Below are 107121 nucleotides of genomic sequence, written 5' to 3'. Positions count from 1 at the left end.
GAGGTCGGCGAGCTTTCCTACAACGCGCTGCGGGTGTATCGCACCAACGGCGGCAACGATGAAACCATCCTCTGGATCGCCAACGGGGTTCCCACCCCGGTGCGCATCCTGCAACGCGAAGACGGTCAGGATCGGATCGACCTGCGCCTGATCGAATACCAAGGAGTTTGAGCATGAGCATTCCGACCCGCCCCCTGTCCTGGATCGCAGCCGGCGCGCTGGCCGTAGCGAGCCTGCCGGCCATGGCTCTGCAGCCATTTACCGCCGAGTACCAGGCCAACTACATGGGCATGCAGGCGCCCGGCAAGATGACCCTCAAGCAGGTCGACGGCAACAAGTGGCAGTACAGCCTGGATGTCAGCAACCAATTGGCGACCCTGAGCCAGAACACCACGTTCGAGGAATCTAATGGCGCCCTGCGCCCGCTCAGCAGCCGGGATCGTTCGATGGTGCTGGTCAAGAAGCGCAACGTGGAAGCCAACTATGACTGGTCGAAGAAGCAGGCTACCTGGACGGGCGACATCAAGCCGGACCGTGCCGGACCGGTCGCGCTGAAGGTGGGTGACATGGACGCGCTGCTGATCAACCTGGCCATCGCCCGTGATTTCGCCGCGGGCAAGCCGCTGACCTACCGCATGGTCGACGAAGGCCGGATCAAGCCGATGACCTACAAGGTGTCGGGCACCGAGAACGTCACCGTGGGCGGAAAGACCTACAACGCCACCAAGGTGACCCGCGTGGACGGCAACAAGGAACAGATTGCCTGGGTGACCAAGGACATGCCGGTGCCGGTACGGCTGCTGCAGCGCGAAGGCGGCAAGGACGCGCTGGACCTGACCATCAAATCGTTCAAGTGATTGCGCGGGTACCGACCAACGGTCGGTACCTACCACCGGCATTGATACATGCCGGTGGTATCGCCGGTAGGTATCGACCGTTGGTCGATACAAAAAAACGCCCGCGACTGCGGGCGTTTTTTCATTTCGCCGGTGTTTCGGCCTGGAACACCGTCTTGCAGTCCACGCGGATCTGCTCGCCGGTCTTGCGCCAGTAGAACGAACGGCAATGGCGGTTGCCTTCCACGGTGGTGGTCACCCCGACCGCGTAGAACGCCTGCAGCACCTCGGTGCGGCTGACCGTGCCATCGCCGTTCCAGTCCATGTCCTGCTGTTCCAGGCCCTGCGTGATGGCGATATCGGCATACCAGGCATAGCCCAGCCAGCCCAGCACCACCAGCACGAGGATCAGCAGCGCCTTGCGGCGGCGGGTGAACTGGCCGCGCAGGATCATGCGATGCGCCGGATGGTGGCGCCCAGCGACGACAGCTTCTCTTCGATGTTCTCGTAGCCGCGGTCCAGGTGGTAGATGCGGTCGATGGTGGTGTCACCGTCGGCCATCAGCCCGGCCAGGATCAGCGAGGCCGACGCGCGCAGGTCGGTGGCCATCACCGGCGCGCCGCTGAGCTGTTCGGCACCGCGCACGATCGCGGTATGGCCTTCGACCTGGATGTCCGCGCCCAGGCGCAGCAGCTCGTTGACGTGCATGAAACGGTTTTCGAAGATCGTTTCGTTGATCACGCCCACGCCATCGGCCACGCAGTTGAGCGCCATGAACTGCGCCTGCATGTCGGTGGGGAACGCCGGGTACGGCGCGGTGGTCAGGTTGACCGCGCGCGGGCGCTTGCCCTGCATGTCCAGGGTGATGCTGTCGTCGGTGGTGTCGATCTTCGCACCGGCTTCGACCAGCTTGGCCAGCACCGCGTCCATCGTGTTCGGGCGGGCACGGTTGACCGTGACCTTGCCGCCGGTCATCGCCGCGGCCACCAGGAAGGTGCCGGTTTCGATGCGGTCGGGCAGCACTTCATGGCGGCCGCCGGACAGGCGCTCGACGCCTTCGATCACCAGCCGGGCGGTGCCCAGGCCTTCGATCTTCGCGCCCAGCGCGATCAGGCAGTGCGCCAGGTCGGTGACTTCCGGCTCCATCGCCGCGTTGTCCAGCACCGTGGTGCCTTCGGCCAGCACGGCGGCCATCAGCACGTTCTCGGTGCCGGTCACGCTGACCATGTCGAAGGTGAAGTGCGCGCCTTTAAGGCGCTTGGCGTGGGCCTTGATGAAGCCGTTCTCGACCACGATCTCCGCACCCAGCGCCTGCAGGCCCTTGATGTGCTGGTCAACCGGGCGCGAGCCGATCGCGCAGCCGCCGGGCAGCGACACTTCGGCCGCGCCGAAGCGGGCCAGCAGCGGGCCCAGCACCAGGATCGAGGCGCGCATGGTGCGCACCAGTTCATAAGGGGCCACATGCTGGTTGACCGGGCGCGGGTCGACCACGATCGCGCTGCCGCGCGACAGCGTGCCCTGGTCGATGGTGACCTTGGCCCCCAGCTCGCTGAGCAGCTTCACTGTGGTCACCACGTCATGCAGGTGCGGCACGTTGGTGATTTCCACCGGCGCATCGGCCAGCAGGGTCGCGCACAGGATGGGGAGGACGGCGTTCTTGGCGCCGGAAATGTTCACTTCACCGTGCAGCGGCTTGCCGCCGGTCACTACGATCTTGGCCATGGAGTCTACTTGGGGTGTGGTAGCGCCGACCGTTGGTCGGCTGGATGGTCGAAGGCAACGGGTACTTCGGCGATCAACCGGCCACTTCGGCCGGGGTCACCGTCTTCAGCGCCAAGGCGTGGATCGCCCCGCCCATGAGATCGCCCAGGGTGGCATAGACCATCCGGTGGCGCGCCAGCGGCATTTTGCCGGCAAAGGCGTCGCACACCACGGTGGCCTCGAAATGCACGCCGTCATCGCCCTGCACGTCCGCGCGTGCGCCCGGCAGGCCGTCTTCGATCAATTTGCGGATGGTCTCGGCGTCCAACGGGCTTTCCTAATAAAATGTGCGCTCATTCTACTCTTCCGCGTGGCGCCCGCATGGCTGTATCGCCCCTGCCCCCCTCATCGGCCGACCCGGCCGCGCTGGTTGCCAGCGGCCGCCGCGTGTTCGAGATCGAGCGCGATGCCCTTGCCGCAGTAGCCGAACGCCTGGGCGAGGGGTTCAGCCAGGCCTGCCAGCTGGTGCTGGAAAGTCGCGGCCGGGTGGTCGCCACGGGCATGGGCAAGTCCGGCCATGTGGCCCGCAAGATCGCCGCCACGCTGGCCTCCACCGGCACCCCGGCGTTCTATGTGCACCCCGGTGAGGCCGGCCACGGCGACCTGGGCATGATCACCGAGGCCGATGTGGTGCTGGCCCTTTCCTATTCGGGCGAATCGGACGAAGTGCTGATGCTGCTGCCGGTGCTCAAGCGCCAGGGCAACCGGCTGATCGCCATGACCGGCCGCCCCGGCTCGTCGCTGGCGCTGGCCGCCGACGTGCACCTGGACGTGAGCGTGCCGGCCGAAGCCTGCCCGCTGGCCCTGGCCCCGACCTCCAGCACCACCGCCTCGCTGGCGATGGGCGATGCGCTGGCGGTGGCCCTGCTGGACGCGCGCGGCTTCACCGCCGACGATTTCGCCCGCTCGCACCCGGCCGGCAGCCTGGGCCGGCGCCTGCTGCTGCACATCACCGATGTGATGCACAGCGGCGACGAGCTGCCCCAGGTGGGCGAGAACGCCAGCCTGAGCGAGGCGCTGGTGGAAATGAGCCGCAAGCGGCTCGGCATGACCGCCGTGGTCGATGCCGGCCAGCGCCTGGTGGGCCTGTTCACCGACGGCGATCTGCGCCGCGCCCTGGACAGCGACCTGGATGTGCGCAGCGCGCGCATCGTCGATGTGATGACCCGCACCCCGCGTACCATCGGCGCCGACCAGCTGGCCGTGGAAGCGGCCCGGGTCATGGAAACCCAGCAGATCAACGGCCTGATCGTGGTCGATGGCGAGGGCCGCGCGGTTGGCGCCCTCAATATTCATGACCTGTTGCGGGCCCGGGTGGTTTAAACCACAGTGACACTCCTCCATTCAGCTGACCTGCGCTCCTGATGCCCTACTCCCCGCTGCCCGGTTTCCCGTCCCACCTGCATGCCGTTGCCGGCCGTATCCGGCTGGCCTGTTTCGATGTGGACGGCACACTCACCGACGGTCGGCTCTACTACGACCGTGATGGCAACGAGAGCAAGGCGTATTACGTGCAGGACGGACTTGGCCTGAAACTGCTGCAGCAGCACGGCATCCACCCCGTGTTGATCACCGCGCGCAACAGCCTGTCGGCGCAGAAGCGCGGCGCCGACCTGGGTATCGACACCCAGATCGCGGTCGGCGACAAGCTGGCCAGCGTGCGCGCCCTGTGCGACCAGCACGGCATCGGCCTGGACCAGGTGGCATTCATGGGCGATGACCTGCCCGACCTGGCCCCGCTGTGCGCGGTCGGGCTGGCGGTGGCGCCGGCCAATGCCCATCCCTGGATCGCCGAACGCGTGCACTGGCAGACCCGTCTGGACGGGGGCCGCGGTGCCGCACGCGAGCTGTGCGACGTGCTGCTGGCCGCGCAGGGCCACGTGGATGCGGTCCTGGCGAGGTTCGGCGCATGAACTGGCGTACCGCACTGGGTGGCCTGCTGCTGGTGGCTGCGTTGTTCAGCGGCTGGTCCCTGCTGCGCGATCGCGACAAGGCCGAGATCGTTGCGGGCGACGATGCCAGCAAGGATTACGTGCTGCACGATTTCCAGATCATCGCGCTCGACGAGCAGGGCCGTGAATCGACCACCCTGCGCGCACCGCTGCTGGAACGCACCCGCAGCGACGAGACCATGACCATCCAGACCCCGCTGTTCCTGCTGCCCGACCGCGACGGCAACCACTGGGAACTGCGCAGTGACACCGGCTGGGTCAGCGCCACCGGCGACAAGCTGCGGCTGACCGGCAACGTCAGCGGCGACAGCCCGCGCGTGCCCAGCATTGCACCGACCACGTTCCGCACCGAGCAGCTGGACGTGTTCCCGAAGGAAAACCGCGCCACCTCCGATGGACTGGTGACCTTGACCCGACCGGGCATGACCCAGTCCGGCGTCGGCTTCGCGCTGAACTCCAGTGACAAGACCTACCAGTTCCTGAGCCAGGTCAAGAGCCGTTACACGCCCCGTCAGTGATGCGCCACCACACTTCAACAACGGCCTTGGCCGTTTCCCCGAATCCGGCAGGAAAGCCCCACGTCATGAAAACCCTCCACGCTGTTGCCCTCGCCCTCAGCCTGATGGTGCCCGCCGTCGGCGTGCAGGCCAAGACCTCCGACCGCAACCAGGAAATGACCATCGACGCCGGGGCACAGTCCGGAACGCTGGTCGGCGATGGCGTCACCACCCTGTCGGGCGGCGTCACCATCACCCAGGGCACGCTCGACATCCGCTCCGCCCAGGCCGACATCCACATGAAGGACGGTGAAGCGGTGCGTGCGGTGTTCACCGGCAAGCAGGCCAAGATGAAACAGCAGCTCGATGACGGCACCTGGATGGAAGCCCAGGCCGACAAGATCGACTACGACATCAAGAAGGAAATCATCGTGCTCACCGGCAACTACACGGTCAAGAGCGCGCAGGGCACCAATTCGGGTGGCACGATGACCTACAACACCGCCACCGGCCAGATGAACAGCGGCGGCGACGGACAGCGCGTGCGCACCGTCATCCCGCCCAAGAACAAGGGGGCCGCCCCGGCCGCCAAGCCGGCCGCTGCCCCGGCCAAGGCCACCGTCCCCACCGCCGGGAGCAAGAAGTAATGCTCGTCGCCAAAGGTCTGCGCAAGCGCTACAAGCAGCGCGAAGTGGTGAAGGAATTCGGGCTGACCCTGGACGCCGGTGAAGTGGTCGGCCTGCTCGGCCCCAACGGTGCCGGCAAGACCACCTGCTTCTACATGATCGTGGGCCTGGTCGAGGCCGACGCCGGCAGCATCGTGCTGGACGGCAAGGACATCACCGCCGACCCCATGTACACCCGCGCCAAGCAGGGCGTGGGCTATCTGCCGCAGGAACCCTCGGTATTCCGCAAGCTCACCGTGGCCGACAACCTGCGCCTGGTGCTGGAACTGCGCGAGGACCTGGACAAGGCCGGCCGCGAGAAGGAGCTGAATTCGCTGCTGGACGAGCTGCAGATCAACCACGTGGCCGACCAGCTGGGCGCCAGCCTGTCCGGCGGTGAGCGCCGCCGCTGCGAAATCGCCCGTGCGCTGGCCGCCAAGCCGCGCCTGATCCTGCTCGACGAGCCGTTCGCCGGCGTCGACCCGATCTCGGTCGGCGAAATCCAGCGCATCGTCCTGCACCTCAAGCAGCGTGGCATCGGGGTACTGATCACCGACCACAATGTGCGCGAAACCTTGGGAATCTGCGACCGCGCGTATATCCTCAACGAAGGCAGCGTACTGGCGCAGGGGGCACCAGACGCGATCCTGGAAAACGCAGACGTCCGCCGCGTGTACCTTGGAGAGACCTTCAAGCTCTGACCGCCGGCCGCTGCAGCGCCTTCCCTCCGTTCGGCACAGGCATGAAAGCACGGCTGCAGACATCGCTGGGACAACAACTGGTCATGACGCCGCAGCTGCGTCAGGCCATCAAGCTGTTGCAGATGTCCAGCGCCGAACTGGAGCTGGAGATCGCCGAGGCGGTGGAAACCAACCCGCTGCTGGACTGGGCCGAGAACGCCGAACCCACACTGGATGCCGCGCCGGACAGCGATGAGCGACCGCCCGAAGTGGCCGAACGCGACAATGGCGGCGACGGCGATTCCGCCCCCTCCGGCGCCGATGACTGGGCACCCGGCGAAGGCGACTGGAGCAGCGGCAGCAGCGGCGGCTCGTTCGACGATGACGACAACGGCAGCGCCGCCGAGCGCGTGGCCGAGACCGAAAGCCTGGCCGACCACCTGCTGTGGCAGCTGCACCTGTCGCACCTGTCGCGCCGCGACCGCAGCATCGGCGCCGCGCTGATCGACGCGTTCGAGGACGACGGTTACCTGCGCGAACCCCTGTCGGCCATCGCCGAAACCCTGCTCCCGGCCATTCACGCCGATGAAGCCGAGATCCTCACCGTGCTGCACCAGATCCAGCGCTTCGACCCGATCGGGGTCGGCGCGCGCAGCCTGGGCGAATGCCTGCAGCTGCAGCTGGACGTACTGGACCCGCAGACCCCCGGCCTGGCCCTGGCCCGGCGCATTGCCGATGGGCCGCTGGAGCGCCTGCCGCGCAGCGGCGTGGCCGGCATTGCCCATGAACTGCGCGAACCGGTGGAGGCGGTGGACACCGCCGTGCAGCTGTTGCGCTCGCTGGACCCGCGCCCGGGCACCCAGATCGGCGAACTGGCCCACGACAGCTACGTGGTGCCCGACTGCGTGGTCTGGCGCCAGAACGGCAGCTGGCGGGCCGCCCTGGCTGGCCATGCCGGGCCCAAGGTGGTCATCCACCGGGGCTATGAACAGATGATCCGCCGCTGTGGCGAAAGCGACGCCGGCTACCTGCGCACCCACCTGCAGGAGGCACGCTGGCTGCTCAAGGGGCTGGAGGCCCGTGGCGAAACCCTGCTGCGGGTGATGCGCTGCCTGCTGCAGCAGCAGGCCGCCTTCCTCGAGTTCGGCGCCCAGGCCCTGCGCCCGCTGACCCTGCGCGAGGTGGCCGGGGAGCTGGGCCTGCACGAATCGACCATTTCCCGGGCGATTGCCCGCAAGTACGTGCGCACCCCGCGCGGCACCCTGGCACTGCGCGCCTTCTTCGCCTCGGGGATCGACACCGACAGCGGCGGCGAGGCCTCCAGCACCGCCATCCAGGCCATGATCCGACGCCTGATCGACGACGAGAACCCGCGCAAGCCGCTTTCTGACGCCAAGCTGGCTGACCTGCTCAAGACCTCGGGAATACCGGTGGCGCGCCGCACCGTGGCGAAGTATCGTGAAGCCATGAACATTTCCGCCTCGCACGAACGAGTACGCATCGCCTGACGCTCACACGCCTGGCGGCAAGGTTCATTGGCTCATCCGAACAAAGGAGAAACCCGATGCGCATCGAAACGTTTGGCAAAGATGTCGAAGTCACCCCGGCCCTGCATTCCTACGTAGAGGAGAAGCTGGCACGGATCGGCAAGCACTTCGATCAGCATTGCGACGCGCGGGTCACACTGAAGCTTCAGAAGCCCGACCACCACGTCGACGCCAGCGTGAACATCCCCGGCCAGACCCTCCACGCCGAAGCCAACGGCCAGACCATGTATGCGGCCATCGATGTGCTCGCCGACAAGCTGGACCGGCTGGTGATCAAGCACAAGGAGAAAAAGCACCAGCACGCCCCGGTTCCGGCTCCCTTGGGCGACAATGACGCCTGACGCCCCCGCTCCCCCCTTTCCATGCCTTTGACTGATCTACTGGCGGCCGTGCGCACCCAGGTGCTGCCGGCCGCCGATCGCGACACTGTCCTCAAGGCGGCCGCCCGGCTGCTGGCCTGCCGCGAAGCCAACGCTGAGCTGCTCTATACCAACCTGCGCGAGCGCGAGACCCTGGGCAGCACCGCGATCGGCCACGGCATTGCCATCCCCCACGGCCGCGCGCCGCTGCTGGAACGCCCCCGCGGGGCGCTGTTGCGGCTGGAGACCCCGGTGGACTTCGGCGGCGATGAACCGGTGGACCTGGTGTTCGCCATTGCCGTGCCCAGCCACTACACCCATCAACACCTGATGCTGCTGTCCGAGCTGGCCGAGCTGTTTTCCGAGCCGGCCATCCGCCAGGCGCTGCGCGAAGCGCGCGATGCGGCGGCACTGCGCCAGGTGATCGAATTTCCCCCGCCGGCGAGCGCCGCATGAATACCAGCATCACCGCGCGTGAACTGTTCGAACAGCAGCGTGACCGCCTGAGCCTGCGCTGGGTGGCCGGGCAGAAGGGCGAGCGGCGCGAGCTGGAGGCCGGCAACACCGTTTCGCGGCGGCCGTCGCTGGCAGGCTACCTCAACGCCATCTACCCCAACAAAGTGCAGATCCTGGGCACCGAAGAGCTGTCCTGGCTGGATTCGCTGGATTCGCGCCAGCGCTGGGAAACCATCGAGCGGATCATGCAGTCGCACCCGCTGGCGCTGGTGATCACCCGCAACCAGCCCTGCCCGGAAGACCTGCGCGCGGCGGCCGATGAATCGCAGACCCCGCTGTGGATCTCGCCCAAGCGCGGCCACGAGCTGCTCAACCACCTCTCCTACCACCTGGCCCGGACCCTGGCGCCGCGGGTGATCCTGCATGGCGTATTCATGGAGATCTACTCCATCGGCGTGCTGATCACCGGCGAAGCCGGTTCGGGCAAGAGCGAACTGGCGCTGGAACTGCTCAGCCGCGGCCACCGCCTGGTGGCCGACGATGCGCCAGAGTTCACCCAGATCGCCCCGGACGTGCTCGACGGCACCTGCCCCGAGCTGCTGCAGGACCTGCTGGAGGTGCGCGGGCTGGGCGTGCTCAACGTACGCGAGATGTTCGGTGACACGGCGGTAAAGAAGAACAAGTACCTTCGGCTCATCGTGCACCTGACCAAGCCCATGACCGAACCCACCCCCCATGGTTACGAGCGCCTGACCGGCGATTCCGGCACCCGCCACGTGCTGGACCTGGATGTGCCGCTGATCACCCTGCCGGTGATGCCCGGCCGCAACCTGTCGGTGCTGACCGAGGCGGCCACCCGACTGCACATCCTGCGCACCAAGGGCATCGACCCGGCCGCGATGTTCATCGCCCGCCACAGCAACCTGCTGGAACGCCGTACCCCATGAACGCCGCCGCCGAACCCACCGCCGCCACCCTGATCATCGTCAGCGGGCTGTCCGGCTCCGGCAAGACGGTGGCGCTGAAGACCTTCGAAGACCTCGACTACTACTGCTCGGACAACCTGCCGATCAACCTGCTGCCCGACTTCGTGCGCAGCCTGCTGGCCGGCCACGATGCCGACGCCCCGCGCCGCCTGGCCGTGGGCATCGACGTACGCGGCCAGAGCGACCTGAGCCAGCTGTCGCACTGGCGCGAAGACGCCCAGGCGGCCGGGCTGGACGCGCAGCTGCTGTTCTTCGATGCCACTGATGAAGCCCTGCTCAAGCGCTACGCCGACACCCGCCGCCGCCACCCGCTGAGCCAGCTGGGCCTGTCGCTGCCCGAAGCGATCGCGCGCGAGCGCGAACTGACCGCCCCGCTGCGCCGCGCCGCCGACGCGGTGATCGACACCACCACCCTCAACGTGCACCAGCTGCGCCGCAAGGTGGTGACCGAGTTCGCGCTCAGCCACGGCAACAAGCTCTCGCTGCTGTTCGAATCGTTCGCCTACAAGCGCGGCGTCCCGGCCGAGGCCGACTTCGTGTTCGACGCCCGGGTACTGCCCAACCCGCACTGGAACCCGGAGCTGCGGCCGATGTCCGGGCGCGAAGCACCGGTCCGCGAGTACCTGGACAGCCAGCCGGACGTGCAGAAGTACGTGGACCAGCTGATCGACTTCCTGGATACCTGGCTGCCCCGCCTGGGCAACGACACCCGCAGCTACGTCACCGTGGCCTTCGGCTGCACCGGCGGCAAGCACCGTTCGGTGTACCTGGCCGAACGCCTGGCCCGGCACGCGCGCGACCAGGGCTGGCCGGAAGTGGCTACGTTCCACCGCGAACTGGATTGATCAAAGCCAACGGACCAACGGTCCGTTGCTACCGTGGTGTATCCCCAATTCATGTTGGGATGTTAACGTTCGACAATGACCTGTGGCATTCTCCTTGTAACGCATCCCGGCGTCGGTACGTCCCTGCTGGACGTGGCGACCCGACTCCTGCGGCACCTGCCGCTGAAGACCGAAGCTTTCGAAGTACCGTTCGACGCAGACATGGATGCCCTGCTCCCGCTTGCCTCGGCCGCCCTGCGGCGCGTGGACAGCGGTGAGGGCGTTTTGATCCTGACCGATCTGTATGGCGCCAGCCCGAGCAATCTGGCAGCGCAGCTGGCCCGCCTGGGCACCCCGGCACGCCGGGTCTCGGCGCTGAGCCTGCCGATGTTGTTGCGAGTGATGAATTATCCGGAACAGGGACTGGATCAACTGCCCGCCACTGCGGCGGCGGGCACTCGCAATGGAGCGATTGTCGACGATGCTTGAACGTGAACTCACCGTATCCAACCGCCTGGGCCTGCACGCCCGCGCCACTGCAAAGCTGGTGCAGGTGCTGGCGCCCTTCCGCTGCAACGTGACCATGGCCGCCAAAGGCCGTGAGATCAACGCCAAGAGCATCATGGGCGTGATGCTGCTGGCCGCCGGCCAAGGCACCCCGGTCACCGTGCGCATCGACGGCGAAGACGAAGCGGCTGCCATGGACGAAGTGGTGGCCCTGTTCGAGCGACGCTTCGACGAGGACAGCTGAGCATGCCGGGGCCACCGTCGCGACCGGGTTCCAGCACACCGGCACGGACCGCGTCCGGTGCCCTGCTGCTGGCCGGGCACGGGGCCTCGCGTGGCAATGCCCTCGGCCGCGCCCGGGTGCGCCTGCCGCATGCCCTGGAAGTCGCCGAACAGCGCATCGCCCCGGCCCAAGTGGCGGCCGAACTGCAGCGCCTGCACCTGGCGGTGGACGCGGCCCGCGCCGAAATGCACGACCTGCGCCAGCGCCTGCAGGGTGCACTGAACCAGGAAGTGGGCGAATTCCTCGACCTGCATGCGCTGCTGCTGGACGACCCCGAACTGCTGTTCGGCCTGGATGAGCTGATCCGCAGCGGCCCGTACAGCGCCGGGTATGCGCTGCGCGTCCAGCGCGACCGCCTGGCCAAGGTCTTCGATGGCATGGACGATGCCTACCTGAAGAGCCGCATGGACGACCTGGACCATGTGATCGGCCGCATCCATGCCTTCCTGCAGAAACGCCCGCCGGACGTGAAGGGGCTGGCCGGGGAAATCCTGGTCTGCGACAACATCGCGCCTTCCGAGCTGGCCCAGCTGCAGGCGCACGGCGTGGTCGGCATCGTCACCGCCGCGGGCAGCGCGCTCTCGCACAGCGCGATCCTGGCCCGCAGCCTGCACCTGCCGCTGATCGTCAACGTTCCCAACCTGCTGCAGAAGATTTCCGACGGCGACGTGCTGGGCATCGACGGCAGCACCGGCCAGATCACCGTCAACCCGCTGCCGCCGGACCTGCGCGATTACCGCGCCCGCCTGCGCGACCAGGCCCGCGAGCAGCGCGAGCTGGGCCGCCTGCGCAGCAAGCCCAGCCGCACCCGCGACAAGGTGGAGATCGCGCTGCTGGCCAACGCCGAATCGCGCGAAGACGTCACCGAGGCGCATGCGCTGGGCGCGCACGGGCTCGGCCTGTACCGCACCGAATTCCTGTTCCTGCAGCGCGATGAGCTGCCCGACGAACAGGAGCAGTTCGAAACCTACCGCGATGCGGCGCTCGGCATGAGCGGGCGACCGGTGACCATCCGCACCCTGGACCTGGGCGCGGACAAGGCCGACCGCACCGGCCTGACCCTGAGCAACGAAGAAAACCCCGCACTGGGCCTGCGCGGCGTGCGCCTGTCGCTGGCCCGGCCGAAGGTGGCCGATACCCAGCTGCGCGCGATCCTGCGGGCGTCGGCCTACGGCAAGCTGCGCATCCTGCTGCCGATGGTCAGCACCCGCGAGGAGCTGCTGGCGGTGCGCCGGCGCTTGAACAAGCAGGCCGAGCTGCTGCGCGCCGAGGGCCACGAAGTGGCCGAGCACATCCCGTTCGGGGCGATGATCGAAGTACCGGCTGCGGCGATCGCGCTGGAAAGCTTCATCGATCTGGTCGACTTCCTGTCGATCGGCACCAACGACCTGGTGCAGTACCTGCTCGCCGCCGACCGCAACAATGAAGCGGTGGGCGAGCTGTATTCGCCACTGCACCCGGCGGTGCTGCGCCTGCTGGCGCACATCCTGCGCACCGGCCGCGAACACGAGGTGCCGGTAGCGGTGTGCGGCGAGATCGCCGGCGACCCGCGCATGACCCGCATGCTGCTCGCGCTCGGCCTGACCGAGTTCAGCCTGCACCCCGGCACGCTGCTGGAGGTGCGGCGCGCGGTGCGCGACAGCGATCTGGGCGAACTGCAGGCCGCAGCACCGAAGCTGCTGGCCGCACGCGACCGGCGCAGCATCGAGCGCTGGATCGACACAAACCAATGAACGGCCCGGCAGGTCACGACCGTTGGTCGTGACGCGCTGACCTACCGGTTTGTCATGCATCCAAGCGATAATGACGCGGTGACCACCCCCTCTGCCGCATCCTGTCCGGGATAGCGGCCTTTTTTCTTTTGCCGCGGGAGCTGTGCATGGCCGAAGCCGTACGCCACGACAAGACGGCGCGCCAGTTGCGACTGTTGTCCGATGCACTGGACAGCGGGCGGCTGGGTCCGGTGCGCCGGCTGGTCAATACGCTGGCGCCGGCCGAGATCGGCAACCTGCTGGAATCGCTGCCGCCGGGCAAGCGCGAAGTGGTGTGGGGGCTGGTCGACCCGGAAGACGATGGCGAGGTGCTGGTCCACGTCGGCGAGGAAGTGCGCGAAAGCCTGCTGGCCGACATGGACCCGGACGAAATCATCGCCGCGGTCGAAGACCTGGACATCGATGACCTGGCCGACCTGGTCGAAGACCTGCCCGACACGGTCATCGACGAAGTGCTCAAGTCGATGGATCGCGAGAACCGCGAGCGGCTCGAGCAGGTCCTGTCCTACCCCGAGGACAGCGCCGGCCGCCTGATGAACCCGGACGTGGTGACCGTGCGCGCCGACGTCAACGTGGACGTGGTGCTGCGCTACCTGCGCCTGCGCGGCGAACTGCCCGACCACACCGACCACCTGTTCGTGGTCAGCCGCCGCCACCAGTACCTGGGCCGGCTGTCGCTGGCCTCGCTGGTGACCCACGAGGACAGCACCCCGATCAACCGCCTGATCGACGACGAGCAGCCGGCGATCGACGTCGGCGAAAGCGCCGACGAAGTGGCCCGGCAGTTCTCCGACCATGACTGGGTGTCGGCGCCGGTGGTGGACGACAACAACATCCTGCTCGGCCGCATCACCATCGATGACGTGGTCGACATCATCCGTTCGCAGGCCGAGCACCAGGCCTTGGGCGCGGCCGGCCTGGACGAAGAGGAAGACCTGTTCTCCCCGATCAAGCGCGCCGTGCGCGGCCGTGTGGTGTGGCTGGGCATCAACCTGTGCACCGCGTTCCTGGCCGCGACGGTGATCGGCCAGTTCGAGCTGACCCTGCAGAAGGTGGTTGCGCTGGCGGTGCTGATGCCGATCGTGGCCGGCGTCGGCGGCAACGCGGCGGTGCAGGTGCTGACCCTGATGGTGCGCGGCATCGCGCTGGGCCAGGTGGGCCAGAGCAACGCGCGCATCCTGCTGTGGAAGGAATCGCGGGTGGCGCTGATCAACGGCACCCTGATCGGCACCGTGGTCGGCATCATTGCCTACCTGTGGTTCCACAGCTTCCTGCTGTCGCTGGTGATCACCCTGGCGCTGATCATCAACTTCTGTGCCGCGGCGCTGGCCGGGGTGCTGCTGCCGCTGCTGCTCAAGCGCATGAACGTGGACCCGGCCGTGGCCGGCACCGTGGTGGTCACCGCGGTCACCGACGTCATGGGCTTCTTCAGCTTCCTGGGCCTGGCCACCCTGATCCTGCTGCACTGACCGGTTCACCGACATGGCCCTGACCCTCGACAACTACTTCGCCGACGGCTGGCGCGACCAGACCCACACCTGCCCCGCCTGCGAATGGCAGGGGACCTCGCGCGAGATGAGCATGGAACTGCACGAGGACGAGGCCGAGTTCGATTGCCCGCAGTGCGAGAACCCCATCCTGCTGGTGGTCCACCCCAGCCTGGCCCAGGTGCAGGCCGCCGCCGCCGACGGCCACCCGGAGGCGATCGAACAGCTGGAAATCCTGGCCTCGGTACCGCGCCCGGACTGATGCACTGCAAGATGCCTGCGCCGACGTCCGCGCCTAGACTGAAAACGATTTCAGCCGAGGAAAGACAATGGCACGACAGCGCGCGGCGTGGTGGATGTGGGTGGTGGCGGTGCTCGCCCTGAGCGGCTGTGCCACGATCCGCAGTGCGGACAAGGGGCACTTCGTCGAGCGCAGCGTTACCGTGGACGGGCGGGTGTCGCGCTACCAGGTATTCGTGCCGCGCGATGCCGAGGCGCAGCGCGGCGCGTTGCCCGTGGTGCTGTTCCTGCATGGATCGGGCGAGCGTGGCAGTGACGGCCATCGCCAGACCACCGCCGGGCTGGGCCCGCACCTGCGCGACCACGCGCGCGACTTCCCGGCACTGGTGGTGCTGCCACAGGCGCCGGAAGACCAGGAATGGTCGGGCATCAACAACCGCATCGCGCTGGCCGCGCTGGATGCCACCATCGCCGAATTCGGTGCCGATCCTGCGCGGCAGTACCTCACCGGCATGTCGATGGGCGGCTACGGAAGCTGGAACATCGCGCTGGAACACCCCACCCGTTTCGCCGCGATCGTGCCGGTGTGCGGCGCGGTGCTGGCGCCGCGCGCGGTGCGGGCGTCATTGTTCGTGGAGTCCGTGGCGGACGAAGCCGATCCCTATGCCGCCATCGCCGAGCGCCTCAAGGCCACGCCGATCTGGATGTTCCATGGGGCATTGGACGATGTGGTGCTGCCCGCCGACGACAGGAAATTGAAGGCCGCGTTCGATGCCGCCGGTGCCGGCGACGTGCGCTATACCGAGTACCCGCAGGGCAACCACAACGCGTGGGATGCGACGTATGCGGATGCGGCGATGTGGGATTGGCTGTTCGCACAGCGGCGGTAACGGAAGAGCGCGACGACCAACGGTCGTCGCCTACCGGGCGTTCGGGTCGCTGCGACGACGACCAACGGTCGTCGCCTACCGGGCGTCGGGTGTGTTGGGGCGATGATCAACGGTTGTCGCCTGCCGGTAGGTATCGACCGTTGGTCGATACGGCGCTGTGCCCGCATGCCTCGACTAACCATCGACGCCCTTGGTAGGTATCGACCGTTGGTCGATACCTGACTACACCCGTTCCCTACGCTGAAATACGGCGGTCGCCGATATTGTCTTTGTACCGCAACGAGAAAAATCGTTGCATGAACAGCCCACGCCTCCGCATCGGCCGTGTCTCGATGATCCATCATGCGTACGAACTCACCATGGTCTGCGAACATCGACGACCATGGTTCAGTCATCCTGCAAACGCTCGCATCGTCGCGGAACTGTTCCCACAACTAGACGAACAACGTCTCACCGAATCCTTGGCGTGGGTAGTCATGCCCGATCACGTCCATTGGCTGTTCCAATTGGGGGAGCGGCCGCTTTCCCATGTGGCACAACGATTCAAATCACGTAGCGCCTTACTGCTGAACCGCCTGCATCATCGTCAGGGCAGGATCTGGCAGACCGGCTATCACGACCACTGCCTTCGCTCGGACGAATCGTTCCGGCGCCACGCTTTCTACGTCATGGAAAATCCGGTGCGGGCTGGGCTGGCGAGCCGCATCGGCGAGTATCCATTCGCGTGGTGCCGATGGCCGTTGGACGAAGATTCCCGGTAGGTATCGACCGTTGGTCGATACAGACGCACGGCCCGCGACGACCAACGGTCGTCGCCTACCGGCGTATGGCGGTCGTTTTCCCTGCGCGACGACCAACGGTCGTCGCCTACCGGCGACGTTCTTTGACTGTGGTAGGTATCGACCGTTGGTCGATACCCCCCATCACCCCAACAACGTTTCCAACACCGCCATGCGCACCGCCACGCCGTTGGCCACCTGGCGCAGCACCCACGACTGCGGGCCGTCGGCCACTTCGTCGGTGACTTCCACGCCACGGTTGATCGGGCCCGGGTGCAGCACGGCCGCGTCCTGGCCGGCGCGCTTCAGGCGCGCGGCGTTCAACCCGTATTCGGCGTGGTACTGCTCGATCGAAGGGACCAGGCCTTCTTCCATGCGCTCGCGCTGCAGGCGCAGCATCATCAGCGCATCCACGCCTTCCAGCATCTGGTCGAAATCCTGGCCGACGATGCAGCCCTTCAGCGTGTCATCGTCCGGCAGCAGCGACTGCGGGCCGCACACGCGGATCTCGCCCACGCCCAGCGTGCGCAGGGCATGCAGGTCGGTGCGGGCCACGCGCGAGTGCTTCACGTCGCCGACGATCACCACCTTCATCTTCGAGAAATCACCGCCCTTGGCCTGGCGCAGGGTCAGCATGTCCAGCAGGCCCTGGGTCGGGTGCGCGCTGCGGCCGTCGCCGGCATTGATCAGCGCGGTGCCCTCGCCCGCCGCGGCGGCCAGCTCGGCCACGGCACCGTCATCCGGGTGGCGCACGACGAAGCCGCGCACGCCCATTGCTTCCAGGTTCTTCAACGTGTCGCAGGCGGTTTCGCCCTTGCGCGTGGACGAGGTGGAGGCGTCGAAATTCAGCACGTCCGCGCCCAGCCGCTGCGCCGCCAGCTGGAACGAGCTGCGGGTGCGGGTGGAGGGTTCGAAGAACAGTGTGCACACCGCCGAACCGCCCAGCACGTGGCGCTTGTTGCCGACCCGGCCGACCGCCGCATCGCGGATCTGGCCGGCGCGGTCGAGCAGCTGCAGCAGGGTTTCGCGGGGCAGACCTTCCAGGGTCAGCAGGTGGCGCAGGCGTCCGTCGGAATCGAGTTGCGAGGCGGTCATGGGCAGGGTCTGGGGGTCAGGAAACGGGGGTGGCATCGTCCGGCGAGGACAGCCAGCGTTCGATGATCACCGCGGCGGCCACCGCATCCAGCGTGGCCGCATCGCGGCGCCGCTTGCGGCCTTCGGCACGCTCGACGGCGAACCGGCGGGCCGCTTCGACCGAGCTGGAGCGCTCGTCGATCAGCACCACCGGCAGCTTGAAACGTTCCCGCAGCTGGCGGGCAAAGCCCTGCGCGCGCTTGCGGTTGGGTTGGTCCTGGCCATCCAGGGTGAGCGGGTCGCCCACCACCAGGCCATCGGGCCGCCATTCCTTGATCAGGCGTTCGACCGCGGTCCAGTCCGGGCCGTTGCCGTGCACGTCCACCACGGCGATGGCGCGGGCATGGGTGCCGAAGGAACTGCCGATCGCCACCCCGATCCGGCGCGAGCCGACATCGAAGCCGAGCACGGTGCCGTCGCGGCGGATGGTGGACGGCTCAGACATTGCCGCTGTAGTCCGTCAACCGGAACAGGTCAACCCCGATCCGTGCGGCGGCGCCCTGCCAGCGCTGCTCCAGCGGCGTGGCGAACAGCAGTTCGGCATCGGCCGGCACGGTGAGCCAGCTGTTGTCGGCGATCTCGCCTTCCAGCTGGCCCTCGGTCCAGCCGGCACAGCCGAGCGTGACCAGCACATTGCGCGGGCCTTCACCGCGGGCCATGGCTTCGAGGATGTCGCGCGAGGTGGTCAGGTACACGCCCTCGCCCACCTGCAGGCTCGATTCCCACGCACGTGCATCGTCATGGATGACGAAGCCACGCTCGGGATGCACCGGGCCGCCGTTGAGCACCACCTGGTCGCGCAGGACGAGGTCGTCGGTCTGGATCTCCATCTGCGCCAGCACATCGCCCAGCGTGTACTCGGACGGCTGGTTGACCAGCACGCCCATGGCACCGTTCTCGTCGTGCTGGCAGATCAGGCTTACGGTGCGCGCGAAGGTCGGATCGGTCAGCGACGGCAGCGCAACCAGCAGGTGATCGGCAAGGGAGGTAGGCAACGTGGACATGGGCCCATTCTACCCGCTGCATCCTCACACGGGCGTGAGCCTCGGCTACGATGCGTGCAGTCATGGACGTGTGTATGCAACGGAGAGCACGATGAACCCGCAGCCCCCCCTTTCCCCTGCCTCGCGCGCCGCCATCGTGCTGATCGCGCTGTTGCAGGGCCTGATGCTGTACGCGGTGCAGGAAGCGGCCGACCACGGGCCCTTCCAGGCATTCGCCACGCGACTGTGCTGGTACACCTGGGTGCTGAGCGTCCCCACCGCCGTTGCGCTGACCCTGGTGGACCTGCGCGACCGCCGCCTGTGGCTGCACGCGGCGCTGGCCTCGGCCGTGGTGCTGGCGATGGCCGGCTGGATCGGCTGGAACCTGGGCGGAACGCCCGACGACCTGCGCCAGGCACCGCTGCTGCTGCCGTTCTCCGTGTGCGTGGCCGTCGCGGTGTTCGTCGCGCTGCCGTGGTGGCAGTTCCGGCTGCAGCAAGGACACTGGCGCGCCACCTACGCAGCCCTGTTCGAGCGCGCCTGGCAGAACGGGCTGACCCTTGCGCTGGCACTGGGCTTCACTGGGCTGACCTGGATGCTGCTGTGGCTGTGGGCGGCGCTGTTCGACCTGGTGGACATCCACTTCTTCCGCGACCTGTTCCGCGAAAAAGCCTTCATCGCGCTGGCTACCGGCATGCTGTTCGGGTTCGGCGTGCTGATCGGGCGCACCCAGGACCGGGCCATCCAGGTCATCCGCCAGGTGCTGTTTGCCGTGGCGCGCGGCCTGCTGCCGCTGCTGGCGTTCATCGCGGTGATCTTCGTGGTCTGCCTGCCCTTCACCGGGCTGGAGCCGCTGTGGCGCACGCGCTCGGCAGCCACGGTACTGCTGGCCGTGGTGCTGCTGCTGATCGTCTTCAGCAATGCGGTGTACCAGCATGAAAGCGAGCTGCCGCCCTATCCGGCGTGGCTGCGCCGGCTGGTCGAGGCCAGCCTGCTCACGCTGCCGGTGTATGCGGCGCTGGCGCTGTATGCAATGGGCCTGCGCATCAGCCAGTACGGGGTCACCCTGGAGCGCTTCTGGGCGCTGCTGGCGGCGCTGCTGGTGTTCGGTTACGCGGTGGGTTATGCGCTGGCCGCGGTGCGCAGGCGCGGGCGCTGGCTGCAGCGGATCGAACCGGTCAACCGCTGGATGTGCTGGGTGGTGCTGGGTGCGGCGGTGCTGGCCAATACGCCGGTGCTGGACCCGATCCGGATCAGCCTGGCCAGCCAGATGGCCCGGCTGCAGGCAACCGCGCCGGCAATCAAGGGCGAAGATGCCACCGATCTGCGCTTCGGCTATGGCCGGCGCGGCGCCGAGGTGCTGAAGGAACTGCAGCAGGACCCGCGCTTCCGCGACGATCCGCGTGCAAGCACCCTGATCGCCAATGTCCTGAGCGTGGACGCGCGGCAAGTCCGTTATGGGAACTACAGCGACGCCATCAAAGACCTCAAGGTGCTGCAGCAGCAGCTGAAACTGGCCAAGAGCAGCCCGGCGCCAGACCCGGACTGGTGGCAGGCGTTGTTGGCCAGGACAGTGAACGTCAGCAGCTGCCTGGAAATGGACGAGGTCTGCGTGGCACTGCGCCGCGACCTGGATGGCGATGGCGTGGACGAGATGCTGTTGTGCCACGAGCCCTCGTGGGGTGGCGCGGTATGCCGCCTGCACGCGCGCGATGGCAAGGACTGGACCGATGCCGGCAAGATCGAGTTCCCGATGCCCTCCGAATACCGCGGCGACCCGGCGTACGACCCGCTGCTGCGGGGTAACCTGACGATCCATCCAGCACGCTGGCCGCAACTGTCGCTCGGCGATGGGCCTAGACTGGGCATCGAACAACCTCCCGTTGAAGACGAGACCCCATGAGCGGCTACTGCCTCATCGCACCGGGCCATCCGGTGCACGGTCATTACCATGACCACGAATATGGCTTCCCGCAACGCGACGAACGCGAGCTGTTCGAGCGCCTGCTGCTGGAAATCAACCAGGCCGGGCTGAGCTGGGAAACCATCCTGAAGAAGCGCGAAGGGTTCCGCGCGGCCTACAGCCAGTTCGATGTGGATACCGTGGCCGGCTATGGCGAGCGCGACGTGGAACGCCTGCTAAACGATGCGGGCATCATCCGCAACCGGCTCAAGGTGCATGCGGCCATCCACAACGCCCAGGTGATCCAGCAGCTGCGGGCAAGCCACGGCAGCTTCGCGGCATGGCTGGACGCGCACCACCCGCGCGACAAGGCCGAGTGGGTGAAGCTGTTCAAGAAGACGTTCCGCTTCACCGGCGGCGAAATCACCGGCGAATTCCTGATGAGCCTGGGCTACCTGCCCGGCGCGCACAGCCCGGATTGCCCGGTGTACAAACGCCTGCAGAAACTCAGTAAACGGGGGTAGGCGGCCACCGTTGGTGGTCGCCGCGATCTGTCAAACGCCCATGTACCGACCGGGCCGATGGTTGAACATCAGCACCAGGCTCAGCACCACCGCGCCGATCGCCGAATACATCACCTTGTCCGGCGAGAGCACGAAGAACGCCACGCCCATCAGCAGCGTGTCGAACGACATCTGCACCTTGCCCGCGCTCCAGCCACGGGTGCGCTGCAGGTACACCGCCAGGATGCCGATGCCGCCCAGGCTGGCGCGGTGGCGGATGTAGAACAGGATGCCCAGCCCGGCCAGCGCGCCGCCCACCAGCGCCGAATACAGCGAGCTCATGTGGGCGAAATCGGCCCAGCGAGGCAGCAGGTCGGTCAGCACGCCGCAGGCGGTGACCGCCGCGAAGGTCTTCAGGGTGAATTCCCAGCCCATGCGCCGCACCGCCACCCAGTAGAACGGCAGGTTGACCAGCACGAACACCAGGCCGAAATTCCAGCCGAACGCGTAGTGGGCCAGGAACGCCAGGCCGGCCATGCCGCCGATCATCAGCCCGCCCTTGGCGAAGATCGCCAGGCCCAGCGAGGCCACCAGGGTGGCCAGGATCATGCCCTGCACGTCCTCGGCCACCGAATGGCGGAGGGCTTTGGCATCGGCCACGGTGCCGGCGCTGTCCGGCGGCGGGGTCAGCGGGCCGGCGGTGACCAGATGGCCGTCAGCGTCGTCGCACGGCGCGGGGCCATGGGATTCAAGGGACATGGGGGGTGGGGCCAGACACGTGGGGAGCGGTATTAGACACGATCCGCGTGACAGTTGCAGGTGAAATCGATTCATCCCGCAACGAATGACCGCTTCACCCGGTCCGGTCCTTCAAATGGTGGGCCACCAACGCGTTGGCATGGCCATGGCCCAGGCCATGCTGGCTCTTCAGGAACGTGACCAGCGCCATGTGCCTGAGCCCGCCTTGCGTGGCCAGCAGGGCAAGCCAGTGTCCCACTGGCTGCCCATAGGTCTTTTCGATGGACGGGAAGTACGACGCGGGACCTTTGACCGGGGCGGTGTCGCTCATGACCTGTTCCTTGCAGAGGGGTTCATCCACTACGACGCTGGCCAGGGCACGAAATCGACATCCGTCAGCGGGTGACCTGCTTCTGCCGTTCCGCGTTGTAGCGGTCGCCCACGATGGCGATGCCGTCCAGCGCCGCCGCGATCTGCTGCAGGTCGGCCTCGTGCAGAACCAGCTCGGCAGCGGCCAGGTTCTCTTCCAGCCGGTGCAGCTTGGTGGTGCCGGGAATCGGCACGATCCAGGGCTTGCGCGCCAGCAGCCAGGCCAGCGCTACCTGCGCCGGGGTGGCCTGGCGGGCGGCGGCAATGGCGCCGATGGCTTCGACCAGCGCCTGGTTGGCGCGGCGCGCCTCCACCGCAAAGCGCGGCAGCGAGCTGCGGAAATCGGTGGGCGCAAACTCGGTATCGGCGGTGATCGCCCCGGTCAGGAAGCCGCGCCCCAGCGGGCTGAACGGCACGAAGCCGATGCCCAGCTCTTCAAGCACCGGCAGCACGCTCTGCTCCGGCTCGCGCCACCACAGGGAGTACTCGCTCTGCAGCGCCGCCACCGGCTGCACCGCATGCGCGCGGCGGATGCTGGTTTCGCCGGCTTCGGACAGCCCGAAGTGCTTCACCTTGCCCTCCGCGATCAGGTCCTTGACCGTGCCGGCGACATCTTCGATGGGCACGTTCGGGTCCACCCGGTGCTGGTAGAACAGGTCGATGCGGTCGGTCCTGAGCCGCTGCAGGCTGGCCTCGCAGACGGCGCGGATGTTCTCCGGGCGGCTGTCCAGCCCCAGGTCGGCATTGGCCTCCTTGAACCCGAACTTGGTCGCAATGACCACCTGGTCGCGGTACGGCGCCAGCGCCTGGCCCAGCAGTTCCTCGTTGCGGAACGGCCCGTAGACCTCGGCGGTGTCGAAGAAGGTCACCCCGCGCTCCACCGCTGCGTGCAGCAGCGCAACGCCATCGCTCACCTGCGGCGCGGTGCCATAGGCATGGCTCAGGCCCATGCAGCCCAGCCCGAGCGCGGAAACGCGCAGGCCGCTGTTGCCAAGGGTTCGTGTCTGCATGGGGAGGACTCCTTAAGTGGGGTCCCCACCATACCCCCGCAGCCGACTGCGATTGCATCGGCTGCGACGCTGTTGGTCATGAGCAGATTTCATCAATGGCGCCGGCTGATCGCAGGCGCCCTGTGCTCATCGTCCCTTTCCGGCAAGCGTTCCGATCAGGGCCAGCAGGAGCACGAAGGCGCCGACAATCATGACCACGACGTGCCAGACGTTGAGCCTATCCATGCGCTCCATGTCGACCCGTTCATCCTGATGGTAACGGCGCAGCAGGCTGTTGACCGGCAGCAGCGGTACGAATGTGAACAGCGCCAGCAGCCAACCGGCGTTGGGCAGCCGGCTGGCGAAGTTGAGCAGGAAGTAGGTCACCGCCAACAGTCCTGGCGCGAAGGCCAGTTCGCGACGCCGGCTGCTGGCCGCGTCACTCAGCTCGCGGAAGCAGAAGAACGACCAGATCGGCGAGAACAGCGCGCGCGCCCAGGGCCACTGGTCGCCGCCGGTCTCTCGCTTGATCGCCTGCCAGTTCCGCCAGAACCAGTACATCGGGTACAGCCCGAGCGTAGTGGGTGAAAGCAGCACCATTTTCAGCGTGGAAGGCGAGTAGTACTCGGCCGCATCGGACATCGCCCGTGCCTGGGACTGGGATTCCGGCAGCGTGCCGGGCAAAGCAGGTGGCATCGGAATGGTCGCCGGTGCGCGGTATGGATCATGCAATTCCATGTGCATTCTCATCATTGGCAGTGTCACCGGCGCGGTGCCGGCCCCTTGAAACACCACTTGCAACAAAGGCGCGCCGGCATTGCACCGTACGCGCCCGGTTTCCCCGCCCGCAGCTTCAGCGGACTTCGGAAATCTCCACGCCGTCCAGGCCCTGCGACAGCGTGCGTGCGTCGCCGCCCTGCGAGAGCTTGATGCGCAGGCGCACCTCGTTCTGCGAATCGGCGTAGCGCAGCGCGTCTTCGTAGCTGATCTCGCCGGCCTGGTAAAGCTCGAACAGGCTCTGGTCGAAGGTGCGCATGCCCAGCTGCACCGATTCCTTCATCACTTCCTTGAGCTTGTGGATCTCGCCGTCGCGGATGTAATCCTGCACCAGCGGCGTGCCCAGCATGATTTCCATCGCCACCTTGCGCGACTTGCCATCCGGCGAAGGCACCAGCTGCTGGGCGACCACGCCCTTGAGGTTCAGCGAAAGATCCATCAGCAGCTGGCTGCGGCGGTCTTCCGGGAAGAAGTTGATGATGCGGTCCATCGCCTGGTTGGCGTTGTTGGCATGCAGGGTACACAGCACCAGGTGGCCGGTTTCGGCGAACGCGATGGCATGGTCCATGCCTTCGCGGGTACGCACTTCGCCGATCATGATCACGTCCGGCGCCTGGCGCAGGGTGTTCTTCAGCGCCGCTTCCCAGCTGTCGGTATCGATGCCCACTTCGCGCTGGGTGATGATGCAGCCTTCGTGCTTGTGCACGAATTCGATCGGGTCTTCGATGGTGATGATGTGCCCGGTGGAATTCAGGTTGCGGTAACCGATCATCGCCGCCAGCGAGGTGGACTTGCCGGTACCGGTCGCACCCACGAACAGGATGATGCCGCGCTTGGTCATCGCCAGCGTCTTGATGATCGGCGGCAGGCTCAGCTCTTCCACGGTGGGAATGCGGGTTTCAATGCGGCGCAGGACCATGCCGACCTGGTTGCGCTGGTAGAAGCAGCTCACGCGGAACCGGCCCACGCCGGACAGGCCGATGGCGAAGTTGCACTCGTGGGTTTTTTCGAACTCTTCGCGCTGCGCCGGCGTCATCACGTTCAGCACCAGGTCGCGGCTCTGCTGCGGCGTGAGCGGGGTCTGGGTGATGGGCGAGATCTTGCCGTTGACCTTGATCGCCGGCGGCATGCCCGCGGTGATGAAAAGGTCCGACGCCTTCTGGTGCGCCATCAGCTTGAGGAACGAGGTGAAGTCGATGGTGGTGCTGGTGGTATTCATTGCGGTGGACTCCGGATGCCTTGCCGAGGGCCGGCCAACGGCCGGCGCTACCGAATCTGTCATGCCGGGCATTGCCCGGCATGTCCATCATTCGAAGATGCGCTTGTCCTTGGCGTATTCCTTGGCCTGGTTGCGCGTGATCAGGCTGCGCTTGACCAGGTCCTGCAGGTGCTGGTCGAGCGTCATCATGCCCATCTGCTGGCCGGTCTGGATCGCCGAGTACATCTGCGCCACCTTGTCTTCGCGGATCAGGTTGCGGATGGCCGGGGTGCCGACCATGATTTCCCACGCGGCGGTGCGCCCGCCGCCCACCTTCTTGAGCAGTGCCTGCGAAATCACCGCGCGCAGCGATTCGGACAGCATCGAGCGCACCATCGGCTTTTCGCCGGCGGGGAACACGTCGATGATGCGGTCGATGGTCTTGGCCGCCGAGCTGGTGTGCAGCGTGCCGAACACCAGGTGGCCGGTTTCGGCGGCGGTCAGCGCCAGCCGGATGGTTTCCAGGTCGCGGAGTTCGCCGACCAGGATGATGTCCGGGTCTTCACGCAGTGCCGAACGCAGTGCTTCGTTGAAGCCGTGCGTATCGCGGTGCACTTCGCGCTGGTTGATCAGGCACTTCTGCGAGGTGTGCACGAATTCGATCGGATCCTCGACGGTGAGGATGTGGCCGTATTCGTTCTTGTTGATGTAGTCGATCATCGCCGCCAGCGTGGTCGACTTGCCCGAACCGGTCGGGCCGGTCACCAGGATCAGGCCCTGCGGCTGGTCGATCAGCTCGCGGAAGATCGGCGGCGTGTTCAGGTCTTCCAGGGTCAGCACTTCGGACGGAATGGTACGGAAGACCGCACCGGCGCCACGGTTCTGGTTGAACGCGTTGACGCGGAAGCGCGCCAGGCTGGGAATCTCGAACGAGAAGTCGACTTCGAGGAATTCCTCGTAATCGCGGCGCTGCTTGTCCGACATGATGTCGTAAACGAGCGCGTGGACCTGCTTGTGGTCCAAGGCCGGAATGTTGATGCGACGGACATCGCCGTCCACGCGGATCATCGGCGGCAGGCCTGCCGACAGATGAAGGTCCGACGCTTTGTTCTTAACGGAAAACGCCAACAGCTCGGCGATATCCATACGCTGCTACTCCCCATAGACTGCTGCGACTGGAAGGATCTTTCCCCGGTCGGCAGTATAGCCTCCCTGATCCACCGCGAAATCTCTTTGTGTCCTGCCCCGTGAGCGCCCACCCGTGACCGCCCTGCCCCTGCCCACCCTGCTGCTGAACCTGCACAACGCGGCCACGGCCGCCGGGCGGCCACCGCCGGGCCTGCTGGCGGTGTCCAAGACCCAGCCGGCCGAGGCCGTGGCGGCGCTGGCGGCGCAGGGCCAGCGCGCGTTCGGCGAGAACTACGTGCAGGAAGCGGTGGCAAAGATCGATGCGCTGGCGGCCCTGGGGCTGGAGTGGCACCTGATCGGCCACCTGCAGTCCAACAAGGCCGACCTGGCCGCGGAGCGCTTCGACTGGGTGCAGAGCGTGGACCGGGCCAAGCTGGTTACCGCGCTGGCTACGCACCGCCCGGCCGCGTTGCCGCCGTTGAACGTGCTGGTGCAGGTCAATATCGACGATGAAGGCAGCAAGCACGGCTGCACGCCCGACGCCGTGCCGGCGCTGGCCGCCGCCATCGCCGCCGAACCACGCCTTTGCCTGCGCGGGCTGATGGCCATCCCTGCGCCGTGGCCGGACCCACACCGCCGCGCCCAGGCCTTTGAACGCATGCACGCGCTGTTTGCCGAGCTGGCCACCCGCTACCCGCAGGCCGACACCCTCTCGATGGGCATGAGCGGCGACTATCCCGACGCCATTGCCCATGGCGCGACCATGGTCCGCGTCGGCACCGCCTTGTTCGGCGCACGGCATTGAGGGGCTTACCCACCCGTAGCGCGGGCCCCTGCCCCGCGGCCCAGATCACATACAAGGATGCCCAATGAGCACTTCGATCACCTTCATCGGCGGCGGCAACATGGCGCGCAGCCTGATCGCCGGCCTGGTCCGCCAGGGCACTGCCCCGGGCAACATCCATGTGGCCGAACCGGTGGCCGGGCTGCGCAGCCAGCTCACCACCGACTTCGGCGTGAAGACCTACGCCAGCGCCAGCGAAGCGGCCGCGCAGGGCGCGGTATGGGTGCTGGCGGTGAAGCCGCAGGTGCTGCGCGATGTCTGTGCGTCGCTGGCGGAGATCGCCCAGGCCCAGGCCCCGCTGGTGGTATCCATCGCCGCCGGCATCACCAGTGCGCAGCTGCTGCGCTGGCTGGGCGGTACCGGCGCGGTGGTACGCGCCATGCCCAATACCCCGGCGCTGCTGGGTGCAGGCGTGACCGGTCTGTTTGCCACCGCCGGGGTCAGCGCCGAACAGCGTGGCCAGGCCGACACCGTGCTGGCCAGCGCCGGGCGCACGGTGTGGATCGAGGATGAAGCACGCATGGATGCGGTCACCGCCGTCTCCGGCAGTGGCCCGGCCTATGTGTTCCTGTTGGCCGAGGCGATGGAAGCAGCCGGTATCGCGCAGGGCCTGCCGGCCGACGCCGCGCGCACGCTGGTGGTGCAGACCCTGCTGGGCGCCAGCCGCATGCTGGACGAATCCGGCGAATCCCCGGCAGAGCTGCGTCGGCGCGTCACCTCGCCGAACGGCACCACGCAGGCCGCGATCGAGAGCTTCCAGGGCGAGGACTTCGAAGCGATCGTGGCGCGGGCGATCGACGCGGCGACGCGACGGGGACAGGCGTTGTCGGCGGCCAACGACTGATCCGGGTCAGCCCCAGCGCTGCGCGCCATCCCCCTGCTCGCCCAACGCGTCTCCGGGATTGGCCAACCGGCAGCGCTTCAGTGAAAGACACCCACAGCCGATGCAGTCGGTGAGCTGGTCGCGCAGCAGCAGCAGTTCCTCGATGCGTTGATCCAGTTCGCCGCGCCACAGCGCCGACATCTTCGCCCACTCGGCGCGGGTCGGCGTCTTGTTTTCCGGCAGCGCCGCAAATGCATTGGCCACCGCTTCCAACGGCATACCCACCCGCTGTGCGACGCGGATCACCGCCAGCCGACGCAGTACGTCGCGGCTGAAGCGACGCTGGTTGCCGGCCGTGCGCAGGCTGCGGATCAGGCCCTTGCGCTCATAGAAGTGCAGCGCCGATACCGCCACGCCGCTGCGACGTGCCACGTCGCCTACACTCAGCTCCTGCGCGATCACTGCTTGACCTCAACCATGGTTAAGGTGTCATCGTGCGGCACCTCGCGGTGTGCCGCAAGCACCGCGCTTCTTCGTTCCTGGAATCCGCATGTCTTCCGATGTCGCTGTACTGCCCGCCGACGCGCCCACGTCGATCCTCTCGCCGCGCTACCGCGCCACCACCATCGGCATGGTCGCGCTGGTGTCGCTGCACGCGTTCGAAGCGCTGGCCGTGGCTGCGGCCATGCCCACCGTGGCGCATGAGCTGGATGGCCTGCGCCTGTACGCGCTGGCGTTCGGCGGCACGCTGGCCACCAGCGTGATCGGCATGACCCTGGCGGGCCGCTGGAGCGACCGGCTTGGCCCTGCCCGACCGTTGTGGGTGGGCCTGTGCTGCTTCATCGCCGGCCTGCTGGTGGCCGGACTCGCCCAGCACATGCCGGTGCTGGTGATCGGCCGGCTGCTGCAGGGGCTGGGCGCCGGTGCCATTTCCGTGTCGCTGTACGTGCTGGTCGGGCGCACCTTCCCCGAATCGCTGCGGCCACGCGTCTTTGCCGCGTTCTCGGCAGGTTGGGTGGTGCCCTCGCTGATCGGCCCTGCCATCAGCGGGTTGATCGTGCAGCACGCCGGCTGGCGCTGGGTGTTCCTGGGCGTGCCGCTGCTGGCCATCCCGGCCGCGCTGCTTTTGCGGCCGGCGCTGCGCGCGGTGCCGCCGCTGGCGGCCGCGCCGCGTTCGGAGGGCAGCGTGGTGCGCTGGGCGATCGGTGCATCCGTGGGCGCGCTGCTGCTGTACGTGGGCGGCCAGCAGGTTGGCTGGCCGGCACTGGCCGTGCTGCTGCCGGCGGTGGCGCTGTTGGCGCTGTGCAGCTGGAAGCTGCTGCCGCGCGGCACCCTGCGCCTGCGCCGTGGCCTGCCCAGCGTGATCGCCCTGCGCGGTATCGCGGCGTCGGCGTTCTTTGGTTGCGAGGCGTTCCTGCCGCTGCTGCTGCAGCGTGAGCGTGGCCTGAGCCCGCTGCTGGCCGGGGTGGCGTTGAGCCTGGGCGCGCTGGGCTGGTTCAGCGGGTCGTGGTTCCAGGGCCATGGGGGCCAGGGGCTGTCGCGTCGCCAGCTGCTCACCGCCGGCGCGCTGCTGATGTGCACCGGCATCATCGGCACCGCGCTGGCGATCCAGCCCGGCGTACCGTTGGCCCTGGCGCTGGCCGGGTGGACCTTGACCGGACTTGGCATGGGGCTGATCTACCCGAGCCTGTCGGTGCTGACATTGTCGTTGTCACCGCCGGCGCAGCAGGGCGCGAACACCTCTGCGCTGCAGCTGAGCGAGGCGCTGGGCGTGGCCACCACGCTGGCCATTTCCGGCTCGCTGTTCGCGCTGATGCTGTCGGTGGATGTGACCCTGGGTTACCTGCAGACGTTCGCGATCATGTTGCTGCTGGCCGCTGCGAGCGTGGTGGTGGCGCGGCGGGTCTGACCGCTACGGCGCCACCTCTTCCAGGTCTTCGCGCAGGATCCGCCGGATCTCCAGCACCGCCTGCGGGGTTTCCTGCACGCTGTGGCCGGAGATGATCACCTTCTCCGACACCGCGCCGGGCAGGTGCGCGCTCCAGTAGGGCACCAGGCCGTCGTCGGACTGCTCCAGCGGCACCTCGGGTTTGCGCTGGGCGATGATCGAGTGGTACTTCAGGCCCGGCATGATCGGCAGGGCGGCGGCCGCCTTCACGAACGGATCGGTGGCCTTGAGGTTGTCGATGCTGTTGGGAATCTGCAGCTTGGTGGCCTGCGCCGACTGCACTTCGGATTGCTGCAGGGCCTGGAACACATCCTCGAACTTGCCGAGGATGGTGATCGGCAGGCGCACCAGGCGCCCGATGAAGCGTCCGACCCGGTTGCCGGCGATATCGGTGCCCTGGTGGGGTGCGGCGATGAAGATGGCGCGCTCCACGTTCGGTTCGGCATCGAAGTGCAGCAGCGGGCCCAGTTTGGCCTGGACGCGCTTGAGCCGTTCACCCTTCAGGTCGTAGTTGGCCAGCAGCTGGTTCCACAACGTGTCGCCGGAACTGGTGACCAGCAACCGGGCCAGCACGCCGCCCATGCTGTGGCCGATGAACACCATGTCCTTCGACGCACGCGAAGTGCCCTTCGGGTCAAAATGCCGGAGCGTGTTGTCGAACGCCTGGTCGATCTCGAAACGGTTCAGTGCAATCGGCGCATTGGTCGGGTAGTACACCTGCCACACCTGGAAGTGTCTGCGCAGCTCGGGGTCGCCCAGGATCTCGTTGGCCACGTTCACCCAGGCCTCCGGGCTGCTGCCCAGCCCATGCAGCATGAAGATGATGCGGCGGTTCGGATCCCACGGCTGCATCAGGTACATGTGCGGTTCGGCAATGCCTTCGCTCAGGCCGAACAGCGTGCGCAGCGACTGGGTGGCAAAGCCGGACTGGGCCAGCCACATGCCGTAGGCGGCGGTGAAGTTGCCGGCCAGCGGCACCTTCTCGCCATGCAGGTCCACGCTTTCGGTGGATTCAGGCGAATACACGTCGAACAGCACCTGGGTGGTGTCCAGCACCTGCTGCAGCGTATCGCCCTTGAAGCGCAGCAACGCGGTGGCATTGATTGCCGACATCTCGCTGTACTGCGGAATCTCGGCCTTCTCACCGTCCACCGGCGCGATCAGCTTGGGCGGGTCCATCACCACCACCAGCTCGGCACCAAAGCCGTCGCGGCGATAGGTACTGCGCAGGCCGGCGAAACTCACCGAAGATGCCGACACCATCGTGGTGGGAATGCTGGCCAGGCGCAGCTCGTCGAAGTCCGAGGTCAGCGTCCAGCGCTCGCCCGCCACCGCGGCGTTGTAGTCCTCCCCTTCCAGCGCGCTTTCGCGACTGCGCTTGAACACCACCGTGGCGGTCTGTTCGGCGGCGTAGTTGTAGTAGTCGCGCACCTGGGTCTGGCGGTCTTCGAACGCGCGGTCCGACGGCGTGCGCCCGCTGAAGAACAGGTAGGCATACGCGTACCGCGCTGCTTCCAGCCACGCATCCAGCGCTGCATCGGACATCGGGGTCTTGTCGCGGTCCTTCGGCTTGGGCGTGAGTGCCAGCGCGTTCTTCACCCACAGCTCGGACAGCGTTGACAGCCGCTGTTCCTCGGGCAGGTCGCGGGTGTCCTTCAGGGTCTTCTCGCAGGCGGCAACATCCTTCTCGCACAGCGCCACGTCCAGGCCGATCACGCTCAGCGTTTCCTGCGAGGCCATGCTGAACTTGCCGGAGGTGAGCACATCGCCGCGCTTGTTGGCCAGGTAATCGGTGGGCGAGACCTGCTTCATGGTGACCATGGCGCAGCCGCTGGACAGCAGCAGCGACAGCAGCACCGCCAGCAGGGGTGCGCCACGGCGAAGGAGCCGGCTCATGGATTCACCTCCGGGTCGATGCCCGGCACGCCGACGCGGATCAGCTGCGAGAAGCGCGGATCATCGCCAGCGGCACGCGCGCGATCGATGATGCGCCCGCGCGCCTTCAGCGTGGCGAAGTCCACGCCGGGCGTGAGCACGCCCAGGTCACGCGCGTATTCGTCGAAATAGCCGGAGGCGAGCAGCCGGTAGTCCAGCGGCAACCCCGGCGCGATCTGCTTGGCCAGTTCGTACACGATAGTGGTGCAGTTGCTGGTCAGCGTGTTGTAGAACGCCGGTGCGGCATCCAGTTTGCGCGCCTCGCCCAGGTAGGACACGAACAGGCCCTTGAGCTGGTCGCGGGTCATGCCCTTCAGGCGATACAGGTACACATCCTCGCCGCGCACGTTGCTGCGCACCCGCACGATGTCGGTTTCCTCGGCCGCCACCAGGGTCATCTCGAACTTGCGGAAGAACCCGCCCAGCGCCGAGAACGATTCGCCGCGCTCCTTGCGGATCTCCAGCGAGAACACCAGCTGGCGGCCATCGGCGAAGCCGAACGAGACCAGCGTGTGCGCGATCATCGGCCCCATCCAGTACGACAGCACCAGGTCGGCCGAACGCAGCTGGTCCAGGTCGTACTCGCGGCGCTCCCAGCGCACGTCGTGGTCGTCATCGGTGCGCCAGGTGAAGTTGCGTACGTTGTCGAGCACCACCCTGGAGCCGTCGAACTCAACCACCTTCAGGCGCTGGGCGACATCATCGGCCCAGACCCGGTCCTGGCGCGGGCTGAGCAGCAGCCACCACACACCGCAGAGCACCAGCGCCGCCACGAACAGCGGGCCCGGCCAGCGCCCGGCGCGGGCCCGGCCAACGGCCACGGCGGTAGCAAGCGCAAAGGCGCCCCACCCCGCCAACAGCACACCCTTCAGCCAACCCGGCCCGGAAAGCTGGTACGCCAGCAGCCCGGCTACCCACAGCGCTGCTACCAGCATCAATACGGCCAGCCCCCATCGTCCTGCTGTCTTCACACATCGTTCCGTCGGTTGGTCGGGGCGCTAGTTAGCCATAACCGCGGTGTGGGGGACATGTTCCCCTGTTCAGGTTCGCTCAGCGACGCGGGGCGCCCACCTTCTGCCACGGCGCCATGCCCTTGCGGGCGCGCGGCAGCGCGCGGCGCAGCGGCAGCCGGCGTGGCATCGGAATACCCACCCCCGGCGCGGCGGTATCGTCACGGCGCAGGTCCTCGGCGCGCTCGCCCACCAACAGGGCCGCCATCTCCTCCAGGCCGTTGCGCATCGCCCGGGCGGCCGTCTGCAGGGTATTCATGGCGTGTCTCCAATGACGAAACGGGGACGGACTACGTTAAGACCGGCACCGCGTAGGGCTCGTGCAGGGGATGTGGCAGACGGATGAAAACCGCGCCCCATAGGCTTGTATCTGAGATTCATTTGCGTTCGCATCCTCACCTCCCGATAATCCGGGCCCTTAGTCACCGGGAACCCCGTCATGCCTGCCCTGTCACGCCGTTCGCCCCTGCTCCTGCTGGTTCCAACCCTGCTGGCGTCGGCCATGGCCCATGCCGAGGACAGCAGCACCGCCCGTACTCTGGACGCGGTCAGCGTGGTCGCCGACCGCGCCAGCACCGCCACCAAGACCGATACCCCGCTCACCCAGACCCCGCAGGCGATCAGCGTGGTGACCCACGAGCTGTTCACCGACCGTGGCGCCCGCAACCTGCAGGAAACCCTGCGCTACAGCGCCGGCGTGACCGCCGATGCCTACGGCCTGGATACCCGCAGCGACGGCAGCACCGTGCGCGGCCTCGACCCGGTGCAATACCTGGACGGCCTGCGCCGCAGCTACGGCTTCAATCCGCTGGCACGCACCGAGGTGTACGGCCTGGAGCGGGTGGAAGTGCTGCGCGGCCCCTCGTCGGTGCTGTACGGCGCCGGCGCCACCGGCGGCATCATCAATGCCATCACCAAGCGCCCGACCTTCGGCGACCTCGGCGGCGAAGTCGCCCTGCAGCTGGGCAACTTCGACCGCAGACAGTTCCAGGGCGACGTGGCCGGCACCCTGAACGACGCCGGCACCCTGGCCGGTCGTTTCGTCGGCCTGGTGCGCGAATCCGGCATGCAGACTGACAGCATCGACGACGACCGCGTGTACCTGGCGCCGTCGATCAGCTGGCAGGGCGAGCGCAGCTCCCTGACCGTGCTGGCCAGCTACCAGCACGACAAGACCGCCTCGAGCCAGCAGTTCCTGCCGGTGGTGGCGACCCTCAACGCACCGGCCGGTTCGCCGCGCCTGGATCCGTCGACGTTCCTGGGCGACCGCGATTTCGACAAACTCGATTCGCGCGTGTACAGCGTGACCGCCCTGTTCGACCACAGCTTCAGCGACAGCATCAGCCTGCGCTCGGCCGTGCGCTATCTGGATGGCAAGACCGAATTCCGCGAACTGTACCCGGATACCTACTCCAATCCGCTGGACCCGTTCATCGATGCCGACAAGCGCGTGCTCAACCGCAACGCCTACGGCGTGCGCCCGGACGTGCGTTCGCTGACCAGCGACAATGCGGTGCAGTTCGACTTCGCCACCGGCGCGTTCCAGCACCTGCTGCTGGCCGGCGTGGACTACAGCGATTACCGCGAGAAGTCCTCGAACCTGGATGCCACCCCGACCCCGATCGACATCTACAACCCGATCTCCACCGGCGTGACCATCAACGGCTGGGACCGCCTGCCCGACCAGCAGACCACCCAGCTGGGCGTGTACCTGCAGGACCAGATCCGCTGGGCCGACCGCGTCTCGCTGGTGCTGGGCGCACGCCGCGACCATGCGCGCAGCAAGACCGAAGGCCTCCCCAGCCAGACCGACAACGCCACCACCTACCGCGCCGGCCTGATCGGCGAGATCGGCGCGGGCGTGTCGCCGTACATCAGCTACAGCGAGTCGTTCCTGCCGGTAACCGGCCAGGATCTGTACGGCCGTGCGTTCAAGCCGATGCAGGGCGACCAGTGGGAAGGCGGCATCAAGTGGCAGCCGGCGTCGAACATGCTGGTCACCCTGGCCGCCTATCGCATCACCGAAACCAACCGCCAGACCAACGATCCGGACAACGTCTTGAACGTGATCCAGACCGGTGAGATCGAATCGAAGGGCGTGGAAGTCGAGGGCCAGTTCCAGTTCGCGCACGACATCACCCTCACCGCGGCGTACTCGCGCAACAAGGCCGAAGTGACCAAGAGCAACTTCGCCATGGAAGTGAACCAGCGCCTCAACGACACCCCGCAGGAGCTGGCCTCGGTGTGGCTGGGCAAGGCCTTCCAGCTGGTCGACGACGCGCGCCTGCGACTGGGCGTTGGTGGCCGTTACGTGGGCAACACCCAGTCGCTGGGCTACGGCGGTTTCATCCGCACGCCCAGCTACACGCTGGTGGACGCGCTGGCCGAAGTGCAGGTCACCGACTGGACGATGGCGCTGAACATCACCAACCTGGGCGACAAGAAGTACTTCGCCCCGTGCCGTAATTTCGGTGACTGCTTCACCGGCAATCCGCGCACCGTGACCGGAACGATTTCATACCGGTTCTGACGGTGTGCCGGGCGTGGCCCGGCACTACCGTGTCCGTACCCTCTCCAGCCGCCGCCAGAGAATTCAATGCAACGTTCCACCATCAAAGCCTGGTTCCTGGTCCACAAGTGGACCAGCCTGGTCTGCACCCTGTTCCTGCTGCTGCTGTGCGTGACCGGCCTGCCCCTGGTGTTCGGCGAGGAAATCGCCCACCTCAGCGAACCGCACGTGGACAACCCGCAGCCGCAGGCCGCGCATCGCAACCTGGATGAACAGGTCCGCACCGCCGTGGCGCAGTACCCGGGCAACGTGCCGCTGTTCGTGGGTTGGGACTGGGACGGCCACACGGTGTACGTCAACACCGGCACCGAGCCGGCCACGCCGCCGCCGCAGATGAAGACCGCACTGCTCGATGCCAGCAGCGGTGAAGTGTTGCCCGCGCCGCAGTTCAACGAAGGGGTAATGTACTTCCTGTACCGGCTGCACACCGACCTGTTCCTCGGCCTGCCCGGCATGCTGTTCATGGGCGCGATGGGCCTGCTGTTCGCCGTGGCGATCATCTCCGGCCTGGTGCTGTACGGCCCCTTCATGCGCCGCCAGCGTTTCGGCACCCTGCGCACCGGGCGCAGCCGCCGGCTGGCCTGGCTGGACCTGCACAACGTGATCGGCGTGGTCACCCTGGGCTGGGCGCTGGTGGTGGGTATCACCGGCGCCATCAACACGATCGCGAAGCCACTGGAAACCGCCTGGCAGAGCCAGCAGCTCGGCGAGTTCGCCGCGCGTTACGCCGGCCAGCCGCGCCCGACCACGCTGGCCTCGCTGCAGGCCGCGGTGGACACCGCACGCGCTGCCGAGCCCGGCATGCGCCCGGCCTTTGTCAGCTTCCCGGGTACCGGCTACAGCGGCGATCATCACTATGGCGTGTTCATGCAGGGCAACACCCCGCTCACCGAACGCCTGTACCGCCCGGTGCTGATCGATGCGGCCACCGGTGAACTCACCGCCCAGCCGCAGCTGCCCACCTACATGAGCGTGCTGCTGCTCAGCCAGCCACTGCACTTCGGCGACTACGGCAAGCTACCGCTGAAGATCCTGTGGGCGCTGCTGGACCTGCTCACCATCGCGGTACTGGTCAGCGGCCTGTACCTGTGGTTCAAGCGCGGCAGCACCGAAGCGCGGGTAACCGAGATCGAGCGCGCTGAAAAAACCGGGGGTGCTGCATGAGCCGGACGCCTGCGCCCAATGGCAGCCCGTTCACGGCGCCCGCGTGGATCGCCGCGGCAAGCCTGCTGGGTCTGGTCAGCGCGCTGGTTGGCGATGGCGTGTTCGACGTCGTGTCGTGGGTCGTCTTCGCCGCATTGATCGGCCTGGTAGTGCGCGCCTGGGTGAAACGCACCCGGTGACGGGGTGATCCGGGCTCGCGGTGCCGACCAACGGTCGGCACTACCGGTCGGCATTGCCCGGTCGCCCCCCGGCCCCGTGGCGGGCGAAGTTGAGTGCCGCCGGCGATGCTTCATCTGCGCGCAGGCACAGCTGCAGCTCGAACGTGGCCTCGCCCCCCGCCAACGGGTGATAGGCGACTTCCGCACTGCGGAACCCGGCCATGCTGGCGGGGACCACCGAGATGCCCGCCTCCACCGCCACCAGTGACAGGACCGCGTGCATGCCGTGCGCTTCCTGCACCACCCGCGGTGTGAATCCTGCCGCCGCGCAAAGGCGCACGACCTGCGAATGGAAGCCCCTGCCCTCGCGCGCCGGCCACAGCACGAACGGTTCGTCGGCCAACATCGCGACCGTGAGATGCGCCTGCTCTGCTAGCGGGTGCGCGCGCGGCAGCGCGATCGCCAAGCGGTCACTGTCGAATGCCTGCAGCCGCATGTCGTCGGCCTCGAACACCGGTGGAATCACCACGCCCACGTCGATCCGCTGTTCGCGCAGCATCTGGATCTGGCGTGCGGAGGTGGCTTCGATCAACTCCAGGCGAACGTCCGGGCTGCCCTGGCGGAAGCTGCGGATCACCCCGGGCAGCCGCCCGTACAGTGCGCTGCCCACATAGCCCAGCCGCACGGTACCGGTGCGCCCTTCAGCCGCATCGCGAGTGGCCACCAGCGCATGGTCGGCCTGCTGCAGCAGCAGGCGTGCCTCGGCCAGCAGCACTGCCCCGGCGGCCGTCAGCCCAAGGGTACGGTTGCCGCGTTGGATCAGCTCGCTGCCGATCTCGTCTTCCAGCTTGCGGATGGCCGCTGTCAGCGGTGGCTGCGACATGTGCAGGCGCGCGGCCGCGCGGTGGAAGTGCAGCTCTTCAGCAACAGCAACGAACTGGCGAAGCAGGCGGAGATCAACCATGGGCATGCATGCGCTGGACGGAAACCCCGCCAGTATGCCGTGCCGTTGACTACCTGCGTGGTTCCACCGCGGGCTGCGCGATGCGCGACCATTGCGCGGCGATGTCTTCGATGCTGTCGGCGGACGTGGCGCGCAGGTCGCGCGGGTAGGCCACATCGTCGGCCTCCACGCTGCGGGTTGCGTGGAACTGGCCGTTGCTGGCACGCAGGATCCAGCCGCCATCGCGGCAGGCCGTTGATGCCAGGAAGGCAACGCCCGGCGCGACCGCATCCGGGTGCAGCTCATCGGGCTCGCCCTCCACGCCCCACATGCGGGTCTTGGCCACCGGCGAGATGGCATTGACCACGATGTTGTGCGGTGCGCCCTCAGCGGCCAGCACGTTGACGATACCCACGGCTGCCATCTTCGCGGCCGCATACGCAGCCAGGCCCTTCTGCACGTACTGCGGATACAGCGCGCGATCGGAGGTGGTCAGCACGATGCGGCCATGGTGGCGTGCCTGCATCGACGGCCACGCCGCCTCGGCCAGCCACAGCGGCGCCTTGGCCGCGATGGTCATCATGTGGTCGAAGCGGTCTTCCTCCAGCGCATCGATCTGCTGGTACTCCACCCACCCTGCGTTGTGGATGATGAAGTCGATCCGGCCATGGCGGGCGACGATGTCGGCGATCAGCGCGCGGCAGCCGTCGCGCTGGTCGATCGCCGCGTGCGCGGCATGCACTTGCAGCCCGGTACCGCGCAGCAGCGCCACCGTCGCATCGATCCGCGCCGGGTCCTGCCCGCTTCCATCCAGCCCGGCGCCCACGTCATGCATGACAACCCGCGCACCGCGCGAGGCCAGCAGCCTGCTGTAGGCCAGGCCCAGTCCACTGGCTGCACCGGTAACCAGCCCAACCTGCCCTTCAAATGAAACATCGTCGTGCGTCTGCATCCGCACAGGATCGTGCCGACAGCATGCGCAGCGCCAATACCACCTGCAGCAGTCCACGATACAAACCGCGTATCGCCCTTGAACGAATCACCGCAACGGCTCCACCACCACCGCCGTGCCATAGCACAGCACCTCGGTCAGCCCGGTCATGATGTCGGTCGCGTCGTAGCGCATGCCGATGATCGCGTTGGCCCCCAGCATCCGTGCATGCTTGGCCATATCGCGATAGGTCTCCTCGCGCGCCTGCTCGCATAGCTCGGTATAGATGGTGATGTTGCCGCCGAACAAGGTCTGGATACCGCCCAGGAAGTTGCCGACGATGGAGCGCGAGCGCACCGTAATGCCCCGTACCACCCCCAGGTTGCGCGTGATCCGGAACCCGGGCAGCTCGAAGGCGGTGGTCACCATGGAATCGTCCAGTCGGGTCGCGGTCGACGGGTGTGCGGCGCTGTTGTAAGGATCTGCCATGGTTGCCTCGTTGCCCGGGGGGGTCTGCCCGGATGGTGGGAAGGTCAATGCGCCTGTGGTCGTCGCGGCCTGAGTATCCAGAGTAAGCATGTCTGAACCAATACCGCCAACCAAAGTGTGCAATACACCGCCACTGTTGCGCCCTTGGTTACGCGTTGGCTGTCAGTGGCGTACGGCCAGAGCCGCCACGTATCCATCTCGAATACCCACACGCCCGCCAGCAACAGGGCCAGCGCAAGCAGCGTCGCCAGCCACGTCAGCCATGTCCGCGTCTGCGTGCGCACGATCAGCAGGGTCAGCAGCAAGCCTGCTGCGACGAAAAGCAATGGAATGCCAATTGCGGTCGTCAGCACGCCTGTGTAATTGGTCGCCAACGCCGTAAGCGGCGCGCACGAAGCCGCCGCGATCAAGCACCTCGCAACTGTATGGCGCTGTGTGCTCACGCCCGCACCCTGTAACGGCCCGTGGTCGCCGGCTTCTCCACCCGCGCGTCGGTGTCGAGTTCCTGGAAACCGGCTGCCAGCAGCCCGGGCATCATTTCCGCCAGCCAGTCGATGAACACCCGCAGGCGGTGGGTCACGTGCCGGTTATGCGGATACACCACGTGGAACGGATACAGCGCCGGTCGCCAGGCCCGCAGCACTTCCACCAGCGCACCGCTGGCAAGTGCAGGCGCGGCGGCATAGCTGAAGGTCTGTACCAGCCCCAAGCCCGCAATCGCCGCGGCCAGGTGGGCGTTGCTTTCATTGATGCCGAGACGGTGCCCGCCCTTGATCTCCACACTTCCCGCATCACCCCGGAAGCGGAACGGCACGGCGCGCCCGGTGGAGCTGAGCACGTAGCTCACCAGCCGGTGCCCGTTGCGAAGTTCTTCGGGGTAGGCCGGCACGCCATGCGCTTTCAGGTAGCCCGGGCTGGCGCAGGTGATCAAGGTGGCATCGCCAACATGGCGCGCAACCAGCGATGAATCGTCCAATGGCCCGCCGCGGATCACGCAGTCGGCGTTCTCACCAATCAGGTTCACCGGCCGGTCGGAGACGCCCAGCTCGATGCGGATATCCGGGTACCGCGCCATGAAGGCCGGCAGCGCGGGCACCAGCACGTCGCGTGCGGTCGAACCGCCGACGTCCACGCGCAACAGTCCCCGCGGCGTGCCCCGCGCGGCACTGAACGACGCATCGATATCCTCCAGGTCACGCAGCAGACGACCGGCCTTCTCGTAGTAGTCCTGCCCCTCGGCCGTCACCGATACACGCCGCGTGGTCCGCTGCAGCAGGCGTACGCCCAAGTGCGCTTCGAGCTCGCGCACCAGCTTGCTGAGGGTGGCGGTGGGCATGTCCAGGGACTCGGCGGCGCGGACGAAGCTGCCCGCTTCGACGACCCGGGCAAAGGCACGGATGGCGGAAAGTTGGTTCATGCGCCCATTATGCACATGCATGCATAGTGATTCTCATTAATCCATCTTTATCCACCAATCGGCCAAGCCTATCGTTCTCCCAACAGCGGCGGGAATCCTCCCGCTCGTCCAACGGAGAACATCATGAGCACCGCCTTCCTTACCGGTAAGATCGCCCTCGTCACCGGCGGCACCTCGGGCATCGGCCTGGCCAGCGCCCACCACCTCGCGTCGCTGGGCGCCACTGTCTTCATCACCGGCCGGCGCCAGGCCGAACTGGACGCGGCCGTCGCCGCAATCGGTCCGGCCGCCACCGGGATTCGCGCTGATGCGGCGCTTCCCACCGACCTGGACACGGTCTACGCCCGGATCGCCACGCAGGCTGGCAGACTGGATATCCTGCACGCCAACGCCGGTGGCGGCGACATGCTGCCGCTGGGTGCGATTACCGAAGAGCACTTCGACCGCATCTTCGCCACCAATGTCCGTGGCGTCCTGTTCACCGTGCAGAAGGCGCTGCCGCTGCTGGCCGATGGGGCATCGATCATCCTCACCGGCTCTACCGTGTCCATCCAGGGCACGGCCAACTTCAGCGTGTACAGCGCCAGCAAGGCAGCAGTGCGCAACTTCGCCCGTTCCTGGGCGCTGGACCTCAAGGAGCGCGGCATCCGGGTCAACGTTGTCAGCCCGGGGCCGATCCGCACCCCCGGCCTCGGCGATCTGGTGCCCGACGACGCCCGTCAGGGTCTGTTCGACCACCTGGCAGCGCAGGTGCCCCTGGGACGACTGGGCGAACCGCAGGAAGTGGCCAACGCCGTGGCATTCCTGGCCTCTGACCAGGCGAGCTTCGTCAACGGCATCGAGCTGTTCGTGGACGGCGGCATGGCGCAGGTCTGATCCTGTGCGGCTGCAAGCTCGGCATCGCGCGCGTTCGGGTCAGCGCTCGCGCAGCGATTCAGTGGTGTGCTGCTGCAACGGGCTGAGCAGGTAATCCCGGCACCCCGGGCACGGATTCGAAACGAAGCGGTTGGCCGCTGCCTATCGCCTCGGCCAGTGCGCGTTGGCCAGCGCCTCGGTGGCTCTACTCCGGTGTCCCACGTTCGACCGCTTCCATTGCATCGGCGAATTTCGCCATCAGCCGCACCAGGTCCGATACCTCCTGCGGCTCCCATGATTCGAAGATGACCCTGCCCATCCGCTCGCGCGCGGCGTCCAAGCGGTCAGTCATCTCCTTGCCCTTGGGCGCAATGGTGGCCTCGCGGATCCGGCGGTCCTGCGGATTGCCCTGGCGGGTGATCAGTTCCATGGTTGCCAGCTTGGCGACCTGCCGGCTGATGGTCGTGTAGTCGCGACCCAACCGGTCAGCCAATTCGACCACCCCGATCGGCCCGACCCGCTCGATCACCACCAGCAGCCGAAACAGAGCCTGGTCCAGCTTCACCCCCGCTTCCTGCAGGAGTCGCTCGTCGTTGCGCGGGCGGTTCATCACGCTGACAAGGCTGACCATGGACAGGTGCAGCGACTTCAGCTCGGTCGAAATATGTGTATCTTGCACTCTCTTTTTCGCAGGCATAGCATCCCCTCCAGATACGTGCATATTACACATACCTGGAGAAACCGATGGGTAACACCCCTGATGTTGTGATCTGTGGCGCCGGTGCCGCTGGTTTGACCCTGGCCATCGAACTGGCCCGGCGTGGCGTGTCCTTCAGGCTGCTGGAGCAGCGCGACCAGCCGTTCCATGGCTCGCGCGGCAAGGGCATCCAGCCCCGCAGCCAGGAGGTGTTCGAGGACATGGGGATCCTCAACCGGTTGTTCGCTACCGGCGGGCCGTACCCCCTTTCGCGTACCCACAATGCCGATGGCAGCAGCACCGACAGCGCGGTGCTGGAAGCTGCGCTGGCTACCCCCGCCGAGCCTTATCGCCAGCCGCTCATGGTGCCGCAGTTCCTCACCGAAGCCGTCATGCGCGAGCGCTTGGCCGAACTGGGCCATGCCGTGCAATTCAGCCACACGTTGCTCGGCGTCGATCAGGATGGCGAAGGTGTCCACGTCCGCATCGCCACGCCCAGCGGCGAGCAGACGATCAGAACCCGTTACCTGATCGGCGCCGACGGCGGCCGCAGCTTCGTGCGCCAGTCTTTGGCGATTCCTTTCCCGGGCCGGACCCTGGGCGTTCGCGCCGTCGTCGCCGATATCGTGCTGCAGGGCCTGCCACGCGATGCGTGGCACAACTTCAACGAGGGCGACATGGCACGCCGCATCTCGCTGTGCCCGCTCATGGGCACGGACCTGTTCCAGTTGCAGGCACCGGTGCCGCTGGAGGGCGAGGTGGACCTGTCCGTCGAGGGCTTGGCCGCGATGGTGCACGAGCGGACAGGGCGCGATGACATCACGGTCGAAGGCGTCTCGTGGGCTTCCGCGTACCAGATGAACGCACGCCTGGCAGATCGGTATCGCGTGGGCCGGGTGTTCCTGGTGGGCGATGCGGCGCATACCCATCCCCCTACCGGCGGCCAGGGACTGAACACCAGCGCGCAGGATGCATACAACCTGGGCTGGAAGCTGGCGTCCGTATTGGAAGGCGCGCCAGAGGTACTGCTCGATACTTACGAAGAAGAACGCAGGCCCGTTGCGGCGGCAATGCTCGGTCTTGCTACCAGGCTTCTCGAGCACGCCCAGCGCGGCGACAACCGGCGTGGTCGTGAGGTGCAGCAGCTCGACCTGGGGTATCGGGCGTCTTCGCTTACGCTGCCGGCCGAATCGCGCGAGGGGCGCATCGAGCCCGGCGACCGCGCGCCTGATGCACCGCTGCAGGGCGCGGGCGGGCAACCCATCCGATTGTTCGAGGTACTCCGTGGCACCCACTGGACGCTGCTGGGCTACGCGGCCGACCGATCCGCTGCGCCGCCGCGCGCGGGCCTGCACGTACACCTCATTGGGGCGAAGGGTGACCTGCGAGACGGCGCTGGGCATTTCCAACGCGCGTACGGACTGGGGCCGGGCGAGTGGGTGCTGGTGCGCCCCGACGGCTATGTTGCCGCTGTTGCGGACGGCGGGCGACTCGCCGATCTGCTGTCACACCATGCGGCGTGTTCGCCCTGATCATCTGGCCGCCGGTGCCGTGGAGGCCGCTCTGGGCTTGGAGTACCAGAGCGCGTTCACGATGATCCAGCGCTCTCCGAAACGGCCCATGTGGAAGTAGTCCACGAACCAGGGCGTCTCCAGCCGCACCGAGGCCGCGTTGCCGGTAACGTCCAGCACGCGGCAGGTACGGTCCCACTCCGCCTTGGGCGTCTTCAGCGCGCCCTGGCGGGTCAGGCCCACCAGCTCTTCCTTGCTCATGCGGCGCAGGCCAAGCCGCTCGTCCGGGGTTTCGCCCAGCACCATCCGCTTGGCCAGGTCTGGATGCAATGACCGCGCTACCCGCTGGGGATCGGCTTCCAGCTGGCCATCCACATAGTCAAAGCAGGTCGCCTCGATAGCGGCTACGGTGGCGGCATCAGGTGCCGCCGGGGAATTCGCGGAGGCTGCAGCGGCAAACAGCAGGGCAAGTGCAGACATGAATTACCTCAGGAGGGTTATGTAATCGCGCTTCAGCGGATCGCGTTACAAGAAGGTGGAGTGGAAGCACGGGCCCTCCGGCGGAATGCTTCCACCATGGCCAGCGGTAATATCCAGCTTGCCCACAGCAGGCACGAGATGAGCGCTCCGCCCGGTGCCAGGCCTGAGGCAATGGCCACCGGCAACATCAAACGGAACAGGACGGGCGCCAGGGTCACCGCGTAGTTGCGGATCATCCACGTCCTGTGGCGCTCCACACGACTGCGGCGGATTGCACTCATGGCCAACAGCGCCGTGGTCAACCATGCCAGCGCGGTACCCGCGAAACCAAGCTTGATGGAAAGCGGTGCGGGAGTGGTGGCGATCAATCCGGCCGCCGCCGCGCTGGCCGTGAGGACTCCACCGAAGTAGAGATACCCAACCCGCCGATGCAGTGCAGGACGTTCCCACCACCAGCGTGCCAACAGCTGGACCGGCCCGGCCACGATGGCCACCACGCCGCCAGCCAGGTGCAGCCACAGCCAGCCATGGCGATCCACGAAGCGCCCGTACGCGGGGCTATCCAGAAGCCCGTACTTTGCATACGCCGCCATCAGGAATTCGGCCGATACCACCACGATGATCAGCCAGGTGACGAACACGAATGCGGCTCTCAACACTGTGTCCCGGCGCGATGGCATCAGCGTCTCTTCCGGTTGAGCTACTGTCGAGCCGCCAATCTAGCCAACTCCGACAACCCGTTCAATCCATGCAAGGCGATGGGCATCGGCGGTGTCCCTTCGCACCGCTGCCAGCTCGTCGGCCCGGCCAAAGGCATGCAGCAGCAGCGGTCCAAGGTCGACCAGGGGCGATTTAGCTTGCCCCATCTCGTGCAGCAGGGCGAACGAACGCCCCTCGAACTCGCCGAGCAGCTCGGAGCCGTAGCGCGCCGCGTGGCTGATACCCGACAGGTACAGGGCCTTGAACACTTCCTGCTCCGGCCACTGCAGTGCCATCCGAAGCGGCCATTCGATCAGGTTACGCTCGCCCCACAGATCCTGCTTCCGCGTGACCTCGTTGGCGACCAGGGACAGCGTCAGTGACTGCGCCAGCGCGCCCAGATACGGCTGCATCTGTTCCGCCGTGGGCCGCGTGTAGATCGCATCGTGCGGCGCGCTCTGTACGCCGCCCAGGCGTGCAAGCACCCTGCCTTCCAGCTCCAGTATCGCGGCCTCCAACCCTGCCCTGTCCGACGACACCGCTTCGCGCCCGATCAATGCCACGCGGGCGGTATCCCAGATGCCAAGATCTACCGTCCAGAGGTTCCCTGCCTCACCAATGGAACCGAGTACCAGCAGATCCGTACTGGACGCGAACCCCGCCGCGGTTTCGCGTTCGCCGGCCTCGTCCTGCGCACCGAACAGCACCGGCCCGCCACCCCTGACCACTGCGGCCAGGCAGTGGGCGTGCAGGGATGTCCACTCGTAGGCGCTTTCCGCCAGGTACAGCGGAATGGCGCGACTCAGGCGCCCCAGTTCATCTTCCCGTTGTTGTTCCGCGCGCTCTTCGCCGCTCATGACCTTGCCCAGCATCAGGAACGTCACCTTGCGCGCACTGTCGGGCTTGTTCGCAAACAGCCACTGCGGCTCGCGCAGGCCGTAACGCCAGATCGGAAGTTCGAACGGCATGGTCGCGATCTGCAGTTCTTCAGTGTCGATCGGCCGCGATGATGCACCCGCTTCCCGGCGCGCCTCGTACTGGCTGGCCATTGCATCCAGATGCTGCTTGAACGGCGGAATGTTGAGCGCGTACAGGCGATGCAGCAGCGCCTCGCCCTCGTCCAGGCGATCAAGATGGAGATAGGCCTGGACCAGGTTCATCCCGACCTGCGGCCCATGCGTTTCCGGGTCGTAGGACGGACCGATGAGGTCCACCAGTTCGACGATCCTGCCGGCATTGCCGAGGTCGCCTGAAATGACCAACAACACATCTGTGCTGTGCGCTGCCTGGGCGAGAACGCTGCGGAACTGGTCCAGCGCTGCCGGGACATCCTTCTTCGCAAGGCTTTCCCGCCCCAGATAGAGGCTGGCGCGCCAGCTACCCGGCAGGGCCGCCGCCTGTTCCAGTGCTGCCCGGTGGGCGGGCTCACCGCCGCGCTCGCGCTGCCGTGCAAGCCACCAGCCCAGGCCGTTGTCCTGGTTGGGGTCCAGTTGCAGCGCCTTCCACAACGTTGCATCGGCCTGATGCTCTTCGCCACGGCCTGCCTGCACCTTCGCGAGATTGGTAAGGAGCGTTGCGGTCTCGCCGATCCTGCCGATTGCATCGCGCAGCACCTGCCCGGCCTGATCGAAGCGTTCCTGCTGCATCAGCACGATCGCGCGGATGACGTGTGCCCGTTCCACGATGGGGTCGATCTCCAGCATCCGCTGGGACGCAGGATCAACCTCGGCGGCGAACTCGTCGTCCAGCGCATTGAGGATGAGTTGGTAAAGCTCGTTGGGCTGGTCCCACATCGCCTTGATCTGGGGCAACAGCATGTTGTCGCGCCAGTCGGCCCGGGTGACCTGCAGTTCCCGGCCGTGGGCGTCGTACACGGTGATGATCTGGGCTTGGGCTGCCTCCGCCGGAGGCGCTGCAGGCTGGGACACGGCTACCGGTGGTTTGGCGCTGGCGGGCTTGCCGGTCAGGCTCTGCATCAAACGCTTGAACATCGTTCCTCCATGGGCTGGGCGCAGGCCATTCTGCACCAATCCTGCGGCGACTGAACCGTTAAGCATCTCCCCTGGTCGCGCGGTGTGCGGCTCTGGATGGATCCCAACACGGCACGATTCGTGTGACCATTACTGGCCTGAAGACCTGCTTGAACCCCATGCGCCAACTGTCCGATCCCGCCCTGCTCCGCGATATCGCCGAGATCGGCCGCATTGCGGCCGTGCCGCGCATCCTCGAGACGGTGGCCCACATCACCGGCTGCCGGTTCACGGCCATTGCCCGGGTGACCGATACCACCTGGACGGCGTGCGCCACCCACGACACCCTGGGCTTCGGCCTGGTGGCGGGCGGCCAGCTGGTGCTGGAGACCACCATCTGCGATGAGATCCGGCAGTCGCCCAAGCCGGTGGTGTTCGCCCATGCGAGCCTGCACCCGGTCTACTCCACCCACCACACCCCGCGCATCTATGGGCTGGAGAGCTACGCCTCGGTACCGATCCATCGTCCGGATGGCAGCTTCTTCGGCACCCTGTGTGCGATCGATTCGGCGCCTGCCACGTTCGATGAGCTGCATATCCAGCGCTCGATGGAACTGTTGGCCGAGCTGGTCGGCAATTACCTCGATACCGAAGAACGCCTTGAACAGGCGGCAGTGGCGCTGTCCGATGCGCAGCAGGTGGCTGAGCTGCGCGACCAGTTCATCGCAGTGCTGGGCCACGATCTTCGCAATCCGCTGCAGTCGATCAGCTTCGTGACCGAAGCACTCGAAGCTGCGCCGCATACGGATTACCAGCAGCGCATGTTCGACCACATCACCTCCAGCGTGAATCGCATGGAGGGGCTGGTGAGCGATGTGCTCGACTTCGCGCGTGGCCGGCTGGGTGGCGGCATTCCCGTCGCATTGCGCAGCGCCGACGGCTTGGCGGCCGATCTGCAGCACGTGGTGGACGAGGTGGCGAACGCTACCGGGCGCTCGGATATCGCAGTGCGGATGGAGATCGATGGCGCGGTGGTGTGTGATCCGAACCGGCTGGGCCAATTGCTGGCCAACCTGCTGACCAATGCCGTGCAGCATGGCGATGCCGCTGCGCCGATCGCACTGGAGGTACAGGCCGTTTCAAGCGGACTGGTACTGACCGTGCGCAACAGCGGGCATATTCCCGCCGAGCGACTGGCGACCATTTTCAGGCCGTTCTCGCGCGAGCAGGCGGAGCTGCCGCGGCCTGGCCTGGGGCTGGGGCTCTACATCGCCGCGGAGATTGCGCGGTCGCATGGGGGCACGCTGGCGGTGGCCTCGGACGAGGCCACCGGTACAGCGTTTACGTTCCGGATGCCGGGTGGCAGCGCCTGATCAGGACTTGATAAAGGCCAGCAGGTCCGGATTGATCACGTCGGCGTGCGTGGTCAGCATGCCGTGCGGGTAGCCCTTGTAGACCTTCAGGGTGCCGTTCTTCACCAGCTTCACCGACAGCAGCGCTGCGTCCGCGATCGGCACCACCTGGTCGTCGTCGCCGTGCATGACCAGCGTGGGCACGGTGATCGCCTTCAGGTCTTCGGTCTGGTCGGTTTCGGAGAAGGCCTTGATGCCTTCGTAGTGGGCCTTGGCGCTGCCCATCATGCCCTGGCGCCACCAGTTCTGGATCACGCCCTGCGAGATGGTCGCACCGGGGCGGTTGAAGCCATAGAACGGGCCGGTCGGGAAGTCCACGAACAGCTGCGCACGGTTGGCCGCGACACCGGCACGGATGCCGTCGAACACTTCGATCGGCAGGCCACCGGGGTTGGCCGCCGTCTTCAGCATCAGCGGCGGCACGGCGCTGACCAGCACCGCCTTGGCAACGCGCCCCTGCGGCTGGCCATGCCTGGCCACGTAGCGCGCCACTTCGCCACCCCCGGTGGAATGGCCGATATGCACGGCATTGCGCAGGTCCAGGTGCTCGAACACAGCGGAGGCATCGGCTGCGTAGTGGTCCATGTCATGCCCGTCGCTGACCTGTGCCGAGCGGCCGTGGCCACGGCGGTCATGGGCGATCACGCGGTAGCCCTTCTGCAGGAAATACAGCATCTGGGTGTCCCAGTCGTCCGACGACAGCGGCCAACCGTGGTGGAAGACGATGGGCTGCGCATCGCGCGGGCCCCAGTCCTTGTAGAAGATGCGGACGCCGTCTTTGGTGGTGACGAAATTCTCGGACATGAAAGTGTTCTCCGGAGCGGGGGAAGGGGTGCGCGCCATCGCAAAACCCGGCAGCGCCATGACGGCCAGCGCCGAGGCACCGGCCTGGAGTGCCTGGCGGCGGGTGAGCATCAGCGTTTCCAACACGTTGGGGGGCATCGGTGAATCCTGCGCAGGGGCGGCACCTCACATGGAGCCAGATACCGGCAGGTTCACGCTTGTACGCCGTTGCTCTTCATGCCGATGCCGGGACTACCGGCGCCGGGGTTCCCACGCGAAGGACGCCGGTATCTGCAGGTCGATCTCCGTTCCGCGCCCGGAGCGTCCGCTCAGGATCGTCAAGGTGCCACCGGCGCGCGCAGCGCGCTCGCGCATGCCTTCCAGGCCCCAGTGCCCGGCGACCGCCTCGGCCCCGTGGGGCATTCCAATCCCATCGTCGCTGATGCGCAGGTGGAAACCCTGGCGCCCATAGCTGACCAGGATCTGCACCTGCGCGGCGCGCGAATGACGGAATGCATTGAGCAGGGCTTCGCGGCCGATCATGTACGCCTCTTCGGCCGCGCAGGTCTGCATGGCGCGCGGCGTGCCTTCCACCACCAGGCGAACGGCCGGGGTCTCAAGGCCATGCGCCTCCTCCGCCACGCCCATCAGCGCAGCGCCAAGATCGCGCGCACGTTCCACATCGCCACGCAGGCCGCGCACGCGCTCACGGCCATCGGCCGCCACCTGCTCGGCCATGGTCATCGCCGCTTCCAGCTCGGCGCGGACCGGATCGGTGGGCGGCAGCTTGCGGCTGGATGCATGCAACCGCAGGATCAGTCCCTGCGTGCTCTGCAGCAGGGTGTCGTGCAGCTCGCGTGCGATCCGCTCGCGCTCGCGGTGACGCTCATCCAGGCGTGTACGGATGCGTGCCGCCAGCTGCCGCAGCCGGCCCAGGTACAGCAGCCACAGCAGGGCCGCACCCGCGATCACGCACAGCACGCGGAACCAGGCGGTTTCCCAGTAATGCGGTGCGACGTTGACCACCAGGTGGGCGCCCTGCTCGTTCCAGACCCCATCGTTGTTGCTGGCCGCTACCCGGAACACATAGTGCCCCGAGTCGGGCGCGTTGTAGAACGCCGAGCGCGCGGTCGAGGGCTCGAACCATTGCGGATCGAAGCCCTCCAGCTGATAACGGAAGCGGACCCGCTCGGGAATTGAAAGACTCAGTGCGGTGAAGCGGATGCGCAGGTTTTTCGTTCCTGCCGGCAGCTCGACGGCGCCTGCATTGATCGGCACGTCGGCCCCATCCACGGCCACCGACAGGATCTCCACCGGCGGTGCTACGGGGTTGCGCACGATCTGCGCCGGATCCATCGACACCAGGCCACTGGTCGTGGAAAACCACAGCCGCCCGTCCTGGGTCCGCGCAGCGGTGGGCAGTGGCCTGAACTGGGCGGCGATGCCGGGCAACGCATCCAGCGCATCGAAGCGCTCGTAACGCGGGGTGCCCTGCGCGTTGAACAGCCCGGCAATGTCGCCGGTGCGCACGTGCACCACGCCACGTGCACCGTTGAACCACAGGCCGCCTGCAGCATCGGCCACGATGCCGCTGATGCCACGCAGGTCTTCGCGCACCGCCGGCAGCACATTGTGCAACCGGCCTTCGGCCACCCGCGCCAAGCCGCGCTCGCCGCCCATCCACATGCCCTGCGCGTCCTCGAACAACGCCGTGACGTTGCCCACGTCCAGCGGTTCGCCCGTCCATGGCGTGGAGAACACTCCGTGGTCGAGCACCGCCACCGCGTTGCGGGCAAAGCCCAGCCACAGCCGCCCGCTGGCATCGGTCTGCATCACCAACGGCGAACCGCCCGTGGGCAATCCGGGCCTGTCCTGGAAGTGTGCCCACTGCCCGTCCTTGAACCGGTACACACCCGGCGTGTTCAAGGACACCCACAGCGCGCCGTCCGGGCTGGTCGCGATGGCCTGCACACCCGAGCGCGTCGCCACCGGCAGTCCGGATACCTTCGAGAACCGCGCGCCGTCACGGCGCCACACCCCGTCCGGCCCGGCCAACCACGTGGTGCCGGCGGCATCGCGGTGCATGGCGGTGATTCCCGCCGGCAGCGCCAGCGTCTGGCGTGTGGCCATGTCCACGCGCTGCAACGGGTGGTTGCGGGTGCCCACCAGCAGCGCGTTGCCGTCCGCGGCCATGGCGAACTCCTGCGCACCTTCCGGCATCTTCACCTGCACCAGGTTGGCATGGCGGAAGCGATCCAGCCCGCGACTGCCGCCCACCCACACATTGCCCTCGCGATCCTCCAGCAACGGCTGCGCGTAATCGGAGCTGAGCCCGTCCACCCGGCGGAAGCGTTCCACCTCGGCCTGGTTGCGTTGCGGTGAGCGGCGAACCAGCCCGGTCCCCAGCGTGGTCGCCCAGAGCACACCGTCGCGGTCGAACAGCAGCCCGGCCGATTCCACGGCATCGCCCTGGCCGGACAGCGGGCGCACACCGCCGTCCGCTTCGGCCACCCAGATGGCTCCGTCCGGCGCCTGGGCGATCTGGCTTACCCGGCCCACGCGCGCCGGGACCCGTTCGAATGCGTTTGCCCCGCGCCTCAACACCACCATGCCGGCCTCGGTGGCGATCCACAGCGTGCCCTCGCGATCGGTGAACAACGTCCGCGCCTGTCGTCCCGGGTAGCCCATCGCCTGCGTGGGCCGCACCCAGCGCTGGCCCTGCAGGAAGAGCGGGCCGGTAAAGGTGGCGGCCCACAAGCGGCCCCCGCCGTCTTCGGCGAAACGGAATACGGTGCTGGTCGGCAGTCCCGCCGCCGAACCGTAGGGGCGCACGCCCGTGCGCTCGACCCGGCTCACCCCGCCATAGCGGAAGCCCACCCACAACCCGCCATCGTGGGCGGTGTACAGGGTCGACACACTGGTCGCAGGAAAGGCGTCATCACCGGGCGGCACGAAGCGCGTGAAGCGCACGCCATCGAAGCGGTACAGGCCAATCTCCGTTCCCAGCCAGAGATAGCCGTCCGCCGTCTGCGCCAGCGCGGTCACCTGCCCCGGTGCGCCCTGGTTGACCGTCCACGCGGTGTGGTGGAACTGCCCCACCGCCCGCGCCGGGTCCAACGCCGCAGCATGGCCGCCCAGCAGCAGCAGGCACGCGCAGGCGATGGCCCGGAATGTGATCGTCATGGTCAGCCCCTGCGCGTAGGGGCCATCATACAAAAACAACTACCGGCAAGGCGCACCGTCGCACGGCTGGCACCCCGACGGGACGGCAGCGCGCACGTAGGCCGTGGGCGTGCAGCCCAGGCTGCGGCGGAACCAGCGCACGAAGTGGCTCTGGTCGTAGAAACCCAGCGCACTGGCAACCTCGCAGACGCGCTGCCCCTCGGTGCGCAGCAGGTGCCGGGCGCGCTCGATGCGCCGCATGCGCAGGTATTCCATCGGGCTCAGCCCGGTCTGCTCGCGGAACGTACGGGCAAAGTGGAAACGGCTCATGCACGCCGCCCCGGCAATGGCGCTCAGCTGCAGGGGTTCGGACAGGTTGGCCTCGATGTAGTCGACCGCCCGCCCCACCGCGCGCGAAGGTGCGCCCGGCACGGGCTCCACGGCAGATGCCGGATGGTTGGCATGCATTGGCTCGGACCTCGCGAAATCCACCCGTGCATGCTGTGCCTGCAGCGCGCCCTGCCCAAGCCCCGATTGGCTGGGCGCACGACTACTCTTTCGGGTGAGTGCCCGTGTGGTCGTCGCTGCCGCGCCGCGACGCCGGCCGCTCCAGCACCCGGCGACCGAACAGCACCGCATCCACCGAATACGCGCCCGGACCCAGCAACAGCAGCGCCAGCAGCAGTCCGGCCAACGGCCAGCCGTCCAGCGCGGCATCCACCCCGGCCAGGACCAGCGCCACTCCTATCCCCAACGGAAGCAGTCCGCCGAACGCGATCAGGGCGGCGGCGAGCCACGCCCACGCGATCAGGTCGGGAGGTGGCAGCGCCCCGCGCAGGCCCCACGGTCCTACCAGCATCAACGACAGCACCAGGCGAAACAACAGCAGGCCCACGCCGGGCATGCGGTCGGGAAAGGTTGCGTACAACAGCTGCACCGGGGCGCCTCCAGCGTCGATCTGGCTGCCCCCATTGGGGACCCATCGGCGCCGGCGCGCATGCCTCGAAAGAGTAATACGCCCCTCCCCCGCGGGTTGTCTGACGCAGATTCCGGGGAATGATCACACGGTCATTTGTTATCGTGACCGCCTTCAGCCCATCTTTCCTGGACTCTCATGCCCCGCAAGCCATCCGCATCCCTCTCCCCGCAGGCCCTGCTGCGGGCAGCTACCAAGGAGGCGTATGAGCGCGTCACCCTGCTGCTGACCACCAGCTTCGACGATTTCAGCCCGGAACAGCAGCGCCGGCTGCGCGCCCTGCTGGGCAGCGAGGGTGCGGCCAGCCCGGCCAAGCGGGCCAAACCCGCCAAGGCGGAACGCAAGGAACTGCCGCCGCGTTACTGGCTGCCGCATACCCAGGAAACCTGGTCCGGTCGTGGGCGCGTGCCGAACACCTTTCTCGCCTGGGAGGGCACCGTGGCCCATACCGAGTGGAAGAAGCACCACCCCGATGAGCGCTTTCCGGCCTATCCGGGCTGAACGCGAAGATGAGCGGTGACATGAAGATGCGCAGGGCCGTGGGAACGCACGGCACCCTGCATCGCATCGAGGGCCTGCAGAAGCGCCACGATACGCAGCAGTCCCTGCCCACCCTGCTTTGCGACAGCGAAGGGTGCGGCGCCCCGGTCAGGTTCGTGGCTGAAGACCCTTCCCATATCGCCCTGGCCAAGGGCGCCGAGCACCAGCCGGGCTGCCGGTACATCGCCCCCGGCCGCTTGCAGGCCATTGTGGCCGCCGGTTCGGATCCTGAGTTCCTGCCTGCGCTGGACGATGGCCGGCACGAGCTGCGCCTGCTGTTGCTGCAGCAGGCGCTGAAACGTGGCGGGATCGAGCAGCAGACCCTAGATGGCTACCTAGGCACCCTCGCCGACCTGCTGGTGCTGCGCGCGATGTGTGAGAGCGATGACCTCGTGGCCTCGCAGATCACCCTGCGCCTGGGCAAGAAACGCGTGGACTGGGAAAATTTCTTCTACGACCAGGAACGCTACGACCAGGCATGGGAGCGTATTGGCACCGGAACTACCGACCTGCCCATGGCGCTGGTCGGCACGGTCAGGTCGCACCGCTCGCCGCAGCCGGGTTCGCTGTTCCTCAACTGCACGCCGAAGTACCAGCACACCGGCGTGGCCGATCGCCGTGATTTCTACGAAGTCAGCGTCGGGCATGCCGACGCCGCCTGGCTGAAATCCTTCCCGGTGGGCGCGGAGATCGTGATGTTCGGGCTGTGGCGCCAGGGCCGAAGCAGCACATCTTCCCGGCCACACCCCACCGACCCGCGCCGGACCATCACCAACGTCACCCACAAGCTTGCACTATGGCCAGGCTTCAAGCGGCAACTCGCCCTGGTTGAATGAACTGGAGAACGAACAGCATGCGCCGACCCACCCCGTCATCCCTGCTGTTCACGGCCCTGTCCTGCGCCTCGATCACCGCCTGTGCGGCGCCAACGCCACCGGCCACCACGCTGTTCACCGACGTCACCGCCACCCATGTGCCGGCCGATGCCGAGCTGCACGCGCTGGATGCGGCGCTGCTGGATGCCGACGGTGACGGCGACCTGGATGTCGCGGTGGCGGTGGAGAACGGCGCCAACCGACTGTACCTCAACGATGGCACCGGCAAGCTCAGCCATACGCCCGGTGCGTTCGGATCCATCGCGGGCGACAACGAGCATGTGCGCGTGGCCGACTTCAATGGCGACGGCCACCTGGATGTGGTGTTCGTTGCCGAAGACACCGAGCAGCACAACCTGTTCCTGGGCGACGGCAAGGGTGGCTTTACCCGCGCGAGCGAGCGCCTGCCCGCCACCAGCCAGGCCAACGCGGTGGCGGTCGGCGATGTGAATGGCGACGGCCTGCCCGACATCGTGGTGGGCAACACCACCGAGGGAAAGGAGGGCGTGGCGCGGCCCTTCCTGTGGCTCAATGACCGTGCACGCCCCGGGTGGTTCATCGATGCCAGCATCTCCCACCTGCCCGCCATCGACGTGCAGGCACAGGGCATCGTGCTGGCCGATCTGGATGGCGATGGCGACCTGGACATGGCCATTGCCAGCCAGGATCCGATCAACCGGCTGCTGTTGAACGATGGCGGCGGACGCTTCACCGATGCCACCGAGCGGCTGGGCGAGCAGATACCTACGGAGACCCGCGAAGTACATGCCTTGGATGCCAACGGCGATGGCCGGCTGGACCTGGTGTTCTTCAACCTCACCAGCAACAACCGGGACTGGGACAAGGACCCGCAGACGCGGTTGCTGATCAACCAGGGCAACGCACGGTTCAAGGATGAAACCCGTACCCGCCTGCCCACCCACCGCTTCTCAAGCTGGGGCGTTAGCGTGGTGGACTTCAACGAGGATGGTCATCCTGATCTGGTGGTCAGCGCCATCGACGTGCCCGGCTTCGTGCCCCTCCAGGTGCGCGCTTGGCAGAACGATGGGAAGGGCAACTTCAGCGACGTCACCGCTTCGGTGATTCCAGCCGCCACCGTGGGCCGCAGCTGGAGCATGGCCCGTGGCGACCTCGATGGCGATGGCAAGCAGGACCTGTTCATCGGTGGCTGGCAGTCGCAGGCGCGGCTGCTGCTCAGCCGCCCATAAGCCCCCCACATTCCCACGGCTTTCTTCACAGAACCTGCTCTATATTCCGGACCACGCCGCCGCTCGCTGCGGCTGGAACGGGAGATTGATATGAAAGCCGCACGTCTGATTGGCATTGCCGCACTTACCGTTGCCGCCTTGGCCGCAGCCCCTGCCTGGGCCGATCCGCCCCACCATGCACGCGGCAACGGCCCGCCCCCGCATGCCGGCGGCCCGGACAAGCGCCACGCACCGCCGCCGGGATGGCAGAAGAAGGCCTGGCACCGCGGCGACCGGCTCAGCTGGTCGGAGGTGGACCGCCGTTACTGGGTTGACGACTACTCGCGTTACGATCTGCGCGAACCGGGCCGCGGCCATCGCTGGGTGCGGCAGTCCGACACCGAGTACCTGCTCGTTGAGATCGCCACCGGCGTGATCATCGACGCCCTGCGCCGCTGACGCGGCGCCCGTCCTACAGGTTGCCGCCCACGCGCGGCACCTTCAGGACATCTTGAAACACGGCATTCGCGGCTGCAGCCGGCAGGCCAAGAAGTAGCGAAAGAAGCAACGCCCCCATTCGACCCAGGAAGGCCGGCATTCCAGTATTCGGTTTCACGCTGCGGCTCACTCCGTGGGTCGATCAATGCGGAATATCAATCAGATTTCTCGGCGGGGACCTACCCAACAGAATCTTGATCTCAATGCCAGCCACTGCTTCAAGTTCAGCTTTCGCGGTCAGGTAGCGCTGCTCGTCTGTTCCACTCACCATGACTTCGATCAAGCCAAGTTCCGGACGACCACTCAGGCCGGTCACATCCGGAAAAAACTCCAGAGCCCTGGCGCTTGCCTTGCTCATGATGTCGCTGAATTCCTGCGCCGTGTAGGGGTAGCCTTGCTCGAACTCAACCCTCACATCGGTCCCGCGTACTCTGATGAGCTGGACAGGCTCCGTTGCAGGCCCCTTCAAACCTACCACCAGGTGCTGGTAGGGCGTTGACTCGATCGAAATGAAGGCCATCCTCTCTCGGTATCGCTCCCGTAGGTCCTGGACATGTGGCATAAGCTCTGACTCGATCAGCAGCCGCTCCCTGGCAACTTCAAGGGAAACGCCGTTGGCCTCCATGTAAGCGCTTGCCTCAACGTCGGGCACATCGTTACCCAGCACCGGAGCACTGCGCGGCATCCCACCCGGCGCTCTGTAGGGTTCAGCGCTGCTACGTGCATTGGCCGCTGGGGCCGGATTGCCCTCTTCAACCCGCTGGTCCTGCTTGCCACCACAGGCCGAACCCAGCGCAATCGCCACGAGAACGAAGGCCCGCTGCACGTTGGGTCCGATGCCGTGCCAGGCCATCATTCCGCTCCGTCAAGCGCATCCAGCGGGCGCTTATGCGGCTCTTCGATGATCCGCTTGTTGAGAATGCGCACCGTACCCACCATCAGCAGCCGCATGTCGCGAACGATGTAGTCAGCAAGCGCGTCATCACTGATGTCGTCGCCTTCGATATCCAGCCGGAACTCCTGGCCCTGGATACCACCACCATTGCTGAACTCGATTTCGAAATCAAAGCAGACACGCTTTTCCATTCAAGCCTTCCGATCCATGCGGCCGAGGTCTGCCGGATTCTCGCACGACACCCCGGCCAGGGCGACCGTCGAATTGCCCTCCGCTACGTACTTCTACTGGTCCCGCCCGCACTCGCACGCAGGTCACTTCGACTTCACCACTGCGCAACGACCCCGGCGGTAGGTTTCCTGCGCCTACTGAGCAAAAACCCGGACGGATCGCTGTCGGTGTCCTACACCGGCCGCAAGGGTGCCAACGGCATCTGCCAGCTGCGGTGACCCGCGAACCTCACGCTTTGCGGGCGGACAGCACGATGACCACGAACACCGGCAGTGGCGAGAGCATCATGATGATGCCGAGCCCGATGTTGGCGCCACCGCCGGTATTCATCCATCCATCGGCGTAGTACCAGCCCCACAGCGCAAGCGAAACCAGCAGCCCTGCGATGAGGCCTCGGCTCACGCGCGGTGGGCGGCGGATACCGACCCACAGCGAAAACAGAGCGAACGGTGCCAGGGCCAGTACAGTGCGCACCCAGCGTGGCTGCAGTTCTGGCCCCATGCCAAACGTGCGTGAGCGCAGTGAATCGAGCAGCCACTCAACGCCCCACACGATGGTGAGCGCGTAGATCACGGAGATCAGCAGCAGCGCTGCCCCGGAAATCCCTCTGGAATCAGACGGCATGGATGTCTCTCTGGATACATGCGGCAACATGCGATTCCAATGAAAGCACAGGCCGAAGTCTGCTCGCCACCCGCGATGTAACTGCCCCTCGTTCAACCATCGGTGGAGCGGGTAAGGCTCTCCCAGCGCACAAGGTTATCCAGGGCAGCCATGTGCTTCTCGCGAACCAAGGCCAGGGCATCGCTGCCAAGCAGCAGGTGCGCGGGAGGCGCTTCGCTGTCCATCAGGGCCAGCATGGCCTGCGCGGCCTTCCGTGGGTCGCCGAGCTGCTTTCCACTGACCTCCTGCCGACGCTGGCGGATCGGGTCGAACACCGCGTCATAGTCGTTCAGGGTGCGCGGTGAACGCACCATAGAGCGCCCCGCCCAGTCGGTCCGGAACGAGCCCGGCGCCACCGCCGTCACATGGATCCCCAGGTCACGGACTTCCTTGCCCACCGCTTCGCTGATGCCCTCCAGCGCGAACTTGCTTCCACAGTAATAGGCAATGCCCGGCATGGTGATGATGCCGCCCATCGAGGTGATGTTGAGGATCCGCCCCGCGCGGCGGGCACGCATTCCGGGCAGGACTGCCCGCATCATCGCCACGGCGCCAAACACGTTGACGTCGAACTGCCGGCGCATCTCCGCCAGTGGCGATTCCTCCATTACGCCTTCATGGCCATAGCCGGCGTTGTTCACCACGACATCGATCGGCCCCAGGTCCGCCTCCACCGCGCCGACGACCGTGCCGATGGCCGCCTCATCGGTGACATCCAGCAGCCGTGCATGAGCGCGCCCGGGCGCCAGCGTCTCGAACGCCGCGATGCCGTCGGCCTGGCGCAGCGTGCCAACCACCTCATGGCCAGCGGCCAGGGCTTCGCGGGCGAGCGCAAGGCCGAAGCCGCTGCTCACACCGGTAATCAGAATTCGCTTGGGGTGCGTCATGGGGGTGCTCCATCGGGGGATGGGGTGCACAATAGTTTCATCACCCGGTCCCGCTAAGGCGCAATTCGCTCCGTTTATTGCCTAATCCTATGACACCCACCAACGCCATCTCCCACTCCGCACCGGCCAGCCCCCTGCCGCTGGCACCGCTTGTGCTCGCGTTGGCACCGGTGGAGGGCTACAACCTGACCGCCTTGCCCAGCGTGCGGGTGCTCCGCTCCGACCGCCCGCTTTCGCGAACCCCGGTGCTGTACGACCCGGGCATCGTGATCGTCTGCCAAGGCCGCAAGCGCGGCTACTTCGGCCAACGCACGTACGTGTATGACGCCAACCAGTACCTGGCCGTGTCCGTGCCGGTGCCGTTCACCATGGAAACGGATGCATCGGCGGAATCCCCGCTGCTCGCACTGTACCTGCACCTGGATTTTCCGCTTGCGGCCGAGCTGATGCTGGAGATTTACCGCCACGGAATCAGCTCAGACGTGGCACAACCGCAAAGCATGATGTCCAGCCCATTGGATGACGCCATGCAGCTCACCCTGGAGCGCCTGCTCCGCGCGCTTGTCGATCCCGTGGAATCGATCCTGTTCGGCCCCCAGCTGCTCCGTGAGCTGTACTACCGCGTCCTTACCGGCCCGCAAGGGGCTGTCCTGCGCGCGGCACTCTCCCAGCAGGGAAGGTTCGGAAAGATTGCCAAAGCGCTTGAACGCATCCACTCAGACTACGACCAACCGCTGGATGTCGCACGGTTGGCCCAGATCGCCGGCATGAGCACGCCCTCGTTCCACAGTCACTTCAAGGCAGTGACCTGCACCTCGCCCATGCAGTACCTGAAATCAACGCGCCTGCATCAGGCACGCCTGCTCATGGTGCGCGAGGGCATGACCGCTGCTGCCGCCTGCCATGCGGTAGGTTTCGAAAGCACCTCGCAGTTCAGCCGCGAGTTCAAGCGGCTGTTCGGGCTGACACCTGCAAAGGAAGCACAGCGCATGCGCGAGAGCCTCGCCATTCCGCAGGCATGGCCCGGCGCAAGCTATGTTTCATCCCACTGACGGAGAGCGCCTGGAGGCCATCCGCCGCTTCATTTGAAGGCCAATGTAAGGCTGCACAGCGAAGTGCGTCCCGTTGTACCCATCAAGGCGGTGGCCACCCGAGATGTCGGTTGTTTGGATGAAGTCTTTCGATGGGTCGACGCCTTTGACTTCTTCAATCCGTATGAAATCGACGACAGACAACAGCTTGGCAAGTGCCTTTCTGGCAGCGCCTGCATCGTAAACACGTAGAGTCAGTTCCGAGGTCTTGATATCCGTACCACCTTCAAACTTGATTCCTGCAGCTGCCAGTTGGGCCGCCATCTCCTGTTGCGTTGCCAGCAGGAACTGAAGTGATCGCGGTGCCGACTGGGCAACGTAACGAGGATCCTTTGTGTAGCGGGCAAGTTGAGCCTGAGCATCGCCGGTGAATCGGACGACGACCTTGAAGGTCGGATAGTGCTCCATCCACATTCCGGCGAAGGAATCGGGGAGCTCTTTCTGAAGGCGCCGACTCAGCATCATTGCGTCATCTTGATTGATGGTTCGCGCTTTCGCTTGATCGATCGATAAGTTCATCTCTTCAGCGTACCCCTTGAGCCCGGCGTCGTCTGTCCGCGCATAGGCGTAAGGAGTAAGGAGGGCGGGGCCGGTCAGGGCCGCAATCAACGACAGGGATAGGGTTACGTACCGCATCGGTACTCCTTTCAATTGCTTGGGAGAGCAGATCCATGTTCGCAGAGCTTTTCCCGGATGCGTGCGGACAACTCCAACCATAGGCCGATTGACCCTCGTTGGACTTGCCCTGTCTCACAATTTTCTCCAGCGCCCGCCTCGCTTCCACCAGCGTCGCGTCCTGCGATTCGGCAGCGACAGCGTTCCGCCACGCGCGGATGGCAGCGTGCCTATCTCCGTCTGGCGACAGGTTGACTAATCAGATGCGCTATCGCGCAGCGCCATCCACATACGGCCGCGACTGCAGCATCACGATCTCATCGCCCACAACTGCCCACTCGATATCTTGGTCCACCCCGCCCAATGCCTGCTTGGTGGCCTTGCCCACCTTGGCCAGGCGCGCGATCAGCGCATCGGTAAGCACCTGCCGTGAGCCGGTGATGGGCACTTCGCGCACGCCGCCACCGGCCTTGGCCACCAGCTGGGTATCCTCGGCCGACCGGCTCAGCACCTGCACCGCCTTGGACCAGTCCGAGTACATCACCTGTTCGGCCTGGCGCTTGCCCTCCACCACGCGGATGCCCAGCCCGCGCTTGGCCGAAATGTAGGTGGTGTGCTGGCGGGCGCGATCAAACGGATCGCGGGTGATCATCACCCCAGAGCTGTCCGAGGGTGCCGCCAGCTGCACCAGCACCGCCATGGCCACCGCATCCTGCTGCAGGCCGGCGGCGGTGCGCGCTTCGTAGGCCTCGAAGTTGTAGACCGAGGCCCACACCGTCTGTACGGCCTTGGCCACGGCATCGGCGCGGGTCACGTTGGGCACCGTGGTGTACAGCCCTGCCCCACTGAAGCCTGGCAGATCCTCCGAGTTGGACGAGCTGCGTACGAACACCCCGCCGGCCTTCAACTGGCCCTGCCACTGTGCATCCAGGGCACGAATGAAGGCAGGATCGGGCGCGGCATTGGCGATCTCCGCACGGAGCGCGGCCAGCGCCTCGCGGCGGACATTCGGGTCGGTGTTGAATCCGGGGCGGCGCTGCAGCGCCTGCAGGTGCTGGGGAATGTCCAGCCGCTGCATGGTCGCCTGGTAATGCGCGAAGGGAATGCAGAAGCCATCGGGCACGCGCGCCAGAGGTGGCAGCGCCGCCTTCAGCGTGCCCAGGTTGGCTGCCTTCACCCCGCAGTGGCTGCTGTCGCGTGCACGCAGCGCGGCCAAGGGCTTAAGCGCGACTACCGCCAGATCCGGACGCGGCAGGTTGCGCACCGTGGCGCGTGCAGGCGCTGCTGACGGTGTGCGTGCCGGGCGTGCCAGGGGCGTGACCCGGTAGTCGTTGTTACTGACCTCCAGCGCCACCCAGCGGCCATCGTATTGACGCAGCGCGGTCTGAGCGTCACGCACGTACACGTTGGGAATGCCCCACCCCTTCGCCAGCAGGTTCACGTGCGACAACAGCGTGGACGGCCGCTGCGTGACCAGCCCGGCTACCGGGGCCAGCGCGATCGGCACCTCGTCCAGCACCGGAATATCGCGCGGCGACAGCGTGCGCAGCTGCGCCTCGGTACGTATGATGCGCAACCTGCCCTCGGCCTTGCCCGTGTTCAGCGGCAGGAAACGCTGCTCACGCAACAAGGCCTCCTGGCTGACAAACGGCAGCTTCATGCCGCTGGCCAGCTGCTCATGCTGGGTGGAGTTGGTCTTGAAGCGGATCGGATCACGGAACGATGCGCGCACCACCTCGTCGGTCTGCCGCAGCAGGGCGGCGGTGAGCTTGTCGCCCTCCCAGAACTCGTACGTGTACCCCGGCAGGTCCTTCTGCCAGCTCACGGTACCGAACAGGAAGCGCCGCTGCGGATCGCGGTACTGCGCATTGAGCGTGGCCTTGTCCAGCGAACGCACCAGCCCCTGGCGGCGCACGAAGTTCTCGTGCAGCTCAAAGCGCGGCGTATTGATGTAGTACACGCGCACCGCATTCTGCCGGTCGATCACGAAGATCAGGTGCGGCATTTCCAGCGCAGTGCCCGCGTTGTAGACACGGGCAAGCTGCATGAACTGCTCGCGGCCATCGATCCGCGACAGGTAGTCCGGCCCAACCGCTGGCTGCGCAGCAGCGTCATTCTCCGGGCGGTACTCGTAGGGGGAAGGCTTGCGTGCTGTCTGCGCCAGCACAGGCTCGACAGCACCCAGCACCAAGGCGAGCAGGACGAAGCACCCCATGCACAGTCTGCCGCGCACCGTACCCCTGAGCTTCATGCCGTGATCCTTCACCGTTGGAATCCGGATTCTACGGCCTTCAGCCCTCCGCCTCAGCAACCACTCGCCGCACCACCGAATGACACCCTCGTTCCGTCATGGCCCGTGCCCGAGCGGCTATCTCCCTGCCATTCGGCACCGCCTTGGCCAGCTCTTCTTCCGACCAGTACCTGCGCCCTTCCCAGGCACCCAGGCGGTCGAACTCTTCTGACATGTGAGCGAACACGGCGAAGTCCCTGTCCCATTCGTCAACGCCTGCCGCGCGCCGCAGCAACGTGAGCCGGTGGCAGCCTTCCACCACATCCACCAATCTGACAAGCATGCCGGCACAGATGCGCAGTGCCTCCCTTCGCGCCGGCGATACGTACCGTTTCTGACGCTCGTGCTCAGCCATGGGGGTTTCCTCCGGACACGCCACCAAAGACGCTGTCTTTCCATTGGCACTGCCGCTGGAACAGCGCTTCGACATCCCGCTCGTCGCGCTGCATGTGCAGCGGCCGCGTCAGCCTCGCGACCGCCTCGGCAGCAACCGGCACGGCGTTGCCAGGCCGCCTTGCCACGGAATCGGCAGGCGCGCCCTGCACCGCCACGTACGCCTGCATCAGTTGCCGCAGCACCGTGGCTGCCGGCAGGAAATTGCGCGCCGCCGCAGCCTGGAAGTTGGCGCGCAAGGTGTCTTCCATCTTCGCCCGCATGAGTACGCGCCTGCTCATGACAACCTCCCTGCGTGGGCCAGCTCCCGCTGCACTTGGCGGGGAACCTTCGGAGCCACCGGCGGCGCCGTTTCGATCACCGTGAGGATGATGGAGCCCTCCTTCACCTCAACGGCCACCCTTGCACCGATCTCGAAGCCGACATCCCGCAACCAGCGGCCAGTCAGCTTGAGACAAGGAACGCGTTCGTAGCGCCCCATCCCGCCAGGCAGTTCGTACCAATGCCCACACATCCTGTAAGTGCTTGGCGGGCGGGAAAAGGCTTTGCGCTTGGGGCGAAGTTCGTCTTCGTAGGGCGTAACAGCCCGCGATCTAAACATGTTGGACCTCCGGCACGTGTGGCTCTCGTCGGAGTGACAAGAGCGTCGGGAGGCTAGAAACCGTAAGCCACACAGAACGGCGGGCGTATTTCCACGAGGGTCTTGTATTAGCCGCCCTCCCGACAAAGCACGTCCAACATTGTGTGGCTTTAAGAGTTTCTAGGCTCTGTAGAACACCATGCAGGATGATGCGAAGGCTGGGAAATCGTTTGTATCTCTTGATCTGGCGATCTTGGTAGACGGAATCTAAGTCATGACGCAACAGACCACACCCGCTCATTGATCAGTGAACGCAGCTCACACTTCAGCGAGGGAGCGGCACTTCAAGCACGCATAAAAACATCGAGCATGCCGCCCGAAACATGTCGGAATCTACCACTTCGGGCGCGGGCCCAGGGCAAGTTCCGCCGCAATCATTGCAGCCTTGCTCTTTGATGGATCCCTGAGGATTTTTGATGCAAAGGACATTTCCGGCGAATGATCCATCTCGCTTGATCGAAGCTGATGAGAATCCAAGCCAGGTGCAAAAGTTGCCCTCCCGCCATTGGAGCCGTCACCGGGCATCTTGTGGGCTGCTTGAACATGCGTAGTCAACATGACCTTCGCAGCCTCTCGCGCACGGATCAGGGCTGAGATTGGCTGCTGCTCGTACCATTCCCGAATCTGCTCACTATCGGGAAGACAACTCGACCTTGACTCGATGTGACGCATCCACTCAATCCGCTGCTCTTCGAAGATGGCAAACGCCACCAGGCCGCGGATCCACCCCTCTTCCCCCCTTTCAACCAGAGTGCTGTACGCATCTTCCGAACCAGACATGCTGCTCATGAAGTACCCCTATCGCGCGATGGAAGGGGCACCCTGCCGGATGAAGAGCCAGATGAGAAATCGATTGTTCCGTGTCTTGTTCCAGTATTCATCGGCGCGGCCTATCGAGCCGTCCTGACGGTCCAAGATCCGAAGTAAGGAGTCATGGGGTCTGTCAGCCGTTCCTTGCTGGTCGGGCACCTCTGCCCCGCCCTTTCGACGATTGAGCATCGATCATGCCGAATACATGCCGCGTCTTGCCGATTCTGAACAGTTGAGGTGCGGATTCCCTATCAGGATGCGTCGAAACCGGTGAGGCACCGGTACCAGGGAGAAGCGAAATGGCACTCGAAGATCAGCTCCGCAAGTACGCCATTGGAGAACATCTGACGGTCGTGATAACACCTGGCCCCTCCATCAACTCGACGAAAGAGAAAGGCACCTTGAAGAGCATTGACTGGAAAGCCCGCTCTTTTGTCCTGCACAACACGGTTTACGATCACGACGTGACAATACCCTTCGACAAGATGGGTGAGGTGTCCTCTGAGAAGGAGCGCCAGGACGACATGCTGTTCCGGTTCTAGCGATGGTTGATCTCCGGGACGTCGTTCAGCCAGTCCGACCGATGAGCGAAGGTGGCTTCGTCCTGCTTGCACCCAATCAGAAACCGGAACTGCGAACACAAACAAAAAAGCCCCCGTTTCCGGAGGCTTTTTTGACTGAATCATGGTGGGCGGTGCAGGGTTCGAACCTGCGACCCTTGCCGTGTGAAGGCAATGCTCTACCGCTGAGCTAACCGCCCGATGCTGCTGAGCCGCTCATTATAGGGCGGCAAAATTTCGCGTCAACGGGTTTGCGTAAATTTCTTCACATCGTGTGCGTGGGCTTGTCCGAGTTCAGGGTGCCGGCCAGCGCGGTCTCGATCTTGTTGCGTACGTTCTCGCCTTCCTGGCCATCGGCCAGCTGCACGCCGATGCCCGCCGCGCGGTTGCCCTGGGCGCCGGCCGGGGTCACCCAGACCACCTTGCCGGCCACCGGCAGGCGCTCGCTGGAGTCGGGCAGGGTCAGCAGCAGGAACACTTCGTCGCCCAGGAAGTAGCGCTTGGGCGTGGGTACGAAGATGCCGCCGTTCTTCACGAACGGCATGTACGCGCTGTACAGCGACGCTTTGTCCTTGACGGCCAGCGACAGGATGCCCTGGCGGGCGTTGGTGGCGCTCATGCTCTATTCCCCTTTGCGTGCCGCTCGTTGACCTTGTTCCAGGCCAACAACAATTCCACCACCGCCAGGTCGGCGCGCACGGTGGTGCGCAACAGATCGCGGGTACGGTTGGCGGCGTCGAACCAGGCGCCCAGCTTGTGCAATCGCTCGGGATCGGTCAAGCCGCCCCCGGTGGCCTGGGCCAACGCCAGATCGGCGGCGTGGCGCAGGCGCAGCGCGGCGTGGTCATCGGCAGTCCAGCGCTGGGCCAGTTCCACCGCGCCCGCGCGCCCGGCCACCAGTGCCTCAAGATCGCTGGCGACCTGCCGGCGCAGGGCCAGGCCGTCGTTGCGCAGCCAGTCGTCGGCCAGGCCGGGGTGGCCCCGGGCAGCGTCCAGCGCTTCGCGGGCGCTGGCTTCGCTGTGGCCCTGGGCCTGCAGCCAGGCCAGGCTTTCCTCGCGCGGCGGCAGTTTGAATTCCAGGCGTTGGCAGCGGCTGCGCACGGTGGCCGGCAGGCGCGCCGGGTCGCTGCTGATCAGCCACAGGTAGCGGCCGGGCTGCGGCTCTTCCAGGGTCTTGAGCAGGGCGTTGCAGGCGGCACGATTGATGGCGTCGGCCGGGTCCACCACCACCACCTGGGCGATGCCGTACTGCGGGGTGAGCGAGAGCTTCTGGGAGATCTCGCGCACCTGCTCGATCACGATCTCGGTGCGCAGCTTGTCGCCGGATTTGTTCGGAATGAACGACACCAGCTGCAGATCCGGGTGGGTGCCGGCGGCGATCAGCTGGGCGGCGCGCTGGGCCGCGGCCGGCTCGCCCCGGGTCAGCACGTGGGTGGCCATGCGCAGCGCCACCTCGCGCTTGCCCAGCCCGGCCGGGCCGCAGATCAGCAGGCCATGGCCCAGCCGGCCAGCGTCGAGCGCGGCGATGGTCTGGTCATAGGCGCGCTGCTGCCAGGGGGAAAACTCAGCCATTACCGCCCTCCTTGGTGAGGTATGCGTTGATGGCATCCACGACCTGGGCGGCCACGCCGGCCTGGTCCTGGCTGGCGTCGATCAGGCGGAACCGCGTGGGGTCCTGGGTGGCGCGCTCGCGGAACACCGCGCGCACGCGCTGGAAGAAATCGTCCTGCTCGCTTTCGATGCGGTCCGGCCACAGGTCGCGGCCGTTGGCGCGGGCGCGGCCCACGGCCACGTCCACATCCAGCAGCAGGGTCAGGCCGGGCAGCAGGCCCACCGCGCGGCGTTCGAGCTCGGCGATCCACGCCGGCTCCAGGCCACGGCCGCCGCCCTGGTAGGCGTAGCTGGAATCGGTGAAGCGGTCGCTGAGCACGTAGCAGCCTCGGCGCAGGGCCGGTTCGATCACCTGGCGCACGTGCTGGGCACGGGCGGCGAACACCAGCAGCAGCTCGGCTTCGGCGCTGAGCGGCTCGGCGGCGATTTCCGCATCCGGAGTCAGCACCAGTGCGCGGATGCGCTCGGCCAGCGGGGTGCCGCCGGGTTCACGGGTGAGCACCACCTCACAGCCCTGCGCCTGCAGGGCAGCGCGGATGGCGTTGAGCGCGGTGGTCTTGCCCGCGCCCTCGCCGCCTTCCAGGCTGATGAACCGCGGGTGGCGGCGCAGTGCGGGGCTCATTGCGGTGCCGCCTGCGGCTGGGCGCGCTGCTGGCGCAGCTGCTGCAGGTAACGCGCCACGGCGGCGTTGTGGTCGGTGTAGTTGGCCGAGAACACGTGCGCGCCGCTCCCATCGCCGACGGCCACGAAGTACAGCGCATCGCCCGGGGCCGGGCGTGCGGCGGCCTGCAGGGCGTCGCGGCCCGGCATGGCGATCGGGGTGGGGGTCAGCCCGGCGCGCGTGTAGGTGTTGTACGGCGTATCGGTGGTGAGGTCGCGCTTGCGGATGTTGCCGTCGTAGCTGCTGCCGATGCCGTAGATCACGGTCGGGTCGGTCTGCAGGCGCATGCCCATCTTCAGGCGGCGCACGAACACGCCGGCAATCTGCGGGCGCTCGCTGGGCAGCGCGGTTTCTTTTTCGATGATGGACGCCAGGATCAGCAGCTCATACGGGGAATTCAGCGGCAGGTCGTCGGCGCGGCTTTCCCATGCGGCGGCCAGTTCCTTTTCCATGGCGGCGTGGGCGCGCTTGAGCACGTCCAGGTCGGTATCGCCGCGCTGGTAGACGTAGGTCTCGGGCAGGAAGCGGCCTTCCGGGTGCTGGCCGGGGAAGCCGAGCGTCTTCATCAGCGCGGCATCGTCCAGTTCGTCGGTTTTGTGGATGAGCGGATCGGCGCGCTTGAGCGCGGCGCGCAGCTGGCGGATGTTCCAGCCTTCCACGATGGTGACACGGTGCTGCAGGGTGCGGCCCTGGCGCATGCGGGTGAGCAGTTCGCGCGGGGTGAGCTTGGGGTCCAGCGCGTACTCGCCGACCTTGAGCTTGCCGGCGGCGTCCAGCTGGCGCGCGAGCAGCTGCCACTGGGTGTCGTTGCCTTCATCCACGCCGGCGTCGCGCAGTTTGCGCACGACAGTCTGCAGGCCATCGCCCGGGGCGATGACGACGCTGGGCTGGTCGGGGCTGATGGCGGTGTCGGCGAAGCCGCTCTGGCTGTGCCAGAACCATGCGCCGGCGGCGGCCAGGAGAAGTGCGCCCAGCAGCAATACCGTCAGGACCGTTAGACAACCTCGTTTTACGCCTGCCATGCATTCCTCGGTGGGTGGTGCAGCCACGCAGGGCGTGGCTCTACGGGTTTATCGTTTCAGCGCGGACACGCATGGCGTGTCCCTACGCGTTCGCCCTACAGCATACCTTGGCTCATTCCTGGCGGCCGAGCGCGCGCATCAGGCCGCGGGCCTTGGCGCGGGTTTCGTCCAGCTCCTTTGCCGGATCCGAATCGACCACGATGCCGGCGCCGGTGCGGAAGGCGGCGTGGCTGCCGGCGACCTCGGCAGTGCGGATGAGGATGTTCAGGTCCAGGTCGCCATCGCGGTTCAGCCAGCCGAACGCGCCGGTGTAGGCGCCGCGCGCGGTCTGTTCGAGTTCGGCGATGATCTGCATGCAGCGCACCTTCGGGCAGCCGGTGATGGTGCCGCCGGGGAAGGTGGCGGCAATCACCTGGCCGGGGCTCACGCCCGGGCGCAGGCGGCCGCGCACGTTGCTTACGATGTGGTGCACGTGGGCGTAGCTTTCCACGCTCATCAGCTCATCCACTTCCACGCTGCCGGCGGTGCAGATGCGGCCCAGGTCGTTGCGTTCCAGGTCGATCAGCATCACGTGTTCGGCGCGCTCCTTGGGGTGGCCGACCAGTTCGCGGATGCGTTCGGCATCGTCGTCGCCGGCGAAGCGCGGGCGCGTGCCGGCAATCGGGCGGGTCTGCACGTCATCGCCATGCACCGAGACCAGGCGCTCCGGCGAGGAGCTCACCACTGCCCTGCCCTGCGCGATGAACAGGCCGGCGAACGGCGCCGGATTGGCCACGCGCAGCTGCGCGTACAGCGCCTGCGGTGACAGCGTGTCATCGAAATGCGCGACCCAGCGCCGCGACAGGTTCACCTGGAACACATCACCGGCGCGCAGGTACTCGATGACCTTGCCCACGCCGTCGGTGAAGCGCGTGGGCGCGTCCTCTTCCATCTGCGCCGGTGGCTGCCACTGCGGCAGCGGCGGCAGCGTGGCGGTGGCCGCCAGGTCCTGCAGCAGGGTGTCGAGCTGGTCGGCGTGGTCGGTTTCGCACACGGCGTGGAACTGGCCCAGCACGCGGTCGTGCAGCACGGCGGCCGGACAGCGCAGGGCCAGTGCACTGGGCAGGCCGTCGGCGCGCGCCGGCAGGTGGAGCACGGTTTCGATCTGGCCGGCCAGTTCGTAGTCGAGCATGAGTGCCCAGCCGCCCCGGAACGGCAGGCCGGTTTCTTCGCGCGGCAGACGCAGGGACTGCCAGTGCGCATCGAGCACGTCGAGGAAACTGCCGGCATGCGCGGCACCGTCGCGGTCGCGCACCACGCCATCGGCATGCAACGCCAGCGATTCACCGTTGCCCATCAGCAGCAGGTCCCAGCGCCCCTGCGCGGTGCCCGAGGCGGTGGATTCCATCAGCAGCGGGTAACGTTCCGGCGCCAGCCGCTGAAGCGCAAGCAGGTCGGTGGTGTCGGGCAGCAGGCGGGTCTGGAACATGGCAGGGCAACCAAAGTAAGTGCGGGGGCCAGATACACCAAGGCCGCCAAGATGGCGGCCCGGTGCGGTGACGTTGGGTGGCGCGCTCAGACGCGCTTGAACACCAGCGTGCCGTTGGTGCCGCCGAAGCCGAAGCCGTTGGACATCACCACATCCACCTTGGCCTCGCGTGCGGTGTTGGGCACGTAATCCAGGTCGCAGCCCTCGCCCGCTTCGTGCAGGTTGATGGTGGGCGGAATGATGTTGTCGCGCAGCGCCAGCACCGAGAAGATGGCTTCCACGCCGCCGGCGGCGCCGAGCAGGTGGCCGGTCATCGACTTGGTGGAGCTGACCATCATCTTGTAGGCGTGGTCGCCGAAGGCGGTCTTCATGGCCATGGTTTCGCCCAGGTCGCCCAGCGGCGTGGAGGTGCCGTGCGCGTTGAGGTAGCCCACCTGGTCCGGGGTAACACCGGCATCCTTGAGGGCCATGGTCATGCAGCGGGCGGCGCCTTCGCCGTTCTCGCTCGGGGCGGTCATGTGGTACGCATCGGAGCTGGCGCCGAAACCGGCCAGCTCGGCATAGATGCGCGCGCCACGGGCCTTGGCGTGTTCGTACTCTTCCAGGATCAGGATGCCGGCGCCGTCGCCGAGCACGAAGCCGTCGCGTTCCTTGTCCCACGGGCGCGATGCTTCGGCCGGGGCGTCGTTGCGGGTGCTCATCGCCTTCATGGCGCAGAAGCCGCCCAGCGCCGTGGGCGAGGAGCCGCGCTCGGCGCCGCCCACCACCATCACGTCCGCATCGCCGTACTGGATCATGCGCATGGCGGTGCCGATGGAATGATTCGAGGTGGCGCAGGCCGACACCGCCGAGAACGACGGTCCCTTCAACCCGGTGATGATGCTCAGCTGCCCGGGCAGCATGTTGATGATGGTCTTGGGCACGTAGAAGGGCGAGATCTTCTTGCCCTCGTGGAACTCGATGGTCTGTTCCTCGATGCCCAGCAGGCCGCCGATGCCCGCGCCGACGATGGCGCCGATGCGTTCGGCATTGCCGTCGGTGATCTCCAGGCCCGAATCGTTCAAGGCCATGAAGGCGGCACCGAGGCCGTAATGGATGAACGGGTCCATCTTCTTGGCATCCTTGCCACTGACCCGGAACTTGCCGAACTGTTCGTTGTCGGCGGTGATGTCGAAGTCCCTGACCTCACCTGCAATCTTGGTGGTGAAACGGTCCAGGTAAGCCTGCGAAACGTTGGTCAGCGGGCCGATGCCGGAACGGCCTTCGGTGATGCCCTTCCAACTGGTGGCCAGATCATTGCCCAACGGCGAGACCATGCCCATGCCGGTAACGACGACGCGACGCTTCATTGCAGATTCTCCTGACCCGGGTAGTGCGGGGTTGACGCGGTGTAACGCTCAAAAGCACAGGGCCGCAAGCGCGGCCCCATGGGTTTGCTGCACGCGGTGGCGGTAAGCACCACTACCGCGCGCAAGCCGCCCGACATCACGCCTTGACGTGAGCCTTGACGTAGTCGATCGCAGCCTGGACGGTGCTGATCTTCTCGGCTTCTTCGTCCGGGATCTCGCACTCGAATTCTTCTTCCAGCGCCATCACCAGTTCAACGGTGTCCAGGGAGTCGGCACCCAGGTCATCGACGAACGATGCGGTGGTGACAACTTCTTCTTCCTTGACGCCAAGCTGTTCGACGACGATTTTCTTGACGCGTTCTTCGATGGTGCTCATTGGATATCGCTCCAGATGGAGTAGTGGTTCAAAAAGTGACGCCATCAAATGGCGATGGCCGTGGGATAGTGTAGTGGAAACCGCAGGGGCCTTGCATGGCTGCAAAACTCCATTTGGATCAACCACTTGCGGTGCAGTCCCTGCACCACATGCTTACGGCATGTACATGCCGCCGTTCACATGGAGGGTTTCGCCGGTGATGTAGCTGGCCGAAGGACCGGCCAGGAACGCCACCGCATTGGCGATGTCGGACGGCTCGCCCAGGCGTTCCAGGGCGATCGACTTGACCAGGCCGGTGCGCTGTTCTTCCGGCAACGCCTTGGTCATGTCGGTATCGATGAAGCCCGGCGCGACCACGTTGACGGTGATGCCGCGCGAGCCGATTTCCTTGGCCAGCGACTTGGAGAAGGCGATGATGCCGGCCTTGGCCGCGGCGTAATTGGCCTGGCCGGCATTGCCGGTCACGCCGATCACCGAGGCGATGTTGATGATGCGGCCCTTGCGCGCCTTCATCATGCCGCGGATGACGGCCTTGGAGGTGCGGAACACGCTGGTCAGGTTGGTGTCGAGGATGGCCTGCCAGTCCTCGTCCTTCATGCGCAGCAGCAGGTTGTCGCGGGTGATGCCGGCATTGTTGACCAGGATGGTGATGGCACCGAATTCCTTGGCAATGCCGTCCAGCACGTCCTCGAGCGCGGCCGGGTCGGTCACGTTCAGCGCGCGGCCGTGGCCGCCTGCGGCAGCCAGGCGCTCGCCGATGGCGGCAGCACCGGATTCGGTGGTGGCGGTACCGATCACGGTCGCGCCCTGCGCGGCCAGTGCATCGGCGATCGCCGCGCCGATGCCACGGCTGGCGCCGGTCACCAGTGCGATTTCACCCTGAAGGGGCTTGCTCATGCTCAGTTTCCTCGAACGGGACCGGTCCGCAGCGCCGGCCCGGGGGCTGGCACGTGGCGAACGCGATCGAAAGTCATCAGGCGGCCCAGGTCTCGCGGGCCGTCTCGAAGTCGGCGGGCGTGGACAGTGTGCGCGCATCCAGGCCCTTGTCGATGCGCTTGATCAAGCCGCTGAGCACCTTGCCGGGGCCGCATTCGGCCACGCGGGTCACGCCGCGCGCGGCCAGGGCTTCGACGCAGCCGGTCCACTGCACCGGCAGGTACAACTGCTGGACCAGGGCGGTGCGGATGGCATCGATGCCGTCGTGCACGCGGGCATCCACGTTCTGCACCACCGGCAAGGCCGGCACGCGCCAGGCCAGGCCAGCCATGGTTTCCTGCAGGCGGTTGGCGGCTTCACGCATGAGCGGGGTGTGCGAGGGAACGCTGACGGCCAGCTTCACGGCCTTGCGCACGCCCTTTTCGGCCAGCAGCGCCAAGGCGCGGTCGACGGCAGCGGCATCGCCGCCGATGACGATCTGGCCGGGCGAGTTGTAGTTGGCCGGCACCACCACCTGGCTGCCGGAGGCCTGTTCACAGACTTCCTTGACGAGGGCGTCTTCGGCGCCGAGCACGGCGGCCATGGCGCCCACGCCGGTCGGGGCGGCATCCTGCATCAGCTGGCCGCGCAGGCGCACCAGATGCGCGCCGTCACGCAGCGACAGTGCGCCGGCGGCCACCAGGGCGGTGTACTCGCCCAGGCTGTGCCCGGCCAGCACGGCCGGCTGGGCACCGCCGACGGCCTGCCACGCGCGCCACACGCCGATACTGGCGGCCAGCAGGGCCGGCTGGGTGTACTCGGTGCGGTTGAGCATCTCTTCCGGGCCGCCCTGCGACAGCGCCCACAGGTCCACGCCGGCGCCATCGGAGGCTTCGGTGAACGCTTCACGCACCTGCGGGTGCAGTTCAGCCAGTTCAGCCAGCATGCCCAGCGACTGCGAGCCCTGGCCGGGGAACACGAAAGCGAGATTGGAATCGGTCACGCGGAGTTCCGCCTGCAAAAATCGAACGGCGAATGATAAGGGGGAATACCGCGCTTCGTCTGTACTGGCGCGTATTGACCAGCCCCCGGCAGGTGCCGACCGCTGGTCGGCACGCCCTCAAACAAACAGCTGCAGAATGTCCAGGTCGCCATCGCTGAAGAAATCAAAGCAGATCGCCACCAACATCAACATGCCCAGCGTGGTCGCCCCGTGCACGATCACGATGGCGTGCGCCAGCGCGCGCGCCGAGCGCCCCATCTTCATGCTGTAGCGGGCCAGGCGCTGCAGCCGGCCGGAGACCTCGTGCGCATGCGCCAGCACCGGGGCGTCTTCGCCATCCATGGCTGCCGCCATCAGCGCCTGCAGCTGCTCGGGGCGGTGTTCGTAGTACTTGGCCACGCCATAGCCGAACATCAGCCAGTCGCGGGCCTGGGCCTGGGCCAGGTCCATCACTTCCAGCGGATCTTCCTCGAAATCGATGAAGCCGATGGCCCGGCCATCCCAGGTCAGGTTGCGCGGCAGTGGCTGGCCGAAATAGGCGCCCTTGGCATGGGCGGCCACGATGGCCTCCATCGCCGCCGACACCAGTGCGTCGCGGCCGGCATCGTCGGCCTGGCGCAGGCAGGTGTTGAAGGAGCTGCCGTTGTCGCCCAGCACGAGCGAGGCATGGCCGCTGCCGATCACGTGCGGCACGTTCACCCCCTGCGCCTGCAGTTCGGCCAGGCGCCGCGCTTCGGTTTCCCGGGCGGCGTCACCGCCGCGGTGCGGCGGTGGGCGCAGCGCGTCCAGCTGGAAGCGGTTGGCCACGAAATTGAGCAGGCCCAGCGCGACCGCGCGGCTGCTTTCACCGTACTGCTTCAGCCAGGCGCGCTGACCCTCGATGACAATGGGTTCGACCATGACACACCTCCAGAAATGCAAAACGGCCCCATCGGGGCCGTTTCGTGTGAACCGATTAACGTATTAATAACGCAGCAGCGCCGAACCCCAGGTGAAGCCGCCGCCGAAGGCTTCAAGCAGCAGCAGCTGGCCGCGCTGCACCTTGCCCGAGCGCACCGCCACGTCCAGCGCCATCGGCACCGAAGCGGAGGAGGTGTTGCCGTGCCTGTCCACGGTGACCACGACCTGGTCCATCGACATATCCAGCCGCTTGGCGGTGGCTTCGATGATGCGCAGGTTGGCCTGGTGCGGAATCAGCCAGTCCAGGTCGGCCTTGGTCATGCCATTGGCGTCGAGGGTTTCGTCCACGACCGAGTCCAGCGCCTTGACGGCGTACTTGAACACGTCGTTGCCCTTCATCAGGATCGCGCCGCGGGCCTGCTCGCCTTCGCCGAAGCCGGCCGAGACGCCCACCGGGTTCCACAGCAGCTCTTTCTTGCTGCCATCCGAATGCAGGTGGGTGCTCAGGATGCCGGTGTCTTCGTCGGCCTTGAGCACCACCGCGCCCGCGCCATCGCCGAACAGCACGCAGGTGGTGCGGTCGTTCCAGTCGACGATACGGGTCAGGGTTTCCGCACCGATGACCAGCACGTGGCGGGCATCACCGGAACGAATGAATTTGTCGGCCACGCCCAGCGCGAACACGAAGCCCGAACAGGCGGCGTTGACGTCGAAGGCAGGGCAGCCGCTCGCACCGAGCTTGGCCTGGATCAGGCACGCGGTGGACGGGAAGATCAGATCGGGGGTGGTGGTTCCCACCACGATCATGTCCAGCTCGGAAGCGTCGATACCGGCCGCTTCCAACGCACGTACCGCGGCGTGGTAGCCGAGGTCGCTGGTGGTTTCCGTGTCGGCGGCGATGTGCCGCTCACGGATACCGGTGCGCGTCTGGATCCACTCATCGCTGGTGTCGACCATTTTCTCCAGATCCTGGTTGGTCAACACTTTTTCGGGCAAGTAACTACCAGTGCCCGCGATCCTCGAGTAGATCCGCTTGCTCATTGCATTTCCTGTAACGGAAGAAAGGGTAAAGGCCGCTGCCCGACCGGGCAGCGGCCCTCACACAGATCAATCTTCTTCGACGGCCGAGTTCGACTTGGTCGTGATCACCTTCTTGCCGCGGTAGAAACCGTCAGCTGTGATGTGATGACGCAGATGCACTTCGCCGGTAGTCGGGTCGGTGGACAGCTGCTTGGCGCTCAGGGCGTCATGCGAACGGCGCTGGCCGCGGCGGGACGGGGTAACACGGGATTTCTGCACAGCCATGGGATTGCTCCAAACTCGGTTCGTTTTTGCTTCGTCGTATCGTCGCGCAGGACGCCAGCGCCCAGCACAGTCTTCGCTTTCGCCGCAGCCGCCGACGACAATCCGGCTGCTATTGTTTCTTCAGCGCCGCCAATGCCGCGAACGGATTGGCCTTGCTCTGTTCTTCTTCGGTCGGTGCCCAGTCCCGGTCCACCGCTTCACCCTCGGGTGACAGCGGCACCACCGGCACGGCCAGGACCAGTTCGTCCTCGACTAGGTCCAGCGGACGCAGGCTGCCGTCTTCGGGCACCAGCATCGCCTCGTACTCTTCCGGCAGCGACGACTCTTCGTCTTCGCTGCGGATCAGGCCGAGCCGCTGCTTGACCGACACCGGCAGCAGGAAGCGCTGCAGGCTGCGCTGACAGATCAGCGGCAGCGCGGTATCGATGGTCAGGTCCACATAGGATACCCGCAGGATGTCGTCGTGGCCGAATTCAAGCGCAAACGTGCACTTGCCCTCGGTATCGGCAACAAGGCCTTGCAGGCGGGTCATTTCTGCCAGTTCTACCTGACCGTCGAAGCACCTTCGTGCTGCGACCATCCGCCAGGCATCCAGCAATTCGGGCACGTTCGCGGACATAAGCCGCTGAATGTTAAGGATGCCGCCGGCGGTTGTCAATTACCCGCGACACGAGGGCGTGCGGTAGAGTGCCGCCCACCCCTGTCACCCTGGTATTGTCGCATGCTTCCCCTGCTGCTGGCCTCCACCTCCCGTTACCGCCGTGAACTGCTGGAACGGCTGGGCCTGCCGCTGGAGACGGCGCGGCCGGAGGTGGACGAATCTCCCGCCCCCGGCGAAGCGCCGCGTGCGCTGGCCGTCCGGCTGGCGCGGGCCAAGGCCGCCGAGGTGGCCGCCCGCCACCCGGGGCGGTGGGTGATCGGCTCGGACCAGGTCGCGGACCTGAACGGGACCCCGCTGGGCAAGCCTGGCGATGTGCCGGGGGCGCACGCGCAGCTGGCGGCGATGTCCGGGCAGACGGTGGCCTTCCATACCGCGATCTGCCTGGTCCGCGATGACCAGATGCTGGAGGCCTGCGACCTGACCGAGGTCCGGTTCCGGGCACTGGGCGCGGACGAGATTGCCCGCTACGTGGCGGCCGAGCAGCCGCTGGACTGCGCCGGCAGCTTCAAGTGCGAGGGACTGGGCATCACGCTGTTCGAGGCGATCGACAACCGCGACCCGACCGCGTTGATCGGCCTGCCGCTGATCGCCCTCGGCGGGCTGCTGCGGCAGGCTGGCTACACCCTGCCCTGACGCCGATCCAGGCGATCAGCGTGCCGGAACGATGAAAGATTGTTCCTGCCACTGCTCCACGCTGCCATCGTTGCCATACAGCGTCATGCCCAGCCAATGCTTGCCCGGCGCGAGCTGGCGGGTGTCGAGCGTGGCATCGAAGGCCACGTGCGGGTGCTGGGGATCGGTGGAGATCTTCCACGCGGCCGTGATGTCACGCGCGCGACCGTACACCGCATCGCCTACCGGCTGGCCATCGATCGACAGCTCCACGCGCGACAGCCCTACGCCGTCCTTGAACGCCCACCCGCGCACTTCCATGCGCTCGGCCACCTTCTCATCCTGCAGGGGCGCATCCACCCAGGCCATGGCCGGGGTCACGCAGGGGCCATCGATGCGCTGCGCGGGCAGCTTGAACAGCAGGAAGCGCTGGTAGCCATGGTCCTGGCTGACTACGCGCGGCGGCGGCAACGGGCCCACCTGCGCGCAGATGTCGTGGTAGCGCTCCAGCAGGTCGCGGTAGCGCTGGTCACTGGGCGAGAGCACCAGCAGCATCGGCCCATCGCGCTGGCCATCGTGCAGCAGGCCCCACAGGCCGAGCTGCGCGGTGCGGCCGTGCTTGTCGTTGAGCGGGTGGCGCAGCACTTCAATGCGTGGATCGCGCAGCTGGAAGCCCAGCTCGGCCCCTACCTTGAAGTTGCCGGCCAGTACGCGCGTGCCCGGCGGCATGCCCGCCAGCTCCTTGCGCACCTCATCGGCCAGCGGCGCCCAGCCGGCGAAATTGCGCGGGTAATACTTGTCGCCGGCCAGCTGCTCGCGAAGGCCCGGACTGGAGGCCATCAGGTAATAGGAGAACGCCAGTGCCAGCCCTGCCCCGGCCAGCCACCAGCCGGTGCGGCGCAGCCAGCGCGGCCAGCCATTGAGCACCACCGGCACCGCCACCAGCAGCGCAAGGTAGCCAGGCAGCGGCCAATGGAAGCTGATGCGCTCCACGTCGGTGAAGAAACCCAGCGCAAAAATTGCCAGCGTGGAAACCGCCCCCACCAGGCCGAAGTAGCGCCACTGCGCGCGCGCGCCACCGCCGGAACGGGTGCCGGCCAGCGCCACCTTCCACATCGCGATGCACAGGATCGGCGTGACCAGCATCGGCTGGATCACCAGGAACCACAGGCCACTCCACTGGAATGCCCACGGGTGGCGTTCGACCACCTGGAACTTCAGGCCGGCATCCTGGTTATCGGCATTCCACGCCAGCAGCGGCAGCCAGGCCATCACGCCCACCGCCAGCGCGACCCACACGCGCGGATCACGCAGCGTGCGCCGCCCTTGCGGCAACAGCAGCAGGGCAATGAAACCGACCACGATCACGCCGATGAAGCGGTAATGGCTCAGCGCGCCGATCACCAGCCCCAACGACAGCTTCACCGCCGCCGCCGCATCGACGTTGCGCAGCAGGCGCGCGCCGGCATCCAGGCACAGCACCGCCGCCAGCGCCATCGGCACATCGGGCACGGCCAGCATGCCCAGCGTGGCCGACAGGGGCATCAACACGGTCAGGCTGCCTGCCTGCCAGCCCGCCACCGCGCCAAACCAGCGGGTAGCGATGCGTGAGACCAGCCACGGCAGCATCGCGCCGATCGCCAGGAACGGCAGGCGCAGCGCCAGCACGTGGTTGCCGCCCAGCTCCACGCCCAGGCGTGCCAGCCAGGCGGTCAGCCCGGGCAGATCGGAATAGGCGGCGGCCAGGTGCTGGCCTTCCTGCCAATAGAACGCTTCGTCCACGAACAAGGGCAGACGCGCGGCCACCACGAGCTTGACGGCCGTGATGAGCGTCCACAACACCAAAAAAATTGTGCGTGCGCGTTGTTCGCCCTGCATTGCTCTATAGAATCGAAGGAATCATCGACACGAGACGGACATGGATACTTCGCCCCGCGTGCCCGCCATGCTACCCGAAGAACTGCGACAGTCCCTGCGCAACGCGCAGGACCAGGTCAATGGGCTGGTGCTGGGCAAGGCCCATGAAGTCCGCCTGGCATTCGTCGCGCTGCTCTCCGGTGGGCACCTGCTGATCGAGGACCTGCCCGGCCTGGGCAAGACCACGCTGGCCCACGCGCTGGCCTCCAGCCTGGGATTGGGATTCCAGCGCGTGCAGTTCACCTCGGACCTGCTGCCCGCCGATGTGCTCGGCGTCTCGGTTTACGAGGCCGCCAGTCGCCAGTTCCAGTTCCATCCCGGCCCGGTCTTCACGCACGTGCTGCTGGCCGATGAAATCAACCGCGCGCCGCCACGCACGCAGAGCGCGCTGCTCGAAGCAATGGCCGAGCAGCAGGTCACCCTTGATGGCGTGACCCATCCACTGCCCGATCCCTTCTTCGTGATCGCCACCCAGAACCCGGTAGATCTTTCGGGCACGTTCCCGCTGCCCGATTCGCAGCTGGACCGCTTCCTGCTGCGGCTTGCATTGGGCTATCCCAACCCCGAATCCGAACGCGAGCTGCTGCGCGGCACCGACCGCCGCCACCTGATCGCACAGGCCACCGCCTGCCTGGATGACAACCAGGTGCGTGCCCTGCGCGAGGCAGTCAGCCAGGTGCATGCCAGCGAAGCGCTGATCCAATACGTACAGGCACTGCTCGCGCGCAGCCGCCAACACGCCGGCGTGCGGGTCGGCCTGTCGCCGCGCGCGGGGCTGGCGCTGCTGCGTGCGGCCAAAGCACATGCCCTGCTGCTGGGCCGCACCCACGTGGTGCCCGAAGACGTGCAGACGCTGTTCATCGCTGTGGCCGGACATCGACTGGTGCCCGAAGCCGAGGCCAGCACCGGACCGGCGCTGGCCCGCGCCATCCTCCAGACCGTTCCGGTGGACTGAGTGCGCAGCGGCTGGGGAGACCGCTGGCGCAGGCTGGTATTGATGGCCCGGCCACGGCAGCCGGAGAGCCTGCCGCGCCGCATGGACCGCCGCCGCATCTACGTGCTGCCGACCCGCTTCGGCCTGTTCGTGGCCCTGTTGCTGGGGACGATGCTGCTGGGCGCGCTGAACTACAACAACAACCCGGCGTTGCTGCTGGCGCTGCTGCTGGCCACGGTGGCCGTTGCCAGCGCGCTCAGCGCGCACCTGCAGTTGTCGGGCCTGCAGATCGATGCGGTGTCGGCCGAACCGGTGGTGGCCGGCGCCACGCTGCGCCTGCGCATCAACCTGTCGCGTGCCGATACGCGCGTGCGTCGCGGCCTGGTGCTGGCGCTGGGCGACAGCCAGGGTTACGGCCACCTGGTGGATACCGACCAGATCGAAGTGGACCTGTTGCTGCCCACCACGCGTCGCGGCTGGGTGGACGTGGACCGCATCCGCATTTCCACCACCCAGCCGCTGGGGCTGGTGCGGGCATGGTCATGGGTGTGGCCCGACACGCCGTTGCTGGTCTACGCCGCGCCCGAGCAGCAGCCACCGCCGCTGCCCGAGGGCGATGGCGACCCCCTGCACACCCGCGTGCATGCCAGTGGCGATGAACTGCACCAGCTGCGCCCCTACCGGCCGGGCGACCCGCAGCGAAGCATTTCCTGGAAGCACTCCGCACGCCGCGACACGCTGCTGGTACGCGAGTACGAGAGGCCGCTGGGCGTGGACGTGCTGCTGGACTGGCGGCAGATGGGTCCGCTGCCGCTGGAAATGAAGATCTCGCGGCTGGCGCGCTGGGTCGACCTGGCCGAACGCGAAGGCCGCCGTTACACGCTGCAGCTCCCCGGCCAACTGCCGCTGGGTCCCGGCCAGGGCAGCAGCCACCACCACCTCTGCCAACGCGCACTGGCGCTGATGCCGCATGGCTGACCCTTCCGCCCCGCTGCTGTCACCCGCCGCCCGCCGCTGGACCCTGGCCAGCGCGGCGCTGTCCCTGGTGCCACTGCTGCTGCAGCTGCCGCCGCTGCTGGCCAGCGTGTTCGCCGTGGCGGCGGTGCTCACCGCTCTGGTGTCCGGGCAACGCGTGCTGCCCGGTCCGGTTCGCGTGCTGCTGGTGCTGGGCATGCTGGCCGCGATCTACTGGCAGATGGGCGCCCGCCCGGGCCGCGATACCGGCTGTGCGCTGCTGGCGGCGATGCTGGCAGTGAAATCCAGCGAGCTGCGCAGCCTGCGCGATGCGCGCAGCCTGCTGGGCTTTGCGCTGTTCGCCCCGTTCGCTGCGTTCCTGCTCGACCAGGGCCCGCTGACCATGGGCCTGGCGGTACTGGCGGCGCTGGCCACGCTGCTCACCCTGCAGCGCCTGGCCCGCGCGGAAGGGCATGCGCCCGGCGCCGCGTTGGCCGAACAGCTGCGCGGGGTGGGCAAGCTGGTGGCGCTGGGCCTGCCGCTGGCGCTGGCCGCGTTCTGGCTGTTCCCGCGACTGAGCGAGCCGCTGTGGGGGCTGCCGGACCGCGCGGTGGGCAAGCCCGGCCTGTCCGACCACATGGAACCCTCCGAGTGGCTGGACCTGATGGCCGATGACGCCACCGCGCTGCGGGTGAGCTTCATCGGTGCCGCGCCCCCGCCTGAGCAGCGCTACTGGCGCGGGCCGGTGATGACCCGCTTCGACGGTCGGCGCTGGGACCGCGATCCCTACAGCGAGCGACGCCCGCCACCGCCGGTGACCCGCAGCGCGGCGCGCTGGGACTACCAGATCGACTACGAGCCCACCGACCGCCGCCAGCTGGTGGCGCTGGACCTGCCCCTGCAGGCACCGGCCGGCACCACGCTGGATGGCACCTACAGCCTGCGCAGCGATCGCAACCTGTCGGCACTCACCCGTTGGCGGCTGCAGTCGGCCCCGGCGGCGGCGTACACCGAGCCGCTCAGCGCGTTCCAGCGGCAGTTGGCACTCCAACTGCCGCCCGACCTCAACCCGCGCACGGCGGCATTGGGCCGGCAGTGGCGGCAGGAGGCGGGCAGCAACGATGCGGCCATCGTGGCGCGGGCGCTGGACTGGATCCGCTCGCGCTTCGCGTACACGCTTTCAACGCCGGCGCCGGGCCGGCACAGCGTGGACGAGTTCCTGTTCGACCAGCAGGCCGGCTTCTGCCAGCACTTCAGTTCTTCGTTCGTAGTGCTGATGCGCAACGCCGGCATTCCCGCACGGGTGGTGACCGGCTTTGCCGGCGGCCAGCGCAATCCTTATGGCAACTACTACGTGGTGCGGCGCATGGATGCCCATGCCTGGGCCGAAGTGTGGCTGCCGCAGCGCGGCTGGGTACGGGTGGACCCGACCGCGGCGGTCGCCCCCGAGCGCATCTATGACACGCTGGAAGACCGCCTGGGCGACGGCGCCGGCACCACCCTGGAAGGCCGCTGGCTGCAGCTGGGCCAGGTGGGCGATTTCCTGCGCCGCAGCTGGAACGACCTGGTGCTGTCCTTCGACGCCAACCGCCAGCAGCAGCTGCTGCGTCCCCTTGGCATCGACAAGCTGGAGCCGGCGCAGCTGGTTGGCATTTTCATTGCCTTCGCAGGCGGCGCGCTAGGCTGGATGGCATGGCTGCTGGCCCGAGGGGAGCGCGAGCGCGATCCCCTGCTGCGGGCCTGGCACCGGCTGGGGCGGCGTTACGCGCGGCATGGCCTGGCCCGGGAACCTGCGGAAACCGCCACGGAGTGGGCGCAGCGCGTCCACCGGCAACGTCCCGACCCGGCGTTGATTCCGCTCAGCCAGCGTTTCGTTCACGCGCGCTACGCTGGCGCTGAGCTCGACCCTTCACTCGTGCGTGACCTGCACAGGCATCGCCCGTCCACCGGAGCAACCTCATGAACGTCAAGATCCTGCTTCCCCTTGCCGCGTCGCTGGCGCTGGCCGCCTGTGCCACGGCCCCCAAACCGCTGCAGGGGCAGTTCAGCGTGGTCAGCCCACGCGATTCGGTCGCCACCCAGCAGGTGGGCACGCCGGTCCGCTGGGGCGGACGCATCATCGAAACCACCCCAGGCCAGGGCCAGACCTGCTTCCAGCTGCTGTCGCGCCCGCTCAATGGCAGCGGCCGCCCGAACACCAGCTCCAATGACGCCAGCGATGGCCGCTTCGTGGCCTGCCGTGCCGGCTTCTACGATCCGGCCGTGTTCGAGGAAGGCCGCGACGTGACCTTCATCGGCAAGATCGCCGGCTACGAGAACACCCGCATCGGCGATTACGAGTACCGCCTGCCCAAGCTGGAGGCCGACGTGATCTACCTGTGGCCGGAACAGCGCCAGGTGGATGTGGTGCCGGTCTATCCGTATGGCCCGTGGGGCCCGGGTTGGGGTCCCGGCTGGGGCTACCGCGGTTGGGGTTGGTGGTAAAAAAAAATCGCCCTTCGGGGCGATTTTTTTTCATGCACTCGGCGTACCGAAGTGCCCCAACGGCGCGCCGGCCAACAGGTGCAGATGGATATGGAACACCGTCTGCCCTGCGTGCTCGCGGCAGTTCATGACGATGCGGTAGCCATCCTGCGCGAAGCCCTCGCGGCGTGCGTACGCTGCCGCCGCCAACGCCAGCTTGCCGATCAGGTGCGCCTGCGAGGGCTGCACGTCGTCCAGCGTGGGAATGGCTTCGTTCTTGGGAATGAACAGCACGTGCACCGGCGCCTGCGGCGCGATGTCCTTGAACGCCAGCACCTCGTCATCTTCGTAGACGATGGTGGCCGGAATTTCGCGGCGGATGATCTTTCCGAACAGGGTGTCTTCAGACATGGGTCACCTTGAAGGTTGCCGGCAACGCCGGTGGTCAGGTTGCTTCGGTACGGGTGCCGAACGCGTGCGAGAGGGTGCCGCGGTCCACGTATTCCAGCTCGCCACCCAGCGGCAGGCCCTGCGCCAGCCGGCTGGGCCGCACCTTGTGGGCGCGCGCCAGCTGCGCCAGGTAATGCGCGGTGGCCTCGCCTTCGACGGTGGCGCTGGTGGCGATGATCAGCTCCTGCACCTCGCCCTGCCCCAGCCGTGCTTCCAGCTGGTCCAGGCCGAGTTCGCGCGGGCCGACGCCGTCCAGCGGCGACAGCCGCCCCTGCAGCACGAAGTACACGCCGCGGAACCCGGTGGCGGTTTCAATGGCCAGCCGGTCGGCCGGCGATTCCACCGCGCACAGCTGCTGGCGTTCGCGGCTGCCATTGGCGCACACCGCGCAGATTTCGGTTTCGCTGAAATCGCGGCACTGCGCGCAATGGCCGATGCGCTCGATCGCCTTGGCCAGGACCTCGGCCAGCTTTTTGCCGCCCTCGCGCTCGCGCTCCAGCACGTGGTAGGCCATGCGCTGGGCGGTCTTCTGACCCACCCCGGGCAGTACCCGGAAGGCCTCGATCAGCTGTTCGAGCAGGGGCAGGCTCACGCTTAGAACGGCAGCTTCATGCCGGGCGGCAGCTGCATGCCGGCCGTGGCCGAGCCCATGCGGTTCTTGGATTCGGCATCGATCTTGTTCGAGGCGTCGTTGAAGGCGGCCGCGACCAGGTCTTCGGTCATTTCCGCATCGGACAGGATCGACGGATCGATGCGCACCTTGCGGCACTCCTTGGCGCCGGTCAGGGTCACGCTGACCATGCCGCCGCCGGCAGTGCCGGTGACTTCCAGCTTGGCGAGTTCTTCCTGGGCCTTCTGCAGGTTTTCCTGCATCTTCTGGGCCTGCTGCATCAGTTGGGCGATGTTGCCGCGCATGTCGTGTTACTCATCAAAAGGACGGATGGAATCGGTCACGACCCGGGCGCCATGCTGCTGGATCAGCAGCTGCACCGACGGGTCGGCCATGAAGGCGGTTTCGGCCGCCTGCTGTCGTTCGCCACGCTGGCGGTCGGAACGCTGGTGCAGCGTTTCGGCCTCGGCGTTGCCATGTTCGATCACGATCTTCGGGGTCATCCCGAGCGGGCCCGACAGGGCCTCGGTCAGGGCCGCCAGCGAACGGTCCGAACACAGGTACTCAAATCCGGGCGATACGGCCAGTTTCAAGACGCCATGCTGGAACCCGATGAAGGCCGCATGTGCGGCCAGCTGCCGCGACGGACCATTCAGCTGGCTCTGGGCGACCAGTTCCAGCCAGGTTTCAGCCGAGGCCAGCGCGACCGGACCGGCATTGCCGACCGCAGGCGACGGGCTGATGGCGATGCCCTGCGGGCGCGGCGCGGGTGCCACCGCCTGGACGGGCGCGGGCGCGCGTACCGGCGGGGCTTCCCACGGCGCGGCCATGGCGGCGTCGGGGCTGGCCAGTTCCACCGCCAACGCTTCATCACGCTCGTCGCTGCCGGCCTGGTGCCACGGCGGCAGATCGTCTTCGGCGGCGGGTTCTGCTGCCGGTGCAGGTGTCGGTTTCGGCGCGGCCGGGGCGACCACGGGCGCCGCAGGGGCCGCCGGTGCCGAAGCGGCCACAGGTGCGGCCACGGCGGCGGCGACGGGCGCGGCGACGGCGGCCGGCGCGGCGGCCATGCCACCCTGCCCGACACCGTGCGAACCACTTCCCACCTCGGTTCCGGTGCCCGGGTCACGCGGCACCGGCGGCACCGCAGCGGCCGGGCGGAACGCCAACATGCGCAGCACGGCCATTTCAAAGCCGGCGCGCGGGCTGGGCGCCAGGTGCAGGTCGCGGCGGCCACTGAGTGCCATCTGGTACCAGAGCTGCACCACTTCCGGGCGCAGGCGCTGGGCGAAGGCGGCGGCATCGATGCCGTCGCCGTCGGCCTGGGCGCCGGGCACCAGCTGCTGCACCTGGATGCGGTGCAGGGCTTCGGCCAGCGCTTCCAGCACGCCGCTCCAGTCGGGCGAGAATTCGGCCAGCGCGGCCACCACCTGCAGCAGGCGCACGCCATCGCCGTCGGCCAGGGCCTCGAGCATGGCCGCCACCTGGGTGCGGTCCACGGTGCCCAGCATGGTGCGCACCACGTCTTCGCGGAGCGCGCCACCGGCATAGGCGATAGCCTGGTCGAGCAGCGACAGGCCATCACGCAGGCTGCCGTCGGCGGCCTTGGCCAGCTGCACGATCGCGGTCGGGTCCGATTCGATTTCTTCGGCGGCCAGGATCCGGGTCATCTGGCCCTGGATCTGGTCCTCGTCAAGCCGCTTGAGGTTGAACTGCAGGCAGCGCGACAGCACCGTGACCGGCAGCTTCTGCGGGTCGGTGGTGGCCAGCAGGAACTTCACGTGTTCCGGCGGTTCTTCCAGCGTCTTCAGCAGCGCATTGAATGCCGCCTTGGACAGCATGTGCACTTCGTCGATCAGGTAGACCTTGTACTTGCCGCGCGAGGGCATGTACTGGGCGTTCTCGATCACCTCGCGGACATCATCCACGCCGGTGTTGGACGCGGCATCGATCTCCAGCAGGTCGATATAGCGCCCGGAATCGATATCCAGGCAGGCCGGGCACTGGCCACAGGGATCGGCGCTGGTGCCCTGCTCGCAATTCAGCGATTTGGCGAAAATGCGCGCGATGGTGGTCTTGCCGACCCCTCGGGTGCCGGTAAACAGGAATGCATGGTGCACCCGGCCGCTGTCCAGCGCATTGCTGAGCGCACGGACCACGTGTTCCTGGCCTACCAGCTCGGCAAAACGCTTCGGACGCCACTTGCGGGCAAGGACGAGATAGGACATCAGGCCACCGTCTTCATCGGGACGTCCATTGTGCCACGCCTGTCCAGCCCCCCAGCCGGGTGATCGTGGTGCTTGTGCCAATCGCATTCCCCGGCTAGAATCTGCGCCCCTGCAGCGTCAATGCAGCAGGTCCGGAGAGGTGTCCGAGTGGTTGAAGGAGCACGCCTGGAAAGTGTGTAAGCGTCTAAACCGCGCTTCGGGGGTTCGAATCCCCCTCTCTCCGCCAGACAAACGCAAAAGGCCGCCCAATGGGCGGCCTTTTGCGTTTGCCCGGCGGAGAGTCGGTGGACGAGACACGCGGACGGGGTTCGACGGATTCGCCCGGAGCGAATCCGGACAGCCGAATGGCTGGCCCCAACGCGCGCCGAGCGCGCGTTGGGGCGGGGCCCATGGATGGGCCCCGCAATCCCCCGCAACGGAACCGCCCACGACGTGCCAAGATCGACCAACCCGCCGGACAAGCAACGCCGCCCGAAGGGTGCCCCTTTCGTAGAGCCACGCCCTGCGTGGCTGCCCTCCCCATGTCCGACGAACCAATGCCGTGTGTGCAGGTGATCAAGGGATGAGACCGTTCCAGTCTGCCGACGTCGCCGCGTGCCTGAGCGTGTTCGACAGCAACGTCCCTACGTATTTCGGCGCCCATGAACGCGCGGATTTCGCTAGGTACCTTCAGCAGCCGGAACAATTGGCCAACTATTTCGTGCTGGAAGACAAGGGAAGGCTCGTTGCTTGTGGCGGCCTGGACTTTGACCAAGACGGCACTGCCACATTTTGCTGGGGAATGGTGGACCGGGCCTTCCACCGGAAGGGCTTGGGACGGGCGCTCGCATTGGCGCGATTGGCTCAGGCGCGCGCCATGGGTGCCCACCGGGTCGTTCTGGGTACCAGCCAACACACGCAGGCGTTCTACGCCACGCTCGGATTCACCGTTACAGGAGTAGTGGTCGAAGGGCATGGCCCCGGACTGGATGCGGTGGACATGGCGCTCGGCCTGCTGATCCAGGACAGGAGGCCAGTTGGGCCTTAGCCTGTCCTCATGAATGCAGCTCACTTCCACATTTTCATGCATTACCATGTCGCCGGACACGAGATAGCATCCCGTTGCAGTCAGTGCCGTCGGCCGTTTTTGTTATCCGGGGACTGATTGCCCATGCCCCTGCCGCCGGCCTTTTCTGTTATCCGGGGAGGTGTGTACAAGCCAAAGCCCCGATCCGGGGCTTTGTTGCTTTTTGGGCCGGATGAAGTCTCCCTTCGCAACCACGAAGTAGACCTCAGCTCTCGGCTTACGAGCCTGCAGCTCCAGGATCGCCCTGTCGCGGACCTTGTTTCCATGGCCGTCATCCCGATCGCTCGCGCTGACCACGGCCGTCATGTGCCGGTGCGTCTCGATCACTGACGTGCTGGCGAGCGAAGCCTCCAGCTGGTTCACCAGATCGCACGGCAGGTAGCCGTCCTTGCGCACCCGACTGTCGTAATGGTGCCTGCCAAGGCAGACCAGCATTCTGCTGGCAGGTGGCTCATGCCCCATTTCTCGCTTTTTTCGCACCAGTTCAGCGGGGCGCAGACCAACCTGCGCCTATCGCTCTTCGCGACGCGGACGTCCACCGTCCGGCAGGTAGAGCAACGCCCTGCGTGGCTGCCCTCCGCCCAGCACCGCGAAGCCACGCATGGCGTGGCTCTACAATGGGGTACCCCCTTCAGATCCCCTACCCCCATGTCCGACTGCTGCGGCTGCGGAAAAATCGTCGATGTCGCCACCCTTCAGGCGAAGCAGCGCCGCGTCCTGCGCATCGTCCTGGCGATCAATCTCGCCACCTTCGTGATGATGGCGGCCGCGGCCTGGTGGAGCCATTCCTCCTCCCTGCTCTCCGGCAGCCTGGACAACCTGGGTGACGCACTGACCTACGCGATCAGCCTGGCCGTGGTCGGCGCATCGATGCAGGCCAAGGCACGGGTGGCGTTGTTGAAAGGGCTGCTGATTCTCTGCGCGGCCATTGCCGTAGCCGTGCAGATCGGCTGGCGGCTCACCCACCCGGCCGTGCCGCTGTTTGAAGGCATGGGCATTGCCGGTGCGCTGAACCTCGCCGCCAACGGTGTGTGCCTGTGGTTGCTGAATCCGTTCCGCAACGGCGACGTCAACATGGCCTCGGCGTGGGAATGCTCGCGCAATGACATTTTCGAGGGCGTGGCGGTGCTGCTGGCCGCGCTCGCGGTGTGGGCGTTCGGCGCGGGTTGGCCGGACCTGTTGATCGCCGCCGCCTTGCTGGTGATGTTCCTGCGCTCAGCGTTGCGGGTGCTGCGTTCGGCCTGGCGGGAGATGCGGGTTCAAGGCTGAACCCGCCGTCTCCTTCCGCCGTTACGCGCTCGACACCTTCATCAGCACCAGCCCGCTCACGATCAGCACCGCCGCGGCAATGCGCATCGCGCTGACCTGCTCGCCGAGGAACACGATGCCGACGATGAACGCGCCGACCGCGCCAATGCCGGTCCAGATCGTGTAGGCGGTGCCCAGCGGCAGCGTGCGCATGGCCAGGGCGAGCAGCCAGAAGCTGGCAGCCATGGCGGCGAAGGTGATGAGCGACGGGGTGAGCCGGGTGAAACCCTCGGATTGCTTCATCGAGAACGCCCAGACGATTTCCAGAACACCAGCAACAAGCAGATAGATCCAGGCCATGTGGCCCTCCTTATGGGGCCAGGTCGTCCTGGTCATTGTTGCCCGGTATGGGGGAGGCCGTTCCTCCTGGGGTGCGTGCGGCGGGGCAGCGCCCCGCTCTACGGTGAGGGCGATTCTAGGGGATGGGGCGCAGGATGGGGGCCAAAAGCGTGTTGGGGGTTACGAGGTGGTCAGGGTGGGTCGGGGACACGCGCGGCGTGTCGCTACTTGGGAGGTTCTGCGCCAAGTGCCGAATCCGACTAACAGTCGGATCTACCGCGCTTGCGGATCTACCGCGCTTGGCTACGCCGCGCTATACTGGGTGACTGCACTTCGGTGCAACGTCTCTATGGCGGCCCCGTCGGCCCCTCGCGACGCTAGGTCGAAAATCCCGCCAGGGCCGGAAGGCAGCAACGGTATCGATCGACGCGGGCGCCGAGGTCAGCCGGCGGGGCCGTCACCCGTTTGGGCGGTCCATTCCACGTTTGGCTGATCAGGCCGTGGGCCTGGGAGCCGTTGGCTCGGCCAACGCCACGCACTCGCCCGGCATCGCGACCCGATGCCCCCGCTGCCGCAGCGCTTCGCCATCGGCCTCGCTCGCATAGTGGTAAAGCATCATCCGCGCCTGCAGTTCGGCGCTGTATTCGCGTTCGAGATCGTCCACGCCGGTGTGCGATGGGTTGCCGTGCAGCCCGCAGTCGTGCGCGATCAGTTCGTTGTCGCCGGCGTAGCGCGCCAACATTTCCGGAATCGGGCGGGTGTCGCCGCTCCACACCAGCGCGCCCTGCAGGCGCAGGCCGTAGGCGGTTTCGGGCCAGTGGTGGCGGACCGGGAACACTTCCAGGCGCACGCCGTCATGCCAGAACGCTTCGCCCACCACGATCAGCTGGAAGGCATCCCAGAAGTTGGCGCCACCTTCGGCCAGCACGTTGGGGTAATCGGCCACGCGCCGGTGCAGCAGCGGCACCACGGTGGCGGGTACGTACAGCCGGATGCGGCCGCGCCGCTGCGACGAGAAGTAGGCATCCACGAACAGCCGCTCGAAGCCGGCCACGTGGTCCAGGTGCACATGGGTGACGAACAGCGCCTCCGGCATGCGCCCGTACTGGGCGAGGTAAGCGGTAAGCCCCTCGCCGCCGCAGTCGATGGTCAGCCATGGCTCGCCACCGCGCTCGATCACCGCCATCGGCGAACCCAGCTGCACGGCCGACGCGTTGCCGACCCCCATGAAGCGCAGTGCCCAGTCCATCAGTAGCCCCGGTTCCAGGCCAGGTCGTAGGCCCGGCGCAGGCGCGCGAAGTCCTTCTCGACCTCGTCGTGGCTGCGCTCGCCGCGCAGCTTCACCAGCGACCGGTGCAGGCGCTTGAGGTTGCGCTCGCGCCAGGCGGTGGCCGGGATGCGCTGCACGCCACGGTCGAAATCGATCAACCAGCCGTGGCCGTTGGCATCAAACAGGATGTTGTGGGCGTTGAGATCGGCATGGTCCAGCCCGGCGCGGTGGAAACGCGCGATCAGCCTGCCGGTCTCTTCCCAGGGTGCGCCCCGCCCGGCCACCAGCGCGCGGTCGGCCAGCGAACGCACGCCTTCCAGGCGTTCCATCAGGATCGCCGCGCGGTAGCGCATGCCTTCGCGCATGTAGAACGCGGCGATCGGGCGCGGCACCGGCAACTTCAACGCGCGCAGGGCGCGCATCAGGCGGAACTCGGCGAAGCTGCGGGTGCGGTTGGCGCCCCGCCACAGGTACTGGTCGTGGCTCAGCTTGGCCGCCATGCCGCCGCGCAGATACTGGCGCAGCACGCAATGGCCGAACGGCGCATCGACGAACCAGGCCCCGCCCCGTCCACCATCGCCGACCGGGCGCGCCCGGTCACCCCAGTGGCCCGGGGAGAACAGGCTCATCTCGGCTTGCCGCAGCCGTTCGCGGTCGAACAGAATGGCACCCATGCCGCGTCCATCGCGGCAGGGCGTCAGCGCTTCAGTGGCGTCGAATGCGACCATTCCTTCGAGTCTAACAACACCATGGCATCAGCGTCCTCTTCCTTGTGTCTTTTGCGTTTGTCCGCGCTGGGCGATGTCACCCACGTGGTGCCGCTGGTGCGCACCCTGCAGCAGGCACGGCCGGGGACCGAGCTGCACTGGATCATCGACAAGGCCGGGCACAAGCTGCTGGACGGCCTGCCGGGCGTGGTGTTCCATGCCTACGACAAGAAGACCGGCCTGGCCGGCATGCGCGCCCTGCGCGCGTCGCTGCCGCCGGGCCGCTTCGAGGCGCTGCTGCAGATGCAGGTGGCCTTCCGCGCCAATGTGCTGTCGGCGTTCGTTCCCGCGGTGCGCCGGATCGGCTACGACAAGGCGCGCTCCAAGGACCTGCACGGTCTTTTCATCAACGAACGCATCCCCGACCGCCCCGGCATCCACGTGCTGGATGCGATCGGCAGCTTCTGCGAACCGTTGGGGATCCGCCAGACCGAGGTCAGCTGGGACCTGGCGATCCCGCCGGCGGCGGTGGAATGGGCGCAGGCGCAATGGCAGGACGATGGCCGGCCGGTGCTGATGATCTCGCCCTGCTCCAGCCACGTACGCCGCAACTGGTATGCCGACCGCTACGCGGCAGTGGCCAACCATGCGGTTGCACGCGGCTGGCGGGTGGTGCTGTGCGGGGGCCGCAGCGAACTGGAGCGCGGCATGGCCGACGCCATCCAGGCCCAGCTCACCACCCCCGCGCTGGACCTGGTGGGCAAGGACACCCTCAAGCAGCTGCCGGCCCTGCTGGCCCGCGCGGCGCTGGTGATGACCCCGGATTCGGGCCCGATGCACATCGCCAACGCGATGGGCACCAAGGTGCTGGGCCTGCACGCGGCCAGCAACCCGCACCGCAGTGGCCCCTATTCGGACCGCCGCTACTGCGTGGACCGCTATGACGACGCGGCGCGGAAGTTCCTGGGCAAGCCGGCCAGCGAACTCAACTGGGGCACCAAGATCGAGTTCGATGACGTGATGCAGCTGATCACGGTCGACGACGGCATTGCCGCCTTCGAACGCTACGTGGCCGATCAGCCGCGCCCGCTGTAATCCTTGTAGGACTTCTCTTCGACGTAGACCGAGCCCAGCGCCAGGTTGATGTCCTTCTTGATCCGGGCGCGGGTGTCGTTCTTCTGGTAGACGCTGCGCGCCAGGGCGACGAACGCCTCATCGAACTCAGCGGCCTGGTCCTTCAGCCGGATGTTGTCCTCGATATCCCAGAGCTGCTCATTGATGTCCTTCAGCTCCATGCGCAGCTTGGCGATATCCGTGCCGCCGGCCGGATGCGCCATCCAGGTCTTCTCCAGCGCACTCAGCTCGGCCCGGATGTTGGCCAGCTTGCCCGGATCACTGATGCGCTCGGACTTGATCTGCAGGATGGAGATCTTGTCGAGCAATTCGCCAAAGGACACGGGAACAGAAATTTCAGCGGTCATAGGGGGGATGTTCCGTTTTGAATGAGACCAGTCTAGCGAACCCAGCGAAGCGCAGCGCCCGCCCCTCACCGTTCGCACACCCCAACGCCGTAACAAGCCCCTCTGTTGAGGGGCTGCCCCGACAGGGGCGGGGAGAGGAAGCATCGCGGGGGCAACGGCGCTACGCGCCGTTGCAATCCCCCCCTCGAACGTCAGAGACGCAAAAAAGGCCACCCAAAGGGCGGCCTTTTTTGCGTGTCTGGCGGAGAGGGGGGGATTCGAACCCCCGAGGCGCTATAAACGCCTGCCTGATTTCGAGTCAGGTACATTCAACCGCTCTGCCACCTCTCCAGATGGTCCCCGGCGAACCGGGGAGCGAATAATACGGTCAGGAGCCGCCGACGGCAAGCCATTCCCGCGCTTCCGATGAATTTCTTCTGTATCGATGCCTTGCCGGATGTCCGCAGGGCCGCGATCATGCCGTTATCCCTCAGCAATGACACTCCTGGCCTGCGCACCTCCATGATCGAATTCGGACACCTGACCCACCCTGGCCTGCGCCGTGATCTCAATGAGGACACCTACTACGGGGACGGGGAGCTGTCACTGTGGCTGGTGGCCGATGGCATGGGCGGGCACGCCTGTGGCGAAGTAGCCAGCGCGCTGGCGCGCGAGACCATCGTGCGCGAGATCCGCCAGGGCGCCACGCTGGCGCACGCGATCCGGGTGGCCGATGAGGAAATCATCCGCACCTCGCGCCGCCGCAACGACAGCCTGCCGATGGGCACCACCGTGGTGGCCGCCCGGGTCCAGGGCAACCGCTATGAAGTGGCCTGGGTCGGCGACAGCCGCGCTTACCTGTGGCGCGACGGCAAGCTGGCACAGCTCAGCCAGGACCACAGCGTGGTGCAGGAAATGGTGGCGCAGGGCAACCTGACGGCCGAAGAGGCGCGCGCGCACCCGCACCGCAACGTGGTGACCCAGGCACTGGGGGTGACCGATCCGGCCCACCTGAACGTGGCCACCACCGCCGGCGAGCTGCGCCCGGGCATGCAGCTGCTGCTGTGCAGCGACGGGCTGACCGAGGAAGTGGAAGACACCGGCATCGCCCGCACCCTGGCCTACGACGACGCCAGCGCGCAGGAGTGCGTGGATACGCTGGTGGCCGCGGCGCTGGATGGGGGCGGGTCGGACAACATCACGGTGATTCTGGTGCGTTGCCATTGATGGCAGCCGTCACGACCAACGGTCGTGACCTACCGGAATGCCCGTCACGACCAACGGTCGTGACCTACCGGAATGCCCGTCACGACCAACGGTCGTGACCTACCGGGATGCCCGTCACGACCAACGGTCGTGACCTACCGGGATACGCGTATGACCAACGGTCGTGACATACCCGCATTCGACGGTCCGTGCCCGGGGTAGATCACGACCGTTGGTCGTGATGCCTCTACGCGACGGCCTCTTCCACCTTCGGGCCATCCCAGATGGCATGCCCGGCTTTCTTGCGCAGCTTGGCCAGGCGCGCTTCGTGCGCCTCCCGTTCCGAGGCCGTTGCCACCACGCGCGGGCGCGGCAACAGGCGGCTGGTATCGAAGGCCTGCGCGTGTGCCGTACCCGGGCGGACGTCATCGGCTGAACCAAAGCCGATTTCCTCCTGGCCGGAGGTCAGGGCGATGTACACATCGCCCAGGATCTGCGCATCGAGCAGGCCGCCGTGCAGCTGGCGGTGCGCGTTGTCCACGCCCAGCCGCTTGCACAGCGCATCCAGCGAGTTGCGCTGGCCCGGATAGCGCTCGCGCGCCATCTTCAGCGTATCGATCACCGTGCAGCGGTCGGTGATCTTCCCGTACTGGTCGCCCAGCAACGACAGTTCGTAATCCAGGAAGCCCAGGTCGAACGCGGCGTTGTGGATGATCAGCTCGGCGCCGTCGATGTAGGCCAGGAATTCTTCGGCCACCTGCGCGAACACCGGCTTGTCGGCCAGGAACTCCAGGGTCAGCCCGGTGACTTCCTGCGCGCCCTGTTCGAACTCGCAGTCCGGCTTGAGGTACTGGTGGAAATTGTTGCCGCTCGGGCGGCGTTCGAGCAGTTCCACGCAGCCGATTTCGACGATGCGGTTGCCCTTGCGCCATTCCAGGCCGGTGGTTTCGGTATCGAGGATGATCTGGCGCATGGGCTTAGTGTACCGGGCCGGCGGCACGGATCCGGATCGCGGCGTCGCGCGCCAGCGTATCCACCCGCTCGTTGTCCGGGTCACCGGAATGCCCCTTCACCCAGCGCCAGTCGATGCTGTGCTTCTGGGTGGCCGCATGCAGCCGCTCCCACAGGTCGCGGTTCTTGACCGGGTCGCCACCGGCGGTCTTCCAGTTCTTGCGGATCCAGCCCGGCAGCCACTGGGTCAGGCCCTGGCGCACGTACTGCGAATCGGTGAACAGCACGATCTCGCACGGTTCGGTCAGTGCTTCCAGGCCGGAGATGGCGGCCATCAGCTCCATCCGGTTGTTGGTGGTGTGCGCTTCGCCACCGCTCAGCTCGCGCTCGTGCCCCTTGTAGCGCATCAACGCGGCCCAGCCGCCGGGGCCGGGATTGCCGAGGCAGGAACCGTCGGTGTGGATTTCAATGGTTTTCAATACAACTCCAGATCAGGTCGCCACGGTGCCGTGCCAACGGCGAACCGGCAGTGGCGTAGGTCCTGGCAGGGCCAGGGTGCGTTTTTCGGCGGTGAACAGGCAGGCCGCGCGCAGGGCGGCGATGCTGCCGCGCTCGGGCGCGCGGCTGTGCCACATCGGGCCCAGCCAGGCCAGGTCGTCGCAGGCCAGCCCGGCCCGCTCCAGCGTGTGGCGCAGCCGCTGCGGGGTGCGCACCACCAACCCGTGCCGGCGCCACTGGCTGCGGAATGGGCTGAACGGATTGAGCGTGGACAGCCACAGCCGCCCGCCGGGCATCAGGACCCGCTCGCATTCGGCGATCAGCTGCTCGGCGTCGCGGGCGGTCACGTGCTGCAGCACGATGGCGTTGAGGCTCTCGGTCTGGAACGGCAGCGGCAGCGAGCAGGTAACGTCGCCGGTGTAGCCGCCCGCGCTGCGGTGCAGGCGCACGCCCTGCCCCGGCAGCGCGGCATCTTCCAGCCAGGCCGGGGTCGGCGCGATCCACAACCAGGGGTTCAGCGGGTGCGAGGCCAGCACCGGCTCCAGGGCCTTGCGCTCCAGCTCACGCAGCGCCTGCGCCGGTTCAGTATCAAACCAGGATGCGACGGAAGCTTGACGGGGGCTCGGCGCGGCGGGCATGGTCCAATTCTATGCGACTGACTGCCCTACCCGCATTCGCGGACAACTACATCTGGGCGCTGGTCGCCGACGACGGCCGCGCGATCGTGGTCGACCCCGGCCAGGCGGCCCCCGTGGTGGCCGCCGCAGCGCAGCAGAACTGGCGCCCGCACACGATCCTGCTCACTCACCACCACGACGACCACATCGGCGGCGTGGCGGAGCTGCAGGCCCGGTTTGCGGGGCTGGACGTGATCGCCCCGCACGATCCGCGCATTCCCGGCGCCACCCGCCGGGTAGGGGAAGGTGAACGCATTCAGGCACTGGGGCTCGAGATCGACGTAGTATCCGTGCCCGGACACACCCTGACCCACATCGCATTTCACAGCGCTGAACATCTTTTCAGCGGAGATGCGCTGTTCAGCCTGGGCTGTGGCCGGATGTTCGAAGGTACGCCACCCCAGCTTCTGGCTTCCCTGCACAAGCTGGCGTCCCTGCCGCCGCACCTGTTGTTGTGCTGCGGCCATGAATACACCGTGTCAAATGCCGTCTTCGCGCGGCATGTCGACCCCGCCAACGCCGCGCTCGCGCGACGCCATGAGGAGGCACTGGCCATGCGCCGCGATGAACGCCCTACGCTGCCCGTTACGTTGGCAAGCGAGCTGGAATGCAACCCGTTCCTGCGAACCGATAACGCCGCTGTCCGCGCTGCCGTCAGCCAGCACCTCGGTCGTCCCGTCACCGATGAAGTCGATGTCCTGGCAGGTCTGCGGGGCTGGAAAGACGGATTCCGAACATGAGTCGGCGATGGTTGCCGCTCGCGGCAGGCCTGGCGATCGCCATCGCCGGCACCGCGGGCGCCCAGTCGCTGAGTGCGGGGATGTCGCAGAACGTGGCCGGTTTGTCGCAGTTGCCGCTGGACGGTACTGCCCTGCCCCCCGCTTCGGTCCGCAACGGCCAGGACATCTTCGCCAGTTTCCGCGATGGCCTGGCCGAGCCGACCTGCGACGTCGAGGCCACCAGCCCACGCTGGCAGAAACAGTTCGCCCATGCGCCCTCGCGCCTGGCCAACCAGGATGACGATGCACTGGTGCTGTTCGGCTATGTGGTCGAAGAGCTGCGCGCTGCCAACCTGCCCACTGAATTCGCGCTGATTCCGTTCGTGGAAAGCGGCTACCGGCCCAACGCGCGCAATGGGGCCGGCCCGGCCGGGCTGTGGCAGTTCATCGCCTCCACCGCCAGGAACCACCGCGTGCAGATGACCAGCGGCTACGACGGCCGGCTGTCGGCGGCCGATTCCACCCAGGCCGCGGTGCGCTACCTCAAGACCCTGCATGGGATGTTCGGCGGCGACTGGCGCCTGGCCACCATGGCCTACAACGCTGGCGAATACCGCGTGCTGCAGTCGCTGCGCAAGGCCGGCATGAACGCGCAGAACGCGCGCCCTGCCGAGCTGCCGGGGCTGTCGCCGGTGACCTACGCGTACGTGGAGAAGCTGCACGCGCTGGCCTGCGTGCTGGAAAACGCTGAAACCACGCCGGCGGTGATGGCATCGCTGGACCGCACCGTGCCGGTGCTGAAGGGCCACACCCTGCCAGCCGGCACCAGCGTGCAGCAGTGGGCCGTACAGCGCTCGCTGGACCCGGCGCGCATCGCCCGGCTCAATCCGGCCCTGGCCAGCGGCAAGGGCCGCCCCAGCGGCCAGGTGACCGTGCTGGCCCCGGCCACCCACGCGCCGGTGGACCCTTCGGTGATGCTGGCCCAGGCTGACGCGCCCGTGCCGGACACGGTCAGCCCGCGTACGCAGACCCAGGTCGCCAGCCGCGCCGTTGCCAGCGCGGACCGCCCCAAGGCGCGCCGCCACACCGTGCGCAACGGCGAGTCTGCGTGGACGATTGCCAAGCGCTACGGGATGCCACTCAAGGCGCTGCTGTCGCTGAACAACCTCAGCGGCAGCAGCGTGCTCAAGCCCGGTGCGGTGTTGCGCGTCGAGGATTGAGGCGGATAAGGCGCAACAAAAAAAAGGCCCGGCATTGCCGGGCCTTTTTCGTAAGCGGACGCCAGCCAACCCTTAGAGGTTGGCTTCTTCGACCTGCACTTTGTAGTGCTTGCGCATGGCCTGGATGAAGGCCTTGGCCGAGGCCATGCCGTCTATCTGGTCCAGCTGCTCCTTGAACTGCTGCTTCTGCTCGGCCGGGACCTCAGCCAGGTTCGGCGGGGTCACCTTGTTGACCGCGAACACCACGTAACGGTCCTGCACGGCGACCTTGCCATAGCTCGGCTTGCCTTCGGCCGGGGCCGGGGCGGCGAACACGGCGCGGTTGATCTCCGGGGTCGGCACCGGCTGGGTGCGCGGCAGGCCCGGCAGCGGGCTGAGCTGCAGCTTCTCTTCGGCGGCCAGCGCCTGCAGGGTCTGCCCGGCGTTGAGCTTGGCCAGCAGCGCGTCAGCGGCCTTGGCCGAGACCTGGCGGTTGCGGTCGGCGCGGATCGCGGCGATCACGCCGTCGCGGGCCTTGTCCAGCGGCAATGCCTGTTCCGGGCTGTGGTCGGTCACGCGGATCATCACGCTGTGGTCGGGCGTGATCGCGATCGGGTCGCTCACGGTGCCGTCCTGCACCAGCACATCGGAGAACGCCGCGCGCAGCACTGCCGGGTTGGCGGCAATGCCACTGGCGGTGTCGCGGGTGAACGGGCCGAGGGTCTGCACCTTCAGCTTCAGCGCATCGGCCGCGCCCTGCAGCGAGGTCGGGTTCTTGTAGACCTGGTCGACCAGGCGGCCGCTCAGTTCGGAGAACGCGCCTTCGTTGTCGGCCTTGAGCTGTTCGGCGGCGAGCTGGTCGCGGACCTCCTCGAACGGACGCTGCTGGCCACCACGGACCTCGCGCAGCTGCAGCACGTGGTAACCGAACTCGGTCTTGACCGGTGCGCTCACCTCGCCTGCCTTCATGCCAAACAGCGCGTCTTCGAACGGCTTGACCATGGAATCGCGTTCCACCCAGCCCAGGTCACCACCGGTGGCCTTGGAGCCAGTGTCGTCCGAGTTGGCCTTGGCCAGCGCGGCGAAATCCGCCCCCGGCGCCTTGGCCTGCGTAGCCAGTGCGGCGGCCTTTTGTTCAGCGGCCTTGAGCTTGGCCGGGTCGCTGCCATCGGCGGCGATCAGGATGTGCGATGCAAGACGGGCTTCGGGCGTGGAGAAGCGCGCCTTCTCGTCGGCGTAGCGCTTGCGCAGGGTGGCTTCATCGGCGGCGGCCGCCGGCGGCAGCGCGGCCGCGTTGATTTCCACGAACTCCAGCGACACGGTTTCCGGCTGGCGGAAATCCTTCGGGTGGCTGTCGTACCACTGCTTGATCTGTGCGTCGGTCACTTCTGCCGTATCGGCCGGCAGCTCCGGCAGCGCGGCGATTTCCACGTCACGCGTTTCGCCCAGCAGCTTCATCAGCCGCTCGGCCTCCACGCTGGTGACAAAACCCGATTCCTGCAGCGCCTGCGGAATGATCGACTGCTGCAGGCTCTCGCGCACCAGCGTTTCGAACTGCGCCGGGGTGCGCGGCGGGTTGCCGGTGGTCAGCGCCAGGCGGTACTGGTCCTGGTTGAACTTGCCATCGGGGCCGATGAAGCCCGGGATGGAGGCGATGGTTTCGCGCACGGCGGCGTCGCCGATGACGATGCCGGACTGTTCGCCGGCCAGGCGCACGACCTTCTCATCGATCATCTGGTCGAGCACGGCGCGCTTGTTCTCGGCGCTTTCGAATTGGCGCGGGTCGAAGTTCTCGCCCTGCTGCTGGCGGGCCTGCTGGCGCGCCTGCTCGAAACGGGTACGGAATTCTTCCGCACTGATTTCATGGTGCTGCCAGAGGAAGGACATCGGCCACCACGACGGCGCCGAGCGCCACCAGGTCGGCGGCGCTGCCACCTTGGCCACGTTCTGCGCGCCGACACCACCCAGGTAGCTGGAGTCGATCACGAACAGGAACGGAATCATCAGCAGCCCCAGGATCACGGTAACGATCCAGCCCGAGGTCTTGTCGCGAAGTTTCTGCAGCATGGGAGAAATCAAGGCCCGATTGGCGAATCCGGCAGTGTACCCCGCTTCGCGCCACTCCCCAACAGGGGGCGCCCGGCGCCCGGGCATCGCAGCAAAAAGAAAAGCCCCTGGTTTGCACCAGGGGCCTTCAAGAATTGGCGGAGCGGACGGGACTCGAACCCGCGACCTCCGGCGTGACAGGCCAGCATTCTAACCAGCTGAACTACCGCTCCGCGCTTGAAACTTTGCAGGCGCTCATTATATCCGAAGATATTCAGAAAACCCACCCCGAAGTACTGCTTTTCGAGGATTTTTTGTAACTGGCGGAGCGGACGGGACTCGAACCCGCGACCTCCGGCGTGACAGGCCAGCATTCTAACCAGCTGAACTACCGCTCCGCGTTTATTTTTTCAAAGTCGGCCTACTAACAGTCGACTCTACAGCCTTGTTACAGAAAACAAGGCCCCCGATTGCTCAGGGGCCCCGTTGAAACTGGCGGAGCGGACGGGACTCGAACCCGCGACCTCCGGCGTGACAGGCCAGCATTCTAACCAGCTGAACTACCGCTCCACATTTCAAACTTTTACTGGCGGTGCATGGTGGGTGCTGAGGGTTTCGAACCCCCGACCCTCTCCGTGTAAAGGAGACGCTCTACCGCTGAGCTAAGCACCCCAGCAAGCCGCTTAGTTTACGGCATCCTTCAGGGCTTTGCCAGCCTTGAACGACGGATTCTTCGACGCAGCGATCTTGATGGTGTCGCCGGTCTTCGGGTTGCGGCCGGTACGGGCGGCGCGGTCGCGCACCTGGAACGTACCGAAGCCCACCAGGGTCACCGCATCACCGCCCTTCAGGGCCTTGGTGACAGCAGCGATGACGGCATCGACAGCGCGTTGCGACTCGGCCTTGGTCAGGTCAGCGGATTCGGCAACGGCGTCGATCAATTCGGTCTTGTTCATTCTGTACAGCTCCTTTGGCGGGGATTCCGCATGTTCGACAGTGAAGCATCCGGCCCGCTACGTGGCCGGACGCCAGTGAAGTTCTCGATTCGCACCCGTCAGCGTCTGCTGACTTGCGAGTGGTGCTTTTATACCAGCGCACCCCTACCCGCGCAAGCTGAAAAGCCAATAACGACGCGGGTTTCGGGCATTTCCCATGCGCGCGTCAGTGCTTGACGCGCGTTGTGGATGCTGTCTTGCTCTTGCCCCGCACTGTGACGCGTTGCCCATCCTTCTTTGGCTTGGGCGCGGTCAGCGGCGTTTCCAGGGCCAGGTCCAGCACCTCTTCAATCCACTTCACCGGAATGATCTTCAGGTCGCGGGTGACGTTGGCCGGAATGTCGGCAAGGTCCTTGCGGTTCTCTTCGGGGATGATCACGGTGGTGATGCCACCGCGCAGCGCCGCCAGCAGTTTTTCCTTCAGGCCACCGATGGCGGTGACGCGACCACGCAGGGTGATCTCGCCGGTCATCGCCACTTCGGCGCGGATCGGCACCTTGGTCAGCATCGACACCAACGAGGTCACCATCGCGATGCCGGCGCTGGGGCCGTCCTTCGGGGTGGCGCCATCGGGCACGTGCACGTGCACGTCGTGCTTCTGCAGGAACTCGGCATCGATGCCCAGCCGCTCGGCGCGCGAACGCACCACCGACAGCGCGGCCGAGGCCGATTCCTTCATGACGTTGCCCAACTGGCCCGTCAGGATCAGCGCGCCCTTGCCCGGGACCAGGGTGGATTCGATCTGCAGCAGGTCGCCACCCACTTCGGTCCAGGCCAGGCCGGTGACCAGGCCGATCTCGTTCTGCTCTTCGGCGCGGCCGAAGTCGAAGCGGCGCACGCCCAGGTACTTCTCCAGGTTCCGGCCGTTGACCACCACCAGTGCCTTCTTCTTCGCCGCCGCCTTCTTGCCGGCCTTGGCCGGCTTGGCCAGCACCGCCGGACCGCCCAGCGCGATTTCCTTCACCACCTTGCGGCAGATCTTGGCGACTTCGCGCTCGAGGTTGCGCACGCCCGATTCGCGGGTGTAGTAACGCACCACGTCCTGGATGGCGTCGGCCTCGATTTCCAGCTCCTCCGGCTTCAGGCCGTTGGCCTTGAGCTGCTTGGGCACCAGGTAGCGCATGGCGATGTTGAGCTTCTCATCCTCGGTGTAGCCGGGGATGCGGATCACTTCCATGCGGTCCAGAAGCGGGCCGGGGATGTTGAGCGAGTTCGAGGTCGCCACGAACATCACTTCGGACAGGTCCAGGTCCACTTCCAGGTAGTGGTCGTTGAAGGCGTTGTTCTGTTCCGGGTCGAGCACTTCCAGCAGCGCCGAAGACGGGTCGCCACGGAAGTCCATCGACATCTTGTCGATCTCGTCCAGCACGAACAGCGCGTTCCTGCTGCCCACCTTGTTGAGGTTCTGCACGATGCGGCCCGGCATGGAGCCGACGTAGGTGCGACGGTGGCCACGGATCTCGGCCTCGTCGCGCACGCCACCCAGGCTCATGCGCACGAACTTGCGGTTGGTGGCCTTGGCGATGGACTGCCCCAGCGAGGTCTTGCCCACGCCCGGCGGCCCGACCAGGCACAGGATCGGGCCCTTCATCTGCTTCACGCGCGACTGCACCGCCAGGTATTCCAGGATGCGGTCCTTGACCTTGTCCAGGCCGAAGTGGTCGGCATCCAGGGTGTCCTGGGCAACCTTGAGGTCCTTGCGCACCTTGGTGCGCTTCTTCCACGGCACGCCCAGCAGCCAGTCCAAATAATTGCGCACCACGGCCGCTTCGGCCGACATCGGCGACATCTGCTTGAGCTTGTTGAGCTCGGCCTTGGCCTTGGCTTCCACCGGCTTGGGCATGCCCGCTTCGGCGATCTTGCGCGCCAGCTCTTCCAGCTCGCCCGGCGCATCGTCGAGGTCGCCCAGTTCCTTCTGGATGGCCTTCATCTGCTCGTTGAGGTAGTACTCGCGCTGGCTCTTTTCCATCTGCGACTTGACCCGGCCGCGGATGCGCTTCTCCATCTGCTGCACGTCGATCTCGCCGTCGACCAGGCCCACCAGCATTTCCAGGCGGTCGCCGACCTGCAGGGTTTCCAGCAGGCGCTGCTTGTCGGCCAGGCGCACGCTGATGTGCGCGGCGATGGTATCGGCCAGGCGCGCCGGTTCATCGATGCCGGCCAGGGTCTGCAGCAGCTCCGGCGGCAGCTTGCGGTTGGTCTTGACGTACTGTTCGAACAGCGACATCAGCGAACGGGCGATCGCCTCGACCTCACGCGGCTCGCGCGCGTCGTCCGATTCGATTTCCTCGGCCACGCCGTGCAGCGAACCGTCGCGCTCGGTGACCTGGGTGACGTTGACGCGCGACAGGCCTTCCACCAGCACCTTGATGGTGCCGTCGGGCAGCTTCAGCAGCTGCAGCACCTGGGCCAGGGTGCCGACCTGGTAGAGATCGGCGGCGGTGGGGTCGTCGGTCTCGGCCGACTTCTGCGCCAGCAGCAGGATGCGCTTGTCCGCCTCCATCGCCTGCTCCAGCGCATGCATGGATTTGTCGCGGCCGACGAACAGCGGAATGACCATGTGCGGGAACACCACCACGTCGCGCAGCGGCAGTACCGGCAGGTCGAGAGTCTCAGTTGGGGAACGGGCCATGTGGGCTCCAGTTGAGCAGTGGGGATGGCCTCCGGGCAGCGTCACCCGGATACAAAAAAGCCGATGGCCCCGTTATGGGGCCATCGGCGTCCAGATGCAAGATGCTCTGAAAAAATCCCATCAATTCAAATGCTTGATGGATTATTCAGCGCCAGCGGCCTTCTGTTCAGGAGCCGGCGGAGTCTGGTAGATCAGGTAGGGCTCGGACTTGTGTTCGATCACCGATTCGTCCACCACCACCTTGCTGACGTTTTCTGCCGAAGGCAGGTCGTACATGGTGTCCAGCAGGACCGATTCGACGATGGTACGCAGGCCGCGGGCACCGGTCTTGCGCTTGAGCGCCTTGCGGGCAATGGCCGACAGGGCGTCCGGCCGGAACTCCAGCTCCACGTGCTCCATCTCGAACAGCTTCTTGAACTGCTTGGTGATGGCGTTCTTCGGCTCGGTCAGGATCCTGACCAGGGCCGCTTCGTCCAGCTCTTCCAGGGTCGCCACGACCGGCAGGCGGCCGACGAATTCCGGGATCAGGCCGAACTTGATCAGGTCTTCCGGCTCGACTTCGGCCAGCACCTTGCCCACTTCCTGCTTGCGCTCGGAGCTCTTGACCTTGGCACCGAACCCGATGCCGCCCGAATCGTTGGAGCGGGCCTGGATCACCTTGTCCAGCCCGGCGAACGCGCCGCCGCAGATGAACAGGATGTTCTTGGTGTCCACCTGCAGGAATTCCTGCTGCGGGTGCTTGCGACCGCCCTGCGGCGGAACGCTGGCCACGGTGCCTTCGATCAGCTTCAGCAGCGCCTGCTGCACGCCTTCGCCGGACACGTCACGGGTGATCGACGGGTTCTCGCTCTTGCGCGAGATCTTGTCGATTTCATCGATGTAGACGATGCCCTGCTGCGCCTTTTCGACGTCGTAATCGCACTTCTGCAACAGCTTCTGGATGATGTTTTCCACGTCCTCGCCCACGTAACCGGCTTCGGTCAGCGTGGTGGCGTCGGCCATGGTGAACGGCACGTTGAGCAGGCGGGCCAGGGTTTCGGCCAGCAGGGTCTTGCCCGAACCGGTCGGACCGACCAGCAGGATGTTGGACTTGGCCAGTTCGACTTCGTCGTTCTTCTGGCGGCTCTCGATGCGCTTGTAATGGTTGTACACGGCCACGGCCAGCGTGCGCTTGGCCCGGTTCTGGCCAATCACGTACTGATCCAGGACTTCGAGGATCTCGCGCGGCTTGGGCAGCGAACTGCGCGCCGACTGCGCCTTTTCCTCGAGCTCTTCACGGATGATGTCGTTGCACAGCTCCACGCATTCATCGCAGATGAACACGCTCGGCCCAGCAATCAGCTTGCGCACCTCGTGCTGGCTCTTTCCGCAGAAGGAGCAGTAGAGGATCTTGCCGGTTTCCGTGGAACGACCTTGGCGGTCTTCGCTCATGCTTCGCTTACCCAGTTACCCCACCCGCTGAACGGGGGTTCGATTCGAGAATAGCACAGGGTCGGGAGGACGCCAGTCCAGCCCGACCCTGCGGAAACAGGCCGGTTTCCCGGCCTGGCGGCACATCAGGCCGGGGTGATCGACTCTTCCGGACGGCGCTCGAGCACCTGGTCGACCAGGCCGTAAGCCACCGCATCGGCCGCGCTCTTGAAGTTGTCGCGCTCGGTGTCGCGCGCGATGGTCTCCAGCGACTGGCCGGTGTGCTTGGCCAGCACTTCGTTCAGGCGCGAACGCAGGGTCAGGATCTCACGGGCGTGGATGTCGATATCCGTGGCCTGGCCCTGGAAGCCGCCCAGCGGCTGGTGGATCATCACGCGCGAATTCGGCAGCGCGTAACGCTTGCCGGCCGCGCCGGAAGCCAGCAGCAGCGCGCCCATCGAGGCGGCCTGGCCGACGCAGATGGTGCTCACGTCCGGCTTGATGTACTGCATGGTGTCGTAGATCGCCATGCCGGCGGTGACCACGCCACCGGGCGAGTTGATGTAGATGCTGATGTCCTTTTCCGGATTGTCCGCTTCCAGGAACAGCAGCTGCGCCACCACCACGTTGGCCATGTGATCGTCGATCGGGCCCACGAGGAAGATCAGGCGCTCCTTCAACAGGCGCGAATAGATGTCATAGGCGCGCTCGCCGCGGCTGGTCTGTTCGACCACCATCGGAACCATGTTCAGGGCTGTGGTTCGGTTGTCCATTGTGAGGCACCTATTTTGGGGGGAACGACCCCGCGCCGGGGCGCGGGGCGTAAAACGCGGACCGCTTACTGGCGGATCGCGTCCTGGAACGACAACTGCTCTTCCGTGTGCTGGGCGCGCTCGGCGATCCAGTCGATCACCTGCTCTTCCATCACGCGGTTCTGCAGCCCACTCATCAGCTGGGGGTCGTTGCGGTACATCTCAATGACCTGCTCCGGCTCTTCATAGGTCGAGGCGATCAGGCGCATGGTTTCGTTCAGGCGCTTGGGGTCCAGGCGCAGGTCGTTGCGGCGGGCCACTTCGCCGACCAGCAGGCCGACCAGCACGCGCTTGGCGGCCGCGTCCTTGAAGCCTTCATGGGCGTCGGCCGGGATTTCGCCCGGGTTGCGGCCGCTGCGGCGGATCTGCTCGACCTGCTGGGCCAGCATGGCGCGGGCTTCGTTGTCGACCAGGCGCGGCGGCATTTCGACCGAGGCGTAGGCGGCGATCAGCTGCTCGCCCACTTCACGGCGCAGGCGGTTCATCAGGGCGCCCTTGAGCTCGCGCTCCAGGTTGGCGCGGATGTCCTTGCGGAACTGCTCCACGTCACCGCCCTTCACGCCGAAGCTCTTGATGAACTCGGCATCCACCTCCGGCAGCACCGGTGCGGACACGTCCACCGCCTTGACGGTGACCTTGACCTGCTTGCCAGCCAGCGCCGGCACGCGCCAGTCGGCCGGGAACTCGACGTCCAGGGTCTTTTCATCACCCTTGGCCAGGCCGACCAGGCCCTGCTCGATCTGCTCGAACATCATGCCCTGGCCCACCACCACGCTGCCCTTTTCGGTGCCTTCTGCCGGCAGGCGCTCATCGCCGGCCTGCGACCAGGTTTCCAGCGCCACCAGGTCGCCCTCCTGGGCGCCACGGTCCACCGGGCTCCAGCTGCGGCGCTGTTCGCGCAGGTTGGTGATCATCTGGTCGATGTCGGCGTCGTTGATCTCGGCGGTGTGGCGCACGACGGTCAGCTTGCTGACGTCGACGTCGCCGAAGTCCGGCACCAGCTCGACGGTGGCCACGAAGGAGAACTCACCTGCGTCACCCTTGTCGATGCGCGGCGCGCCGGCAATGCGCAGTTCGTGCTCGCGGATGGCGGCATCGAAGGTCTCACGCAGCAGGCCGTCAACGGCTTCGCTGCGAACCTGCTGGCCGAAGCGCTGCTCGATCACCTTGGCCGGCACCTTGCCCGGGCGGAAGCCCTTGATGCGCGCGGTGCGGGCGATTTCGCCCAGGCGGCCGCTGATGTGGGTCTGCAGGCG

Annotated in this window: 118 protein-coding genes, 7 tRNA genes and 1 other RNA gene (2 of these 126 running past the window's edge); 49 read left to right on the top strand and 77 right to left on the bottom strand. The window is 66.6% G+C overall.

Annotated elements, in window-relative coordinates; translation table 11 throughout:
* A protein-coding gene (locus tag AC06E7_RS09585; protein WP_478064338.1) for a DUF3108 domain-containing protein crosses the window boundary here: on the top strand, positions 1-171 show its final stretch. 609 nt of this gene lie to the left of the window's left edge; the window shows 171 of its 780 coding nt (coding positions 610-780); the start codon falls outside the window, past its left edge; it ends in the stop codon at positions 169-171.
* A 2-nt stretch (positions 172-173) separates the two neighbouring features.
* Complete coding sequence (locus tag AC06E7_RS09580) at positions 174-857, top strand: DUF3108 domain-containing protein (protein ID WP_478064337.1); 684 nt, start codon at positions 174-176, stop codon at positions 855-857.
* 121 nt (positions 858-978) lie between these two features.
* On the opposite strand, the gene AC06E7_RS09575 is transcribed toward AC06E7_RS09580, so the two are convergent.
* The 3 genes from AC06E7_RS09575 to AC06E7_RS09565 form a co-directional block, all read right to left on the bottom strand.
* Positions 979-1290 carry a hypothetical protein gene (locus tag AC06E7_RS09575; protein WP_068849825.1) on the bottom strand — a complete coding sequence of 104 codons (312 nt, stop codon included), beginning with the start codon at positions 1288-1290 and terminating at the stop codon, positions 979-981.
* Positions 1287-2558, bottom strand: a complete 1272-nt coding sequence (gene murA / locus AC06E7_RS09570) for a UDP-N-acetylglucosamine 1-carboxyvinyltransferase (protein WP_095363733.1) — start codon at positions 2556-2558, stop codon at positions 1287-1289. Before murA ends, AC06E7_RS09575 begins: the two co-directional genes overlap by 4 nt.
* Before the next feature lie 73 nt (positions 2559-2631).
* Positions 2632-2865, bottom strand: a complete 234-nt coding sequence (locus tag AC06E7_RS09565; protein ID WP_068849819.1) for a BolA family protein — start codon at positions 2863-2865, stop codon at positions 2632-2634.
* A 53-nt stretch (positions 2866-2918) separates the two neighbouring features.
* Here AC06E7_RS09565 and AC06E7_RS09560 point away from each other — a divergent pair, with 53 nt between their 5' ends.
* From AC06E7_RS09560 to AC06E7_RS09480, 17 genes are all read left to right on the top strand, one after another.
* A complete protein-coding gene (locus AC06E7_RS09560; RefSeq protein ID WP_068849816.1) occupies positions 2919-3920 on the top strand; it encodes a KpsF/GutQ family sugar-phosphate isomerase in 1002 nt (333 codons plus the stop codon).
* A 41-nt stretch (positions 3921-3961) separates the two neighbouring features.
* Positions 3962-4510 (top strand): KdsC family phosphatase, encoded by a 549-nt coding sequence (locus tag AC06E7_RS09555; RefSeq protein ID WP_093533331.1) that lies wholly within the window; start codon positions 3962-3964, stop codon positions 4508-4510.
* Positions 4507-5067: an LPS export ABC transporter periplasmic protein LptC gene (gene lptC, locus AC06E7_RS09550; protein ID WP_478064333.1), complete on the top strand. Its 561-nt coding sequence runs from the start codon at positions 4507-4509 to the stop codon at positions 5065-5067. The genes AC06E7_RS09555 and lptC overlap by 4 nt, the downstream gene beginning before the upstream one ends.
* A gap of 65 nt (positions 5068-5132) precedes the next feature.
* Positions 5133-5693 (top strand): lipopolysaccharide transport periplasmic protein LptA, encoded by a 561-nt coding sequence (gene lptA, locus AC06E7_RS09545; protein WP_210131804.1) that lies wholly within the window; start codon positions 5133-5135, stop codon positions 5691-5693.
* On the top strand, positions 5693-6412 hold the full coding sequence (gene lptB, locus AC06E7_RS09540; RefSeq protein WP_068849805.1) for an LPS export ABC transporter ATP-binding protein: 720 nt from the start codon (positions 5693-5695) through the stop codon (positions 6410-6412). Before lptA ends, lptB begins: the two co-directional genes overlap by 1 nt.
* A gap of 41 nt (positions 6413-6453) precedes the next feature.
* Positions 6454-7899 (top strand): RNA polymerase factor sigma-54, encoded by a 1446-nt coding sequence (locus AC06E7_RS09535; RefSeq protein WP_478064330.1) that lies wholly within the window; start codon positions 6454-6456, stop codon positions 7897-7899.
* A gap of 56 nt (positions 7900-7955) precedes the next feature.
* Positions 7956-8279 (top strand): ribosome hibernation-promoting factor, HPF/YfiA family, encoded by a 324-nt coding sequence (gene hpf, locus AC06E7_RS09530; protein ID WP_068849799.1) that lies wholly within the window; start codon positions 7956-7958, stop codon positions 8277-8279.
* A gap of 21 nt (positions 8280-8300) precedes the next feature.
* Entirely contained in the window at positions 8301-8753 is a 453-nt protein-coding gene (locus tag AC06E7_RS09525) for a PTS sugar transporter subunit IIA (protein ID WP_478064328.1), read from the top strand.
* A complete protein-coding gene (hprK, locus tag AC06E7_RS09520; protein ID WP_068849794.1) occupies positions 8750-9700 on the top strand; it encodes an HPr(Ser) kinase/phosphatase in 951 nt (316 codons plus the stop codon). The genes AC06E7_RS09525 and hprK overlap by 4 nt, the downstream gene beginning before the upstream one ends.
* Complete coding sequence (gene rapZ, locus AC06E7_RS09515; protein WP_176472645.1) at positions 9697-10584, top strand: RNase adapter RapZ; 888 nt, start codon at positions 9697-9699, stop codon at positions 10582-10584. Before hprK ends, rapZ begins: the two co-directional genes overlap by 4 nt.
* Before the next feature lie 75 nt (positions 10585-10659).
* Entirely contained in the window at positions 10660-11052 is a 393-nt protein-coding gene (locus tag AC06E7_RS09510) for a PTS sugar transporter subunit IIA (RefSeq protein ID WP_068849788.1), read from the top strand.
* Positions 11045-11314 carry an HPr family phosphocarrier protein gene (locus AC06E7_RS09505; protein WP_068849785.1) on the top strand — a complete coding sequence of 90 codons (270 nt, stop codon included), beginning with the start codon at positions 11045-11047 and terminating at the stop codon, positions 11312-11314. Before AC06E7_RS09510 ends, AC06E7_RS09505 begins: the two co-directional genes overlap by 8 nt.
* Before the next feature lie 2 nt (positions 11315-11316).
* Positions 11317-13086, top strand: coding sequence for a phosphoenolpyruvate--protein phosphotransferase (gene ptsP, locus AC06E7_RS09500; RefSeq protein ID WP_478064325.1), 1770 nt, complete (start codon positions 11317-11319; stop codon positions 13084-13086).
* Positions 13087-13232: 146 nt separating this feature from the next.
* On the top strand, positions 13233-14594 hold the full coding sequence (mgtE, locus tag AC06E7_RS09495) for a magnesium transporter (RefSeq protein WP_068849782.1): 1362 nt from the start codon (positions 13233-13235) through the stop codon (positions 14592-14594).
* A gap of 13 nt (positions 14595-14607) precedes the next feature.
* Positions 14608-14874, top strand: coding sequence for a hypothetical protein (locus AC06E7_RS09490; protein WP_478064323.1), 267 nt, complete (start codon positions 14608-14610; stop codon positions 14872-14874).
* A gap of 67 nt (positions 14875-14941) precedes the next feature.
* Positions 14942-15742, top strand: a complete 801-nt coding sequence (locus AC06E7_RS09485; RefSeq protein ID WP_478064321.1) for a carboxylesterase family protein — start codon at positions 14942-14944, stop codon at positions 15740-15742.
* 296 nt (positions 15743-16038) lie between these two features.
* Entirely contained in the window at positions 16039-16503 is a 465-nt protein-coding gene (locus AC06E7_RS09480; RefSeq protein WP_093533325.1) for an REP-associated tyrosine transposase, read from the top strand.
* Positions 16504-16665: 162 nt separating this feature from the next.
* Here AC06E7_RS09480 and AC06E7_RS09475 read toward each other — a convergent pair whose 3' ends face one another.
* From AC06E7_RS09475 to AC06E7_RS09465, 3 genes are read right to left on the bottom strand one after another with little or no spacing between them, the layout of a single operon-like run.
* Positions 16666-17616 (bottom strand): aspartate carbamoyltransferase catalytic subunit, encoded by a 951-nt coding sequence (locus AC06E7_RS09475; protein ID WP_217538060.1) that lies wholly within the window; start codon positions 17614-17616, stop codon positions 16666-16668.
* Positions 17617-17632: 16 nt separating this feature from the next.
* Positions 17633-18100: a Holliday junction resolvase RuvX gene (ruvX, locus tag AC06E7_RS09470; RefSeq protein WP_478064318.1), complete on the bottom strand. Its 468-nt coding sequence runs from the start codon at positions 18098-18100 to the stop codon at positions 17633-17635.
* Positions 18093-18659 (bottom strand): YqgE/AlgH family protein, encoded by a 567-nt coding sequence (locus AC06E7_RS09465; RefSeq protein WP_068849768.1) that lies wholly within the window; start codon positions 18657-18659, stop codon positions 18093-18095. The genes ruvX and AC06E7_RS09465 overlap by 8 nt, the downstream gene beginning before the upstream one ends.
* Positions 18660-18750: 91 nt before the next feature.
* On the opposite strand from AC06E7_RS09465, the gene AC06E7_RS09460 reads away from it, so the two are divergent.
* Positions 18751-20541: a DUF4153 domain-containing protein gene (locus AC06E7_RS09460; protein ID WP_478064316.1), complete on the top strand. Its 1791-nt coding sequence runs from the start codon at positions 18751-18753 to the stop codon at positions 20539-20541.
* A complete protein-coding gene (locus tag AC06E7_RS09455; protein WP_184125065.1) occupies positions 20538-21065 on the top strand; it encodes a DNA-3-methyladenine glycosylase I in 528 nt (175 codons plus the stop codon). The genes AC06E7_RS09460 and AC06E7_RS09455 overlap by 4 nt, the downstream gene beginning before the upstream one ends.
* Positions 21066-21095: 30 nt before the next feature.
* Here the strand turns inward: AC06E7_RS09455 and AC06E7_RS09450 are convergent, their stop codons facing one another.
* The 6 genes from AC06E7_RS09450 to AC06E7_RS09425 form a co-directional block, all read right to left on the bottom strand.
* On the bottom strand, positions 21096-21803 hold the full coding sequence (locus AC06E7_RS09450; protein WP_184125063.1) for a YitT family protein: 708 nt from the start codon (positions 21801-21803) through the stop codon (positions 21096-21098).
* A 94-nt stretch (positions 21804-21897) separates the two neighbouring features.
* Positions 21898-22113 carry a DUF4287 domain-containing protein gene (locus AC06E7_RS09445; protein WP_068854565.1) on the bottom strand — a complete coding sequence of 72 codons (216 nt, stop codon included), beginning with the start codon at positions 22111-22113 and terminating at the stop codon, positions 21898-21900.
* A 64-nt stretch (positions 22114-22177) separates the two neighbouring features.
* Positions 22178-23161: an aldo/keto reductase gene (locus tag AC06E7_RS09440; RefSeq protein ID WP_478064315.1), complete on the bottom strand. Its 984-nt coding sequence runs from the start codon at positions 23159-23161 to the stop codon at positions 22178-22180.
* 126 nt (positions 23162-23287) lie between these two features.
* Entirely contained in the window at positions 23288-23944 is a 657-nt protein-coding gene (locus tag AC06E7_RS09435; protein ID WP_478064314.1) for a hypothetical protein, read from the bottom strand.
* A 49-nt stretch (positions 23945-23993) separates the two neighbouring features.
* The gene (locus AC06E7_RS09430; protein ID WP_068849744.1) at positions 23994-25136 is read right to left on the bottom strand and encodes a PilT/PilU family type 4a pilus ATPase; all 1143 of its coding nucleotides are present in this window, start codon (positions 25134-25136) and stop codon (positions 23994-23996) included.
* A gap of 87 nt (positions 25137-25223) precedes the next feature.
* Positions 25224-26261 carry a type IV pilus twitching motility protein PilT gene (locus tag AC06E7_RS09425; protein WP_068849741.1) on the bottom strand — a complete coding sequence of 346 codons (1038 nt, stop codon included), beginning with the start codon at positions 26259-26261 and terminating at the stop codon, positions 25224-25226.
* 115 nt (positions 26262-26376) lie between these two features.
* Here AC06E7_RS09425 and AC06E7_RS09420 point away from each other — a divergent pair, with 115 nt between their 5' ends.
* Both AC06E7_RS09420 and proC read left to right on the top strand, forming a co-directional pair.
* Entirely contained in the window at positions 26377-27048 is a 672-nt protein-coding gene (locus AC06E7_RS09420) for a YggS family pyridoxal phosphate-dependent enzyme (protein ID WP_478064312.1), read from the top strand.
* A gap of 64 nt (positions 27049-27112) precedes the next feature.
* Entirely contained in the window at positions 27113-27931 is an 819-nt protein-coding gene (gene proC / locus AC06E7_RS09415; protein ID WP_478064311.1) for a pyrroline-5-carboxylate reductase, read from the top strand.
* A 6-nt stretch (positions 27932-27937) separates the two neighbouring features.
* On the opposite strand, the gene soxR is transcribed toward proC, so the two are convergent.
* Positions 27938-28372, bottom strand: coding sequence for a redox-sensitive transcriptional activator SoxR (gene soxR, locus AC06E7_RS09410; protein WP_176472643.1), 435 nt, complete (start codon positions 28370-28372; stop codon positions 27938-27940).
* An 88-nt stretch (positions 28373-28460) separates the two neighbouring features.
* On the opposite strand from soxR, the gene AC06E7_RS09405 reads away from it, so the two are divergent.
* Positions 28461-29819 (top strand): MFS transporter, encoded by a 1359-nt coding sequence (locus AC06E7_RS09405; protein ID WP_478064308.1) that lies wholly within the window; start codon positions 28461-28463, stop codon positions 29817-29819.
* Positions 29820-29822: 3 nt separating this feature from the next.
* On the opposite strand, the gene AC06E7_RS09400 is transcribed toward AC06E7_RS09405, so the two are convergent.
* From AC06E7_RS09400 to AC06E7_RS09390, 3 genes are all read right to left on the bottom strand, one after another.
* Positions 29823-31754, bottom strand: a complete 1932-nt coding sequence (locus AC06E7_RS09400; protein ID WP_478064307.1) for an esterase/lipase family protein — start codon at positions 31752-31754, stop codon at positions 29823-29825.
* The gene (locus AC06E7_RS09395; RefSeq protein ID WP_478064608.1) at positions 31751-32728 is read right to left on the bottom strand and encodes an Lnb N-terminal periplasmic domain-containing protein; all 978 of its coding nucleotides are present in this window, start codon (positions 32726-32728) and stop codon (positions 31751-31753) included. The genes AC06E7_RS09400 and AC06E7_RS09395 overlap by 4 nt, the downstream gene beginning before the upstream one ends.
* Positions 32729-32843: 115 nt before the next feature.
* Positions 32844-33062 carry a hypothetical protein gene (locus AC06E7_RS09390; protein ID WP_249833851.1) on the bottom strand — a complete coding sequence of 73 codons (219 nt, stop codon included), beginning with the start codon at positions 33060-33062 and terminating at the stop codon, positions 32844-32846.
* 180 nt (positions 33063-33242) lie between these two features.
* Between AC06E7_RS09390 and AC06E7_RS09385 the strand changes: the two genes are divergently transcribed.
* From AC06E7_RS09385 to AC06E7_RS09375, 3 genes are all read left to right on the top strand, one after another.
* Entirely contained in the window at positions 33243-35333 is a 2091-nt protein-coding gene (locus AC06E7_RS09385; protein WP_478064305.1) for a TonB-dependent siderophore receptor, read from the top strand.
* 66 nt (positions 35334-35399) lie between these two features.
* On the top strand, positions 35400-36536 hold the full coding sequence (locus AC06E7_RS09380; protein WP_478064303.1) for a PepSY-associated TM helix domain-containing protein: 1137 nt from the start codon (positions 35400-35402) through the stop codon (positions 36534-36536).
* Complete coding sequence (locus AC06E7_RS09375; RefSeq protein ID WP_068849717.1) at positions 36533-36715, top strand: hypothetical protein; 183 nt, start codon at positions 36533-36535, stop codon at positions 36713-36715. The genes AC06E7_RS09380 and AC06E7_RS09375 overlap by 4 nt, the downstream gene beginning before the upstream one ends.
* Before the next feature lie 40 nt (positions 36716-36755).
* On the opposite strand, the gene AC06E7_RS09370 is transcribed toward AC06E7_RS09375, so the two are convergent.
* The 5 genes from AC06E7_RS09370 to AC06E7_RS09350 all read right to left on the bottom strand — a co-directional run bounded on the left by AC06E7_RS09370 (position 36756) and on the right by AC06E7_RS09350 (position 40474).
* A complete protein-coding gene (locus AC06E7_RS09370; protein ID WP_478064301.1) occupies positions 36756-37658 on the bottom strand; it encodes a LysR family transcriptional regulator in 903 nt (300 codons plus the stop codon).
* 49 nt (positions 37659-37707) lie between these two features.
* Positions 37708-38589: an SDR family NAD(P)-dependent oxidoreductase gene (locus tag AC06E7_RS09365; protein WP_095363713.1), complete on the bottom strand. Its 882-nt coding sequence runs from the start codon at positions 38587-38589 to the stop codon at positions 37708-37710.
* An 87-nt stretch (positions 38590-38676) separates the two neighbouring features.
* Positions 38677-39057: a heavy metal-binding domain-containing protein gene (locus AC06E7_RS09360; RefSeq protein WP_184125035.1), complete on the bottom strand. Its 381-nt coding sequence runs from the start codon at positions 39055-39057 to the stop codon at positions 38677-38679.
* 44 nt (positions 39058-39101) lie between these two features.
* Complete coding sequence (locus AC06E7_RS09355; protein WP_320458734.1) at positions 39102-39431, bottom strand: hypothetical protein; 330 nt, start codon at positions 39429-39431, stop codon at positions 39102-39104.
* A gap of 65 nt (positions 39432-39496) precedes the next feature.
* A complete protein-coding gene (locus AC06E7_RS09350) occupies positions 39497-40474 on the bottom strand; it encodes a LysR family transcriptional regulator (RefSeq protein WP_478064298.1) in 978 nt (325 codons plus the stop codon).
* Positions 40475-40597: 123 nt separating this feature from the next.
* On the opposite strand from AC06E7_RS09350, the gene AC06E7_RS09345 reads away from it, so the two are divergent.
* Positions 40598-41350 carry an SDR family NAD(P)-dependent oxidoreductase gene (locus AC06E7_RS09345; RefSeq protein ID WP_478064296.1) on the top strand — a complete coding sequence of 251 codons (753 nt, stop codon included), beginning with the start codon at positions 40598-40600 and terminating at the stop codon, positions 41348-41350.
* Between the two features lie 184 nt (positions 41351-41534).
* Here the strand turns inward: AC06E7_RS09345 and AC06E7_RS09340 are convergent, their stop codons facing one another.
* Positions 41535-42026 (bottom strand): MarR family winged helix-turn-helix transcriptional regulator, encoded by a 492-nt coding sequence (locus tag AC06E7_RS09340; protein ID WP_068849701.1) that lies wholly within the window; start codon positions 42024-42026, stop codon positions 41535-41537.
* Between the two features lie 47 nt (positions 42027-42073).
* Here AC06E7_RS09340 and AC06E7_RS09335 point away from each other — a divergent pair, with 47 nt between their 5' ends.
* A complete protein-coding gene (locus AC06E7_RS09335) occupies positions 42074-43558 on the top strand; it encodes an FAD-dependent oxidoreductase (protein ID WP_478064293.1) in 1485 nt (494 codons plus the stop codon).
* On the opposite strand, the gene AC06E7_RS09330 is transcribed toward AC06E7_RS09335, so the two are convergent.
* The 3 genes from AC06E7_RS09330 to AC06E7_RS09320 all read right to left on the bottom strand — a co-directional run bounded on the left by AC06E7_RS09330 (position 43559) and on the right by AC06E7_RS09320 (position 46707).
* Positions 43559-44017, bottom strand: a complete 459-nt coding sequence (locus AC06E7_RS09330) for a nuclear transport factor 2 family protein (RefSeq protein WP_478064291.1) — start codon at positions 44015-44017, stop codon at positions 43559-43561.
* 32 nt (positions 44018-44049) lie between these two features.
* A complete protein-coding gene (locus tag AC06E7_RS09325) occupies positions 44050-44658 on the bottom strand; it encodes a DUF2306 domain-containing protein (protein WP_478064290.1) in 609 nt (202 codons plus the stop codon).
* 78 nt (positions 44659-44736) lie between these two features.
* Positions 44737-46707, bottom strand: coding sequence for a tetratricopeptide repeat protein (locus AC06E7_RS09320; protein ID WP_478064288.1), 1971 nt, complete (start codon positions 46705-46707; stop codon positions 44737-44739).
* A gap of 158 nt (positions 46708-46865) precedes the next feature.
* On the opposite strand from AC06E7_RS09320, the gene AC06E7_RS09315 reads away from it, so the two are divergent.
* Positions 46866-48059, top strand: a complete 1194-nt coding sequence (locus AC06E7_RS09315; RefSeq protein ID WP_478064286.1) for a GAF domain-containing sensor histidine kinase — start codon at positions 46866-46868, stop codon at positions 48057-48059.
* Here AC06E7_RS09315 and AC06E7_RS09310 read toward each other — a convergent pair whose 3' ends face one another.
* From AC06E7_RS09310 to AC06E7_RS09295, 4 genes are all read right to left on the bottom strand, one after another.
* A complete protein-coding gene (locus AC06E7_RS09310; protein ID WP_237334343.1) occupies positions 48060-48902 on the bottom strand; it encodes an alpha/beta fold hydrolase in 843 nt (280 codons plus the stop codon).
* 231 nt (positions 48903-49133) lie between these two features.
* Entirely contained in the window at positions 49134-52064 is a 2931-nt protein-coding gene (locus tag AC06E7_RS09305; RefSeq protein ID WP_478064284.1) for a sensor histidine kinase, read from the bottom strand.
* A 39-nt stretch (positions 52065-52103) separates the two neighbouring features.
* The gene (locus tag AC06E7_RS09300) at positions 52104-52475 is read right to left on the bottom strand and encodes a helix-turn-helix domain-containing protein (RefSeq protein ID WP_478064283.1); all 372 of its coding nucleotides are present in this window, start codon (positions 52473-52475) and stop codon (positions 52104-52106) included.
* Between the two features lie 118 nt (positions 52476-52593).
* Positions 52594-52980, bottom strand: coding sequence for a hypothetical protein (locus AC06E7_RS09295; protein ID WP_210131861.1), 387 nt, complete (start codon positions 52978-52980; stop codon positions 52594-52596).
* A gap of 177 nt (positions 52981-53157) precedes the next feature.
* Between AC06E7_RS09295 and AC06E7_RS09290 the strand changes: the two genes are divergently transcribed.
* The 4 genes from AC06E7_RS09290 to AC06E7_RS09275 all read left to right on the top strand — a co-directional run bounded on the left by AC06E7_RS09290 (position 53158) and on the right by AC06E7_RS09275 (position 56080).
* On the top strand, positions 53158-53520 hold the full coding sequence (locus tag AC06E7_RS09290) for an H-NS family nucleoid-associated regulatory protein (protein ID WP_210131863.1): 363 nt from the start codon (positions 53158-53160) through the stop codon (positions 53518-53520).
* A 20-nt stretch (positions 53521-53540) separates the two neighbouring features.
* Entirely contained in the window at positions 53541-54395 is an 855-nt protein-coding gene (locus AC06E7_RS09285) for a hypothetical protein (RefSeq protein ID WP_478064280.1), read from the top strand.
* Positions 54396-54412: 17 nt separating this feature from the next.
* Complete coding sequence (locus AC06E7_RS09280) at positions 54413-55642, top strand: FG-GAP repeat domain-containing protein (protein WP_478064278.1); 1230 nt, start codon at positions 54413-54415, stop codon at positions 55640-55642.
* 90 nt (positions 55643-55732) lie between these two features.
* Complete coding sequence (locus AC06E7_RS09275; RefSeq protein WP_093533296.1) at positions 55733-56080, top strand: RcnB family protein; 348 nt, start codon at positions 55733-55735, stop codon at positions 56078-56080.
* A gap of 181 nt (positions 56081-56261) precedes the next feature.
* Here the strand turns inward: AC06E7_RS09275 and AC06E7_RS09270 are convergent, their stop codons facing one another.
* The 4 genes from AC06E7_RS09270 to AC06E7_RS09255 form a co-directional block, all read right to left on the bottom strand.
* On the bottom strand, positions 56262-56972 hold the full coding sequence (locus tag AC06E7_RS09270) for a hypothetical protein (protein ID WP_478064277.1): 711 nt from the start codon (positions 56970-56972) through the stop codon (positions 56262-56264).
* Complete coding sequence (locus AC06E7_RS09265) at positions 56972-57205, bottom strand: cyclase (RefSeq protein WP_068849669.1); 234 nt, start codon at positions 57203-57205, stop codon at positions 56972-56974. Before AC06E7_RS09265 ends, AC06E7_RS09270 begins: the two co-directional genes overlap by 1 nt.
* 268 nt (positions 57206-57473) lie before the next feature.
* Entirely contained in the window at positions 57474-57899 is a 426-nt protein-coding gene (locus tag AC06E7_RS09260) for a hypothetical protein (RefSeq protein WP_478064276.1), read from the bottom strand.
* Between the two features lie 62 nt (positions 57900-57961).
* Complete coding sequence (locus AC06E7_RS09255) at positions 57962-58795, bottom strand: oxidoreductase (protein WP_478064274.1); 834 nt, start codon at positions 58793-58795, stop codon at positions 57962-57964.
* Positions 58796-58884: 89 nt separating this feature from the next.
* Between AC06E7_RS09255 and AC06E7_RS09250 the strand changes: the two genes are divergently transcribed.
* Positions 58885-59847, top strand: a complete 963-nt coding sequence (locus AC06E7_RS09250; RefSeq protein WP_354277420.1) for an AraC family transcriptional regulator — start codon at positions 58885-58887, stop codon at positions 59845-59847.
* On the opposite strand, the gene AC06E7_RS09245 is transcribed toward AC06E7_RS09250, so the two are convergent.
* The 6 genes from AC06E7_RS09245 to AC06E7_RS09220 form a co-directional block, all read right to left on the bottom strand.
* Complete coding sequence (locus tag AC06E7_RS09245) at positions 59836-60522, bottom strand: hypothetical protein (protein WP_478064272.1); 687 nt, start codon at positions 60520-60522, stop codon at positions 59836-59838. The genes AC06E7_RS09250 and AC06E7_RS09245 overlap by 12 nt on opposite strands.
* Positions 60523-60769: 247 nt before the next feature.
* The gene (locus AC06E7_RS09240) at positions 60770-62752 is read right to left on the bottom strand and encodes a PEP/pyruvate-binding domain-containing protein (protein ID WP_478064271.1); all 1983 of its coding nucleotides are present in this window, start codon (positions 62750-62752) and stop codon (positions 60770-60772) included.
* Positions 62753-62792: 40 nt separating this feature from the next.
* Positions 62793-63146, bottom strand: coding sequence for a hypothetical protein (locus AC06E7_RS09235; protein WP_210131883.1), 354 nt, complete (start codon positions 63144-63146; stop codon positions 62793-62795).
* Positions 63139-63465 carry a hypothetical protein gene (locus AC06E7_RS09230; RefSeq protein WP_478064270.1) on the bottom strand — a complete coding sequence of 109 codons (327 nt, stop codon included), beginning with the start codon at positions 63463-63465 and terminating at the stop codon, positions 63139-63141. The genes AC06E7_RS09235 and AC06E7_RS09230 overlap by 8 nt, the downstream gene beginning before the upstream one ends.
* The gene (locus AC06E7_RS09225; RefSeq protein WP_478064606.1) at positions 63462-63665 is read right to left on the bottom strand and encodes a SymE family type I addiction module toxin; all 204 of its coding nucleotides are present in this window, start codon (positions 63663-63665) and stop codon (positions 63462-63464) included. Before AC06E7_RS09225 ends, AC06E7_RS09230 begins: the two co-directional genes overlap by 4 nt.
* Before the next feature lie 492 nt (positions 63666-64157).
* Positions 64158-64613, bottom strand: a complete 456-nt coding sequence (locus AC06E7_RS09220; protein ID WP_478064269.1) for a hypothetical protein — start codon at positions 64611-64613, stop codon at positions 64158-64160.
* A gap of 320 nt (positions 64614-64933) precedes the next feature.
* Between AC06E7_RS09220 and AC06E7_RS09215 the strand changes: the two genes are divergently transcribed.
* On the top strand, positions 64934-65176 hold the full coding sequence (locus AC06E7_RS09215; protein ID WP_478064267.1) for a hypothetical protein: 243 nt from the start codon (positions 64934-64936) through the stop codon (positions 65174-65176).
* 143 nt (positions 65177-65319) lie between these two features.
* On the opposite strand, the gene AC06E7_RS09210 is transcribed toward AC06E7_RS09215, so the two are convergent.
* The 14 genes from AC06E7_RS09210 to AC06E7_RS09145 form a co-directional block, all read right to left on the bottom strand.
* A tRNA-Val gene (locus tag AC06E7_RS09210) sits at positions 65320-65394 on the bottom strand.
* A gap of 65 nt (positions 65395-65459) precedes the next feature.
* Entirely contained in the window at positions 65460-65813 is a 354-nt protein-coding gene (locus AC06E7_RS09205) for a PilZ domain-containing protein (RefSeq protein WP_068849648.1), read from the bottom strand.
* Complete coding sequence (locus AC06E7_RS09200; protein ID WP_184124998.1) at positions 65810-66766, bottom strand: DNA polymerase III subunit delta'; 957 nt, start codon at positions 66764-66766, stop codon at positions 65810-65812. The genes AC06E7_RS09205 and AC06E7_RS09200 overlap by 4 nt, the downstream gene beginning before the upstream one ends.
* Positions 66759-67427, bottom strand: a complete 669-nt coding sequence (gene tmk / locus AC06E7_RS09195) for a dTMP kinase (RefSeq protein ID WP_426804064.1) — start codon at positions 67425-67427, stop codon at positions 66759-66761. The genes AC06E7_RS09200 and tmk overlap by 8 nt, the downstream gene beginning before the upstream one ends.
* Entirely contained in the window at positions 67424-68488 is a 1065-nt protein-coding gene (gene mltG / locus AC06E7_RS09190) for an endolytic transglycosylase MltG (RefSeq protein ID WP_478064265.1), read from the bottom strand. The genes tmk and mltG overlap by 4 nt, the downstream gene beginning before the upstream one ends.
* A 112-nt stretch (positions 68489-68600) precedes the next feature.
* Positions 68601-69956 (bottom strand): aminodeoxychorismate synthase component I, encoded by a 1356-nt coding sequence (locus tag AC06E7_RS09185; protein WP_478064264.1) that lies wholly within the window; start codon positions 69954-69956, stop codon positions 68601-68603.
* Positions 69957-70042: 86 nt separating this feature from the next.
* Positions 70043-71305 (bottom strand): beta-ketoacyl-ACP synthase II, encoded by a 1263-nt coding sequence (fabF, locus tag AC06E7_RS09180; protein WP_068849639.1) that lies wholly within the window; start codon positions 71303-71305, stop codon positions 70043-70045.
* Positions 71306-71441: 136 nt separating this feature from the next.
* Complete coding sequence (gene acpP / locus AC06E7_RS09175) at positions 71442-71681, bottom strand: acyl carrier protein (protein ID WP_068849637.1); 240 nt, start codon at positions 71679-71681, stop codon at positions 71442-71444.
* Between the two features lie 153 nt (positions 71682-71834).
* On the bottom strand, positions 71835-72578 hold the full coding sequence (gene fabG / locus AC06E7_RS09170; RefSeq protein WP_478064262.1) for a 3-oxoacyl-ACP reductase FabG: 744 nt from the start codon (positions 72576-72578) through the stop codon (positions 71835-71837).
* A 76-nt stretch (positions 72579-72654) separates the two neighbouring features.
* The gene (gene fabD / locus AC06E7_RS09165) at positions 72655-73599 is read right to left on the bottom strand and encodes an ACP S-malonyltransferase (RefSeq protein ID WP_478064260.1); all 945 of its coding nucleotides are present in this window, start codon (positions 73597-73599) and stop codon (positions 72655-72657) included.
* A gap of 117 nt (positions 73600-73716) precedes the next feature.
* Positions 73717-74499 carry a BUD32 family EKC/KEOPS complex subunit gene (locus AC06E7_RS09160; protein ID WP_095363684.1) on the bottom strand — a complete coding sequence of 261 codons (783 nt, stop codon included), beginning with the start codon at positions 74497-74499 and terminating at the stop codon, positions 73717-73719.
* 63 nt (positions 74500-74562) lie between these two features.
* A complete protein-coding gene (locus tag AC06E7_RS09155; RefSeq protein ID WP_478064259.1) occupies positions 74563-75540 on the bottom strand; it encodes a beta-ketoacyl-ACP synthase III in 978 nt (325 codons plus the stop codon).
* A gap of 66 nt (positions 75541-75606) precedes the next feature.
* On the bottom strand, positions 75607-75804 hold the full coding sequence (gene rpmF, locus AC06E7_RS09150) for a 50S ribosomal protein L32 (RefSeq protein ID WP_068849629.1): 198 nt from the start codon (positions 75802-75804) through the stop codon (positions 75607-75609).
* Positions 75805-75913: 109 nt separating this feature from the next.
* Positions 75914-76423, bottom strand: a complete 510-nt coding sequence (locus tag AC06E7_RS09145; RefSeq protein WP_068849627.1) for a YceD family protein — start codon at positions 76421-76423, stop codon at positions 75914-75916.
* A 102-nt stretch (positions 76424-76525) separates the two neighbouring features.
* On the opposite strand from AC06E7_RS09145, the gene AC06E7_RS09140 reads away from it, so the two are divergent.
* On the top strand, positions 76526-77098 hold the full coding sequence (locus AC06E7_RS09140; RefSeq protein ID WP_478064257.1) for a Maf family protein: 573 nt from the start codon (positions 76526-76528) through the stop codon (positions 77096-77098).
* Positions 77099-77113: 15 nt separating this feature from the next.
* Here AC06E7_RS09140 and AC06E7_RS09135 read toward each other — a convergent pair whose 3' ends face one another.
* Positions 77114-78955, bottom strand: a complete 1842-nt coding sequence (locus tag AC06E7_RS09135) for an ArnT family glycosyltransferase (protein WP_478064255.1) — start codon at positions 78953-78955, stop codon at positions 77114-77116.
* Positions 78956-78995: 40 nt separating this feature from the next.
* On the opposite strand from AC06E7_RS09135, the gene AC06E7_RS09130 reads away from it, so the two are divergent.
* Genes AC06E7_RS09130 through AC06E7_RS09115 form a run of 4 tightly spaced genes read left to right on the top strand, consistent with a single transcriptional unit; the run spans position 78996 to position 83366 of the window.
* The gene (locus tag AC06E7_RS09130) at positions 78996-79949 is read left to right on the top strand and encodes an AAA family ATPase (RefSeq protein WP_306989671.1); all 954 of its coding nucleotides are present in this window, start codon (positions 78996-78998) and stop codon (positions 79947-79949) included.
* A 42-nt stretch (positions 79950-79991) separates the two neighbouring features.
* Complete coding sequence (locus AC06E7_RS09125) at positions 79992-80906, top strand: DUF58 domain-containing protein (RefSeq protein ID WP_478064253.1); 915 nt, start codon at positions 79992-79994, stop codon at positions 80904-80906.
* Entirely contained in the window at positions 80899-82845 is a 1947-nt protein-coding gene (locus AC06E7_RS09120) for a transglutaminase TgpA family protein (protein WP_478064251.1), read from the top strand. The genes AC06E7_RS09125 and AC06E7_RS09120 overlap by 8 nt, the downstream gene beginning before the upstream one ends.
* Entirely contained in the window at positions 82842-83366 is a 525-nt protein-coding gene (locus AC06E7_RS09115; RefSeq protein WP_068849617.1) for a Slp family lipoprotein, read from the top strand. Before AC06E7_RS09120 ends, AC06E7_RS09115 begins: the two co-directional genes overlap by 4 nt.
* A gap of 30 nt (positions 83367-83396) precedes the next feature.
* On the opposite strand, the gene AC06E7_RS09110 is transcribed toward AC06E7_RS09115, so the two are convergent.
* The 4 genes from AC06E7_RS09110 to dnaX are packed head-to-tail and all read right to left on the bottom strand — an operon-like array spanning position 83397 to position 86630.
* Positions 83397-83756: a histidine triad nucleotide-binding protein gene (locus AC06E7_RS09110; RefSeq protein ID WP_095363679.1), complete on the bottom strand. Its 360-nt coding sequence runs from the start codon at positions 83754-83756 to the stop codon at positions 83397-83399.
* A 34-nt stretch (positions 83757-83790) separates the two neighbouring features.
* Positions 83791-84387 (bottom strand): recombination mediator RecR, encoded by a 597-nt coding sequence (recR, locus tag AC06E7_RS09105; protein WP_093533261.1) that lies wholly within the window; start codon positions 84385-84387, stop codon positions 83791-83793.
* Between the two features lie 2 nt (positions 84388-84389).
* Positions 84390-84710 carry a YbaB/EbfC family nucleoid-associated protein gene (locus tag AC06E7_RS09100; protein ID WP_068849611.1) on the bottom strand — a complete coding sequence of 107 codons (321 nt, stop codon included), beginning with the start codon at positions 84708-84710 and terminating at the stop codon, positions 84390-84392.
* A 6-nt stretch (positions 84711-84716) separates the two neighbouring features.
* Positions 84717-86630: a DNA polymerase III subunit gamma/tau gene (gene dnaX / locus AC06E7_RS09095; protein WP_478064249.1), complete on the bottom strand. Its 1914-nt coding sequence runs from the start codon at positions 86628-86630 to the stop codon at positions 84717-84719.
* Positions 86631-86763: 133 nt separating this feature from the next.
* On the opposite strand from dnaX, the gene AC06E7_RS09090 reads away from it, so the two are divergent.
* Positions 86764-86856 (top strand) — tRNA-Ser (locus tag AC06E7_RS09090).
* 336 nt (positions 86857-87192) lie between these two features.
* On the top strand, positions 87193-87657 hold the full coding sequence (locus tag AC06E7_RS09085; RefSeq protein ID WP_478064247.1) for a GNAT family N-acetyltransferase: 465 nt from the start codon (positions 87193-87195) through the stop codon (positions 87655-87657).
* A 102-nt stretch (positions 87658-87759) separates the two neighbouring features.
* Here AC06E7_RS09085 and AC06E7_RS09080 read toward each other — a convergent pair whose 3' ends face one another.
* Positions 87760-88131, bottom strand: coding sequence for a hypothetical protein (locus tag AC06E7_RS09080; RefSeq protein WP_478064245.1), 372 nt, complete (start codon positions 88129-88131; stop codon positions 87760-87762).
* Positions 88132-88149: 18 nt separating this feature from the next.
* Here AC06E7_RS09080 and AC06E7_RS09075 point away from each other — a divergent pair, with 18 nt between their 5' ends.
* Positions 88150-88965: a cation efflux transmembrane domain-containing protein gene (locus tag AC06E7_RS09075; RefSeq protein ID WP_478064243.1), complete on the top strand. Its 816-nt coding sequence runs from the start codon at positions 88150-88152 to the stop codon at positions 88963-88965.
* A 21-nt stretch (positions 88966-88986) separates the two neighbouring features.
* Here the strand turns inward: AC06E7_RS09075 and sugE are convergent, their stop codons facing one another.
* Entirely contained in the window at positions 88987-89304 is a 318-nt protein-coding gene (sugE, locus tag AC06E7_RS09070; protein ID WP_093533257.1) for a quaternary ammonium compound efflux SMR transporter SugE, read from the bottom strand.
* 337 nt (positions 89305-89641) lie between these two features.
* On the opposite strand from sugE, the gene ffs reads away from it, so the two are divergent.
* Positions 89642-89738, top strand: an RNA gene (gene ffs, locus AC06E7_RS09065) — signal recognition particle sRNA small type.
* Positions 89739-89776: 38 nt separating this feature from the next.
* Here ffs and AC06E7_RS09060 read toward each other — a convergent pair.
* Positions 89777-90532, bottom strand: coding sequence for an MBL fold metallo-hydrolase (locus AC06E7_RS09060; RefSeq protein WP_320459210.1), 756 nt, complete (start codon positions 90530-90532; stop codon positions 89777-89779).
* Entirely contained in the window at positions 90532-91281 is a 750-nt protein-coding gene (locus tag AC06E7_RS09055; RefSeq protein ID WP_068849604.1) for a 3-deoxy-D-manno-octulosonic acid kinase, read from the bottom strand. The genes AC06E7_RS09060 and AC06E7_RS09055 overlap by 1 nt, the downstream gene beginning before the upstream one ends.
* Before the next feature lie 21 nt (positions 91282-91302).
* Between AC06E7_RS09055 and AC06E7_RS09050 the strand changes: the two genes are divergently transcribed.
* Positions 91303-92355 carry a glycosyltransferase family 9 protein gene (locus AC06E7_RS09050; protein WP_068849602.1) on the top strand — a complete coding sequence of 351 codons (1053 nt, stop codon included), beginning with the start codon at positions 91303-91305 and terminating at the stop codon, positions 92353-92355.
* Here AC06E7_RS09050 and AC06E7_RS09045 read toward each other — a convergent pair.
* Together AC06E7_RS09045 and AC06E7_RS09040 are read right to left on the bottom strand one after the other, a co-directional pair.
* Positions 92337-92741, bottom strand: coding sequence for a DUF6165 family protein (locus AC06E7_RS09045; RefSeq protein ID WP_184124965.1), 405 nt, complete (start codon positions 92739-92741; stop codon positions 92337-92339). The genes AC06E7_RS09050 and AC06E7_RS09045 overlap by 19 nt on opposite strands.
* 239 nt (positions 92742-92980) lie before the next feature.
* A tRNA-Ser gene (locus AC06E7_RS09040) sits at positions 92981-93071 on the bottom strand.
* Positions 93072-93242: 171 nt separating this feature from the next.
* Between AC06E7_RS09040 and AC06E7_RS09035 the strand changes: the two genes are divergently transcribed.
* Entirely contained in the window at positions 93243-93947 is a 705-nt protein-coding gene (locus AC06E7_RS09035) for a PP2C family protein-serine/threonine phosphatase (RefSeq protein ID WP_478064604.1), read from the top strand.
* A 226-nt stretch (positions 93948-94173) separates the two neighbouring features.
* Here the strand turns inward: AC06E7_RS09035 and dnaQ are convergent, their stop codons facing one another.
* From dnaQ to AC06E7_RS09020, 3 genes are read right to left on the bottom strand one after another with little or no spacing between them, the layout of a single operon-like run.
* Positions 94174-94899, bottom strand: coding sequence for a DNA polymerase III subunit epsilon (gene dnaQ / locus AC06E7_RS09030; RefSeq protein ID WP_210131926.1), 726 nt, complete (start codon positions 94897-94899; stop codon positions 94174-94176).
* Positions 94900-94903: 4 nt separating this feature from the next.
* Positions 94904-95356 (bottom strand): ribonuclease HI, encoded by a 453-nt coding sequence (gene rnhA / locus AC06E7_RS09025; protein ID WP_068849587.1) that lies wholly within the window; start codon positions 95354-95356, stop codon positions 94904-94906.
* Positions 95357-95368: 12 nt separating this feature from the next.
* Complete coding sequence (locus AC06E7_RS09020) at positions 95369-96013, bottom strand: hypothetical protein (protein ID WP_478064241.1); 645 nt, start codon at positions 96011-96013, stop codon at positions 95369-95371.
* An 11-nt stretch (positions 96014-96024) separates the two neighbouring features.
* Between AC06E7_RS09020 and gloB the strand changes: the two genes are divergently transcribed.
* Positions 96025-96792 (top strand): hydroxyacylglutathione hydrolase, encoded by a 768-nt coding sequence (gene gloB, locus AC06E7_RS09015; protein WP_478064239.1) that lies wholly within the window; start codon positions 96025-96027, stop codon positions 96790-96792.
* A complete protein-coding gene (locus AC06E7_RS09010) occupies positions 96789-97991 on the top strand; it encodes a lytic transglycosylase domain-containing protein (protein WP_320459214.1) in 1203 nt (400 codons plus the stop codon). The genes gloB and AC06E7_RS09010 overlap by 4 nt, the downstream gene beginning before the upstream one ends.
* A 72-nt stretch (positions 97992-98063) precedes the next feature.
* On the opposite strand, the gene AC06E7_RS09005 is transcribed toward AC06E7_RS09010, so the two are convergent.
* The 10 genes from AC06E7_RS09005 to tig all read right to left on the bottom strand — a co-directional run.
* Positions 98064-100037, bottom strand: coding sequence for a peptidyl-prolyl cis-trans isomerase (locus AC06E7_RS09005; protein ID WP_478064237.1), 1974 nt, complete (start codon positions 100035-100037; stop codon positions 98064-98066).
* A gap of 135 nt (positions 100038-100172) precedes the next feature.
* A tRNA-Asp gene (locus AC06E7_RS09000) sits at positions 100173-100249 on the bottom strand.
* An 88-nt stretch (positions 100250-100337) separates the two neighbouring features.
* A tRNA-Asp gene (locus tag AC06E7_RS08995) sits at positions 100338-100414 on the bottom strand.
* Between the two features lie 95 nt (positions 100415-100509).
* A tRNA-Asp gene (locus tag AC06E7_RS08990) sits at positions 100510-100586 on the bottom strand.
* 27 nt (positions 100587-100613) lie between these two features.
* Positions 100614-100688: transfer RNA gene (locus AC06E7_RS08985), tRNA-Val, on the bottom strand.
* 11 nt (positions 100689-100699) lie between these two features.
* Positions 100700-100972: an HU family DNA-binding protein gene (locus AC06E7_RS08980; protein ID WP_068849578.1), complete on the bottom strand. Its 273-nt coding sequence runs from the start codon at positions 100970-100972 to the stop codon at positions 100700-100702.
* A gap of 205 nt (positions 100973-101177) precedes the next feature.
* Entirely contained in the window at positions 101178-103643 is a 2466-nt protein-coding gene (lon, locus tag AC06E7_RS08975; protein ID WP_068849576.1) for an endopeptidase La, read from the bottom strand.
* 141 nt (positions 103644-103784) lie between these two features.
* Positions 103785-105074 carry an ATP-dependent Clp protease ATP-binding subunit ClpX gene (gene clpX, locus AC06E7_RS08970; protein WP_068849575.1) on the bottom strand — a complete coding sequence of 430 codons (1290 nt, stop codon included), beginning with the start codon at positions 105072-105074 and terminating at the stop codon, positions 103785-103787.
* A 125-nt stretch (positions 105075-105199) separates the two neighbouring features.
* A complete protein-coding gene (gene clpP / locus AC06E7_RS08965; RefSeq protein ID WP_038690153.1) occupies positions 105200-105826 on the bottom strand; it encodes an ATP-dependent Clp endopeptidase proteolytic subunit ClpP in 627 nt (208 codons plus the stop codon).
* Positions 105827-105891: 65 nt separating this feature from the next.
* Positions 105892-107121: the 3' portion of a trigger factor gene (tig, locus tag AC06E7_RS08960; RefSeq protein WP_478064235.1), read on the bottom strand. 66 nt of this gene lie beyond the right edge of the window; 1230 of the gene's 1296 nt are visible here — the last part of the coding sequence; its start codon lies beyond the right edge, outside the window; the stop codon is at positions 105892-105894.

It is taken from the genome of Stenotrophomonas sp. Steno-Z4, from assembly GCF_056393145.1.
The sequence above is the reverse complement of the archived record's forward strand: the minus strand, read 5'-3'. Positions and strand labels throughout refer to the sequence as shown.

What these genes read in the sequence shown, in the direction of transcription:
- AC06E7_RS09580 (WP_478064337.1), top strand. Translation starts at nt 174, where the DNA reads ATGAGCATTCCGACCCGCCCCCTGTCCTGGATCGCAGCCGGCGCGCTG.
- AC06E7_RS09575 (WP_068849825.1), bottom strand. Translation starts at nt 1,290, where the DNA reads ATGATCCTGCGCGGCCAGTTCACCCGCCGCCGCAAGGCGCTGCTGATC.
- murA (WP_095363733.1), bottom strand. Translation starts at nt 2,558, where the DNA reads ATGGCCAAGATCGTAGTGACCGGCGGCAAGCCGCTGCACGGTGAAGTG.
- AC06E7_RS09560 (WP_068849816.1), top strand. Translation starts at nt 2,919, where the DNA reads ATGGCTGTATCGCCCCTGCCCCCCTCATCGGCCGACCCGGCCGCGCTG.
- AC06E7_RS09555 (WP_093533331.1), top strand. Translation starts at nt 3,962, where the DNA reads ATGCCCTACTCCCCGCTGCCCGGTTTCCCGTCCCACCTGCATGCCGTT.
- lptC (WP_478064333.1), top strand. Translation starts at nt 4,507, where the DNA reads ATGAACTGGCGTACCGCACTGGGTGGCCTGCTGCTGGTGGCTGCGTTG.
- lptA (WP_210131804.1), top strand. Translation starts at nt 5,133, where the DNA reads ATGAAAACCCTCCACGCTGTTGCCCTCGCCCTCAGCCTGATGGTGCCC.
- lptB (WP_068849805.1), top strand. Translation starts at nt 5,693, where the DNA reads ATGCTCGTCGCCAAAGGTCTGCGCAAGCGCTACAAGCAGCGCGAAGTG.
- AC06E7_RS09535 (WP_478064330.1), top strand. Translation starts at nt 6,454, where the DNA reads ATGAAAGCACGGCTGCAGACATCGCTGGGACAACAACTGGTCATGACG.
- hpf (WP_068849799.1), top strand. Translation starts at nt 7,956, where the DNA reads ATGCGCATCGAAACGTTTGGCAAAGATGTCGAAGTCACCCCGGCCCTG.
- AC06E7_RS09525 (WP_478064328.1), top strand. Translation starts at nt 8,301, where the DNA reads ATGCCTTTGACTGATCTACTGGCGGCCGTGCGCACCCAGGTGCTGCCG.
- hprK (WP_068849794.1), top strand. Translation starts at nt 8,750, where the DNA reads ATGAATACCAGCATCACCGCGCGTGAACTGTTCGAACAGCAGCGTGAC.
- rapZ (WP_176472645.1), top strand. Translation starts at nt 9,697, where the DNA reads ATGAACGCCGCCGCCGAACCCACCGCCGCCACCCTGATCATCGTCAGC.
- AC06E7_RS09510 (WP_068849788.1), top strand. Translation starts at nt 10,660, where the DNA reads ATGACCTGTGGCATTCTCCTTGTAACGCATCCCGGCGTCGGTACGTCC.
- AC06E7_RS09505 (WP_068849785.1), top strand. Translation starts at nt 11,045, where the DNA reads ATGCTTGAACGTGAACTCACCGTATCCAACCGCCTGGGCCTGCACGCC.
- ptsP (WP_478064325.1), top strand. Translation starts at nt 11,317, where the DNA reads ATGCCGGGGCCACCGTCGCGACCGGGTTCCAGCACACCGGCACGGACC.
- mgtE (WP_068849782.1), top strand. Translation starts at nt 13,233, where the DNA reads ATGGCCGAAGCCGTACGCCACGACAAGACGGCGCGCCAGTTGCGACTG.
- AC06E7_RS09490 (WP_478064323.1), top strand. Translation starts at nt 14,608, where the DNA reads ATGGCCCTGACCCTCGACAACTACTTCGCCGACGGCTGGCGCGACCAG.
- AC06E7_RS09485 (WP_478064321.1), top strand. Translation starts at nt 14,942, where the DNA reads ATGGCACGACAGCGCGCGGCGTGGTGGATGTGGGTGGTGGCGGTGCTC.
- AC06E7_RS09480 (WP_093533325.1), top strand. Translation starts at nt 16,039, where the DNA reads ATGAACAGCCCACGCCTCCGCATCGGCCGTGTCTCGATGATCCATCAT.
- AC06E7_RS09475 (WP_217538060.1), bottom strand. Translation starts at nt 17,616, where the DNA reads ATGACCGCCTCGCAACTCGATTCCGACGGACGCCTGCGCCACCTGCTG.
- ruvX (WP_478064318.1), bottom strand. Translation starts at nt 18,100, where the DNA reads ATGTCTGAGCCGTCCACCATCCGCCGCGACGGCACCGTGCTCGGCTTC.
- AC06E7_RS09465 (WP_068849768.1), bottom strand. Translation starts at nt 18,659, where the DNA reads ATGTCCACGTTGCCTACCTCCCTTGCCGATCACCTGCTGGTTGCGCTG.
- AC06E7_RS09460 (WP_478064316.1), top strand. Translation starts at nt 18,751, where the DNA reads ATGAACCCGCAGCCCCCCCTTTCCCCTGCCTCGCGCGCCGCCATCGTG.
- AC06E7_RS09455 (WP_184125065.1), top strand. Translation starts at nt 20,538, where the DNA reads ATGAGCGGCTACTGCCTCATCGCACCGGGCCATCCGGTGCACGGTCAT.
- AC06E7_RS09450 (WP_184125063.1), bottom strand. Translation starts at nt 21,803, where the DNA reads ATGTCCCTTGAATCCCATGGCCCCGCGCCGTGCGACGACGCTGACGGC.
- AC06E7_RS09445 (WP_068854565.1), bottom strand. Translation starts at nt 22,113, where the DNA reads ATGAGCGACACCGCCCCGGTCAAAGGTCCCGCGTCGTACTTCCCGTCC.
- AC06E7_RS09440 (WP_478064315.1), bottom strand. Translation starts at nt 23,161, where the DNA reads ATGCAGACACGAACCCTTGGCAACAGCGGCCTGCGCGTTTCCGCGCTC.
- AC06E7_RS09430 (WP_068849744.1), bottom strand. Translation starts at nt 25,136, where the DNA reads ATGAATACCACCAGCACCACCATCGACTTCACCTCGTTCCTCAAGCTG.
- AC06E7_RS09425 (WP_068849741.1), bottom strand. Translation starts at nt 26,261, where the DNA reads ATGGATATCGCCGAGCTGTTGGCGTTTTCCGTTAAGAACAAAGCGTCG.
- proC (WP_478064311.1), top strand. Translation starts at nt 27,113, where the DNA reads ATGAGCACTTCGATCACCTTCATCGGCGGCGGCAACATGGCGCGCAGC.
- AC06E7_RS09405 (WP_478064308.1), top strand. Translation starts at nt 28,461, where the DNA reads ATGTCTTCCGATGTCGCTGTACTGCCCGCCGACGCGCCCACGTCGATC.
- AC06E7_RS09400 (WP_478064307.1), bottom strand. Translation starts at nt 31,754, where the DNA reads ATGAGCCGGCTCCTTCGCCGTGGCGCACCCCTGCTGGCGGTGCTGCTG.
- AC06E7_RS09395 (WP_478064608.1), bottom strand. Translation starts at nt 32,728, where the DNA reads ATGCTGGTAGCAGCGCTGTGGGTAGCCGGGCTGCTGGCGTACCAGCTT.
- AC06E7_RS09390 (WP_249833851.1), bottom strand. Translation starts at nt 33,062, where the DNA reads ATGAATACCCTGCAGACGGCCGCCCGGGCGATGCGCAACGGCCTGGAG.
- AC06E7_RS09385 (WP_478064305.1), top strand. Translation starts at nt 33,243, where the DNA reads ATGCCTGCCCTGTCACGCCGTTCGCCCCTGCTCCTGCTGGTTCCAACC.
- AC06E7_RS09380 (WP_478064303.1), top strand. Translation starts at nt 35,400, where the DNA reads ATGCAACGTTCCACCATCAAAGCCTGGTTCCTGGTCCACAAGTGGACC.
- AC06E7_RS09375 (WP_068849717.1), top strand. Translation starts at nt 36,533, where the DNA reads ATGAGCCGGACGCCTGCGCCCAATGGCAGCCCGTTCACGGCGCCCGCG.
- AC06E7_RS09370 (WP_478064301.1), bottom strand. Translation starts at nt 37,658, where the DNA reads ATGGTTGATCTCCGCCTGCTTCGCCAGTTCGTTGCTGTTGCTGAAGAG.
- AC06E7_RS09365 (WP_095363713.1), bottom strand. Translation starts at nt 38,589, where the DNA reads ATGCAGACGCACGACGATGTTTCATTTGAAGGGCAGGTTGGGCTGGTT.
- AC06E7_RS09360 (WP_184125035.1), bottom strand. Translation starts at nt 39,057, where the DNA reads ATGGCAGATCCTTACAACAGCGCCGCACACCCGTCGACCGCGACCCGA.
- AC06E7_RS09350 (WP_478064298.1), bottom strand. Translation starts at nt 40,474, where the DNA reads ATGAACCAACTTTCCGCCATCCGTGCCTTTGCCCGGGTCGTCGAAGCG.
- AC06E7_RS09345 (WP_478064296.1), top strand. Translation starts at nt 40,598, where the DNA reads ATGAGCACCGCCTTCCTTACCGGTAAGATCGCCCTCGTCACCGGCGGC.
- AC06E7_RS09340 (WP_068849701.1), bottom strand. Translation starts at nt 42,026, where the DNA reads ATGCCTGCGAAAAAGAGAGTGCAAGATACACATATTTCGACCGAGCTG.
- AC06E7_RS09335 (WP_478064293.1), top strand. Translation starts at nt 42,074, where the DNA reads ATGGGTAACACCCCTGATGTTGTGATCTGTGGCGCCGGTGCCGCTGGT.
- AC06E7_RS09330 (WP_478064291.1), bottom strand. Translation starts at nt 44,017, where the DNA reads ATGTCTGCACTTGCCCTGCTGTTTGCCGCTGCAGCCTCCGCGAATTCC.
- AC06E7_RS09320 (WP_478064288.1), bottom strand. Translation starts at nt 46,707, where the DNA reads ATGTTCAAGCGTTTGATGCAGAGCCTGACCGGCAAGCCCGCCAGCGCC.
- AC06E7_RS09315 (WP_478064286.1), top strand. Translation starts at nt 46,866, where the DNA reads ATGCGCCAACTGTCCGATCCCGCCCTGCTCCGCGATATCGCCGAGATC.
- AC06E7_RS09310 (WP_237334343.1), bottom strand. Translation starts at nt 48,902, where the DNA reads ATGTCCGAGAATTTCGTCACCACCAAAGACGGCGTCCGCATCTTCTAC.
- AC06E7_RS09305 (WP_478064284.1), bottom strand. Translation starts at nt 52,064, where the DNA reads ATGACGATCACATTCCGGGCCATCGCCTGCGCGTGCCTGCTGCTGCTG.
- AC06E7_RS09290 (WP_210131863.1), top strand. Translation starts at nt 53,158, where the DNA reads ATGCCCCGCAAGCCATCCGCATCCCTCTCCCCGCAGGCCCTGCTGCGG.
- AC06E7_RS09285 (WP_478064280.1), top strand. Translation starts at nt 53,541, where the DNA reads ATGAAGATGCGCAGGGCCGTGGGAACGCACGGCACCCTGCATCGCATC.
- AC06E7_RS09280 (WP_478064278.1), top strand. Translation starts at nt 54,413, where the DNA reads ATGCGCCGACCCACCCCGTCATCCCTGCTGTTCACGGCCCTGTCCTGC.
- AC06E7_RS09275 (WP_093533296.1), top strand. Translation starts at nt 55,733, where the DNA reads ATGAAAGCCGCACGTCTGATTGGCATTGCCGCACTTACCGTTGCCGCC.
- AC06E7_RS09270 (WP_478064277.1), bottom strand. Translation starts at nt 56,972, where the DNA reads ATGGCCTGGCACGGCATCGGACCCAACGTGCAGCGGGCCTTCGTTCTC.
- AC06E7_RS09265 (WP_068849669.1), bottom strand. Translation starts at nt 57,205, where the DNA reads ATGGAAAAGCGTGTCTGCTTTGATTTCGAAATCGAGTTCAGCAATGGT.
- AC06E7_RS09260 (WP_478064276.1), bottom strand. Translation starts at nt 57,899, where the DNA reads ATGTTGCCGCATGTATCCAGAGAGACATCCATGCCGTCTGATTCCAGA.
- AC06E7_RS09255 (WP_478064274.1), bottom strand. Translation starts at nt 58,795, where the DNA reads ATGACGCACCCCAAGCGAATTCTGATTACCGGTGTGAGCAGCGGCTTC.
- AC06E7_RS09250 (WP_354277420.1), top strand. Translation starts at nt 58,885, where the DNA reads ATGACACCCACCAACGCCATCTCCCACTCCGCACCGGCCAGCCCCCTG.
- AC06E7_RS09245 (WP_478064272.1), bottom strand. Translation starts at nt 60,522, where the DNA reads ATGCGGTACGTAACCCTATCCCTGTCGTTGATTGCGGCCCTGACCGGC.
- AC06E7_RS09240 (WP_478064271.1), bottom strand. Translation starts at nt 62,752, where the DNA reads ATGAAGCTCAGGGGTACGGTGCGCGGCAGACTGTGCATGGGGTGCTTC.
- AC06E7_RS09235 (WP_210131883.1), bottom strand. Translation starts at nt 63,146, where the DNA reads ATGGCTGAGCACGAGCGTCAGAAACGGTACGTATCGCCGGCGCGAAGG.
- AC06E7_RS09230 (WP_478064270.1), bottom strand. Translation starts at nt 63,465, where the DNA reads ATGAGCAGGCGCGTACTCATGCGGGCGAAGATGGAAGACACCTTGCGC.
- AC06E7_RS09225 (WP_478064606.1), bottom strand. Translation starts at nt 63,665, where the DNA reads ATGGGGCGCTACGAACGCGTTCCTTGTCTCAAGCTGACTGGCCGCTGG.
- AC06E7_RS09220 (WP_478064269.1), bottom strand. Translation starts at nt 64,613, where the DNA reads ATGAGCAGCATGTCTGGTTCGGAAGATGCGTACAGCACTCTGGTTGAA.
- AC06E7_RS09215 (WP_478064267.1), top strand. Translation starts at nt 64,934, where the DNA reads ATGGCACTCGAAGATCAGCTCCGCAAGTACGCCATTGGAGAACATCTG.
- AC06E7_RS09205 (WP_068849648.1), bottom strand. Translation starts at nt 65,813, where the DNA reads ATGAGCGCCACCAACGCCCGCCAGGGCATCCTGTCGCTGGCCGTCAAG.
- AC06E7_RS09200 (WP_184124998.1), bottom strand. Translation starts at nt 66,766, where the DNA reads ATGGCTGAGTTTTCCCCCTGGCAGCAGCGCGCCTATGACCAGACCATC.
- tmk (WP_426804064.1), bottom strand. Translation starts at nt 67,427, where the DNA reads ATGAGCCCCGCACTGCGCCGCCACCCGCGGTTCATCAGCCTGGAAGGC.
- mltG (WP_478064265.1), bottom strand. Translation starts at nt 68,488, where the DNA reads ATGGCAGGCGTAAAACGAGGTTGTCTAACGGTCCTGACGGTATTGCTG.
- AC06E7_RS09185 (WP_478064264.1), bottom strand. Translation starts at nt 69,956, where the DNA reads ATGTTCCAGACCCGCCTGCTGCCCGACACCACCGACCTGCTTGCGCTT.
- fabF (WP_068849639.1), bottom strand. Translation starts at nt 71,305, where the DNA reads ATGAAGCGTCGCGTCGTCGTTACCGGCATGGGCATGGTCTCGCCGTTG.
- acpP (WP_068849637.1), bottom strand. Translation starts at nt 71,681, where the DNA reads ATGAGCACCATCGAAGAACGCGTCAAGAAAATCGTCGTCGAACAGCTT.
- fabG (WP_478064262.1), bottom strand. Translation starts at nt 72,578, where the DNA reads ATGAGCAAGCCCCTTCAGGGTGAAATCGCACTGGTGACCGGCGCCAGC.
- AC06E7_RS09160 (WP_095363684.1), bottom strand. Translation starts at nt 74,499, where the DNA reads ATGGTCGAACCCATTGTCATCGAGGGTCAGCGCGCCTGGCTGAAGCAG.
- AC06E7_RS09155 (WP_478064259.1), bottom strand. Translation starts at nt 75,540, where the DNA reads ATGAGCAAGCGGATCTACTCGAGGATCGCGGGCACTGGTAGTTACTTG.
- rpmF (WP_068849629.1), bottom strand. Translation starts at nt 75,804, where the DNA reads ATGGCTGTGCAGAAATCCCGTGTTACCCCGTCCCGCCGCGGCCAGCGC.
- AC06E7_RS09145 (WP_068849627.1), bottom strand. Translation starts at nt 76,423, where the DNA reads ATGTCCGCGAACGTGCCCGAATTGCTGGATGCCTGGCGGATGGTCGCA.
- AC06E7_RS09140 (WP_478064257.1), top strand. Translation starts at nt 76,526, where the DNA reads ATGCTTCCCCTGCTGCTGGCCTCCACCTCCCGTTACCGCCGTGAACTG.
- AC06E7_RS09135 (WP_478064255.1), bottom strand. Translation starts at nt 78,955, where the DNA reads ATGCAGGGCGAACAACGCGCACGCACAATTTTTTTGGTGTTGTGGACG.
- AC06E7_RS09130 (WP_306989671.1), top strand. Translation starts at nt 78,996, where the DNA reads ATGGATACTTCGCCCCGCGTGCCCGCCATGCTACCCGAAGAACTGCGA.
- AC06E7_RS09125 (WP_478064253.1), top strand. Translation starts at nt 79,992, where the DNA reads ATGGCCCGGCCACGGCAGCCGGAGAGCCTGCCGCGCCGCATGGACCGC.
- AC06E7_RS09120 (WP_478064251.1), top strand. Translation starts at nt 80,899, where the DNA reads ATGGCTGACCCTTCCGCCCCGCTGCTGTCACCCGCCGCCCGCCGCTGG.
- AC06E7_RS09115 (WP_068849617.1), top strand. Translation starts at nt 82,842, where the DNA reads ATGAACGTCAAGATCCTGCTTCCCCTTGCCGCGTCGCTGGCGCTGGCC.
- AC06E7_RS09110 (WP_095363679.1), bottom strand. Translation starts at nt 83,756, where the DNA reads ATGTCTGAAGACACCCTGTTCGGAAAGATCATCCGCCGCGAAATTCCG.
- AC06E7_RS09100 (WP_068849611.1), bottom strand. Translation starts at nt 84,710, where the DNA reads ATGCGCGGCAACATCGCCCAACTGATGCAGCAGGCCCAGAAGATGCAG.
- dnaX (WP_478064249.1), bottom strand. Translation starts at nt 86,630, where the DNA reads ATGTCCTATCTCGTCCTTGCCCGCAAGTGGCGTCCGAAGCGTTTTGCC.
- AC06E7_RS09085 (WP_478064247.1), top strand. Translation starts at nt 87,193, where the DNA reads ATGAGACCGTTCCAGTCTGCCGACGTCGCCGCGTGCCTGAGCGTGTTC.
- AC06E7_RS09080 (WP_478064245.1), bottom strand. Translation starts at nt 88,131, where the DNA reads ATGCTGGTCTGCCTTGGCAGGCACCATTACGACAGTCGGGTGCGCAAG.
- AC06E7_RS09075 (WP_478064243.1), top strand. Translation starts at nt 88,150, where the DNA reads ATGCCCCATTTCTCGCTTTTTTCGCACCAGTTCAGCGGGGCGCAGACC.
- sugE (WP_093533257.1), bottom strand. Translation starts at nt 89,304, where the DNA reads ATGGCCTGGATCTATCTGCTTGTTGCTGGTGTTCTGGAAATCGTCTGG.
- AC06E7_RS09060 (WP_320459210.1), bottom strand. Translation starts at nt 90,532, where the DNA reads ATGGACTGGGCACTGCGCTTCATGGGGGTCGGCAACGCGTCGGCCGTG.
- AC06E7_RS09055 (WP_068849604.1), bottom strand. Translation starts at nt 91,281, where the DNA reads ATGGTCGCATTCGACGCCACTGAAGCGCTGACGCCCTGCCGCGATGGA.
- AC06E7_RS09050 (WP_068849602.1), top strand. Translation starts at nt 91,303, where the DNA reads ATGGCATCAGCGTCCTCTTCCTTGTGTCTTTTGCGTTTGTCCGCGCTG.
- AC06E7_RS09045 (WP_184124965.1), bottom strand. Translation starts at nt 92,741, where the DNA reads ATGACCGCTGAAATTTCTGTTCCCGTGTCCTTTGGCGAATTGCTCGAC.
- AC06E7_RS09035 (WP_478064604.1), top strand. Translation starts at nt 93,243, where the DNA reads ATGATCGAATTCGGACACCTGACCCACCCTGGCCTGCGCCGTGATCTC.
- dnaQ (WP_210131926.1), bottom strand. Translation starts at nt 94,899, where the DNA reads ATGCGCCAGATCATCCTCGATACCGAAACCACCGGCCTGGAATGGCGC.
- AC06E7_RS09020 (WP_478064241.1), bottom strand. Translation starts at nt 96,013, where the DNA reads ATGCCCGCCGCGCCGAGCCCCCGTCAAGCTTCCGTCGCATCCTGGTTT.
- gloB (WP_478064239.1), top strand. Translation starts at nt 96,025, where the DNA reads ATGCGACTGACTGCCCTACCCGCATTCGCGGACAACTACATCTGGGCG.
- AC06E7_RS09010 (WP_320459214.1), top strand. Translation starts at nt 96,789, where the DNA reads ATGAGTCGGCGATGGTTGCCGCTCGCGGCAGGCCTGGCGATCGCCATC.
- AC06E7_RS09005 (WP_478064237.1), bottom strand. Translation starts at nt 100,037, where the DNA reads ATGCTGCAGAAACTTCGCGACAAGACCTCGGGCTGGATCGTTACCGTG.
- AC06E7_RS08980 (WP_068849578.1), bottom strand. Translation starts at nt 100,972, where the DNA reads ATGAACAAGACCGAATTGATCGACGCCGTTGCCGAATCCGCTGACCTG.
- lon (WP_068849576.1), bottom strand. Translation starts at nt 103,643, where the DNA reads ATGGCCCGTTCCCCAACTGAGACTCTCGACCTGCCGGTACTGCCGCTG.
- clpX (WP_068849575.1), bottom strand. Translation starts at nt 105,074, where the DNA reads ATGAGCGAAGACCGCCAAGGTCGTTCCACGGAAACCGGCAAGATCCTC.
- clpP (WP_038690153.1), bottom strand. Translation starts at nt 105,826, where the DNA reads ATGGACAACCGAACCACAGCCCTGAACATGGTTCCGATGGTGGTCGAA.